This is a genomic window from Neisseria bergeri, from assembly GCA_003044455.1.
Lineage (GTDB): Bacteria > Pseudomonadota > Gammaproteobacteria > Burkholderiales > Neisseriaceae > Neisseria > Neisseria bergeri.
This window is the reverse complement of the sequence record POWY01000003.1, coordinates 54378-167440: the sequence shown is the minus strand read 5'-3', so window position 1 is coordinate 167440 and position 113063 is coordinate 54378. Positions and strand designations below refer to the sequence as shown.

Sequence of the window (113063 nt, the reverse complement as noted above, 5' to 3'; positions counted from 1 at the left end):
GGCTTTGGATGAAAGCCTGCTGAACGCTTAATCTGTTTTGAAATGCCGTCTGAAAGTCAGAATCTGTCTTCAGACGGCATTTTGTTTTCCGACAGTTTATAAACTGTCGTTATTTCTTGACAGAAACAACGACCTTATTTATTTGAAACGATTGGAGGACATGATTATGGGTTTTTGGGATAGCGCGGCAAATTTGGTAAAAGAAGCAGGAGAAGGCGTAAAGCGATTTAACGAAAAAAGCCGTAAATTGCAGAACGAATATCAGCAGGAATCCAGTGAAAAATTACGCCGTGTCGTAAAAAGCGAAGGTTTTTTTGGTAATACGGCACAAGAAAAAGCCATTGCCCGCAAAGTTCTGAAAGAACGTGGCGAAGGCTAAACAAGGGCAGCGGCATTTGCCGCTGTTTTTTATCGGCAGGCATCCGTCCGAATATCGGGGCAAGGTTTCAGACGGCATCGAAGGTTGCTATGATATAGTGGCTTGACTTTAAACCGGTACGGCGTTGCCTCGCCCTGATCCAAAGGTAAACCACCATACCATTCCCGTCATCCTTCCAAACGGAATCCGAAATGTCCGACAAACTCCTCGACACCGCCCGCCGTTATTCCCTTTTTCTCGCCCGCAACCTTGATTCAGGCAAACTCAAGCCCGAAATTTTCCTGCCCATGCTGGACAAGGTGTTGACCGAAGCGGATTTCCAAGCCTTTGCCGACTGGGACAAAATCCGCGCGGAAGAAAACGAGGAAGAATTGGCGCGGCAGTTGCGCGAGTTGCGCCGTTATGTGGTGTCGCAGATTATCGTGCGCGATATAAACCGCATCAGCGATTTGAACGAAGTAACCCGTACGATTACGCTGTTTGCCGATTTTGCCGTCAATACCGCGCTGGATTTTGCCTACGCCTATTATCGGGATATGTACGGCACGCCGATCGGGCGTTATACCAAATCGCCGCAGCATTTGAGCGTGGTGGCGATGGGCAAGGCGGGCGGCTATGAGTTGAACGTGTCTTCCGACATCGATTTGATTTTCGTCTATCCCGAATCGGGCGACACCGACGGCAGGCGCGAACGGGGCAATCAGGAGTTTTTCACCAAAGTCGGGCAAAAACTGATTGCGCTGCTGAACGACATTACCGCCGACGGGCAAGTGTTCCGCGTCGATATGCGGCTGCGGCCGGACGGCGATTCGGGCGCGCTGGTATTGAGCGAAACCGCGCTGGAGCAATATTTGATTACGCAGGGGCGCGAATGGGAACGCTACGCATGGTGCAAAGGCCGCGTGGTTACACCGTATCCGAACGACATCAAATCGCTGGTGCGCCCTTTCGTGTTCCGCAAATATCTGGATTACAGCGCGTATGAGGCAATGCGCAACCTGCACCGCCAAATCCGCAGCGAAGTCAGCAAAAAAGGCATGGCGGACAACATCAAACTCGGCGCGGGCGGCATCCGCGAAGTCGAATTTATTGCCCAGATTTTCCAGATGATACGCGGCGGGCAAATGCGCGCGCTGCAATTGAAAGGTACGCAGGAAACGCTGAAAAAACTTGCCGAGCTGGGCATCATGCCGTCTGAAAACGTCGAAACCCTGCTCGCCGCCTACCGCTTCCTGCGCGACGTCGAACACCGCTTGCAATACTGGGACGACCGGCAAACCCAAGCCCTGCCCACTTCGCCCGAACAACAACAACTGCTCGCCGAAAGCATGGGTTTCGACAGCTATGCCACCTTTTCAGACGGCCTCAATGTGTATCGGAACAAAGTCAATCGGTTGTTCAACGAAATTTTGAGCGAACCTGAAGAGCAAACGCAAAGCAACAGCGAATGGCAATGGGCATGGCAGGAAAAGCCCGACGAAGAAGAACGGCAAGGTCGTCTGAAAGGATATGGGTTTGATGCCGAAACCATCGCCACGCGGCTCGACCAAATCCGCAACGGCCATAAATACCGCCACCTTTCCGCACACGCCCAGCCGCGTTTCGACGCCATTGTGCCGCTGTTCGTACAAGCAGCGGCCGAGCAACCCAACCCGACCGATACGCTGATGCGGCTGTTTGACTTCCTCGAAAACATCAGCCGCCGCTCCGCCTATCTCGCCTTCCTCAACGAACATCCGCAAACCTTGGCGCAACTGGCAGAGATTATGAGCCAAAGCTCATGGGTGGCGGCGTATCTGAACAAATATCCGATTTTGTTGGACGAACTCATCAGCGCGCAGCTTTTGGATACCGCGTTTGATTGGCAGGCACTCGCCGCCACCCTTTCAGACGGCATCGAAGCCTGCGGCGGCGATACCGAAGCGCAAATGGACACCCTGCGCCGCTTTCAGCACGCCCAAGTCTTCCGTCTCGCCGTCCAAGACCTCGCCGGACTGTGGACGGTAGAATCCCTCTCCGACCAACTCTCCGCCCTTGCCGACACCGTCATTGCCGCCGCCCTTTCGTGCGTGTGGGCGGATATGCCCAAAAAACACCGCGACACGCCGCAATTCGCCGTCATCGGCTACGGCAAACTCGGCGGCAAAGAACTCGGCTACGCCTCCGACCTCGACTTAGTCTATCTTTACGACGATCCCCATCCCGAAGCAGGCGACATTTACGGACGGCTCGCCCGCCGCCTGACCAACTGGCTTTCCGCCGCCACCGGCGCAGGCAGCCTCTACGAAACCGACCTGCGCCTGCGCCCCAACGGCGACGCGGGTTTCCTCGCCCACAGCATCGCCGCCTTTGAAAAATACCAGCGTGAAAACGCATGGACGTGGGAACACCAATCCCTTACTCGTGCCCGCTTCATCTGCGGCACACCCGAAATTCAGACGGCATTCGACCGCATCCGCACCGAAATCCTTACCGCCGAACGCGACCAAACCGCCCTGGCAGGCGAAATCATCGAAATGCGCGAAAAAATATTCCCCACCCATCCGCCTGCCGACAGCAACGTCAAATACGCGCGCGGCGGCGTGGTCGATGTCGAATTTATCGTCCAATATCTGATACTTGCCCATACCCGCCAATATCCGCAACTCTTGGACAACTACGGCAACATTGCCCTCTTGAACATCGCCGCCGACTGCGGCCTCATCGACAAAACCCTCGCCGAACAAAGCCGCACCGCCTACCGCTTCTACCGCCGGCAGCAACACAACACCAAACTGCGCGACGCGGCAAAAACCGAAGTAAGCGACGAATTACTGTCCCACTACGGCAATGTCAGGAAATTGTGGCGGGAAGTGTTCGGGGAGGAAGTGAAATTCAAGTAAAGCAGGTATTACGAAGGGGGGGTTAAGTCATTAGCCGCATAGCGTGGGTTCTACCATCTACGCCATCAAAACCAAAGGTCGTCTGAAAACGCTTTTCAGACGACCTTACTAGCAATAATCTCCCAGTGTGCAAAGCCCATGCTAGGGGTTTTAACTATGTGTGGTTTACAGCAAAAACGGTATAAACCTGTTTTTCACACGCGATTTATATTCCCTGTATTGCTCATTGCGGCTAAGCACCTGTTCTTCATAATTCATGCGTAAAAACTGAAGCAGATACAATAGGGTCAACACTTCAATATTCCACAATGAGAAATTGTTGAGTAGAAATGCCATATGCCCGATGAAATAGCCGAAATAAATCGGATGCCGTACCAAGCGATAAGGGCCGGTATCCACCACGGTTCGACAGGCAGGTAAAAGTCCGAAGCTCCTGCCCAGATAAATTTTGGCGTAAATCTGCCAACAGATGCCGAAAACGAGCAAGACAGATGCAACATTATCGGAAATCAATTTGACCCCCCCCCCAACGCAATGGCAAAAAAATAAAAAGTCGCCCCCATCGTTGCCAATACGGGTAAAAGAGAGAAATTTCGAGTCTCCGTAAATTTAGAGAAAACCACGAGAAAAACCGTAATACACTCCCCTACCAACAACAGTAATACGACTGGATTTCCCGTCATCATATAGTTTTCTAAAACGGTTTTGATAAAATAACTCAAAGCCGTAACTGCCATTATTTTCATAGTCAGCTCTAAGGCAAGCTGTCTATAATTCAGCTTCATAATTTTCCCTTTATTGATATTTTTTAAGCAGATAATGCAGGTTTTGTTGGTTTTCAACCCAATCTGCCCAATCCGTAGCGCGGGCTTTGCCCACGAATCAAACCCAAAATTTCAGACGACCTCTTTTACCCGCCATTATTGTGGGCAAAGCCCATGCTACAACAATACGAAACACGTAGCAACACATCCCCGCCACACACAACCTATCGGCATGGTGTAGGTAAAAAATTCTTAGGACATGTAGGTCGGATTCTCGAATCCGACATTTCAATCATTCCCGAATTTTTGCAATGTGTGAACATCGGTTCTTTTGTTGGATACTTGTATCCGACAAAAGCCTGTCATCTCAAATAGCCGTCGGATTCGAGAATCCGGTCTGCCAAACCGATGTTGGAAGTCCCTGAAGCCGAGTTGGATTTGGCGAAAGAAAAACTGCCGCAGATTATAGCGGCAGTGGGCCGAGTATGAATTGGGAAGAGACGCATTGATGTTGCAGAAACTTATCTGAAAAAACCTTGCCGCCGTCATTCCCGCGAAAGTGGGAATTGAGTCTGTTCGGTTTCTTTGAGTAACTTTTAATTCGTCATTCCCACGAAAGTGGGAATCTAGTCCGTTTGGTTTCGGTTTCTTTTAAGTTTTGAGTAACTTTTAATTTGTTATTCCCGCGAAAGCGGGAATCCGGAAACTCAAAGCGGCAAGAATTTATCGGAAACGACCGAAACTCAAAAAATCGGATTCCCACTTTCGCGGGAATGGTGATATGGCTATTTTCTATTTTAATGATAACCCCTTTTGTTTGCTTACCAGCGGTAGCCTAATTTGATGCCCGCGCTGTGTTGCGCTTCCAGTTGCGGGCCTTTGGCGGCGGCAGCGTGGAGGGACAGCGTGAAACCTTTGATTTCGGCGTTTACGCCCCATTCCGCACTGTGGGTTTTGCCGAAATCCTGAGCCAATACGGCGGTATTGACGCGCGTTCGGACTTTGCCCGAAGCGGCATCGGTATAGGACAGGCTCAAATAAGGCGTGATGGAAATGTGTTGCGCCGGTTTGAATGAATAATCTGCCTTAATGCCCGCGCGGTAGCGGTTGAACGCAAGGCCGGGGGTGGCGATATTGACGTTTTCGTAGCGGTAATCCGCTTTTTGGACGAAATAGCGCGTTGCGCCGATGTGCGGTTCGATGCCGAATCCGCCGAAACCGGCGCGGTATCGTGCCTGAATGCCGTAATGCAGCACGCGGCGGCGGATTTTGCTTCCAATGCCGTCTGAAAGGCTGCCGCTGCTAAAACCCGCGCCCGCGCTGATGCCGATGTCGAACCTGCCGATGCCGTATTGCCCGAAAACGGCACCGTGGGCAAGCCGTGCCGAGTTGCCGATGCCGTCGTCGAAGGTGTTTTCGGTCCGGTTGTGCGAAAACAGGATGCCGACGCGCCCGCTGCCGAGGTTTTTCTGCATACCGATTTGGCGCAGGTCGGTTTGTTGGCGGTAGGCGCGGAAATCTTGCGAACGGTAGTGTTTGGTGTCCTGGATGCCGCTTGTCCAAACGGCGTTGCGGCGGTCTTCGGCAAATACGCGATCCAATTCGTCCTGTACGGCGAAAACGCTGTTGAGCGTGGCGGAAAATTCACTCAAACCGCTATTGGCATAACGGCTGATCAGGTCGCGCTGCGGTTGGGGCTGCGGTTGCGGCAAATCCCGGCGTGCGCGGCGGAAGGCGGCGGTAACCGGCCGGGTTTCCGCTTCGCGCTGTTTCGCCAAGGCGGTGTCTTTATCCGTCTGCGCCCGTTTTTTCTCTTCCTCCGCCTGCATAATGCCGGCATTTTCCCCGCCTGCCTGCCGGGCCAGTTCGGCAATGCTTTCTGCCTTTTCGGCGGCATCGCGCCCGGCTGCATTCAGCGCGTCAAGGCTTTGCGCGTTGTCTTTTTCCGCCTGTTTCTTGGCTTCCTCCGCGTCTTCGCGCACCGCTTCCGATTGCCGGGCGGCGGTTAGGGCGGTTTGCGCCTCCTGTTCTTTTTGCGCTTTATCGGACTGCCTGCGTTCCAACAATGCCCGTTTTGCCTCCAGCCCTGCGCGTTCGGCTTTGGCGTTTTGCAGTTCCGCCTCCGTTATAACCAGCTCTTCCTTCACGTTCGCCAGTGAAAGCACCATTGATTGCAAATCTTGTTTTTCTTTCGCCGTTTCCGCGATTTTGTCGGCAAGGGCTTTTGCCTCCCCGGCGGCGGCAACGGCTTTTTCACGTTCGTCCCTGATTCGGTTCAGGCGCGTCAATTTGGCTTCTGCTAAATCGATTTTGGCGGTTTGTTCGGCAATTTGCGCCTTCGCCAGCGCAAGGTTTGCCGCGTCCGCATTTTCCGCACCTTCCAAGGTGTTGCCGCGCCGGTAGCCGGCATCGGCTTCTTCGGCGCGTCTGCCTGCTTCGGCTGCCGCCGTTTTTGCCTGCGCCCACGCGGCTTCTTTTTCCGCCTGTGCGGCTTGGGCGGCGGCGGTTTGTTTTTTTGCCTCTTCAAGTTCGGCATTGAGGCGGTTCAATTCGCTTTCAGACGGCACAGCCTCGGAAATTGCCGCCTTTTTCAAGCGCACCTTTTCTTCTTCCTCCTGTTGTCTGGCGGCAAGTTGCGCCTGTTTCGCCGTCAAGGCGGCTTCTGTTTCTCCCGCCTTGCCGAGTTTGTCGGAAAGCTCTTGTTCTTTGACCGGATTATGCAGGCGGAACTCGCCGTCTTTGCGGATAAGCTGATAACGCCACGCGCCGGCATCGACGTGTTCGTTTTGCAGGGTGAAATTAAGATTTTCGGACAGCGGTTTGTTGTCTTTCCCTTCCACTACCGTCAATTGCTCGAGACTTACGGGTTCGTTGCCGGTATTGTTGACAGCCAAGGTGTAAGTGCCTTCGGAACTTTCCGCCAGCTTCAATTTGTCGCTGCGGTAGCCGAAGAGTTCCGACATAAAGCGGAATGTTCCCTGACCGTTCAATTTGCCGTTTACCGTCAGCGTGTTGAAACGGGATTCTGCCGAAGTTGGCGGTGTAACGGATGATAGGGAACGGCGCGAACGGCGGCGCGGCGCATCTGCCGCACTGCCGGTTTGCGCGCCTGCTGCATCGTGGCGATAGGCGGAATTGAGTGTAATGGTGGCGTTGTTAAGGTTTAAATTGCCTAATTCCGTGCCCGACGGCAGCGTCCATTCGCTGTCTTTTAAGTGTAATGCCGTATCCTTGCCGCCGCTGATTTGTCCGGTAAAGCGGCTGTTTTCAAAATGGAATATTGCCTTATCGGCTAGGGAGACATTGCCGTTGAGTGCGGAATGGCTTACGTTTGCCTTAGCGTTGTCGGAAAGCGTCAGACTGCCGTTTTGTGCGGCGTTGTTGCTTAGATTAAATGAAGCATTGCCCGAAGCCGATGTGTTGCCGTTTAATGTGGCTTGATTAAATGTTGCTTGGGCATTGCCCGCGAGGCTAAGGTCGCCGTTTTGGGTGGCGTTGTGGCTGACTGTATAACGTGTATCGCCATTTGCACTAAGATTGCCGTTGAGTGTGGCAAGCCCTGTGAGATTTAAATGAGCGTAATCGGCAAGGCTGACATTGCCGCTGATGTCGGTATTGGTTAATGAAGCAATCACTTTATCGTCGGTAATGGTTTTTTCGACACAATTTGTCAGACCCGTCCAGTCCGAACGTGTACAGATTGTGTGGCTTTGATGCGGTGCGACACCGAAAACTGCTTGGGCGTGATTGCTCAAATGCCAATCGCCTTCCACTTTGGCAACATTGCGGGAAACCACCGCCTGTCCGCCTTTAATCAGGAAATTTTCCGCTTTAAATGTGCGGTTAATCCAGTCGTTGTCCCACACGATTTCTCCTTGTGGGATACCTTCCATTTTTGACCACCCGCTTCCTAAATGATTGTAGGCGTGCGGTGTCGGTCTGCCGCTGAAAAACAGTTTGCCGTTTGTTTGCGTGATGTTGCCGTTTAAATTTGTTCCGCCGGAAAGCAGTAAAGTGCGATCCGCTTCTGTCGGTTGGTAATTCAGATTGAGCCGACCGTTCGTTTTGGTTGAATCTTTCTCTCCAAACCAACCGTTGTAGGCAATTTCTTTTTTGCTATCCAAGCTGTTGTTATTACCGGTTGTAGCAATATCTTTATTGCCTGTAATGGTAACGGTGGATTCTTTGTCTTGATTGTGGTTGACAATCATCGCCCCTTCATCGGTATTTTGAATACGGTGGAACGAAAGCGAATGCCCGTTTAAATCCAAACGACCGCCGCGAAAGCCGAAATAGAGTTTGTCGGGGTTGAACTGATTATCGGCATTCAGTTGCACCGTCCCCCTGCCACTGACCAAGCCGATTTCACTAAAGGCTTGTTTTTTATTATTTTCATCTGCTTGTTGATCTAAAATAACTTTACCGTCGCCCACGCTGATCGAGCCTTGGTTTTCCCCTTTGGCTTGAACGTGCAGCGTGCCTTTGCCGATTTTGGACAGGCGGTCGTTTGCCACGCCGTTTACTTTCCAAGTAACGGTACTGCCATCACTGATATGAACGCCCGCGCCTTGCCAAGTCTGATTGGATTCGGGTGCAACGGTAAAGTTTCCTTCAAAATACAAACCGCCCGCGCCTTGGTTGATGTTGTTTGATAAGATGAGTTTGCCGTTGCCGTAATCGATAAAAGAAAGGTTTTCACCGTTGTTTAACCTTGGACGGTACTGATTAACACCCCCTGCCGCGTAAACTGGTTCTTTATCAGTTTCATTCAAAGATTCGTCAAACAGTCGGACTGTCTGTACTTTAAGCTTTGGATTGGAAACCTTTTCGTTGGTTTCTGTTACCGTACCCGTACCGTTGTTGTTGGATGTAAAGGAAAAATGTCCGTTACTGCGCGGTTCGAAAAAGACGGTATGTGTATCGCCTCTGTAAATGTCATCGTAGAACCAATCTTTGCGTATCAGCTGGAAACTGTTTTCCCTGCCGGAATAAGGGTAGCCCGTTTGCAAAACTCCGTTGAGCAGCCATTTATTGTTTGTTTTGTCATAAATAAACATTGGAGAACCGCTGTCGCCTGCCGCACCTGCAATCGGCATAGGGCCATAGTCGTTGGCATGGCGCACATCGCCGCTCAAACTAACTACGCCATTATTTCCCCAACCCTGCATATGTGTATTGCCGCCAATTAACCATGCGCCGGAGTAGGATAAATCGCCGTGTTTGTCATCATCATAACGCCAATAGTGGTGTCCTGAGCCGATGCGGACACGCTCGGGATATTTTTCTTTATCGGAATAGGTATTCCCCCTCATGTCACCCGTCATTTCGACAGGTTTTGCATCGGTTACGAACTTATGCAAACGCGGCATATGGTAATCGCCGTTGTAAGGGTGTGAATTGTCAGGCTTATAATTATTTCTTTTCACAATTTGGTAAGAAAAACGGTGCTGATCGGGATTGCTTCCCTCCGCACCAAAATCAACATTGTTATAGCCGCCATTATGTGCCACGCTCACAATATATTGATCGCCCACCAATGCCGCCACGCCGTTACGCGATACCACAGAAAAATCAATCATCGGGGCTTTTGTCATTGATTTGCCGACCAACTCCCCTTTTTTGTTGTAAACCTCAATATCTTTCGCCCCGACTGCAAACTTGCCTTTATTTTCGGCAAAGTCGCGATAGTATTGGTAGTTGATGCCGAAATAAGTGTGTCCCGCCCGGGCTTGGGGCAGAATGCCGAACGACAGGCATATGGCTAAGTAAGCGGGCGAGAAGCGGATGCGGCCGGTTTTTGGGGTTTTGCGGTGTGTTTCGGTTGTCCGTTTGTCGGTTATTTTCATTATTTTTCCTTATCTGACGGGATTCGGGTTTGTTTGGGAGGGCGCGGCTTCCGCTTCCGGGCGGCGCACGGGATGTGCCTATATGTGCGGTTCGGCGTGTCGGGCGGATATGAAGCACGCCCTAGGATTTGCAATTAATTTTTGCCTTGGTCTCGGCTTCTTCCAATCACGAAAGCACCCGCCAAGGCAACCACTGTGCCGCCGGCAAGGGAGGCGGCGGTTGCGGGGTAGCCGCCCCATACGAGGAAGACGGCAAAAAAGCAGTATCAGGATGACGCTGATGAAGCCGTACAGTTGCCCGCGCCTGTTGAAGGTTTGGTCTTGCCATATGGTTTCGTGCCGGACGGCTTGTTCTTTTTCCGCCATTGCCATAATGCGGTCTGCCCCGTTGCTGATAATGTCGTTGTATTGCGCCAAGTCGGACGGCGGCGACAACGATCCCGAATGGAAACGCCGGGCTATCATTATTTGCACGTACTCGTCGGACAGGATTTGCTCGACAAGCTCCGGGGATTTGACGACGGTTTCGACAGCCTGCCGCGCCTTGTCCTGTGCGTTTTCGGTCATTTTCGCGCTTTCTCTATGGCGCGTTGAAAATCGCCGCCGATGTTTTTAAGATCGTCGGCGGGATTGGGGCGGATGGCGGTTTTTGCGGGATGGAACAGGCCCAACAGCGAGCCTATACCGAGCAGGAGGGCGTATGCGTTTCGTTTTTTCATATGGTTATATTAGGTCAGGCGGACGGGTTTATCAAGCATTTTTGCGGTTTTATGCCGTCTGAAAGCCGAACCGTCGGACTTCAGACGGCATTTGCTATAATCGCGGCTGTTTTGAATTTTCGGGGGTTTTATGTCGGATAACGTTCCAACGATTGCGGCAGTCGCTACCGCACCAGGGCGCGGCGGCGTGGGCGTGATACGCATATCGGGGAAAAACCTGCTGCCGATGGCGCAGGCTTTGTGCGGGAAAACGCCCAAGCCGCGCGTGGCAACCTATGCTGATTTTACGGACGCGGACGGACAGGCAATCGACAGCGGGCTTTTGCTGTTTTTTGCCGCACCGGCAAGTTTTACGGGTGAAGATGTCATCGAGCTTCAGGGACACGGCGGGCCGGTGGTGATGGATATGCTGCTGAACCGCTGTTTGGAATTGGGCGCGCGCCTTGCCGAACCGGGCGAGTTTACGAAGCGTGCGTTTTTGAACGACAAACTGGACTTGGCACAGGCGGAAGGCGTGGCGGATTTGATTGACGCATCCAGCCGTTCGGCGGCGCGTCTGGCGTTGCGCTCGCTCAAGGGCGATTTTTCGCGGCGGATACACGGTTTGGTCGAAGATTTGATTACCTTGCGGGTGCTGGTCGAAGCGACATTAGATTTTCCTGAGGAAGACATTGATTTTCTCGAAGCGGCGGACGCACGCGGCAAACTGGACGGCTTGCGCCGCGCCGTGGATGATGTGCTTGCCAACGCGCAGCAGGGCGTGATTTTGCGCGAAGGTCTGAATGTCGTATTGGTCGGCGCGCCGAATGTGGGCAAGTCGAGCCTGCTGAACGCGTTGGCGGGCGACGAAGTGGCGATTGTTACCGATATTGCCGGAACGACGCGCGACGCAGTCAGGGAACGTATCCTGATTGACGGCGTTCCGGTGCATATTGTCGATACGGCAGGTTTGCGCGAGACGGACGACGTGGTCGAACGCATCGGCATCGAACGCAGCCGCAAAGCCGTATCCGAAGCCGATGTCGCGCTGGTGTTGGTCGATCCGCGCGAAGGCGTGAACGACAAGACACGGGCGATTTTGGACGTGCTGCCGTCGGAGTTGAAACGCATCGAAATCCATAGCAAATCCGATTTGCATGCACACGCGGCAGGCGGGTTCGGTACGGGTGCGGAAACCGTCATCGCGCTGTCGGCGAAAACTGGCGACGGCTTGGACGCGCTGAAACGGACGTTGTTGCGCGAGGCCGGTTGGCAGGGCGAAAGCGAAGGGCTGTTTTTGGCGCGGACGCGGCACGTCAACGCACTCAAAGCAGCGCAGGAAGAATTGTCGCTGGCGGCATTGTGCGGCAACCATCAAATCGAGCTGCTTGCGGAACATTTGCGCTTGGCTCAGGTCGCGTGCGGCGAAATCACGGGCGAGTTTACGGCGGACGACCTGCTCGGCGTGATTTTTTCGAGGTTCTGCATCGGAAAATAAGCGGGTCGGAGGCATCGTGGCGGTGTCCGGCTGAACATTCCGTTATCCCATAAAAACGGAAATCCGATCCGTTCGGTTTTGGTTTTTTTGAATTTCGGGCAACGCTTAAATCTTCATTCCGCGCAGGCGGAAATTATCGGCGCGGTACGGCAACTTTTTTCGATATGAAAAGACCGTCATTTCTGTAAAAACAAAAAATCAAAAACAGAAAACTGAAATATCGTTATTCCCGCGCAGGCGGGAATCCAGCCCCGTCGGCATGGAAACTTATCGGGAAAACGGTTTCTTTAGATGTTACGTCCTAGATTCCCGCGTTCGCTGGAATGACAGGATTAAAGTTTCAAAATTTATTCTAAATAACTGAAACTCAGCGAACTGGATTCCCGCTTTTGCGGGAATGACGAATTTTAGGTTTCTGTTTTTGGTTTTCTGTTCTTGTGGGAATGATGAAATTTTAAGTTTTAGGAATTTATCGGAAAAAACAGAAACCGCTCCGCCGTCATTCCCGCGCAGGCGGGAATCCAGCCCCGTCGGCACGGAAACTTATCGGGAAAACGGTTTCTTTAGATTTTACGTCCTAGATTCCCGCTTTTGCGGGAATGACGGGATTAAAGTTTCAAAATTTATTTTAAATAACTGGAACTCAACGAACTAGATTCCCACTTTCGTGGGAATGACGTGGTGCAGGTTTCCGTGCGGATGGCTTCGTCATTCCCGCGCAGGCGGGAATCCAGGTTCGTTGAGTTTCAGTCATTTCCGATAAATTCTTGCAGCTTTGCGTTTCTAGATTCCCACTTTCGTGGGAATGACGGAGAGCCGTGGGATTGGGCTTGGTACAGGCTCGAAAGGGTGCGGCAGGCGAAAAAAGGCGGATGTGAATCCGCCTTTTGCATTATCGGGAGCTTCTGCCGCCTTGTATCAGAACCTGGCTTCAACCGTGAAGTTGTAGCTCCTGCCCGGCGAGGTAAAGCGTTGGATGCCGGCGTGGGTTTTGTTGTCGACGCGGTTGACCGTGCCGAACTCGCGGATGCTGCGTAAAGATTCCCAAGTGTAGTACTGCTTGTTGGTAATGTTGTACGCGGCGGCGCGGAGCGTTACCTGTTTGCCGATATTGAGGTAGGCGGCAAGGTCGAACAGCGTATAGGCTTTGCTGTGTTTGGCATAAGGCCAGGGGTTGTTCAAGTCGTCGTTGCTGTGCACGGTGTCGGACGGCTTTTTGGCGGCGGTGCGCGTGGCGTAGGCGTTGATGCCCCAGCGTTTGGAAGGCGCGTCATAGCCCAAGCTGTAAATTGCCGTCCACGGCGAAAGCGCGTTGATGGGCGTTTCTTTGCCGTTGTTTTGCGTTGCCTTGCCTTTGATGTAGCTGACGTTGAGGCCGGTGTGCAAACCTTTGGGCAGCCCGATGCTGTCGAGGTTCCAAGTGCCGTTAAACTCTATGCCTTTCACCCAGGCGGCGGTGCGGTTTTGGTTTTGCCAGACGGGCGAGCTGACCAATGCCGTGCCCGTGCCGTCTGAAAGCGGGGCGTAGGTGGGTTTGTTCGGATCATCTGACGAAACGCCCATATACGTCAATTCGATAAAGTCGCGGTATTTGGTTTTGAAGCCCGAGAGCTTGAAGTTGCCCGCCTTGCCGCTGCCCGCCAGACCCAATTCCCAGTTTTTGGCTTTTTCGGCTTTAAGGTTGGGATTGGCTTTCAGGTAGAAATCGGGGTGCGGGAATAAGAGCCAGGTTTCGTCCGAAGTCGGCGCGCGGAAGCCGGTGCTGTATTTTGCCAACAAGTGCAGATGCTTGGTAAACCGCCAGTCGAACCCCGTGCCGTAGCTGAAGCCGGCGTGCGCGCGTTCCGAACCCAAATGGGGAATCTGCCCTCGGATGGCGGTGGTGTATTTCGGATTGTCTTTCGCGCTGCTGCTGTTTTTGTCGTAGCGTATGCCCGCATTCAGGCGGAAGCGGTCGTTGCCGCCCAAGTGAAACGCATTGTTCCAATAGGCAAATTTATATTTCGACCGGTTTTCGATCAGCATCGTGATTTTGGCATCGTTGGACGTGAGGATTTTGGGGTCGTACAGTTTTGCGAAATAGCTGTAATCCGAGTTGGCATTGTCCCCCCTGCCGCCGCCCAAGCCGTATTGCGCCGCCCAAACAGCTTTGGAAAAGTCGAGTTGTTTTTCAAAATCGGCAGTCCATTGCGCGGTGTTTTGGCGGATGTGCCGGAACGAATGGTAAACCTCGCCGTTGATGCCGTTTGTATCGTAATTTTTCGGGACGTCCCAAGTCCAAGTGTTCATATCGATGCGTTGTTTGTCGTAACGCAGCTTGAGGCTGTCCCACGGGCCGTGTTCCAATTCGTTTTTGTATTCGACGCCGGTGCGGCGGCGGTAGCTCACGTCTTGGCGGTGGCGGTAGTCGCCCGTCGCGGGAGAGTAAATTGTACCCACCCACAAATTAGACAGCTCGTTGGTAAAACGGTCGGTGCGCGAGTCTTCAAAAATCCAGCCGATGCGGTTGCGGTCGTTGAAATTGTAGCCCAGCTTGAACAGGGTGCTTTTGTTTACCCATTCTTGCGGGTCGGGTCGGGAGCGCGCAACCCCTGTGGCAACATAGGTCTGGTACTTGCTGAATGGTTGGGTTGGGCTGAAAACATACCCCTTGTTTTCAATTTTGACATCGCCCTCGGTCGAGCGGTTTTTGGTTTCTTTGCCGAAGCGGCGGGTATAAACCAATAAGGCATCCAAACCAAAGAGCCGGCCGGCGGCGGTGATGCTGCTGAACTTTTGGCTGTTTTTGCCGACGCTGCCGCCCTTTATCCCCAAATGGTAGGGCTTGTCTTCGGAAACATAGTCGCTTGCGGATTTGGTCTGATAATTGACTGCGCCGCCCAATGCGCCGCTGCCGGATTTGAGCGAGTCCGCGCCTTTGGTGATGGTAACTTCCGAGAAGTTTTCGGGTTCGGAAGTATTGCGGTTGGCATTGAAGTTGCCGTATGCGCCGAACAATTCTTGGAAGGCTTCAGACGACCTGCTTTCTGCTTGTGCCAGTCCGTCCACATTGATGGCGACGCGGTCTTTATCGACACCGCGTATGGTAAAGCCGTTGGAGCCCGCCCTGCCGCCTTCGACGACGGAAATGCCGGGGTCGTAGCGCACCAGGTCGTGTTCGTCGTTGACCAAGAGCTTGTCTAAGGTTTTGCGGCGGATTTTTTCTTCGCCGAGTTTTTGGGTTTTGTGCGTGCCGGTAACGGTGATTTCGTTCAGCGTTCGGGCGGACTGCGGCGCGGGGTCTGCCGCAAAGGCGGGAAACGCTTGGGCGATGGCGGCGGCAGCCAATACGGGCTTGAAGGGGATGTGCATAAGAAAACCTTTTTAAAAGCGGATGGATTATTATTTTTTGAGATGGTTGGTATCTTGAGTGGTGTCATCAAGTTTTTTTTCATAACTCACGCCGCCGAATACGGTATCGAGGGAGCGGTCGCCGTCAAAGGTGATTTTGCCGCCTATGCTGGTTTCGGTGTTGCCGTAGCTGCCGTTGAATTTGCCAAAAAACTTGCCGTCCAATTTGCCGGTTTTGCCGCCGGACGTGGCATCGCCGGAAAAGGATAATCCGTTAATCGCTGCTTCTTTAATTTCTACACTCGGCCCGTAATCGCTGTTGCCGATGATTTCGCCTGCTAGTTTTTGGGTGTTGAAATTGGCGGTGATAAAGGAACGGACGGGGGTGTTGGTGTAACCGGTAAAAGAGCTGCCTTTGGGCGGCGTATAAGAGGAAGTAACAAATTGCCCGTCTTTGACGCGGATGCCCCAAACCTGATAAGTGATTTTGCCTTTTGACAATGCGGTTTCGGTCGTGGAGCTGCCCCAGGAGAACGCAGGAGGCGGCGTTTTGCCGACGGGGAAGCCGCCGGCGAAGAGGTCGATTTCGCCGTTGGGGCCTATCCACGCCCCGAATTTCATATAATCTTGTTTGGTAATTTCCGCTTCTCCGGTTGCCCCTGAGTCGCTGCAACAGATAAAGATACGGCTGCCGTCGGCAAGCCGCTGTCCGGCGTAGCGGTCGGGAATTTTGTAGTCGGGGGAGGAATAGCTGGGGACAATGGGGTCGGAGTAGGATGAAAGGGTGTATTGCGCGCCGCCGGGTGTTTGGAAGATGAATGATGTTTCTTTGGTTTTGTAGCCGGGGAAAGGTTCTTTTTCTACTTCCCGCTGCTGAATGGAAATACCGGATGTGCTTCCTGTGCCGGCGGTGTTGATGTTTTCGATGTTGCTGCTATCGCTTGATAACGTTACCTCGCCGGCGGGCAGCGGCGTGGCGGTGGGAATGGAGAAGGGGACGTGCGGTTCGGCTACCCCCCCCCCGGCACAGGCGGCAAGGGCGGCGGCAAGCGGCAGTAAGGACAGGGCTTTGTATTTCATCGCATACTCAATCTTGATGATGTGTTAATAATAGTTTTGATTATCAGTTTAAATGTTATATGATGTCAACTGTTTTGTGGGCCGATGCAAAAACCGGTTTTCACGGTTTTCTGCCTGTTTTCGGATGGTTTGACGTGTTTCGGCGGCGTGTTTGCCGGAAAGGTAAATGACAGGGTATGTTGTATTTCAGATACGGTTTTTTGGTTGTTTGGTGTGCGGCAGGTGTTTCTGCTGCCTATGGGGCGGATGCGCCCGCGATTTTGGATGACAAGGCATTGTTGCAGGTGCAGCGGTCGGTGTCGGATAAGTGGGCGGAATCGGATTGGAAAGTTGAAAATGATGCCCCGCGTGTGGTTGACGGGGATTTTTTGTTGGCACATCCGAAAATGTTGGAACATAGTTTGCGCGACGCGCTCAACGGCAATCAGGCGGATTTAATCGCTTCGTTGGCGGATTTGTATGCCAAGCTGCCGGATTATGACGCGGTTTTGTACGGCAGGGCGCGGGCTTTGCTGGCGAAATTGGCGGGAAGGCCGGCGGAGGCGGTGGCGCGGTATCGGGAACTGCACGGGGAAAATGCGGCAGACGAGCGGATTTTGCTGGATTTGGCGGCGGCGGAGTTTGACGATTTCCGGCTGAAGTCGGCAGAAAGGCATTTTGCCGAGGCGGAAAAATTGGATTTGCCGGCGCCGGTTTTGGAAAATGTGGGGCGTTTTCGGAAAAAAGCGGAGGGGCTGACGGGCTGGCGTTTTTCGGGCGGTATCAGCCCGGCGGTCAATCAAAACGCCAATAATGCCGCGCCGCAATATTGCCGGCAAGACGGAGGCAGTCAGATATGCAGTGTCAGCCGGGCGGAGCGGGCGGCAGGCTTGAATTATGAAATCGAGGCGGAAAAGCTGACGGCGTTGGCGGACAATCATTATTTGTTGTTCCGTTCCAATATCAGCGGCACAAGCTATTATTTCAGTAAAAAATCGGCTTATGATGACGGGTTCGGCAGGGCGTATTTGGGTTGGCAGTATAAAAATGCGCGGCAGACGGCGGGGATTTTGCCGTTTTATCAGGTGCAGTTGTCGGGCAGCGACGGCTTTGATGCGAAAACAAAACGGGTAAACAACCGCCGCCTGCCGCCGTATATGCTGGCGCACGGAGTCGGCGTGCAGCTGTCCCATACTTACCGCCCAAACCCGGGATGGCAATTTTCGGTCGCGCTGGAACATTACCGCCAACGCTACCGCGAACAGGATAGGGCGGAATACAATAACGGCAGGCAGGACGGGTTTTATGTTTCGTCGGCAAAACGTTTGGGCGAATCGGCAACTGTGTTCGGCGGCTGGCAGTTTGTGCGGTTTGTGCCGAAACGCGAAACGGTGGGCGGCGCGGTCAATAATGCCGCCTACCGGCGCAACGGTGTTTATGCCGGTTGGGCGCAGGAGTGGCGGCAGTTGGGCGGTTTGAACAGTCGGGTTTCCGCGTCTTACGCCCGCCGCAACTATAAGGGCGTTGCGGCTTTCTCGACAGAGGCGCAACGCAACCGCGAATGGAATGTCTCGCTGGCTTTGAGCCACGACAAGTTGTCGTACAAAGGTATCGTGCCGGCGTTAAATTATCGTTTCGGCAGGACGGAAAGTAATGTGCCGTATGCGAAACGCCGCAACAGCGAGGTGTTTGTGTCGGCGGATTGGCGGTTTTGAATGGTGGGATAATGCCGTCTGAACCTTGTGGAAACAGGTTCGGACGGCATTTTTGCATATTCAGGCAAGGGCGGCGGCAAATACGCCGCGCAAGGCGTTGGAGAGGCGGATTTCTTCGGCTTCTTGCAGTGTTTTTTGTGTGATGTGTGTTTCGATCACTTGATTTGTTTGCAAATATTTTTGCGGTTCGTCCAACACGGCTTGGCGCATTATGCCGTTTAAAATGTCTAAATCTAAAGAGGGCGTAAGCCATTGTCCTTGGTATTTGACGAACACGTTGCTTCTGCCGCCTTCGAGCAGGATGCCGTCTGAATTGAAAAACAGGCTGTCGAACGCGCCTTGTGTTTCGGCGGTTTGCCACGCTTGGTCGAAGAGGGGGCGGTGGGTGGTTTTGAAGCGGCGCAGGTAGTTTTGTACGGGCAGGATGGTAGGCGAAATGATGACGCGTTGTTTGTCAGCCAAATGGTTTAAAACGGCGCGGGACAGGCTGATGCCGTCTGAAGCGAGCAGGGCTTTGATGCGGAACGCGCCGTCGGGCAAGTCGGCAATGTATTGTTTGATTTGATTTTCGCAACCGTCGGGCAGGGGCAGGTTGAGTGCTTGGGCGGAGGTTTTCAGACGGCATAGGTGGCGGTCGAGCAGGGTGCAGCGTCCGTTTTCCGCGCGCATGGTTTCGAAGATGCCGAAATCGGGGCGCAATTCGTTGAGGAAACGGGCTTTCCAGCCGCATTCCCGATATTCGGCGGCGGGGTCGCTGTCGATGACGATGCCGGAACCGACACCGTACACCCCTTGATAGAGTGGATGAACTTGAAACCGGTACGGCGTTGCCCCGCCTTGCCCTGCCGTTCGGGCTTGCACGTTTGAATCTGGGCTGCCGATGCCTGAAACAATGCCGTCTGAAGCCGGGTTTGAAGCGGGTTTGAGCGACAAGGTGCGGATAACGACGTTGAATATGCCTTCAAACCCCAAGCCGCCGGAACACGGGTTCAAATAGCCGATGCTGCCCGTATAAAGTCCGCGCGCTTCGGTTTCGAGCGTTTCGATAATCTGCATACTCATTTTTTTGGGCGCGCCGGTGATGCTGCCGCAGGGGAAGGCGGCGCGGAGGATGTCGGCGACGGTGATGTGCGGCAAGGCTTGGGCTTGGATGGTGCTGGTCATCTGCCAAACGCTGCCGAAACGCGACACTTTAAACGGCTCGGGTACGCATACTTTGCCGGTTTGGGCGATTTTGCCGAGGTCGTTGCGCAGCAAATCGACAATCATCACGTTTTCGGCGCGGTTTTTCGGGTCGGCTTGCAACTCGGCGGCGCGGCGTTCGTCTTGTCCGTCGCCCAAAATCGGCGCGGTGCCTTTCATCGGTTCGGTGCTGATGATGCCGTCCGAACCGATTTTGAGGAAGAGTTCGGGCGAGAAACACAGCGTCCACGCGGATTGCCCTTCCGCATCGGGCAGGTGGGACAAAACGGCATAGGGGACGGGCTGGCGCAGGCGGCGGTAGAGGTTGATGGGATTGCCGTAGGCTTGCAGGTGCAGGCGGGTGGTGTAGTTGATTTGATAGGTGTCGCCGCGCCGGATGGCTTCGTGGATTTGGCGGATGCGGTCGAGATAATCGGTTTCGGATACGGAGGATTGCGGCGTGGAAATGCCGGCGGGGAGGCCGTCTGAATGTCGGGCAAGCCAGCTTGCGGCATCGATGTCGGCGCAGTCGGCAAACCAATGCAGGGCAAGATTGCCGCCGCGCTCGGACTCAACCCCCGTCAGCGGCAAACCGAATTCGTAGTCTGCAAACAACACGGCATGCAGCCCTTTTTGCCAGCCCTTTTGCAGCGCGCCGTCCAAAGCATCGAGTTCTTCGGGACGGAAAAAACGGCTTTCTACATGATTTTGATAGCGTTTTGCGCGGCCGCTTACGGCATCGTCAAATAGGGCGAAATAGGGCATGGCGGTTCAGTCAAATGGTTTGATTATACGCCCTTTTTACACATATTTTTAGACGATTCGGCAAATATCGGCAAAATGTAATTTTATGTAGAGAAAGTGGGGGCGAAGGTGTAAAATTGTGAAAACAAATTTCGATTTCCAACCTGAAATACAATAAGGAGACCTTTATGACAGACCACCAGCTGCAACCGTTTGAAAGTGTGGAATTGGGCGAAAAGCAAGACCAGCTCCAAGTATTTGAAAAAGCTGTTTTGGAACATGAAGGCAAAGGTTCTGCCGAAGATTCCGGCACAGCCCCGCTGCCCGAAAACTACCCCTACCGCAAACGTATGCGCCGTGCCGTATACGAAGCCGAAAAAGCCAAACTGCAAATCGAGCTGCTGAAAGTGCAAAGCTGGGTTAAAGATTCCGGCCAACGCATCGTCAGTCTGTTTGAAGGCCGGGACGCGGCAGGTAAGGGCGGTACCATCAAACGTTTTATGGAACATTTAAATCCGCGTGGCGCGCGCGTGGTTGCTTTGGAGAAACCAACCACTACCGAACGCGGACAATGGTATTTCCAACGCTATGTTCAAAATCTGCCGACTGCAGGCGAAATGGTGTTCTTCGACCGCTCATGGTACAACCGTGCCGGCGTAGAACGCGTGATGGGCTTCTGCGAACCCAACGAATATATGCTCTTTATGCGCCAAACTCCCGAATTAGAGCGTATGCTCGTTGCCAGTGGCATCCATCTGTTTAAATTCTGGTTCTCCGTATCCCGTGAAGAACAACTGCGCCGCTTCATCTCCCGCCGCGACGACCCCCTGAAACACTGGAAACTTTCCCCCGTGGATATCCAGTCGCTCGACCGTTGGGACGACTACACCGAAGCTAAAAACGCCATGTTCTTTCATACCCACACCGGCGACGCGCCTTGGGTCATCATCCGTTCCGACGACAAAAAACGCGCCCGTTTGAACTGTATCCGCTACTTCCTGCATCAGCTTGACTATCCGGGCAAAGACGTGAAAGCCATCGGCAAAGTGGACGATAAAATCGTTCTTGTTCCCGATACGCGTTACAAAGAGAAAACCATCGATATCGGTCATGACTGATTACCGGTGAAACTGTAAAAATGCCGTCTGAACTTGAAATCGGGTTCAGACGGCATTTTCTATCGGGGTTTCAAAGCGGTATTAAATATCGGTTTCCAGATAAACGACTTGGGTTTGCAGATATTCTTCCAAACCGTGTTTGCCGTCCGCGCCGCCGATACCGGATTTTTTCCAACCGGCGTGGAAGCCCTGCATCGCTTCAAAGTTTTCGCGGTTGATGTAGGTTTCGCCGAATTGCAGGCGGCGGGTAACGTAGAAGGCTTCGTTTAAATTAGTCGTATAAACAGAACTGGTCAGACCAAACTCGCAATCGTTAGCCAGTGCGATGACTTGGTCGAGCGTGTCGAAAGCGGAAACGGGCAGAACGGGGCCGAAGGTTTCTTCTTTCATAATGTCCATACTGTTGTCGGTGTCGGTCAGCAGGGTCGGCTCGAAGAAATAGCCGCGTCCTTCAGCGCGTTTGCCGCCGCAGACCAGTTTCGCACCTTGTTTGACTGCCCGTTCCACTTTTTCGGCAACGGCTTTGACGGCGCGTTCTTCAATCAGCGGGCCCATTTCCAGCGCGCCTGCTTCGGCTTCGGCAGGGTTGCCGTAGCGCACGCCTTTCATGGCGGCGGTCATTTTTTCGATAAACGCGTCTTTCAGGCTGCTGTGGACATAGACGCGCTCGGCGCAGTTGCAGATTTGACCGGTGTTGCCGACGCGAGAAGCCAAGATGGATTTCACCGCCAAGTCCAAATCCGCGTCTTTCAACACGATGGCGGGGGCTTTGCCGCCGAGTTCCAGCGAAACTTTGGTGATGTTGGTAGAAGCGGCTTCCATCACTTGGCGGCCTGCTTCGACGGAGCCGGTCAGGCTGACCATATCGACTTGCGGATGGGCGGACAAGGCATTGCCGATTTCCGCACCCGGACCGTTCACTACGTTGAACACGCCTGCGGGCAGTCCGACCGCATCGACGATTTCGGCGAAGATGTGGCAGTTGATCGGGGTTACGCTGCTGGGTTTGACGACGATGGTATTGCCCGTTACCAAAGCCGGGCCCATTTTGCGGGCAATCAGGAAGAAGGGGAAGTTCCACGGCAAAATGCCTGCCACGACGCCCAGCGGACGTTTGAACAATAAAATGTTTTCGCGCGGGCGGTCGCTTTGGATGATTTCGCCTTCGTAACGGCGCGCCCATTCGGCTTGGTAATCGAGATAGTCGGCGGTGAACATCACTTCCACGCGCGCCAAGTCTTTGGTTTTGCCGCCTTCGGCAACGATGGTGTCGGTCAGCTCGTCGGCGCGTCCGCGTATGCCTTGGGCGATTTTGCGCAAATACGCGCCGCGTTCGACCGCAGGCAGACGCTCCCATGCCGGTTGCGCCGCACGCGCCGCCGCTACGGCGCGGTCAACGTCCGCTTTGCCGCCTTTGGGTTCGCGGGCGATGGTTTCTTCGGTGGATGGGTTCAATACGTCGCGCCATTCGCCGTTGAAGTCGTTTTCAAAGCGTCCGTTGATGTACATGGCCAATTGTTTCATTTAGGGTTCTCCAGTTTTGTAGTCAGATGTAGTTTTAGTTTATTCCCAAATAAATTACCGTACAAGTTTCTTTACATGCAGATTTCGGGTTTTAAATTAAATGCGGCTTACCGGTTTTCTTTTTTGGTTTCCGCAGGCGTGCTGCCGAAATATTGCCTGAATGCCTGAGTAAAGCTGGAAACGTGGCGGTAGCCGCATAAATATGCGGTTTCGCCTATGCTTTTCCCCCCGTTTTGCAACAGATAGAGCGCGTGCTGCATTTGTTTGTGGTGCAGCCACTCGCTTGCGGTAATGCCGAAATGGTCGCGCATGCGGCGTTGCAGCGTCCTTTCGCTGATGTTCAGCGCATCTGTCAGCCGGTTGACATGGTGTGCGCCGTTGGCAAATGCCCCGTTCAGGATACGGCTGAAGTTTTCAGACGGCATGGTGTTTACTTCCGCCGTTTCTCCTGCTGCCGGCCCGATGCTGTCCGACACCATGTTCCACAAATCCGACAGCAGCCGCAAAACGTCTGCCTCGCGGCGCAATGTTTCGCCCAAATGCCCCCTTGGGGCAGGTTGCAGGCAAGATGCTGCCAAGCCGCGCAGATTTGGTGACAAATCCCATATTCTGACCGGTTCGCGGTAAAGTATGGGTGTAAAACCCGCATACTCCGGACGCAGTAGCCATTGCTCCATACCTTTAATTGTCATTTTGACCGTTTTGCCGCCGCGATAAAGATAGCGGCTGAACAGGACTTCTTCCCCGACTGAAATCAGGATGACCTTGCCGCCGTCCGCATCGATTTGGAATCGGCTCCGGTTGATGCCGAAGTTCAAAGAGCCTTCCAGCAAAAGCACGAACGACACATAAGGTTCGGTGAGGCGGCTGCTGCAAAAATCACACCGTGCTGTTACCGTGCCGCCGTGGATGGAAATGCCGTTGGACAAAGTATCGAAACGGTAGCTGCCTTCGACATAATCTCCGCCCCCGCTGTTAACCAGGTTGACGAATTGGCTGCTGTTCAAATATTCTTCTGCCATGGTTATTTCTTGAGAAAAATTATCATTTGAAAGATAACATTTTTCACTTCGGTAAACAATCCGCTGCCGGGGCACGGCATTTTCACAACACTTACCGTCCGTATGCCGTCTGAAAATTGCCCGTCTTTCCGATAAGCCTTAAAATACACGCCGTCAAACCTATCGTTTTGCCTGCACATGAGTCCCTTCCCTTTTATCGAAATGAAAGATGTCGCCTTTGCGTATGGCGACCGCCCGATTCTGAAGAACATCAATTTCAGTATTCCGCAAGGCAATTTTGCTGCCGTAATGGGCGGTTCGGGCAGCGGCAAAACCACGCTGATGAGGCTGATTACAGGACAGATTCGTCCGCAGTCCGGGCAGGTTTTGATTGAAGGACGGGATTTGGCGGGCTTTTCGGCTGACGAGTTGTATGAACACCGCCGCCGTATGGGTGTGTTGTTCCAACACGGCGCACTGTTTACCGATTTGTCTGTATTTGACAATATTGCTTTTCCGATGCGCGAACTGACGCAACTGCCGGAAGCGGTGATTCGAGATTTGGTTTTGTTGAAACTGAACGCGGTCGGTCTGCGCGGTGTGGAAAACCTGATGCCGTCCGAGTTGTCCGGTGGGATGTCGCGCCGCGTCGCGCTTGCCCGCACGATTGCACTCGACCCTGAAATCATGTTGTACGACGAGCCGTTTACCGGCCTCGATCCGATTTCCTTGGGCGTGATTGCCCACTTGATCAGCCGCGTCAACAAGGCTTTGCGTTCGACCAGTATTATGGTAACGCACGACATTGAAAAATCTTTGGAAATCGTCGATCAGGTGATTTTCTTGGCGCACGGCGAAATTATGTTCTCCGGCTCGCCGCAGGAAATGCGCGAACTGGATTCGCCTTGGGTGCGCCAGTTTGTCGGCGGGCTGGCAGACGGCCCCGTAGCATACCGTTATCCGGCGCAAACGTCGTTACATCAGGACCTGTTGGGATAAATGAGTTGATGCCGTCTGAAACAGTTGAACTTTACATATAGAAATTTATGAATTTTATCCGTTCCGTCGGGGCGAAAACCCTCGGCCTTATTCAATCTCTCGGCAGTATCACGCTGTTTCTGCTGAATATTCTGGCGAAATCCGGTACGGCTTTCGTCCGTCCGCGCCTGAGCGTGCGCCAAGTGTATTTCGCCGGCGTGCTGTCGGTGCTGATTGTTGCCGTTTCGGGGCTGTTTGTCGGCATGGTCTTGGGTTTGCAGGGCTATACGCAGTTGTCGAAATTCAAATCCGCCGATATTTTGGGCTATATGGTCGCGGCTTCGCTGTTGCGCGAACTGGGTCCCGTGTTGGCGGCGATTTTGTTTGCCAGCAGCGCGGGCGGTGCGATGACCAGCGAAATCGGTTTGATGAAAACGACCGAACAGCTCGAAGCGATGAACGTGATGGCGGTAAACCCCGTCGCCCGCGTGGTTGCCCCGCGCTTTTGGGCGGGCGTGTTCTCTATGCCGCTTTTGGCTTCGATTTTTAACGTGGCGGGCATCTTCGGCGCGTATCTGGTCGGCGTGAGCTGGCTGGGCTTGGACAGCGGTATTTTCTGGTCGCAAATGCAGAACAACATTACGATACACTACGACGTAATCAACGGTCTGATTAAGTCCGCCGCGTTCGGCGTGGCGGTAACGCTGATTGCCGTGCATCAGGGCTTCCACTGCGTCCCGACCTCGGAAGGCATTTTGCGCGCCAGCACGCGTACGGTGGTTTCGTCCGCCCTGACGATTTTGGCGGTCGATTTTATATTGACCGCGTGGATGTTTACAGATTGACAGGCCGTCTGAAGACGAAACGCGGAACATCGGATATTCAAGGAACTTTAATGAAAAAGAACGTATTGGAATTTTGGGTCGGACTGTTCGTCCTGATCGGCGCGGCGGCGGTTGCCTTCCTCGCTTTCCGCGTGGCGGGCGGCGCGGCGTTCGGCGGTTCGGACAAAACCTACGCCGTTTATGCCGATTTCGGCGACATCGGCGGTTTGAAGGTCAATGCCCCCGTCAAATCCGCAGGCGTATTGGTCGGACGCGTCGGCGCTATCGGGCTTGATCCGAAATCCTATCAGGCGAAAGTCCGCCTCGATTTGGACGGCAAATATCAGTTCAGCAGCGACGTTTCCGCACAAATCCTGACTTCCGGCCTATTGGGCGAACAATATATCGGTCTGCAACAAGGCGGCGACACCGAGAATCTTGCCGCAGGCGATACCATTTCCGTTACCAGCTCCGCCATTGTTTTGGAAAACCTGATCGGCAAATTCATGACCGGCTTCGCCGAGAAAAACGCGGCGGGCGGCAACGATGCGGCAAAAACCGCCGAATAAACGTACAACACCATATTTATAGGACACTGAATCATGAAAAAAACCTCCCTTATCGGCGCACTGTGCATCGGTATTTTGAGCATCGGTATGGCGGTTGCCGCCCCTGCTGACGCGGTAAACCAAATCCGTCAAAACGCCACCCAGGTATTGAGTATCTTAAAAAGCGGCGATGCCGTTACCGCCCGCCAAAAAGCCGAAGCCTACGCGACCCCTTATTTCGATTTCCAACGCATGACCGCACTGGCGGTCGGCAACCCTTGGCGCACCGCGTCCGACGCGCAAAAACAAGCGTTGGCCAAAGAATTTCAAACCCTGCTGATCCGCACCTATTCCGGCACGATGCTGAAATTCAAAAACGCCAACGTCAATATCAAAGACAACCCCGTCGTCAATAAAGGCGGCAAAGAAATCATCGTCCGCGCCGAAATCAGGCTTTCCGGGCAGCAAGCCGTCAATATGGACTTCACCACCTACCAAAACGGCGGCAAATACCGTGCCTACAACGTCGCCATCGAAGGAGCGAGCCTGGTTACCGTGTACCGCAACCAATTCGGCGAAATCATCAAAGCGAAAGGCATCGACGGGCTGATTGCCGAGTTGAAAGCCAAAAACGGCGGCAAATAACCGACAAACCATACCGTCCGAGGGCGGTATGGGTTTTCCGAGCAAACGCTATGCATACAGAACTCAACAACGGAACACTGCACATCGGCGGCGACATAACCGTCAAAACCCTGACCGGGGACGCATTTGAGCGTTTCCGGCAGCAATGCCGTCTGAAAGAAACCATTGCCGTCGATTTCGGCGGTGTCAAACGTGCCGATTCCGCCTGCGTGTCGCTGCTGCTCGAAGTGCTGCGCGGCTGCAAAGGCAGCGTCAGGCTGACCGGCATTCCCGAATCCGTGCGCGCGCTGTCCGAACTGTACGAAATCAAAGACTGGTTGAAATCATGAAAAAAACCGCCTACGCCGTCCTCCTGCTGATCGGGTTCGCTTCTGCCCCTTCATTTGCAGAAACCCGTCCTGCCGACCCTTATGAAGGCTACAACCGCGCCGTCAGCAAGTTTAACGACCGCGCCGACCGCTACATTTTTGCTCCTGCCGCGCGCGGCTACCGCAAAGTCACGCCGAAACCCGTCCGCGCCGGCGTGTCCAATTTTTTTAACAACCTGCGCGATGTGGTCAGCTTCGGCAGCAATATCTTGCGCTTGGACATCAAACGCGCAAGCGAAGACCTCGTTCGCGTCGGCATCAATACCACCTTCGGTTTGGGCGGACTGATCGACATCGCCGGCGCGGGCGGCGTTCCCGACAATAAAAACACTTTGGGCGACACGTTTGCCTCGTGGGGATGGAAAAACAGCAATTATTTCGTGCTGCCCGTCTTAGGGCCGTCCACCGTCCGCGACGCGCTCGGCACGGGCATTACCTCCGTTTACCCGCCCAAGAATATCGTCTTCCGCACCCCCGCCGGACGTTGGGGTACGGCTGCCGCCTCCGCCGTCAGCACCCGCGAAGGCCTGCTCGATTTGACCGACAGCCTTGATGATGCCGCCATCGACAAATACAGTTATATGCGCGATTTCTATATGAAGGTCCGCGCGCGGCAGACCGGTGCAACACCTGCCGAAGGTACGGAAGATAACATCGACATCGACGAATTGGTCGAAAGTGCCGAAACCGGGGCGGCGGAAACTGCCGTTCAAGAAGATTCCGTATCCGAAACACAGGCAGAAGCAGCAGGGGAAGCCGAAACGCAACCCGGAACACAACCCTAAAGCCATGCCGTCTGAAAATCCGTGTTCGGACGGCATTCCCTTCTGTCGGAACGGACAGTCCGACACTACAGATTGGGCTATAATCCCTTTTTTGCGCATACCGCGCGACAGCAAAGGAAAAACCATGTACGAAGTCAACCGCAGCGTATTCGTCCTCATTCCGCTTGAACCCTTCTGGAACTGGCTGCAAACCCTGCCGGGCAACCACCTCGACGGACTGACCCTCGAAGACATCCAAGCCGATGCCAATTCCTACCTTGTCCGCCCGTGTGAAACCGCCGACGAAGTATGGGACGAAATCGAAGCCCGTTTTGAAGACATTTTCGCCGCCGAACTTGCCGACTGGTGCGAAGACGAACGCGAGTGGCCTGCGCTCGATGCCGACATTTTCAACGAATGGTTCGACATCCAGCTTTCTACCGTCATCACCGACCTCGAACACGAACCGCTTGCCCGCGAAGCCTTCCAACCCATCAACCTGAACTGATGAAGCTGACCGTCCGCAACTACCATCTCGACGGCTACGGTCATGTCAACAATGCGCGCTACCTCGAATTTCTCGAAGAAGCGCGCTGGGCGTTTTTTGAAGAACGCGGACTGCTGCACGAGTTGGCAGGCCTCATACTGATTGTCGCCCGCATCGACATCCGATACAGCCGTCCCGCCGTCGAAGGCGACGTATTGCAGTTTTCATGCCGTCTGAAAACCCCGGGTACGCGCCGCATTGTGCTGACTCAGAAGATTACACTGCCAAACGGCAAAACCGCCGCAGAAGCCGACATCACCCTGATGCCCGTCCACGCCGCCACACAACGCACCGTCAGCCTGCCCGCCACCCTTGCCCGCGCACTGGAAGCCTTGTCCGAATGAAAAAAATACTCACCGCCGCCGCCGTCGCACTGATCGGCATCCTCCTTGCCATCGTCCTCACCCCCGACAGCAAAACCGCGCCCGCCTTCTCCCTGCCCGACCTGCACGGAAAAACCGTTTCCAACGCCGACCTGCAAGGCAAAGTAACCCTGATTAATTTTTGGTTTCCCTCCTGTCCGGGTTGTGTGAGCGAAATGCCCAAAGTCATCAAAACGGCAAACGACTACAAAAATAAAGATTTCCAAGTCCTCGCCGTTGCCCAGCCCATCGATCCGATAGAAAGCGTCCGCCAATATGTCAAAGACTACGGTTTGCCGTTTGCCGTCATGTATGATGCGGATAAAGCCGTCGGACAGGCGTTCGGCACACAGGTTTATCCAACTTCCGTCCTTATCGGCAAAAAAGGAGAAATTCTCAAAACTTATGTCGGCGAACCCGATTTCGGCAAACTCTACCAAGAAATCGATACCGCGCTGGCACAATAGCGATGCCGTCTGAAGCGCAAAAAAAAGCAGGAACGATGTTCCTGTTTTTTTATAGTGGATTAACAAAAACCAGTACAGCGTTGCCTCGCCTTAGCTCAAAGAGAACGATTCTCTAAGGTGCTGAAGCACCAAGTAAATCATTTGTACTGTCTGCGGCTTTATCGCCTTGTCCTGATTTTTGTTAATCCACTATAGATTATCCGCCCCGACACGTTCAGACGGCATTTAATCATCCAGCAGATTCTTTTTCACCACTGCCGGATTGCCTGCCGCCAAAGAGTAGGGCGGAATGTCTTTTGTAACCACCGCGCCTGCGCCCACGACCGAACCGCGTCCGACGGTTACGCCCGCCATCACAATCACCCTGCGCCCCAGCCAGACATCGTCCTCCAACGTAATCGGACGGATTTCCGTGTAGCCCTCAAAGCGTTTGTTTTCACGGTCAAACTTGTGGTTGGTTGAATAGAACAGGCATTCCGGCCCCATCATCACATTTTTGCCAACCACCAGCCCACGGCAGATTTCACAGTTTACCCCGATGCCCGAGCCGTCGCCCAAAACCGTATCCGGAAACACATACGCCCCGCGTTCGATATTGACTCCGCGTCCGATATGCGGAGAAACCCGCCGTGCCAGAAATACGCGTACGCTTTTGCCGATGATGCCGATGCCGCGCATATGAGACGGCGGCAATAGGGAACCGGCGAAGCGCAGCAGCAGGGAAAAAAACTTCACCCTCATAAAACCTCCTTCAGAGTAACCTTTTTGCATTTTATCGAATATACTCTTGACGTAACAACAGAAAATAGAGAGAATGTCGAACTTGTCTGTAGCATAGGTACATCCCCTATGCCCGCTTTTTTGAAAGGAAATCAAATGAAACAAGGTATTCACCCGAACTACCACGAAGTTAACGTTACCTGCTCTTGCGGCAACAAATTTGTAACCAAATCCGCGATGGAAAAAGAAAACTTCAACATCGAGGTTTGCTCCCTGTGCCACCCGTTCTATACCGGCACCCAAAAAATCGTCGATACCACCGGCCGCGTGGACAAATTCAACAACAAATTCGGCAACCTGTTCAAACGCTGATTGCCGCTTTGCAAGAATTAAGCCCTGCCATCATTTCGATGGCAGGGCTTTTTAATATTTGGCACACTGACTTCTTATCTATATAGTGGATTAACAAAAATCAGGACAAGGCGACGAAGCCGCAGACAGTACAAATAGTACGGAACCGATTCACTTGGTGCTTCAGCACCTTAGAGAATCGTTCTCTTTGAGCTAAGACGAGGCAACGCCGTACTGGTTTTTGTTAATCCACTATATTTTGACGGGGTTGAAGTTGACATCTACAAGGTTTAATGTTTGAATACATTCAAAAATATATTTGAATGAGATGTTTTATGATTCAAAATGTCGTTACTTCAATAATCCTGTATTCTGGGACAGCCGTAGACTTACTTATTATCCTAATGTTATTTTTTGCCAAAAGAAAAAGCAGAAAAGACATCATTAACATCTATTTAGGACAATTTCTAGGCTCTGTTAGTCTGATATTGCTAAGTTTGCTTTTTGCATTTGTCTTAGATTATATTCCTAGTAAAGAGATTTTAGGTTTGCTCGGCTTTATTCCAATTTTCCTAGGCATCAAAGTTTTGCTTTTAGGAGATTCTGATGGAGAGGCTATTGCCAAAGAGGGTTTGCGCAAAGATAATAAAAACCTGATTTTTCTAGTCGCTATGATTACTTTTGCAAGTTGTGGTGCTGACAATATTGGTGTCTTTGTCCCATATTTTACTACCTTAAATTTAGCGAATTTGATAGTGGCTTTACTTACCTTTCTAGTCATGATTTATCTCTTGGTTTTTTCTGCCCAAAAATTGGCACAAGTCCCTTCTGTCGGAGAAACTTTGGAAAAATATAGCAGATGGTTTGTTGCCGTTGTTTATTTAGGATTGGGGATATATATCCTGATTGGAAACAACAGTTTTGATATGCTATGGACTGTGTTGGGCCGGGAAAAAATATTATGAAAAAGATAGTATCTGCAAAGACTGCCCTGTGCAGTCTTTTTTGTTGCCGGTCTTTTTGTGTCTGATGCCGTCTGAAGCAGTCTCTGCACGACCTTTGTGCGAATATTTGCTACACTTGGCAATCCGTCCATTTCTTCTCACGCTTATGCTGACCTATACCCCGCCCGATGCCCGCCCGCCCGCCAAAACCCACGAAAAGCCGTGGCTGCTGCTGTTGATGGCGTTTGCCTGGTTGTGGCCCGGCGTGTTTTCCCACGATTTGTGGAATCCTGACGAACCTGCCGTCTATACCGCCGTCGAAGCATTGGCAGGCAGCCCCACCCCCTTGGTTGCCCATCTGTTCGGGAATGCCGATTTCGGCATACCGCCCGTGTATCTTTGGGTTGCCGCCGCGTTCAAACATTTGCTGTCGCCGTGGGCTGCCGACCCGTATGATGCCGCACGCTTTGCCGGCGTGTTTTTCGCCGTTGTCGGGCTGACTTCCTGCGGCTTTGCCGGTTTCAACTTTTTGGGCAGACACCACGGGCGCAGCGTTGTTTTAATCCTTATCGGCTGTATCGGGCTGATTCCGGTTGCCCATTTCCTCAATCCCGCTGCCGCCGCCTTTGCCGCCGCCGGACTGGTGCTGCACGGCTACTCGCTGGTACGCCGGCGCGTGATTGCCGCCTCTTTCTTGCTCGGTACGGGTTGGACGCTGATGTCGCTGGCGGCAGCTTATCCGGCAGTATTTGCCCTGATGCTGCCCTTGCCCGTACTGATGTTTTTCCGTCCGTGGCAAAGCAGGCGTTTGATGTTGACGGCAGTCGCCTCGCTTGCCTTTGCCCTGCCGCTTATGACCGTTTACCCGCTGCTGTTGGCAAAAACGCAGCCCGCGCTGTTCGCGCAATGGCTCGACTATCACGTTTTCGGTACGTTCGGCGGCGTGCGGCACGTTCAGACGGCATTTAGTTTGTTTTACTATCTGAAAAACCTGCTTTGGTTTGCATTGCCTGCGCTGCCGCTGGCGGTTTGGACGGTTTGCCGCACGCGCCTGTTTTCGACCGACTGGGGGATTTTGGGCGTTGTGTGGATGCTTGCCGTTTTGGTGCTGCTCGCCGCCAATCCGCAGCGTTTTCAGGACAACCTCGTTTGGCTGCTGCCGCCGCTCGCCCTGTTCGGCGCGGCGCAACTGGACAGCCTGAGGCGCGGCGCGGCGGCGTTTGTCAACTGGTTCGGCATTATGGCGTTCGGACTGTTTGCCGTGTTCCTGTGGACGGGCTTTTTTGCGATGAATTACGGCTGGCCCGCCAAGCTTGCCGAACGTGCCGCCTATTTCAGCCCGTATTATGTTCCTGATATCGATCCCATTCCGATGGCGGTTGCCGTACTGTTCACACCCTTGTGGCTGTGGGCGATTACCCGGAAAAACATACGCGGCAGGCAGGCGGTTACCAACTGGGCGGCAGGCGTTACCCTGACCTGGGCTTTGCTGATGACGCTGTTCCTGCCGTGGCTGGACGCGGCGAAAAGCCACGCGCCCGTCGTCCGGAGTATGGAGGCATCGCTTTCCCCGGAATTGAAATGGGAGCTTTCAGACGGCATCGAGTGTATCGGCATAGACAGCGGCGACCTGCACACGCGGATTGTTTGGACGCAGTACGGCACATTGCCGCACCGCGTCGGCGATGTACAATGCCGCTACCGCATCGTCCGCCTGCCCCAAAACGCGGATGCGCTGCAAGGCTGGCAGACGGTTTGGCAGGGTGCGCGCCCGCGCAACAAAGACAGTAAGTTCGCACTGATACGGAAAACCGGGGAAAATATATTAAAAACAACAGATTGAGCCGAATTTCTGGATTAAGTGCCGGAAATCGCGTATAATTACGCGATTAAACCTTTATAAATCAGCCGTTTTACAGGCATCACACAGGAGCGACAATTATTATGATGACCCTCTATTCCGGCATTACCTGCCCCTTCAGCCACCGCTGCCGCTTCGTTTTGTACGAAAAAGGTATGGATTTTGAAATCAAAGATGTCGATATTTACAACAAGCCCGAAGACCTCGCCGTCATGAACCCGTACAACCAAGTCCCTGTGCTGGTCGAGCGCGATTTGGTGCTGCACGAGTCCAACATCATCAACGAATACATCGACGAACGCTTCCCTCATCCGCAGCTTATGCCCGGCGATCCCGTTATGCGCGGCCGGGGCCGGCTGGTGCTGTACCGTATGGAAAAAGAATTGTTCAACCACGTCCAAGTGTTGGAAAACCCCGCCGCCACCAACAAGGAACAGGCAAAAGCGCGCGAAGCCATCGGCAACGGTCTGACCATGCTCGCCCCTTCGTTCAGCAAAAGCAAATACATTCTCGGCGAAGATTTTTCTATGATTGATGTCGCCCTGGCCCCGCTGCTGTGGCGGCTCGACCACTACGATGTCAAACTGGGCAAAAGTGCCGCGCCGCTGCTCAAATACGCCGAGCGCATCTTCCAACGCGAAGCCTTTATCGACGCGCTGACACCTGCGGAAAAGGCGATGCGCAAATAAGTTTGAAATGCCTGTAAAACCTGACGGTTTCAGGCATTTCTATATTCAGGCACATTATGGGGAGCATTATGACTACTTCCACCAAACCCTATATCCTCCGCGCACTTTGCGAATGGTGCAGCGACAACAGCCTCACACCGCACATCCTTGTCCGGGTCAACGAACACACGCGCGTTCCTATGCAGTATGTCCGCGACAACGAAATTATGCTCAACATCGGCGCGACCGCCACGCAAAACCTTCAAATCGACAACGATTGGATCAGTTTTTCCGCCCGTTTCGGCGGACAGGCGCACGACATATGGATACCTGTCGGACACGTCCTCAGCCTTTTCGCACGGGAGACCGGCGAAGGTATGGGGTTTGAATTGGAGGAGTACCGCCCCGACGCGCCGTCTGAAAACACCTCTGCCGAAACCGCGCCCAGGCCCGCCAAAAAAGGCTTGAAATTGGTCAAATAAATCTATGCCGTCTGAACGGAATCGTGTTTCAGACGGCATTTTGTCCGATGGGGCGCAAACGGAATCCGTTTATCGGCAAAACCCGTTTCGGCGTATCGGAACCGTGTTGCCCCTGCCGATTCGATATTGGGACATTATTGCATCAGCATCAGAGTGCAATTATGGTGCAGCTAACCAAGCGATAGAGCAGCAACGCCAAGCAGAGCGGCAGATACAGCGGCAGAAGCAGAGTATAGGTTTGGGTATTGGATAGCGAGAATTACATAATAAGATAAAAAATAAATCCCAGTACTGTAATTACTAAAACGGTTAAAAAGTTTTTTAGTTTTCTCTTTATACCATTTTCTTTCCAAGGTTTGAACTCTGTTAAATCAACAATGAAATCAACAATTGAGTCAAAAAGTGCTGAAAAAAAATTCATCAAATACTCCTGTGGAAAACCCTGTTGCTAGTAGCAACAGGGTGTCAGATTGTTACAGACCCATCAAGGTCATTGTAACAGGAGAACGCCAACGAGCAGCGGCAGTTGCTGCGCATGAGCGTGTTGCAAAATTTTTATAAATATCATCAAACCATGAAAATGCCGTCTGAACCTGCGATACGGGCTTCAGACGGCATTTTGTCCGATATTCGGGCAATCAGGCGGTCAGTACGGCTTTCAGGATTTTGTTGACTTCGCCCATATCGGCTTTGCCGGCGAGACGGGTTTTCAATACGCCCATCACTTTGCCCATATCCGCCATACCTGCCGCGCCGGTTTCGGCAACGGCGGCTTCGACCGCAGTACGGATTTCTCCGGCGGAGAGCATTTGCGGCAGGTAGCGGTGCAGTACCTCGATTTCGGCGTTTTCTTTGTCTGCCAAATCCTGGCGGCCGGCTTCAGTGTAGATTTTCGCGCTGTCTTTGCGCTGTTTGACCATTTTGGTCAGGATGGCGGTGATTTTGGCATCGTCGGCTTCGGTGCGTTCGTCCACTTCAAACTGTTTGACTGCGGCGTTGATAAGGCGGATGGTGCCGAGGGAAACTTGGTCTTTGGCGCGCATCGCGGTTTTCATGTCTTCGGTAAGGCGGATTTTCAGGCTCATAATGTCCTCGCTGGGATGTCGGATGGAAACGGCGGGTTTCGATGCCGTCTGAAAAGCAAAACACACCGCAGAGCAGGTCTTGCGGTGTGTCCTCATATCACAGGGCTGACCTGTAATCTGTACTTGAACGTTTAGTACATTTTGGGCGGCAGTTGTTGGCTGCGCAGGCGTTTTTGCAGGCGTTTTACGGCTGCCGCTTTTTTGCGTTTGCGTTCGGTAGTCGGTTTTTCGTAGGCTTCGCGGGCGCGCAGCTCGGTCAGCAGGCCGGTTTTTTCTACGGCGCGTTTGAAACGGCGCATAGCGACTTCAAATGGTTCATTCTCTTTTACGCGGATTGCAGGCATTTTATTTCCTTTAATAAATTCGGTTGTTGCATCTGCCCATCATATCGGTGGAAAGGGTAGGGCAGACGGTGTTGTAGGTTTTCCGTATCGCTGTGCCTTTCGGCGGGCGGGATACGCGCCGTGACGGAAACATCACCTCCTAACGGGTCGGCTTATGCCGTGTCAAGCTGCTTGAGAAAGCAGGAAAAACAATTTTCGGATTGTCTTATATTTATGGTTCGCCGTCAATGCCGTTCGGGATAAAAATGCCGTCTGAAAGGCCGGGCGGGTTTCAGACGGCATCGGTACGTCAGCGTGCAGGAACGGTGCCCATACGCTGTTTGAGCGGTATGTGCGGCGTGCCGAAGAGGGAGGCGTAGTAGGCGGCATTGGTCATCACTTTTTTGACATAGTCGCGCGTTTCGGAAAACGGGATGGTTTCGGCATATACCGCGCCTTCGAGGGGCGTGTCCGCCTGCCATCGGCGCGCCCTGCCGGGGCCGGCGTTATAGCCTGCGGTGGCGAGGACTTCGTTGTTTTGCAGGCGGCGTTTGGTGTCCGCCATATACCACGTCCCCATACGGATATTGCCGTCGGCGGTGTAAAGTTGTGCGGCATCCATACCGATTTTGCCGGCGATTTCGCGCGCGGTGGCAGGCATGACTTGCATCAGCCCCTGCGCGCCCACGCCTGATTGCGCGCCCATGACGAAACGGCTTTCTTGACGAATCAGGCCGTAAACCCACGCCGGATCGACATCGGCATTTTGCGCGTGGCGGATTACCGTGTCTTTAAACGGAGAAATGTAGCGCAATGTGTAGTTGAGTTTATGGTCGGTGCGTTCTGCGCTGTTGATCGCCATGTCGTAAAACTTGTGGTCGAACGCGGTTTGCGCGGCGGTCAGCAGGTTGTCCTCATCGAAGCCGCGTGTGGCAAAACGCCATTCCGCCTGAGCCTGACGGCGCATTTTTGCATCGCCGGCAGATTGGCTGTTTTGGAACAATACCAGTGCGCGTTTGACTGCACCGTCTTCCGACATGCGGCGGACGCTGTTTGTATCGGCATCGGGAACATTGTTGCGCGTATCGATTTTCCGACCCAACTCTTCCCCTGCCAGTACGGCATAAAAATTTCTACCTGTTGCGGCTGCCTGTTCATAGAGTTTTGCTGCCTGCTGCAAGTTGCCCAGCGCAGCATGGCTGCGTGCCAGCCAGTAGAGCCAGGTCGGGCTTTTTTGCAGTTTTTCGGACATATGCGAGATAACGGAAGCTAGTTCGTCCCAACGTCGGGCACGCATGGCGGCACGGGCGTACCATTCGATTTGGTCGTCGGTCAGTTGTCTGCGGTCGGAAACTTTGCCGTAATAGTCTAAGGCGGCGGGTATATTGAGGTTTTGCGACTGATAATGCCCCAATACGCCCCACGCGAAACTGCTCTGTTCGGGGCTTAAACTGCTTTCCATTTCGGACAGCAGGGCGGCGGCATTCGGCGATTTACGCGCCTCTTTACCGATGACGTTCAACAGGGCGTATTCGCGCGAACCTTGTGTGCTGCCGTCAAACGGGCTGCCCAATGCGGCCGACAGATTGCGTGCGTCCGTGGTTTGGCTGTTGGCCAACAGTCCGCGAACGCGCCTCCAGGCATCGTTGCCGTCCAACAAGCCGGATGCGGCTGCCTGTTCCAACAGTTTGGTGCAGCCCGAAGGCAGTTTGCCCGTATTTTTAACCAGTTCGGTGGCACGCGTATAGTCGTTGCGGCTTGAATCGGCGTAGCATTCGACTTCTTGGGCGCGTCCTTCAGGTTTGAGTTTGGCATATTCCTGTGCAAACAGCGTCCACTGTCTGCGCGCGCCCAAAGACTTCAGCCACTCGTTGCGGACATTTTCCGCCATCGCGCTGTCGCCGGCGTTTTCCAAATAGGCGGCGACTGCCGCATCGTTTTTCTGTTTCACTGCATCCAGTGCGGACGGGTAGCCGCCGTAATCTGCCAGCGTTTTTCCTTCGGGTTCGGCAGGGCGGGTGGGAACGCTTGCCGAAAGACCGGCAGTTTCTATATTGTCTGCCGGGGTCTTGCCGCCGGGCGCGTGTGTCGAAGAACACGCGGCAAGCACCAGGGCCGCCAGCAGCGGCAGGGAATGCTTCATAGAGGGTAGGTACATCGGATTTCCTTAAGAATCGGAACCCTGAACGGTCAGGGTTGGAAAAGACAAAATGCCGTCTGAACAGGTGTTTGCCCGAATTATATGCCGAAACTGCACCGCCTTTGGAACGCTTTTCCGTTATAAAATATATTTTTCAATAATTTACCGTTTGGACGCGTGCCGCTGCCGCTTTCCGTTTCAGACGGCATTGTCCGAAATGGTTGCCCGCTTCCTGCTTTATTGACAAAAAAACGCTTTCCCGATAATATCCTACGAAAATTAACCTGCCGATTTGACACAGCTTGCGGGCATAACAGCTAAAGCGTTCCGACAATTTCAGCTTTATCTTCCGCGCCCGTTGTGTCCGACATCGGGCTTTGTTTTATGGGAAAGACAATGATTATTTTGGACAAGGTTTCCAAGCATTACCAAACGCGCGACAAGACCCGTTTTGCCGCCGTCGAGCCGACCAGCCTCGAAATCCGCGACGGCGAAATTTTCGGGCTGATGGGCTATTCCGGCGCGGGCAAATCCACCCTGTTGCGGCTGATTAACCTGTTGGAACGTCCCGACACGGGCAAGGTCAACGTCTGCGGACAAGAGCTGACCGCGCTCGATGCCGCCGCATTGCGTCAGGCGCGGCAGAATATCGGCATGGTGTTTCAGCAGTTTAATCTTTTGAGCAACCGCACCGTTGCCGACAATGTCGCCTTCCCGTTGGAAATCGCCGGTTGGCCGTCTGAAAAAATCAAAGCGCGTGTCAAAGAATGCCTCGAAATCGTCGGCCTGACCGAACGCGCCGGCCACTACCCCGCTCAACTCTCCGGCGGACAAAAACAGCGCGTCGGTATCGCCCGCGCACTCGCGTCCAAACCCCAAGTCATCCTCGCCGACGAACCCACTTCCGCCCTCGATCCCGCCACCACGCGCAGCGTCTTGGAATGTTTGGAAGACATCAACAAACGATTCAACGTAACCATCGTCATCGTAACCCACGAAATGAGCGTCATCAGACGACTGTGCGACCGCGCCGCCCTCTTGGACAAAGGCAAAGTCGTCGAAATCGTCGAAGTACGCGGCAACCAAATCCACGCCCAATCGGAAATCGGGCGCGAACTCATCAGAGAGGACTGAAATGGCAGACCTGACCTTCCAACAAGCCGCCGCCAACATCATCGGTATGAAAGGCGAAATCGTCCGCGCCTTGGGCGAAACCTTCGTGATGGTCGGCTTGTCCACCACATTCGCCGTCGTTTTCGGCACGCTGCTGGGCGTGTTGCTTTTCGTAACTTCCAGCCGCCAACTGCATTACAACAAGCCGGTGAACTTCCTGCTCGACAACCTCGTCAATCTCATGCGCGCCTTCCCCTTCGTCATCCTGATGATTGCGATGATACCTGCGACCCGCGCCATCGTCGGCAGCACCATCGGCCCGGTTGCCGCTTCGCTGGTGTTGAGCGTGTCAGGATTGTTTTATTTTGCCCGACTGGTAGAACAAAACCTGCGCGAAGTCCCCAAAGGCGTGATTGAAGCCGCCGCCGCGATGGGTGCGCCTCCGGTTGCCATCGTCCGCAAAGTCCTCTTAAACGAAGCGCGCGCGGGTATGGTTTCCAGCATCACCGTCCTTGCCATCGGGCTTTTGTCATACAGCGCGGCGGCAGGCATGATAGGCGGCGGCGGCTTGGGCGACCTCGCCATCCGCTACGGCTACTACCGCTACCAAACCGAAGTCATCGTCTTCATCGTTGCCCTCCTCGTGCTGCTGGTCATCCTGATTCAAAGCACCGGCAACGCGTTGGCGCGGAAACTCGACAAGCGTTGAACCCGAATGCCGTCTGAACGCCAAAACCTCCACCGCTATCCCAAAAATGCTATAAAATCCCACTTCTCACGGCAAATGCCGTCTGAACGCCGAATCCGGACGGCAGGGTTTCCTGCCCGTCATTTTTGTTTGAAACCGCCACAACATCAGGAGAAAATATGAAAACCTTCTTCAAAACCCTTTCCGCCGCCGCACTCGCGCTCATCCTCGCCGCCTGCGGCGGCCAACAGGACAGCGCGCCCGCAGCCTCTGCCGCCGCTCCTTCTGCCGACAACGGCGCGGAGAAAAAAGAAATCGTCTTCGGCACGACCGTCGGCGACTTCGGCGATATGGTCAAAGAGCAAATCCAAGCCGAGCTGGAGAAAAAAGGATATACCGTCAAACTGGTTGAATTTACCGACTATGTGCGCCCGAATCTGGCATTGGCGGAGGGCGAGTTGGACATCAACATCTTCCAACACAAACCCTATCTTGACGATTTCAAAAAAGAACACAATCTGGACATTACAGAAGCCTTCCAAGTGCCGACCGCACCTTTGGGATTGTATCCGGGCAAGCTGAAATCGCTGGAAGAAGTCAAAGACGGCAGCACCGTATCCGCGCCCAACGACCCGTCCAACTTCGCACGCGCCTTGGTGATGCTGAACGAACTGGGTTGGATTAAACTCAAAGACGGCATCAATCCGCTGACCGCATCCAAAGCGGATATTGCCGAAAACCTGAAAAACATCAAAATCGTCGAGCTTGAAGCCGCGCAACTGCCGCGCAGCCGCGCCGACGTGGATTTTGCCGTCGTCAACGGCAACTACGCCATAAGCAGCGGCATGAAGCTGACCGAAGCCCTGTTCCAAGAACCGAGCTTTGCCTATGTCAACTGGTCTGCCGTAAAAACCACCGACAAAGACAGCCAATGGCTTAAAGACGTAACCGAGGCCTACAACTCCGACGCGTTCAAAGCCTACGCGCACAAACGCTTCGAGGGCTACAAATACCCTGCCGCATGGAATGAAGGCGCAGCCAAATAAATCGGAAACGGTGCGTGAAAAATGCCGTCCGAACACAGTTCGGACGGCATTTTTTGAATGCGGCGGCAATTTTGCAGAAGAGGGTTTTATAGTAGATTAACAAAAACCGGTACGGCGTTGCCTCGCCTTAGCTCAAAGAGAACGATTCTCTAAGGTGCTGAAGCACCGAGTGAATCGGTTCCGTACTATCTGTACTGTCTGCGGCTTCGTCGCCTTGTCCTGATTTTTGTTAATCCACTATATATCCGGCCGAACCGCAAGCACACTTTCGCCATTCCCGAAAAGGCAGAAATCCGGAAGGTTGGGTTTGCTGCCGTTTCCAATCAAACAAGGACGGGCAAATGCCGTCTGAACCGTATCCGTGTTCAGACGGCATTTTTGTCCTTTAATCCGCCATTCCCTGCCATTCCGCCGAATCCGGCGTATCGATTCCGAAAAGCGACAAAGCGTGTGCGACACTGTGCGCCACCACGTCGTCCGCCGTCTGCGGCTTGCGGTACATCGCAGGAACAGGGGGAAACACCACGCCGCCCATTTCCGTTACCCGCTTCATATTGTCCAAATGGGCAAGGTTCAGCGGCGTTTCGCGTACCATCAGCACCAGCCGCCGCCTTTCCTTCAAAACCACATCCGCCGCACGCGTCAAGAGGTTGTCGCCGAAGCCGTGCGCGACCGAGGCAAGCGTCCGCATCGAACAGGGGGCGACCAGCATCCCGTCCGTTTTAAACGTACCGCTGGCAATGCACGCCCCGATATTGCCGACAGGGTGGACAACGTCCGCCAAGGCATACACTTCGTCTTTCGCATAAGCCGTTTCCGAAGCGCGCGCCATCTCCGCCCCTTTTGACACCACAAGGTGCGTTTCGACTCCCTGCGCGCGCAAAAGTTCCAAAGCCTTTACGCCGTATTGGAAACCGCTCGCCCCGCTGATGCCGACAATCAAACGCCGTACCATCTCCGCCTCCCCCATAAAACCGCCTGCAACGGCAAACCGGCTATTATAGTGAAAAAACAGAAATCCGATAAACACGGATACAAATTGTCGGCAACACCCAATATCCGATAAAATACCCGATTTAACATCCTATCTGAATAGGCACGGGAGGGCGGTATGGCAAAAGTAAAAGGCGGATTGGGGCGCGGATTGGATTCGCTGCTCGCCAACGGCGCGGACAACAGCAGCGGCGACCGGCTGACTGCGGTTGCGGTTAAAGATATCCGGCCCGGCCGCTATCAGGCGCGTGTTCAAATCGATGACGAAGCCTTGCAGGAGCTGGCGGATTCGATTAAGGCGCAAGGCGTGATACAACCCGTCATCGTGCGCGAACACGGACTGTCCCGATACGAACTGATTGCAGGCGAACGCCGTTGGCGCGCCGCACAGATTGCCGGCCTGTCCGAAATCCCCGCCGTTATCAAAACCATCAGCGACGAAACCGCGCTGGCAATGGGTTTGATTGAAAACCTCCAGCGCGAAAACCTCAACCCCATCGAAGAAGCACAAGGCTTGAAACGCCTTGCCGACGAGTTCGGGCTGACCCACGAAACCATAGCCAAAGCCGTCGGCAAAAGCCGAAGCGCGATTTCCAACAGCCTGCGCCTTTTAAGCCTGCCCGAACCCGTGCAGGAAATGCTTTACCAACGCCGCCTGGAAATGGGGCATGCCCGTGCGTTGCTGACCCTCCCCGTCGTAGAACAGCTCGAGTTGGCGCAAAAGGCCGTTAAAAACGGCTGGTCGGTGCGCGAAGTCGAACGCCGCAGCCAAGCCGCCCTTCAAAACAAACGTCCCGAGCCCAAAAAAACTGCCGCCGCCGACCTCGGCCGCCTGAATGATTTGCTGACTGAAAAACTGGGTGTCAACGCCGAAATCAAAACCGCCAACCACAAAAAAGGCAAAATTGTCCTGCATTTCGACACGCCCGAAACCTTCGACCACATTTTGAAGCAGTTGGGCATAGATTACCGGCCTTAATTTTGCGGGATATGCCGTCTGAAACATAAAACGTAAAGAAATTCGGACAAACTTTCCAATAATCTGTAATTATATGTAATGTGTGTTAGAATAACACCTGCTGCCGTTATTCAGGCGGCGGGCGCGGCGGATTGGGATACGTTGTTTCACAAAGATTAACTGTCGCTTGACGTAATAAGGCTTCTAAATTATATTAGCCGCGCCTCAAATCCGAGGCGGAAACATTCCCTTTATGAAGCAGATTATCATCCTACAATCCGCCGTATTGTCCATATGCGCCGCAGTTGCCTTTGCCGTATGGGGTTTTGCCGGATTCCTTTCGGCGGTCGGGGGCGGTTTGTCCTATCTGCTTCCCACGTTTGTTGCAGTTTTACTTTTAAAACTTTTCAGGGGAAACCCCTTTCTGCAAAGCAGGATGTTCGTCTTCGGAGAGATTTTAAAAGTAGTGCTGTCGCTGTTGTCCATGTTCGCCGTATTTGCAATATGGCATCAATCGCTGGTGTTCGCCCCGTTTCTGATGGGGCTACTCGGTGTCAGCCATCTGGTTTTTTTAGTATTGTTGAGAGTGAAAGATTATGGCAGGTGAAACCATTACCGCTGCCGACTACATCAAGCACCACTTGCAGAGCTTGACCAGTTTGTCGGATGTTACTCAGGGTCAGGGACTGAAAAACATTGCTGATTTTTCGTTTATTAACCTTGATGCCGTCTTTTTTGCCGTCCTGTTGGGCGTAATTGGCAGCTTCCTGTTGTGGCGTGGTGCAAAAAAAGCAACAGCAGGCGTCCCCGGGCGTTTCCAGGCTGCGGTGGAAATCCTGTTCGAGTTTGTGGACGATATGTGTAAGAGCATCATTCACAACGAAAAGTCTAGAAAAGCCGTCGCGCCGTTGGGTCTGACGCTGTTTGTTTGGATTTTCCTGATGAACGCGATGGATATGCTGCCGGTCGATTTGCTGCCGATGGTATGGCAGGGCATTACCGGCAATCATCACGCCCTGCTGCGCGTCGTACCGACTGCCGATTTGAACACCACTTTGGCACTCGCTGTTGGCGTGTTGCTGATTTGTATCTATTACAACATCAAAATCAAAGGATTGGGCGGATGGTTTCACGAGTTGTTCAGTGCGCCGTTCGGTGCAAAACTCGCACCTGCGAACTTTCTGTTGAACTTGGTCGAGTTTCTTTCTAAAACCGTATCCCACGGTATGCGGTTGTTCGGCAATATGTATGCGGGCGAATTGGTATTCTTGCTGATAGCCTTGCTTGGCGGTGCTTGGGCGGCTTCCGGCAGTGTTGAAGTCATGGATCCGATTCTGTTTGTATTCCACATCATTGCCGGTTTGGCATGGGCGATTTTCCATATTTTGGTGATTACCCTGCAGGCGTTTATTTTCATGGCGTTGGCGTTCGTCTATATCGGGCAGGCGCACGATGCACACTGATTTTCCCAAGTAGTTTGTTTTTGTAGTTTAACCTTTGTTTCTTTAAGGAGTTTAAAATGGGTTTGATTGCTATCGCATGTGGTTTGATCGTTGCATTGGGTGCATTGGGTGCATCTATCGGTATCGCAATGGTCGGTTCTAAATATTTGGAATCTTCTGCTCGTCAACCTGAGCTGATTGGTCCGCTGCAAACCAAACTGTTCCTGATTGCAGGTCTGATTGATGCCGCATTCTTGATCGGTGTGGCTATTGCCCTGTTGTTCGCCTTCGTTAACCCGTTTGGTACTGGTGCTGCGTAATCAAGGCGGAGAAATCCGTTCAGATACAGGCTTACCGTCTATTTGATTAACCCGGATACGAAGGTTAAGTAACGTGAATATCAATGCAACATTATTCGCTCAAATCATCGTCTTTTTCGGTTTGGTATGGTTTACCATGAAATTTGTGTGGCCGCCGATTGCAAAAGCTTTGGATGAGCGTGCCGCAAAAGTCGCCGAAGGCTTGGCAGCTGCCGAGCGCGGTAAGAGCGACTTTGAGCAGGCAGAGAAAAAAGTTGCAGAACTCTTGGCAGAAGGGCGTCATCAGGTAACCGAAATGGTTGCCAACGCCGAAAAACGTGCCGCCAAAATTGTCGAAGAAGCCAAAGAACAGGCTTCTTCAGAGGCGGCGCGCATTGCAGCTCAGGCAAAGGCCGATGTGGAGCAGGAATTGTTCCGCGCACGCGAATCCCTGCGCGAGCAGGTTGCCGTGTTGGCTGTCAAAGGTGCCGAATCTATTTTGCGCAGCGAAGTCGATGCTTCCAAACACGCAAAACTGCTCGATACCCTGAAACAGGAGCTGTAATCTTATGGCAGAGTTCGCAACGATTGCCAGACCTTATGCAAAGGCATTGTTCGGTTTGGCTCAGGAAAAAAACCAAATTGAGTCTTGGTTGGGCGGACTGGAAAAACTTGCGGCGGTTGTTCAGGAAGGGAAGGTGGCTTCATTGATTGACCGTCCTGAAACGGATGCTTCAGAAAAAGCAGATATCCTCATCGATTTGGTCGGTTTGAAAGACAAGGAGTTGAAAAACTTTGTTATCGTCTTGGCCGGGCAGAAACGTTTGTCGGTATTGCCGGAAGTATATGCTCAATATCAAGACTTGACCTTATCATTCAACCATATCAAATCTGCCGTCATTTACAGTGCCTATCCGTTGACCGACAAACAGGTCGGCGAGTTGGCGCAAATGCTGAATAAGCGTTTCGACAGCGAGCTGAAAATCTCTGTCGAAATCGAACCGGAGCTGATTGGCGGCATAAAAGTTGAAGTGGGAGATCAGGTTTTGGATTTGTCTGTACAAGGCAAACTGAGTGCCTTGTACACGACTATGACGAATTAGGAGAGTTTTCATGCAGCTTAATCCTGCTGAAATTAGCGATCTGATTAAAGCCAAGATCGAAAATCTGTCTGTAAATGCCGAAGTGCGTACCCGTGGTACGGTGATTTCGGTAACTGACGGTATCGTTCGCATCCATGGTTTGTCAGATGCAATGCAAGGTGAGATGCTCGAATTCCCGGGCAACACGTTCGGCTTGGCGATGAACCTGGAGCGCGACTCCGTCGGTGCCGTAGTGTTGGGCGAGTACGAACATATTAAAGAAGGCGATACAGTTACCTGTACCGGCCGTATTTTGGAAGTGCCGGTCGGTCGCAAATTGGTTGGCCGCGTAGTTGATGCATTGGGTCGTCCTATCGACGGTAAAGGTCCAATCAATACAACTTTGACTGCTCCAATCGAAAAAATCGCACCGGGTGTGATTGCACGTAAATCGGTTGACCAACCCATGCAAACCGGCCTGAAAGCTATTGACTCTATGGTTCCGGTTGGTCGTGGCCAACGTGAGCTGATCATTGGTGACCGTCAAACCGGTAAAACAGCCGTAGCACTGGATGCCATCGTTAACCAAAAAGGTACAGGCGTTATCTGTATTTATGTGGCTATCGGTCAAAAAGCATCTTCTATTGCCAACGTAGTGCGCAAATTGGAAGAGCATGGTGCGATGGAACACACTATCGTGGTTGCTGCAACTGCTTCTGAAGCCGCTGCACTGCAATACATCGCTCCTTACTCCGGTTGTACCATGGGTGAATTTTTCCGTGACCGAGGCGAAGATGCCTTGATTGTTTATGACGATTTGTCCAAACAGGCTGTGGCTTACCGTCAAATTTCCCTGCTTTTGCGCCGTCCGCCCGGTCGCGAAGCCTATCCCGGCGATGTGTTCTACCTGCACTCCCGTCTGTTGGAACGTGCGGCCCGCGTCAGCGAAAATGAAGTTGAAAAACTGACCAATGGCGAAGTAAAAGGCAAAACCGGTTCTCTGACTGCTTTGCCGATTATCGAAACCCAAGCAGGCGACGTATCTGCTTTCGTTCCAACTAACGTCATTTCGATTACCGACGGTCAGATCTTCTTGGAAACCGACCTCTTCAACGCCGGTATCCGTCCTGCAATCAATGCCGGTATTTCCGTATCACGCGTAGGTGGTGCAGCACAAACCAAAGTCATCAAAAAACTGGGTGGCGGTATCCGTTTGGCGTTGGCACAGTACCGTGAATTGGCAGCGTTCTCGCAATTTGCTTCCGATTTGGACGAAGCAACACGCAAACAGCTGCAACACGGTGAAGTGGTTACTGAATTGATGAAACAAAAACAATTCAGCACATTGAACACTGCCGAAATGGCATTGACTTTGTGGGCGATCAACAACGGTTCTTACGCAGATGTTCCGGTATCCAAAGCCTTGGCTTTCGAAGCAGAATTTCTGAGTTTCGTACGTACGCAACATCCTGAGGTTCTGGAAGCGATTAATGCATCAGGCGCAATGTCTGACGAAAGCGAAAAAGCATTGACCGAAGCCATGAAATCTTTCAAATCTTCTTACGCTTACCAAGCATAAGTATTGAGATGAAAGGAGTCTGAAATGGCAGTCGGAAAAGAGATTCTCACCAAAATCCGTAGTGTTCAAAATACTCAAAAGATCACTAAAGCGATGCAAATGGTGTCGACCTCTAAAATGCGGAAGACTCAAGACCGGATGCGCTTAGCGCGTCCGTACGCCGAAAAAGTGCGTACAGTGATGAGCCATCTTGCACAGACTAATGCCGATCATGGTATCAAATTGTTGGAGCCGCGCCACGAAGTGCGTCGTGCCGGTTTCATTTTGATTACCTCGGATAAAGGTTTGTGCGGTGGCTTGAACGCAAACGTACTGAAAAAGTTTTTGGCGCAAGTTCAAGAGTATCAGGAACAAGGCATCGAAGTCGAAGTCGTGTGCCTGGGTAGTAAAGGTTTGGCTGCATGCCAAAGTATCGGTTTGAATGTTATTGCCAGCGCAATCAATTTGGGCGATATCCCAAAAATGGAATTGCTGCTCGGCCCTCTGACCGAAATCTTCCAACGTTATGAGAAGCATGAATTAGACCGTATCCATATGGTTTACTCACGTTTTGTCAATACAATGCGCCAAGAGCCGCGTATGGAAGTTTTGCTGCCTATCGGTGAAAACGTTATTGACGACGAAGCAGGTCATTCTTCATTTGCTTGGGAATACCGCTACGAGCCGAGTCCTATCGCCGTATTGGAATATTTGGTTCGCCGCTATTTAGAGTCTGTGGTTTATCAGGCATTGAGCGACAACATGGCATCTGAACAAGCCGCGCGTATGGTAGCGATGAAAGCCGCAACCGACAATGCAGGCAATGCCATTAAAGAATTACGCTTGGTGTACAACAAATCGCGTCAAGCCGCGATTACCACAGAATTGTCAGAAATTGTAGCAGGTGCAGCGGCAGTTTAATGCCGTCTGAAGCCTGAACAGGAAATTAGGATACGATAATGAGCCAAGGCAAAATCGTACAAGTTATTGGTGCGGTGGTTGACGTGGAATTTCCACGCGACGCTATCCCGCATGTTTACGATGCCCTGAAATTGGACGAGAACGGTCTGACTCTGGAAGTTCAACAACTTTTGGGTGACGGCGTTGTCCGTACTATTGCAATGGGTAGTTCAGACGGCCTGAAACGCGGCATGTCTGTAAGCAATACTGGTGCGCCAATCACTGTGCCGGTAGGTAAAGGTACATTGGGTCGTATTGTCGACGTATTGGGTACGCCTGTTGATGAAGCAGGTCCGATCGATACCGACAAGAGCCGTGCCATTCACCAAACTGCTCCAAAATTCGACGAGTTGTCTTCAACTACCGAATTGTTGGAAACCGGTATTAAAGTGATCGACTTGCTGTGTCCGTTTGCTAAGGGCGGTAAAGTAGGTCTGTTCGGTGGTGCCGGTGTGGGCAAAACCGTGAACATGATGGAATTGATCAACAACATCGCCAAAGCGCACAGCGGTCTGTCCGTGTTCGCAGGTGTGGGTGAACGTACCCGTGAAGGTAACGACTTCTACCACGAGATGAAAGATTCCAATGTATTGGATAAAGTGGCAATGGTTTACGGTCAGATGAACGAACCTCCAGGCAACCGTCTGCGCGTCGCATTGACCGGTCTGACCATGGCGGAATACTTCCGTGATGAAAAAGACGAAAACGGCAAAGGTCGCGACGTATTATTCTTCGTGGACAACATCTACCGTTACACCCTGGCCGGTACCGAAGTATCCGCACTGTTGGGCCGTATGCCGTCTGCAGTGGGCTACCAACCGACATTGGCCGAAGAAATGGGTCGTTTGCAAGAGCGTATTACCTCTACCCAAACCGGTTCTATTACTTCCATCCAAGCCGTTTATGTACCTGCGGACGACTTGACCGACCCGTCTCCGGCAACTACGTTTGCACACTTGGATGCTACCGTCGTACTGAGCCGTGATATTGCATCTTTGGGTATTTACCCGGCAGTCGATCCGCTTGATTCCACTTCGCGCCAACTGGATCCGATGGTATTGGGTCAAGAGCACTACGACGTAGCGCGCGGTGTACAGTCCACCCTGCAGAAATACAAAGAATTGCGCGACATCATCGCCATTTTGGGTATGGACGAATTGTCTGACGAAGACAAACTGACCGTAATGCGTGCGCGTAAAATCCAACGTTTCCTGTCCCAACCGTTCCACGTTGCCGAAGTGTTTACAGGTTCTCCGGGCAAATATGTCGCCCTGCGCGATACCATTGCCGGCTTCAAAGCCATCTTGAACGGCGAATACGACCATCTGCCCGAACAGGCATTCTACATGGTCGGCAGCATTGAAGAAGCAGTAGAGAAAGCGAAAACCTTAAACTGAGGAGGTCGGCATGAGCGTCATGCAAGTTGAAGTGGTCAGTAGCGAGCAAAACATCTATTCGGGCGAAGCCAGCTTTGTAGTGGTTCCGACCGTTCAAGGTGAGCTTGGTATTTACCCGCGACACGAGCCGATTATGAGTTTGGTGCGGCCGGGAGCTTTGCGTTTGACCGTCCCCGGCGAGGGTAAAGAGGTTTTGGTTGCTGTTTCCGGTGGTGTTTTGGAAGTACAGCCTGATAAAGTAACTGTCTTGGCGGATGTTGCCGTCCGCAGTGCAGAAATGGATCGGGCGCGTGCCGAAGAAGCGAAAAAAGCTGCCGAAGCCGGCATCTCTCAAGCCAAAGACAACAAGGATTTGGCGGAGGCGCACAAGGCATTGGCTGCCGCAATTGCACAGCTCAAGACTTTGGACTATATCCGTTCGCACAAAAAATAAAACTTGTGTGGTTTGGGAAAGCACGGCCGTTTGGCCGTGCTTTTTATTTTCCGGATTTAAATTAAAAAATTATCCATCCCCTGGTTTCAAATCAGGCTGTCTTCGAGATAAATCTATTCAAGCGGCTATGGAAACAGTAAAATAAACCCTTTATTTTATCGAATCATAAGCCATGCTTACCTTCCAACAAATCATCTTCAAGCTGCAAACCTTCTGGGCAGACAAAGGCTGCACCGTCATCCAACCTTTCGACATGGAAGTCGGCGCAGGTACTTCCCATCCCGCCACCTGTCTGCGCGCACTCGGCCCCGAGCCTTGGTTTGCCGCCTACGTCCAACCCAGCCGCCGCCCCAAAGACGGTCGCTACGGCGACAACCCCAACCGCCTGCAACACTATTACCAATTCCAAGTCGCCCTCAAGCCCGCTCCCGCCAATATCCAAGACCTCTATCTCGACTCCCTGCGCGAATTGGGCATCGACCCCAAAGTGCACGACATCCGCTTTGTCGAAGACGATTGGGAAAACCCCACCCTCGGCGCATGGGGCTTGGGCTGGGAAGTTTGGCTCAACGGCATGGAAGTAACACAGTTTACCTATTTCCAACAAGTCGGCGGCATCGACTGCACCCCCGTACTCGGCGAAATCACCTACGGCATCGAACGCTTGGCGATGTACCTGCAAGGCGTGGAAAACGTCTATGACCTCGTTTGGGCAAAAACGCCGGACGGCAATACCGTAAGCTACGGCGACGTGTACCACCAAAACGAAGTCGAGCAATCCACCTACAACTTCGAATACAGCGATGCCGATTGGCTGCTGCGCCAGTTCAACGACTACGAAGCGCAAGCCAAACGCCTGCTCGCCGAAGAAAACGCCGGCCTTGCCTTGCCTGCCTACGAGCTGGTCCTCAAAGCGGGGCATACGTTCAACCTATTAGACGCGCGCGGCGCGATTTCCGTAACCGAGCGCGCCACCTACATCGGCCGCATCCGCGCGTTGAGCCGCGCCGTGGCGCAAAAATATGTCGAAAGCCGCGAAAAACTGGGCTTTCCCTTAATGAAGGCAAATGCCGCCTAAGGGGGCGACGATTTTTCACGTTCGGGCGGCCCGATATGGTATCCGTCCGTAAACCATTATATATTTTAGGAAAATCATGCCTGTCTATTTCCGCACCCCAAGCAGGAAACGCCTGCACAAAATGAACCGCCGCCAGCATAAAAAGCTGCATTTGGGTGAGTTTCAAACATTGATTTTCGGCGTTCAAGGCAGTTTGCATCAAGCTGCGGACGATGCCGAAGCGTTTGGCCGCTTTATGGACGAGCTGATTGCGTATCTTGTGGTAAACGGCTTGGAAATGGCGGGCGGGGGCGATTGCGGCGATTTTTCGTGCCTGTTTCAAAAATCCGGCTCCCGAGGCTTGGGAGAAACCGAGAAAAAAGCCATTATCTCTTGGCTGGCAGGCCGAGAAGATGTCGCTACTTTGTACGCTACCCCGCTGGTTGATGGTTTTTATGGGGATGACGGCTGGGAAAATTACAGCGAAACCTATAAACAGGCAGATTAACCAAATTCAAAGAAAGCCGAATGATGACCCAAACCCTTTTAATCGAACTCCTTACCGAAGAACTTCCGCCAAAAGCCCTGAATAATTTAGGCAACCACTTTGCCGCCTCTGTTGCCGAAGGCTTGGAAAAAGCGCAACTGGTTGACGGCACGGCCGAATTTACGGCTTATGCCTCGCCGCGCCGTTTGGCGATTCAAGTCAAAAACGTCAAAGCCGTTCAGGCAGATCAAAAAATCGTGAAAAAAGGCCCTGCCGTAGCGAATGCCGTAAAAGACGGTGTGCCGACCAAGGCTTTGGAAGGTTTCGCACGCGGTGCGGGGGCGAAAATCGAAGACTTGACCATCATCAACGACGGCAAGCAGGACGTGTACGCCTACGAATATGTCCAAACCGGCAAGCCGTTGGGCGAACTCTTGGAAGACATCATCAATCAAGCGGTTAAGAAACTGCCGATTCCGAAAGTGATGCGTTGGGGCAGCAGCACATTTACCTTCGTGCGCCCCGTCCACGGGCTGATTGTGCTGCACGGCGGCGACATCGTAAACGTCAGCGTTTTGGGTCTGCAAAGCAGCAATCAAACCTTGGGACACCGCTTCTTGTCCAACGGCGAAATCACCATTGAAAACGCCGACAGTTACGCCGCACAAATGCGCGAGCAAGGCAAAGTGGAAGCTTCGTTTGCCGAGCGCAAAGCCGCGATTCAGACGGCACTGGAAGGGCAGGCACGCCGTCTGAACGCGACCGTCGCCGCCGATGAAGCCTTGTTGGACGAAGTAACCGCGTTGGTTGAATGGCCTGTGGTATTGGAAGCCGGTTTTGAGGAACACTTCCTCGCCGTGCCGCAAGAATGCCTGATTCTGACGATGCAGCAAAACCAAAAATACTTTCCGCTGCTCGACCAAAACGGCAAGCTGATGAACCGCTTCCTGTTGGTCTCCAACCTGCAAACCGAAGATCCGTCGCACATCATCCAAGGCAACGAACGCGTCTTGCGCGCTCGCCTGTCTGATGCCGAGTTCTTCTACAAGCAAGACCAGAAAGCGACTTTGGAAAGCCGCCTGCCCAAGCTGGCGAACGTGGTTTATCACAACAAAATCGGCTCGCAAGCCGAACGCATCGAACGCCTACAAAGCATTGCCGCCCACATCGCCAAGGCTTTGGGCGCGGATGCCGCCGCAGCCGAACGCGCCGCGCGTCTTGCCAAAGCCGACTTGGTAACCGAAATGGTCGGCGAGTTCCCCGAACTGCAAGGTACGATGGGCAAATACTATGCCCGCTTGGACGGCGAAACCGAAGAAATCGCCGAAGCTGTCGAGCAACACTACCAACCGCGTTTTGCCGGCGACAAGCTGCCCGAAAGCAAAATTGCCGCCGCCGTGGCACTGGCGGACAAGCTGGAAACCCTGGTCGGAATTTGGGGCATCGGCCTGATTCCGACCGGCGACAAAGACCCCTACGCCCTGCGCCGCGCCGCCTTGGGTATTTTGCGGATGCTGATGCAGTACGGTTTGGACGTGAACGAACTGATTCAGACGGCATTCGACAGCTTTCCCAAAGGTTTGCTCAACGAAAAAACGCCGTCTGAAACCGCCGACTTTATGCAGGCGCGCCTTGCCGTGTTGCTGCAAAACGATTATCCGCAAGACATCGTTGCCGCCGTACTCGCCAAACAGCCGCGCCGTTTGGACGATTTGACCGCCAAACTGCAGGCTGTCGCCGCGTTCAAACAACTGCCCGAAGCCGCCGCGCTCGCCGCCGCCAACAAACGCGTGCAAAACCTGCTGAAAAAAGCCGATGCCGCGTTGGGCGAAGTCGATGAAAGCCTGCTGCAACAAGATGAAGAAAAAGCCCTGTACGCCGCCGCACAAGGCTTACAGCCAAAAATTGCCGCCGCCGTCGCCGAAGGCAATTTCCAAACCGCCTTGTCCGAACTGGCTTCCGTCAAGCCGCAAGTCGATGCCTTCTTTGACGGCGTGATGGTAATGGCGGAAGATGCCGCCGTAAAACAAAACCGCCTGAACCTGCTGAACCGCTTGGCAGAGCAAATGAACGCGGTAGCCGACATCGCGCTTTTGGGCGAGTAACCGTTGTACAGTCCAAATGCCGTCTGAAGCCTTCAGACGGCATCGTGCCTATCGGGAGAATAAATTGCAGCCTTTAGTCAGCGTATTGATTTGCGCTTATAACGTAGAAAAATATTTCGCCCAATCATTAGCCGCCGTCGTGAATCAAACTTGGCGCAACTTGGATATTTTGATTGTCGATGACGGCTCGACGGACGGTACGCTTGCCATTGCCCAGCGTTTCCAAGAACAGGACGGTCGCATCCGCATCCTCGCGCAGCCGCGCAATTCCGGTCTGATTCCCTCTTTAAACATCGGGCTGGACGAATTGGCAAAGTCGGGGGGGGGGGAATATATTGCGCGCACCGATGCAGACGATATTGCCGCCCCCGACTGGATTGAGAAAATCGTGGGTGAGATGGAAAAAGACCGCAGCATCATCGCAATGGGCGCGTGGCTGGAAGTTTTGTCGGAAGAAAAGGACGGCAACCGGCTGGCGCGGCACCACGAACACGGCAAAATTTGGAAAAAGCCGACCCGGCACGAAGACATCGCCGCCTTTTTCCCTTTTAGCAACCCCATACACAACAACACGATGATTATGAGGCGCAGCGTCATTGACGGCGGTTTGCGTTACAACACCGAGCGGGATTGGGCGGAAGATTACCAATTTTGGTACGATGTCAGCAAATTGGGCAGGCTGGCTTATTATCCCGAAGCCTTGGTCAAATACCGCCTTCACGCCAATCAGGTTTCATCCAAATACAGCGTCCGCCAACACGAAATCGCGCAAGGCATCCAAAAAACCGCCAGAAACGATTTTTTGCAGTCTATGGGTTTTAAAACCCGGTTCGACAGCCTTGAATACCGCCAAATAAAAGCAGTAGCGTATGAATTGCTGGAGAAACATTTGCCGGAAGAAGATTTTGAACGCGCCCGCCGGTTTTTGTATCAATGTTTCAAACGGACGGACACGCCGCCCGCCGGCGCGTGGCTGGATTTTGCGGCAGACGGCAGGATGCGGCGGCTGTTTACCTTGAGGCAATACTTCGGCATTTTGCGCCGATTGCTGAAAAACCGTTGAAAAACGCCGCTTTATCCAACAGACAAAAAACAGGATAAATTATGCAAAACCACGTTATCAGCCTGGCTTCCGCCGCAGAACGCAGGGCGCACATTGCCGATACCTTCGGCAGGCACGGCATCCCGTTTCAGTTTTTCGACGCACTGATGCCGTCTGAAAGGCTGGAGCAGGCAATGGCGGAACTCGTCCCCGGTTTGTCGGCGCACCCCTATTTGAGCGGAGTGGAAAAAGCCTGCTTTATGAGCCACACCGTATTGTGGAAGCAGGCGCTGGACGAAAGCTTACCGTATATTGCCGTATTTGAGGACGACGTTTTACTCGGCGAAGGCGCGGAGAAATTCCTTGCCGAAGACGGCTGGCTAAAAGAGCGGTTTGACCCGGATTCCGCCTTTGTCGTCCGTTTGGAAACGATGTTTATGCACGTCCTGACCTCGCCCTCCGGCGTGGCGGACTACTGCGGGCGTGCCTTCCCGCTTTTGGAAAGCGAACACTGGGGGACGGCGGGCTATATCATTTCCCGAAAAGCGATGCGGTTTTTCCTGGACAGGTTTGCCGCCCTGCCGTCTGAAGGGCTGCACCCCGTCGATTGGATGATGTTCGGCAACCCTGACGACAGGGAAGGAATGCCGGTTTGCCAGCTCAATCCCGCCTTGTGCGCCCAAGAGCTGCATTATGCCAAGTTTCACGACCAAAACAGCGCATTGGGCAGCCTGATCGAACACGACCGCCTCCTGAACCGCAAACAGCAAAGGCGCGATTCCCCCGCCAACACATTCAAACACCGCCTGATCCGCGCCTTGACCAAAATCAGCAGGGAAAGGGAAAAACGCCGGCAAAGGCGCGAACAGTTAATCGGCAAAATCATTGTGCCTTTCCAATAAAAGGAGAAAAGATGGACATCGTATTTGCGGCAGACGACAACTATGCCGCCTACCTTTGCGTTGCGGCAAAAAGCGTGGAAGCGGCCCATCCCGATACGGAAATCAGGTTTTACGTCCTCGATGCCGGCATCAGTGAGGCAAACCGGGCGGCGGTTGCCGCCAATTTGCGGGGGGGGGGGTAATATCCGCTTTATAGACGTAAACCCCGAAGATTTCGCCGGCTTCCCCTTAAACATCAGGCACATTTCCATCACGACTTATGCCCGCTTGAAATTGGGCGAATACATTGCCGATTGCGATAAAGTCCTGTATTTGGATATAGACGTATTGGTCAGGGACAGCCTGAAGCCCTTATGGGATACCGATTTGGGCAATAACTGGGTCGGCGCGTGCATCGATTTGTTTGTCGAAAGGCAGGAAGGCTACAAACAAAAAATCGGTATGGCGGACGGCGAATATTATTTCAATGCCGGCGTATTGCTGATCAACCTGAAAAAGTGGCGGCAGCACGATATTTTCAAAATGTCCTGAGAATGGGTGGAACAATACAAGGACGTGATGCAATATCAGGATCAGGATATTTTGAACGGGCTGTTTAAAGGCGGGGTGTGTTATGCGAACAGCCGTTTCAACTTTATGCCGACCAATTATGCCTTTATGGCGAACAGGTTTGCGTCCCGCCATACCGACCCGCTTTACCGCGACCGGAACAATACGGCGATGCCCGTCGCCGTCAGCCATTATTGCGGCCCGGCAAAGCCGTGGCACAGGGACTGTACCGCTTGGGGTGCGGAACGTTTCACAGAGTTGGCGGGCAGCCTGACAACCGTTCCCGAAGAATGGCGCGGCAAACTTGCCGTCCCGCCCGCGAAGCGTATGTTTCAAAGATGGCGCAGAAAGCTGTCTGCCAGATTCTTACGCAAGATTTATTGACGGGGCACGCCGTCTGAAGCCTTCAGACGGCATCGGACGTATCGGAAAGGGGAACGGATTGCAACCTTTAGTCAGCGTATTGATTTGCGCCTACAACACAGAAAAATATTTCGCCCAATCGCTGTCCGCCGTAGTGGGGCAGACTTGGCGCAACTTGGATATTTTAATCGTCGATGACGGCTCGACGGACGGCACACTTGCCATTGCCCGGCGTTTCCAAGAACAGGACGGCAGGATCAGGATAATTTCCAATCCCCGCAATTTGGGCTTTATCGCCTCTTTAAACATCGGGCTGGACGAATTGGCAAAGTCGGGGGGGGGAATATATTGCGCGCACCGATGCCGACGATATTGCCGCCTCCGATTGGATTGAGAAAATCGTGGGCGAGATGGAAAAAGACCGCAGCATCATCGCAATGGGCGCGTGGCTGGAAGTTTTGTCGGAAGAAAACAATAAAAGCGTGCTTGCCGCCATTGCCCGAAACGGCGAAATTTGGAAAAACCCCCTGAGCCATCAGGAAATCGTGTCTGCCTTTCCCTTCCGCAACCCCATACACAACAACACGATGATTATGCGGCGCAGCGTCATTGACGGCGGTTTGCGGTTCGACCCCGCCTATATCCACGCCGAAGACTATAAGTTTTGGTACGAAGCCGGCAAACTGGGCAGGCTGGCGAATTATCCCGAAGCCTTGGTCAAATACCGCTTCCATCAAGACCAGACCTCTTCCAAACACAACCTGCAACAGCGCAGGACGGCGTGGAAAATCAAAGAAGAAATCAGGGCGGGGTATTGGAAGGCGGCAGGCATAGCCGTCGGGGCGGACTGCCTGAATTACGGGCTTTTGAAATCAACGGCATATGCGTTGCACGAAAAAGCCTTGTCCGGACAGGATATCGGATACCTCCGCCTGTTCCTGTACGAATATTTCTTGTCGTTGGAAAAGTATTCTTTGACCGATTTACTGGATTTTTTGACAGACCGCGTGATGAGGAAGCTGTTTGCCGCACCGCAATATAGGAAAATCCTGAAAAAAATGTTACGCCCTTGGAAATACCGAGGCTATTGAAACCGAACAGGGAAAATCATGCAAAACCACGTTATCAGCCTAAGCTCCGCCGCAGAACGCAGGGCGCACATTGCCGATACCTTCGGCAGGCACGACATTCCGTTTCAGTTTTTTGATGCACTGATGCCGTCTGAAAGGCTGGAGCAGGCAATGGCGGAACTCGTCCCCGGTTTGTCGGCGCACCCCTATTTGAGCGGAGTGGAAAAAGCCTGCTTTATGAGCCACGCCGTATTGTGGAAGCAGGCATTGGACGAAGGTCTGCCGTATATCGCCGTATTTGAGGACGACGTTTTACTCGGCGAAGGCGCGGAGAAATTCCTTGCCGAAGATACTTGGTTGGAAGAGCGTTTTGACAAGGATTCCGCCTTTATCGTCCGCTTGGAAACGATGTTTATGCACGTCCTGACCTCGCCCTCCGGCGTGGCGGACTACTGCGGGCGCGCCTTTCCGCTGTTGGAAAGCGAACATTTTGGTATGGCGGGCTATATCATTTCCCGAAAGGCGATGCGTTTCTTTTTGGACAGGTTTGCCGTTTTGCCGTCCGAACGCCTGAAGGCGGTGGATTGGATGCTGTTCAGCAGTTTTCTCGACAAAGGGGGGATGACGGTTTGCCAACTGACCCCCGCCTTGTGCATCCAAAGCGAAACCCTGCCCAGCCAACTGAAAAACGGCAGGCAGGAATCGTACCGCAACCGCCGCTCCCCGAAGGTTTTGTTGAAACGCGCTTTGGGAAAAATCGGCAGGGAAATCGAAAGGGCGAGGGAACGGAAACGTCAGAAAAAATTGGAAAAACAACTTGGGCGGCACGTCGTCCCGTTTGAATAGGTTTTGACCTTTCCTTATTTGGCGGGTGTGCGCTGTCCCTAAATTTATGTCGGGGAATCCGGTTTGTTCGGTTTCGCTTGTTTTAAGTTTCGGGTAACTTCCACTTCGTCATTCCCGCGCAGGCGGGAATCTAGGTCTTTAAACTTCGGTTTTTTCCGATAAATTCTTGCCGCATTAAAATTCTAGATTCCCGCTTTTGCGGGAATGACGGCGGAAGAATTGTTGTTTTTCCAGATAAATTTCTGCGTTTTTCCGTTTCTAGATTCCCGCTTTCGCGGGAATGACGGCGGAGGGATTTCTGTTTTTCTGACAAATTCCTAAAACTTAAAATTCCGTTATTCCCGCGAAAACAGAAAACCAGAAACAGAAACCTGAAAACAGAAATCTAAAATTTCGTCATTCCCGCGCAGGCGGGAATCCAGTCCGTTCGGTTTCGTTTGTTTTAAGTTTCGGGCAACTTCCACTTCGTCATTCCCACGAAAGTGGGAATCCGGTTCGTTGAGTTTCAGTCATTTCCGATAAATCACCGCAACGTTAAATTTCCAGATTCCCGCCTGCGCGGGAATGACGACACGGGAAATCTTATTTGAACCTACTATATCTTAATCGGCTGCAAAATGCCGTCTGAACGGGTTTCAGACGGCATTTCTGTTTATGCGAAATCGCCCCAAAGCGTCTGCATCGCGGCGATGGCGGCGAGTGGGGCGGTTTCTGTGCGTAAAATCCGTTTGCCGAGTGTAACCGCCTGAAAGCCGGCTTCAAATGCCTGTTGTTCTTCCTGTTCTGTCCAGCCGCCTTCGGGTCCGACCATAAAGACGATTGCGCCGGACGGGTGGCGGATGTCGGCAAGTTTGCGGGCGCGGTTGATGCTCATAATCAGCTTGGTGCTTTCAGACGGCATTTTGTCGAGTGCTTTACGGTAGCCGATGATAGGCAGTACGGGGGGAACGGTGTTCCTGCTGCTTTGTTCGCACGCGGAGATGACGATTTCCTGCCAGCGTGCGAGGCGTTTGGCGGCGCGTTCTCCGTCGAGGCGGACGATGCAGCGTTCGCTGATGACGGGCTGTATGGCGGTTACGCCGAGTTCGACGCTTTTTTGCAGGGTAAAGTCCATACGTTCGCCGGAAGATATGGATTGGATGAGCGTGATGTTCAGCGGGGATTCCGTATCGGCGGTTTCTTCGTGCAGGATTTCGGCTTCGGCGCGGCGTTTTTCCAAAACGGTCAGCCGTGCGGCGTGTGCCTTGCCTTTGCCGTCGAAGAGGGTGATGTTTTCGTTGGGGCGGACGCGCAGGACGTTGAGGTGGCGGACGATGTTGTCGGGCAGGGCGACGGTTTGTCCGACGGAAAGGTTTTCGGGCAGGTAGAATCGGGGCATAGTTTTTGGCGGTTCGGACGGTTATAATCTGTCGCAGCGGCGTGATGGAAACGGACATTATAGTGGATTAAATTTAAACCAGTACAGCGTTGCCTCGCCTTGCCGTACTATTTGTACTGTCTGTGGCTTCGTCGCCTTGTCCTGATTTAAATTTAATCCACTATATACGTTCGCGCGCCGCAAGTTCAAAATATGAGGACAGTAGGAAGTGTTACACCGTTTGCAGAAAGTCGTGCGCCATATCGCGCAAACCGAAATTATGCCGCGTTTTTTGAATACGCCGTCTTGCCGCAAGGAAGACGGTTCGATGTTGAGCGAGGCGGACATTGCCGCGCAGACGGCTTTTGCCGCCGCGTTGCCGCTTCTGATCGATTGCCCGATGTTGGGCGAGGAAATGTCGCGGCAGGAACAGTCGGCTTTGTGGGAACAATATTCGGGGGAAAAGGGGCTGTGGATTGTCGATCCGATAGACGGGACGAACAATTTTGTCAACGGGCTGCCGCATTTTGCCGTGTCGGTGGCGTTTGTCCGCAACGGGCGCGCCGAGTTGGGCGTAATCTACAACCCGGTCAGCGGCGAATGTTTTTATGCCGAACGCGGGCAGGGGGCGTTTTTAAACGGGACGCGCCTGCCCCTGCGCCTCGTGGATAAAAAACTCAATGAGGCAATCGCGGGCGTGGAAATCAAATATCTGCGTTCCGGCAAACTTTCCAGCCGTATGAGTACGCTCGCGCCTTTCGGGACGGTGCGGAGTATGGGCAGCAGTACGCTGGACTGGTGTTATCTGGCCTGCGGACGCTATGATGTTTATGTCCACGGCGGGCAGAAGCTGTGGGACTATGCTGCGGGTGCGTTGATTTTCGAGGAGGCGGGCGGCAGGCTGACGACTTTGGAAGGCGACAGGTTTTGGAGTGGTGAACACGTGTTCAAACGCTCGGTTGTTGCCGCGCTCGAACCGAAGCTGTTTGAACGCTGGGTCGGGTGGATACGGGAAAACCAATAGGTTCAACAGGTTTGTTAATATATTTTCACGATTAACGTTCCTTAACATTAATTCGGGTACAATCCTTTCCGCTGATTACCGCTGCCGTTTCTCCCTTTTCGGCAGTGCAGCAAGTAAGACGTTTTCCCGCAATGTATTGACCATTCATACTTACCCTTGGTATGAATGGTTTTTTTTGCACGTTGAAAATGCCGTCTGAACGTTCAGACGGCATTTTTATGCGACAGGTTGCAGATATTTGCCGCAGCAGGCTTTGAATTTTTTGCCCGATCCGCAAATGCAGGGTTGTTTCATCGCAGGATGCGGAACGGTGGGATCGATAAAATACCATTGTCCGCCGATGTTGACGAAGCCGGACAGTTCGTGATGCGCGGATCGGTGTTGTCCGTCTCGGAAGTAGGCTTCAAATTCGACTTGGGCGTGCTGTTTGCCGAAGTTGCGGTGTGCGATGACATTCAAGCCCAGCCATTCGGTTTCTCTGCTCCACTGCATCAGTTCGGCGGCATCGAGGAATGTTTGTTGCGCCGGAACGGTGGTGGCGACAATGTAATCTATCAGATGCAGGACGTATGCGCTGTATCGGGCGCGCATCAGCATTTCGGCTGTCGCCGGCAGGATATGGCGCAGATGAAGCAGTCGGCAGCAGCCGGCATAGCTTGTGCCTGAACCGCAGGGGCAGGGCGGGGTGTGGTGTGTGTTCATCAAAATTTCCTCACCGGTTGAAACCCCTCCCTTTAGGGAGGATAATCAAATTGGAAGAGATGTAACCTCTTCCAATTCAGGGCAACACGTAGGGCGACGCTTTATGTGTCGCCCTGTGTGTTGAAACATTTTGTTTGGGAATGCAAATGCCGTCTGAAGGCTTCAGACGGCATTGCCGGCACGGCAGCCCGTCAGGGCATCAGCATACCGCCGTTGACGTGCAGCGTCTGACCGGTAATGTATTTCGCCTGATCGGAAGCGAGGAACAAAACCGCATCGGCAATGTCTTGCGCGTCGCCGAATCTGCCCAAGGCGGTTTGGGCGGTAAAGGTTTGGCGGGTTTCTTCCGGCAGGGCGCGGGTCATGTCGGTATCGATAAAGCCGGGGGCGACGCAGTTGACGGTAATGCCCCGGCTGCCGACTTCGCGCGCCATAGATTTGGCAAAACCGATCAAGCCCGCTTTTGCGGCGGCATAGTTGGTTTGACCGGCATTGCCCATCACGCCGACGACGGAGGTGATGTTGATGATGCGGCCGGAACGTTGTTTCATCATACCCCGCAAGACGGCTTTAGAAGCGCGGAACACGGATTTTAGGTTGACCTGCATGATGTCGTCCCACTCTTCTTCTTTCATACGCATCAGGAGGTTGTCGCGGGTAATGCCGGCGTTGTTGACCAGAATGTCGAGTTTGCCGAACGTTTTTTCGATGTCGGCAATCAGGCTTTCGATGGTTTCAGGTTCGGCGGAATCCAATGCACGACCTTCGCCGCCCCATTGCGCCAACCGCCCGCTAATCGCCGCCGCACCGCTCTCACTGGTCGCCGTACCGATGACTTTGGCACCGGCTGCCGCCAGCGTGTCGGCAATCGCCGCGCCGATACCGCGCGATGCGCCTGTTACCAAAGCGATTTTGCCGCTTAAATCTTGTGTGCTCATATTTTTTCCTTTTTTCCGATAATCGAAGGACTGCGCCGGACGGTGCAGCCCTGTTTGCTGTTTATTCCCACTCGATGGTGGCAGGCGGTTTGCCGCTCACATCGTAAACCACGCGGTTGATGCCTTTGACTTCGTTGATGATGCGGTTGGACACGCGGCCGAGCAGTGAGTATGGCAGTTCTGCCCAGTGTGCGGTCATAAAGTCGCTGGTGATGACGGCACGCAGCGCGACGACGTAGTCGTAAGTGCGTCCGTCGCCCATTACGCCGACGGATTTGACGGGCAGGAAGACGGCGAAGGCTTGGCTGGTCAGGTCATACCAAGGCGTGCCGTTTTCGTCGGTGGTGTTGCGTAATTCTTGAATGAAAATGTCGTCTGCTTGACGGAGCAAGTCGGCGTATTCTTTTTTCACTTCGCCCAAGATGCGCACGCCCAAACCTGGGCCCGGGAACGGATGGCGGTACACCATTTCGCGCGGCAAGCCCAAAGCAACGCCCAGTTCGCGCACTTCGTCTTTGAACAAATCGCGCAACGGCTCAAGCAGCTTGAGCTTCATGTTTTCAGGCAGGCCGCCGACGTTGTGGTGCGATTTGATGGCGTGGGCTTTTTTGGTTTTCGCGCCTGCGGATTCGATTACGTCAGGGTAAATCGTACCTTGCGCCAGCCATTTGGCGTTGGTGAGTTTTTTCTCTTCGGCATCAAATACTTCGATAAATTCCGCGCCGATGATTTTGCGTTTTTTCTCGGGGTCGGTCACGCCGGCGAGTTTCGCCATAAACTGCCCTTCGGCATCGACGTGAATCACTTTCACGCCCAAGTTGCGGGCGAACATATCCATCACCATTTTGCCTTCGTTCAGGCGCAACAGGCCGTGATCGACGAACACGCAGGTCAGTTGGTCGCCGATGGCACGGTGAATCAGTGCGGCGGCTACGGAAGAGTCCACGCCGCCGGACAGACCTAAAATCACTTCGTCGCTGCCGACCTGTTCGCGGATTTTGGCAACGGCTTCTTCGATGTAGTTGGGCATCGTCCAGCCCGGTTGTGCGCCGCAGATGTCCAAGACAAAGCGGTTCAACAGGGCGCGGCCTTGTTTGGTGTGGGTTACTTCGGGGTGGAATTGGATGCCGTAGAATCGTTTTTCGGCGTTTTCCATCATCGCAATCGGGCAGGACGGGGTGTCGCCGATGACGGCGAAACCGTCGGGCAGTTTGGACACTTTGTCGCCGTGGCTCATCCATACGTCGAGCGTGTTGGGCGTGTCGTCTTGAATGCCGCGTGTCAGCTCACTGTCGATGGTTTTGACTTGCGCGTAACCGAATTCGCGCTGGTTGCCGGGCTGCACTTCGCCGCCCAAGTGGTGCGCCATAAACTGCATTCCGTAGCAGATGCCCAAAATCGGAATGCCCAAATCAAAAATGCCGGTATCGGCTTGATAGTCGGATTCGTAAACGGAATTGGGGCCGCCGGAAAGGATGATGCCTTTGGGGTTGAAGGCTTTGATTTCGTCCAAAGGCATATCGAAGGAATGCAGCTCGCAGTAAACGTGGGCTTCGCGCACGCGGCGGGCGATGAGCTGGGTAACTTGCGAACCGAAGTCGAGGATGAGGATTTTGTCTTGGGTCATCATTGTGTTTTCAACGGGTGGTGTTTGAAAAAAGCCGTCTGAACAAAATCAGTGGGCTAAGAGGAGGCTGACGACGGCATCGGTCTGTTGGCCGATGGTGTCGTCGGAATTTTTGGCGGTGTATTTGACACGTTTGACTTCGTATTGGGGCGTGCGTATCAGTACGGAGATTTTCTTTATCTGCTTGGTGTTGCCGGTTGAGTGGTAGCGCAGATTGTATTTGCATTCGGGCGAGTATAGGCGGCGATCGCCCAAGGTAACGGTTTCGCTGCTGATGCCTCTTGCACTAAGGGACGCTGCCAATTCTTGATGATAGGCGGGTGGGGTGCTTTTGCTGTTTGGAATGATGCAGATATGTTTGATTTGGGCAATGTCTTCAGGCTTGCCGGTTTTGATGTAGGTGCGGCTTGAGCAGGCGCCAAGCAGGAAAATCGCACCTGTAACAGCCAATAGGGTATGTTTCATTATTGTTCCTTTTTCGGTGGTTTCAATTTTAGCCAACCTCGCGGAGATTGGGGGCGTTTATGCCGTCTGAACGGCGGCTGCGTCTTTTTTGGAAATGTTGCGCAGCATCGTGTAGTAGCCGTTTTGGGACATCAGTTGTTCGTGTGTGCCTTGTTCGATGATTTTGCCGTCGTCCATTACGATGATGCGGTCGGCGTTTTCGATGGTGGTCAGGCGGTGGGCGACGATGATGCCGGTGCGGTTTTCCATCAGGCGTTCGAGCGCTTGTTGGACGAGGCGTTCGGATTCGTTGTCCAATGCGCTGGTGGCTTCATCCAATAATAATATCGGCGCGTCTTTCAAAATGGCGCGGGCGATGGCGACGCGTTGCCGCTGTCCGCCGGATAAGTTGCTGCCGTTCGATCCGATGGGCTGGTGCAGCCCGAGCGGTGATGCGTCGATCAGGCTTTGCAGGTTGGCGGCTTGGAGGGCGGATAGGACTTCGGCTTCGCCCGCGTCGGGACGGCTGTATCGGACGTTTTCAAACAGGGTGTCGTCAAACAGGAATACGTCTTGGGAGACGAGGGCGAATTGGGCGCGCAGGCAGTCGAGTTTGATGTCGGCGATGTCGATACCGTCTATGCAGATGTTGCCGGCAGACGGTTCGACAAAGCGGGGCAGCAGGTTGACGACGGTGGATTTGCCGCTGCCGGAACGTCCGACCAGGGCGACGCGTTCGCCTTGTCTGATGTCGAGGTTGAAGCCGTCGAGGGCTTTGATGCCGTCTGAACGGTATTCGACATCGACGTTGCGGAAGCTGATGCGCCCTTCGACACGCTGCGGCGCGAGCGTGCCTTTGTCCTGTTCGGGCGGGGTGTCGAGAAATGCACATACGCCGTCGGCGGCGAGGAACATCGTCTGCATCGGGATGCTGATGTTGGCAAGGCTTTTGATGGGTGCGTACATTTGCAGCATCGCGACGATGAATGCCATAAATTCGCCGATGGTGGTGTAGCCGTTTTGGCTTTGCCACAGGGCGATGAAGATGACGACGGCGAGGGCGATCGAGGCAATCAGTTCGCTGAACGGGGAATGTGCCGCCGTTGCCTGCGTGATTTTTTTGCTGAGGCGGACGATGGTGCGGTTGACCGCGTCGAACCGGTTTGCCGCCTGCGCCTGCCCGTTGAACAGCTTGACGACGCGGTGTCCCTGATGGGTTTCGGCAATCACGTTGTTCATCGTGCCTATGCTTTTTTGCGAGTCGGAAATGACGTGTTTCAGACGGTCGCGGTAATAGCGCGAGAGCAGGGAGAGCAGGGGGAACATCAGGACGACGATGAGGCTGAGCTGCCAGTTGAGGTAAAGCAGGACGATGGTCAGGCCGGTAACAATCATCGTGTCGCGCGTGAGGACGGTAAAGATGTCGCTGGCGTTACTGACCGACTGTTCGGTCAGGTTGAGCATATTCATCAGTACGGTGCCGGACGGCGTTTCCTGATGGTAGCGGGAGGAAAGGGTCAGCATTTTGGCAAACATATCTTTGCGGATTTTGCTGATGGTCATCACGGAGACCCAAGTCATCAGATAGGTGCTGGTAAAGCGGCAGATGCCACGGATGACGACGAGGATGATGAGAAAGAGCGGGACGGTCCAGATTTTGTTTTCCGTCCCCCAAACCATATAGGTAAACTGTTCGCGCCAGTTTTGCAGGATGGAAATGATGCCGGCGGCGGCAGACAGCTCGGGCGGCGCGGCGGGTGCGGAAAAGCCGTGGTTAATCAGAGGGGCGATGAAGGCGGCAAGGTAGCTTTCGGTGGCGGCAACGCCGAAAATGGCAATCAGTGCGGCAACGATGCGGATTTTGTAGGGGCGGACGTACGCCATCAGGCGCATAAAGCTGCGCGCGTCTTCTTGTTTGAACAGTCCGAAAGTCAGTTTTTCTATCATGTCGGTGGGGCGGGAACTGCAATGGCAGCCGCTGTCGGTGGTTTGGTAGGGATGGATTATAGCGCAAATATGCGGCTGTTTGCCGTTCGGACGTGAAAAGCAGCCTGAGGCATGCAGGCTGCTTTTTGCGGAACGAAGTCAGTGTGCTTCTATAAAGGCGGCAATCTGTCCGGCATCAGTCAGCGCGCTGCACGCGGCGGCCTTGTTGATGCGTTTTGCCAGACCTGCCAAAACTTTGCCCGGGCCGCATTCGGCGGATTCGGTGATGCCGTCTGAAACAAGGGCGTTGACGGTTTCCGTCCAGCGTACGGGGCTGTAAAGCTGGCGGACGAGCGCGTCTTTGATTTTGTCGACATCATCGTAGGCGGCAACGTCGGCATTGTGGATGACGCGGATTTGCGGCTGCTTGATTACAACCGATTTCAGGGCCTCAGCGAGTTTGTCGGCGGCGGGTTTCATCAGGCTGCAATGGGAAGGTACGGATACAGGCAGCGGCAGGGCGCGTTTGGCACCGGCTTCTTTGGCGGCGGTCATGGCGTGCTCGACGGCGGCGGCATTGCCTGCAATCACGACTTGTCCGGGCGAGTTGAAGTTGACGGCTTCGACCACTTCATCCTGTGCGGATTCGGCGCAAATCTGCCTTACCTGTTCATCTTCCAAACCCAAAATTGCCGCCATTGCGCCTACGCCTTGCGGTACGGCGGATTGCATCAGTTCGGCGCGTAGGCGCACGAGTTTGATGGCGTCTGCAAAATCCAATGCGCCGGCGGCGACAAGCGCGGTATATTCGCCGAGGCTGTGTCCGGCAACGGCAGCAGGCGTTTTGCCGCCCGCTTCCAAATAGGCGCGGTAAACGGCAACGCCGGCGGCGAGCATGATGGGTTGGGTATTGACGGTTTGTCCGATGATTTCGGCATCGCTGCCGTTTATCATCGCCCACAAGTCTTGACCCAATATGGCGGATGCTTCGTCAAATGTGTTTTTGACGACGGCATGCCCTGTAAAGCCGTTCATCATGCCGAGGCTTTGAGAACCTTGTCCGGGGAAGAAGAATGCGAAAGACATGGTATTCCTTTGTTTGGTTGGATAATCAGGTATTCTGCCCGAGTTTTACGAAAAATTCAGGCGGGACAAAATAATATAGTGGATTAACAAAAATCAGGACAAGGCGACGAAGCCGCAGACAGTACAAATAGTACGGCAAGGCGAGGCAACGCCGTACTGGTTTAAATTTAATCCACTATAAATCAGGATGAGGGTCGCCAGGACATTACCCGAAACAGTCAGACGGAACAGCACAACAAAACGCTTTTTCGCTGTCTTATGTCTGAATGTCATGCTGCCGAAATACGCGCCCGTCCAACCGCCGAGCAATGCAGGCAGGAGCAGGCAGTATTCGGGAATGCGGTACTTTCCCTGTACGGCACGCCGTTTGTCTATGCCGTAAAGTGCAAATGTGTAAAAAGACAGTATGGCGTAACACGATCCCAATAGGGGACATAATATGAAAACAGCGGATAAAAAGGCTGTGCATATTGTCAGCTTGAGGAAAGACAGTTGCTTCATAGGATGGGAAATGCCGTCTGAAAACTTGTTTCAGACGGCATCAGGTTAATATTCCATCAATACCGCGCCCCACGCGAAACCGCCGCCGATGCCTTCGAGCAGCAGGTTTTGACCGCGTTTGATTTGTCCGTTGCTGATGCCCGCGTCCAAAGCCAGCGGAATCGAGGCGGCGGAAGTATTGCCGTGGTCTTGGACGGTCAGGATGACTTTGTCCATACTTAGCCCCAAATGTTTCGCGGTCGATTCAATAATGCGGCGGTTTGCCTGATGCGGCACGATCCAGTCGATTTGAGCGGCGGTGTAACCGGCTTCTTCGATAACGTCATCGGCGATTTTGGACAGCATTTTGACGGCAAACTTGAACACGCCGGGGCCGTCCATCGAAATGTACGGCGAACCGGAAACTTTGCCGCAGGCGATTTGCCCGGGGACGTTTAAGAGTTTCAGATAATTGCCGTCGGCTTTGAGTTTGGCGTGGATGATGCCCGGTTCGTCCGACGCGCTTAAAACCACCGCGCCCGCACCGTCGCCGAACAATACGCAGGTTGTGCGGTCGTTCCAGTCTACAATGCGGCTGAAGGTTTCCGCGCCGATGACCAGTGCGTTTTTCGCCATACCGCTTTTAATGTAGGCGTTTGCCGTAGTCAGCGCGTACATAAAGCCCGCACACACTGCCTGAACGTCGAAGGCGGGGCAGCCGTTGGTTATGCCCAATTTTTGCTGCACGATGGTGGCGGTAGAAGGAAACTGCATATCCGGCGTTGCCGTCGCCACAATAATTAAATCGATTTCGCCGCTGTCTAATCCGGCTGCATCCAGCGCGCGCCGCGCCGCTTCGGCTGCAAGGTCGCTGGTTTTCTCGTTTTCGGCTGCAATATGGCGGAACTTGATGCCCGTGCGCGCGGTAATCCACTCGTCAGAGGTATCTACCTTTTGGGCAAGGTCGTCATTGCTGACGCGGTTGGCGGGAAGATAGCTGCCCGTGCCGGAAATTTTGGCATACTGCATGGGAACGGCCTTTTTGGAGAGTTGGTTCAGATTCGGCTATTGTAAGCGAAAACCGATGATTGCCCAATACGGGCAGGGTGCAAATGACGGAAATCGGGATGGGGGTGTGGTTTGGCATACAGATGGTTTTCAGATGCAGATTGCCGCAGACGGGCGGGTCGGGGTTGCCGATATGCTGTTTTAAGCGAAGGAAATGCCGTCTGAAAGCCCAAGTTGTTTCAGACGGCATTTTGATTGTTGGGTTTCCATTAAATTATTGGTGCCGATGTTTGTTTTTGTATAATAAATTCAGAAATGATATTTTGAATTGTAGAAATATTTTTAGAGATATGCTCAATAGGGTAGGAATCTCCCAAGATTTCCCTTGCCTTCCCGCTGTAATTTTCTGTTTTAAGGTTTTTTACTTCAATATCCCCGTCTTCTAAAATTGTTTGAATCATTGGCAAATAATATCCTTTTTCAAAATAGACAGTTAATTCGGTATTGCCAAATTTGGGCTCAGGAATAATTCTGAAAACAAGGACTCCGGCTTTTTTCTCAAAATTTGATACGGAAAAAAAGCGATTGATTTCTTTAATGTCAGGATGTTCCAAAACGGGGATTTGGATTCGTTCTCCATTATCTGCCATAAAAAATCCGCCAAAAACAACCGTTGATGTTTTCATATTTATCATCCCGTTGATTTTATTCGCTAATCGGACGTGCTTTCTATCTCAAATTCCTTGTTGATAAAAGAAATTTCCCGGGATTCTTGTTCCGTCAGCCGGACATCGAAATCTTCGATATAAGTACACAGGATTTCAAAAGCCAAAAAACGTTCCGAATGCGGCTTCGTCACTGATTTGGATATTTTGGGTGTTGATGCCGCTGCGGGTGATGCTGTTTTGGCTGTCGTTGTCCTTGCCGTAACCTATGCTGGCAGATAGACCGTCTTTGGCGTTACCCATCCAGCCACCTTTGACATTGCCATCGGTGCCAATACCGAAACTTTCGCCTTCGTAATGGCTGTGGTTTTGGATGTCTCTGAAGCTGAGTGTGCCGGTGGCGAATTGGTTTCTGCCGTTATCTTCCGCGCTTTGGGTGGAGGTGATGAGTCCGCCTTTGAGGTCGGTGTGTCCTTTGATGTTGATTTGATAACCGTCTTCACCCGCAAATATGCCGCTTTGCTCATTCACAGACGCATAATCCGCATTCACTTTGGACTTGCTATAACTCGCACTGCCTGAAACGCCGTAACCCATTATTACCATTTTGTTGAATATCCTTTATTATTAAGCATACATCTTGCATTATCCCCAATACAATTTATCGATTTGACTGCATTATCATTGTATTTATTATCATAATATTTTTTTATAATATATTGATAATTACCCTTTTCATCAGGTAATTGATATAATTTATATATTTCAGGACAAGCAACGGAAAGGCAACTTCTGAAATCATCAATTCGTTGTTCGTTAGTCGTATTATTTTTAACAAAATATTCAATATCGTTGTTTGCTCTTGTCGTCATATCATCAAAAGGATAATGACAAGACGAAGTTGCAAAAAAGCAAGGATTACAAGAAGTTGTCATTACCATTATAAAAACAATAATGACAACTTTAATATAGCATTTCATAACAACCACCAATATATAGATAATCAATGACCAGTAATTTTCATAATCGCTTGGATAAAATCCTGATCGACTATATCAGCAATAGCAAACGGTGCGGCGACAGGAATGGCGACGGCGGCTGTTACTGATGAACCTATTGCGTCTTTTTTGTTAGTAGTTCTTCGGTCAAGAGTGGTATTACCCTGTTCATAGCCTGCGTCTTTTCCACGATAAAAGCCCCACATTTGACCGCCCATAAAATCGTGTGTTCCAGCAAAACCCTCTACAAATGAATATAATCCAATGCGGATTCAATCAGACTGGCATCAAGCCTGCCTTCAAGGGATTTTCCTAACTTCATCATCCGTTTGTCTAGAGCTTTCATCCGTTTTTCTAATGTCTTCATTTTTCAAATACTCCTTATTTTACAGGGAAGTATCTGGGAAGTGCCGGACAGGCGCATCGCCGTCTACACCCGCAGGTTTGGTGCGGGCGGATGCCGTCTGAAAGGGGCGGGGGCGTTCAGACGGCATCGTGCGTGTTACAGACCGCCGGCGGTTTCGTTTTGGACGGCTTTGGCAGCTTCGAGTGCGGCGAGCTGTTCGGCTACGCCTTGTTCGATTTTGGAAAGGCTGGCAGACTTGGCTTCATGGTAGGCTTCTTCGAGGGCATAGCGGAAACCGGTTTCGTCTGTGCCTCCGTGGCTTTTAATCACGATGCCGCGTAGCCCGAGCAGGATGGCACCGTTGAATTTGCGCGGGTCGAGTTTGTTTTTCAACCCTTTGAGGGCGGGTAGGGCGGCAACGGCGGCAAGTTTGTTGAACAGGTTGCTTTGGAATTCGCGGCGGATGGCACCGCTCATGAATTTGACTGCGCCTTCGATGGTTTTGAGCATGACGTTGCCGACAAAGCCGTCGGCGACGACGACATCTGCTTCGCCGTAGAGGATGCTGTTGCTTTCGATGTTGCCGATAAAGTTGAGTTTGCTGTTTTGCAGCAGTTTGTAGGTTTGTTTGACGGTATCCGTACCTTTAATGTCTTCTGTGCCGACGTTGACCAGTCCGATGCGCGGCTGTCCTTTTTGAGGATGGAGTGCGTGGACGAGTTCGCTGCCGATAACGGCAAATTGGGCGAGCTGTTCGGGAGTGCAGTCGACGTTCGCGCCAAGGTCGAGTGCAAGGGTAACATGGTCGGTGTCGGACGGGAGGAATTTGGCGATGGCGGGGCGTTCGATGCCGGGTATGGTTTTGAGGACGAAACGTGCGGTTGCCATGAGCGCGCCCGTGTTGCCTGCGGATACGGCGGCTTGGGCTTTGCCTTCTTTAACCTGGTTGATGGCAACGCGCATGGAGGAGTCTTTTTTATTCTTTAGGGCGGATTGGGGGGCTTCGTCCATGCCGACGACTTGGGTGGTATGGCAGATGTCAATAAGTTCCATCGGCGCGCCTGCCGCGGTCAGGGCTTGGCGGAGCTGCGCTTCATCGCCGGTCATAATCAGGCGGACATCGGGGTGTGCTTGGAGGAATGCGGTTGCGCCGGGTACGGTAACGGCAAGTCCTTGGTCGCCGCCCATGGCATCTACGGCCAATGTAATCATAGGGTTTCTCCGGTAGGTTTTCGGTCTGCGGCCGGGGTCGTGCGGGCTTCAGACGGCATCGGTTCGGAAAGTATGCCGTCTGAAAGGGTCAGCCTCGGCCGGCCTCGGCAAGGCGGTTGTGTTCGTCGATGTCGAGTGCGTCCCACGGATAGTTGATCCACCAGTCTTCTACGGTGATGCCGCTGAAATAGGGAATGCCTTCGGGGATTTTGCCTGCTTTGGCTTTGATTTTTTCGTGCAGGACGGCGACGCCGACAGTGCCGAAGTCTTCTTTGAGCAGTTCGTTCAGGCAGAACTCCATGGTTACGCGGCTGTCGTCCACTTCATCGACGACGAGCACGTTTTTGCCCCGCAGGGCTTCGGGAACGGGGTCTAGCCATTGGACTTTTTTGACCTCTTCTGTAACCTGTCCTTCGTTGTCGCTGTCGTAATAAGCGGTGGTTACGGCATAAATCGGAATTTCCAGAAAACAGCGCAGCATACGTGCCGGAATAAAGCCGCCCCCGCCGATAGCGATCATGGCATCGTATTTGACGCCGGAGTTCCGGATTTTTTCTGCCAATGCTTTGATGACGCGGTGGATGTCATCGTAGGTGTACCAGATTTTCTGTTTCATCGGAATTTCCTTGGTGGTTGGGGCTTTTGGAATATTTTCACGGGGTATTATACGGAACGCTTTGCCCCTGTGTGTTGACGTATGGCGAAAGTTTGGACGGATGGTGCGTCCAATGCAAAAAAAGCCAGTACTTGCATGGCAATGTTCTGGCTTTTTCAGTCAGTCGAATAGGGATTATTCGCCTTTGGCTTTGACCACTTTGCGGCCGCGGTACATACCGTTGGGGGAGATGTGGTGCGGGCGGTGCACTTCGCCGGTTGTGCTGTCGACAGACAGTGCGGGCGCAGTCAGCGCGTCGTGCGAACGGTGCATACCGCGTTTGGAAGGGGATTTTTTGTTTTGTTGAACGGCCATTTCAAGCTCCTAGATAAATAAACTGTGTCCTAATTAACTGCTTTTCAAACCTGCCAAAACAGCAAAGGGGTTGGGTTTGTCTTGGTTGGCGGATTCCGGAAGGGTATTGCCGCAGTGTCCGTGTCGCGGCGAAAAGGGCAGGGACATCAGGATTTGGTCTTCTACCAATGCGCGCACGTCGAGTTCTTTTTCAATCAGTATGCCTTCGAGTTCTTCGTCGGCAAGCATGGATTCGTCCAAGGACTCTTCGTCGGAAAACAGGACGATACGGCTGCTTTCATCGAGCATGAACGGCATGGGTTTGATACATCTCTGGCAAATCAGGGGCATATCGGCTTTGACGTTCAGGTCGAGGAACAGGCGTTGCAGCCGGTCGCGGCCGCCGGTCAGTGTAAACGATATTTTGGTCTGCCTGTCGGCGGGATAATCGTGCAAACTGACTCGCTCGTCCAATTCTTCCAGCAGAAAACTGCTTTGCAGGTTCTGCCCTTCGGCGGCAAAAATTTCCGGGTCAATCAAATTAGGGTCTGACATAAACGGGGTATGATATAATTTAGATGTTCTAACGTCAATATTTTTAAGAAAAATGTTGCGGTACGCCGAAGGCGGGTATCCGTGTTTCGGCGCATGGCTGGATTTTAACGCCCGTTTGAGTGTGTTTTCAACGGTAAGGAGGATGGGATGGGTTTGGAACTGCCTTTGATTTTGGGTACGAGTTCGGTTTTCCGCCGCGAACAGATGGAAAGGCTCGGCATTGCCTTTCAGGCGGCATCCCCCGATTTTGACGAAACGCCGATGTTGGGGGAGTCTGCCCCTCAGACGGCATTGCGCCTTGCCGAGGGTAAGGCGCGGTCGTTGGCAGGGCGTTTCCCCGAGGCGTTGATTGTCGGTGCGGACCAGGTGGCGTGGTGCGACGGCAGGCAGTGGGGCAAGCCAATGAACCTTGCCAACGCGCAAAAGATGCTGATGCATTTGAGCGGCAGGGAGATTGAGTTTTACAGCGCGGTCGTGCTGTTGAATACGGTTACGGGCAGGATGCAGCGGCATATCGATAAGACTGTGGTCGTGATGAGGCAGTTGGACGAGCTGCATATACTCCGCTATTTGGAGCGCGAGCCTGATGCGGTTTATTGTTCGTGTGCGGCGAAAAGCGAGGGTTTGGGCGCGCTGCTGATCGAACGGATTGAAAGCACCGATCCGAATGCTTTAATCGGTTTGCCGGTTTTCCGTCTGATTGATTTTTTGAAAAATGAGGGCGTGGAGGTTCTGTAACTGCCCGTTTATGCCGTCTGAAAGGTTCGGACGGCATTTTTAACCGATGAGTGAGGGAATGATGGCTGCTGTTTTGTATTTGATTCCTACGCCTTTGGGTACGCCTGACACGCCGTGCCTGCTGCCGCATGAACAACGGGCGGTTGTCGGGCTGACGGATTTTGTCGTGGAAGCGGAAAAAACGGCGCGCGCGCATTTGAAACATTTGGGCGTAACTGCGCCTATCCGCGAACTGAATCTGCAAACGCTGAATGAACATACGGATTTGAAGACTTTGCCGGAATTGCTGAAACCTTTGCAAGAAGGGCGCAGTATGGGCATTGTCAGCGAGGCGGGTTGCCCTGCCGTTGCCGATCCGGGTGCGAATCTGGTGGCGTTGGCGCATAAACACGGTTTTGAAGTGCGTCCGCTGGTCGGGCCTTCCAGCCTGCTGCTGGCCTTGATGGCTTCGGGCGCGAACGGGCAGAACTTTGCATTTAAGGGTTATCTGCCGTCTGAAAAAAACGAGCGGATTCAGGCTTTGCGGGCTTTGGAACAGCGTTCGCGGCAGTGCGGCGAGACGCAGATTTTTATTGAAACGCCCTACCGTAATGATGTGCTGCTTGCTGATGCGGTGGAAAATCTGCATCCTGAAACGCGCTTGTGCGTGGCTACGGATTTGACCTTGCCGACACAGGAAATCATCAGCCGGACAATCGCGCAGTGGCGAAAAAGAAAAGAAATGCCCAATCTGAAAAAACGCCCGACGATTTTTGTGATGTATGCGGGTTGAAGATTTCCACCCCGATAGGGGGTGAACAATAAAAATGCCGTCTGAACAGGTTTCAGACGGCATTTTTCATGCTGCGGCATTTAGGAAACGACTTCGCCTTGGGCGCGTTGTTTTTCGATGCTGCGGTTGATGTGCCACTGCTGGGCGATGGTCAGGAGGTTGTTGACCACCCAGTAGAGCACCAAACCGGCAGGGAAGAAGAAGAACATCACGGAGAAAATCAAAGGCATGATTTTCATCATTTTCGCCTGCATCGGGTCGGTCGGCGGCGGGTTCAGATAGGTTTGGGCGAACATTGTTGCCGCCATAATGATGGGCAGGATGTAGTAGGGGTCGGCGCGGCTGAGGTCGGTAATCCAACCCAGCCAAGGTGCCTGACGCAATTCTACGGAGGCGAACAATGCCCAGTACAAGCCGATGAAGACGGGGATTTGCAACAGCATAGGCAGACAGCCGCCCAGCGGATTGATTTTTTCGTCTTTGTAAAGCTGCATCATCGCCTGTTGCTGCGCCATGCGGTCGTCGCCGTATTTTTCTTTGATTGCCTGCAACTTGGGCGCGGCGGCGCGCATTTTTGCCATCGAGCGGTAGGACGCGTTGGTCAGCGGATAGAGGACGGCTTTGACGATGATGGTTAAAACGATAATCGCCCAGCCCCAGTTGCCGATGATGTTGTGCAGTTGGTTCAAAAGCCAGAAGAGGGGGGAGGCGAACCAGTGTACTTTGCCGTAGTCTTTTGCCAGTTGCAGGTTGTCGGCGATGTTTGCGATGACGGATGTGGTCTGCGGGCCGGCGTAGAGGTTGAGGGAGGCTTCGGATTTCGCGCCGTTTTGGATAGCGGCTAAAGGCACGCTGACGCTGGTGCTGTACAGGTTGTCGTTGCGGCGTTTGATGTCGATACGGCAGTCGCCAGCGGCACAAACGCTTTGTCCGCCTTTGGGTTGGAGGATCCAGGTGGACATGAAGTGGTGTTCAATCATGCCGAGCCAGCCGGTTTGAGTTTTGCGGGCGTATTCGGCTTCGTTTTTGCCTGATTTGGCATCGTCGTCCAAGTCGGAGAAGCTGACTTTTTGGAATTTGTCTTCAGGAGTGTACACGACGGGGCCGAGGTAGGAACGTGTGAAGTAGCCTTGGCCTTCCGGTTGGCTGTGGTCGCGGACGATGCGGTAGTCCGCGCTCAGGTTGGCGGTTTGACCGCTGCCGTTGGCGATGTCGAAACGGACGTTGACCAAGTAGCTGCCTTTGGTGAAGGTATAGACTTTGTCGATTTTCAGACCGTTGGTTTCAGGCGCGCTCAGGCGGACTTCGACTGTGTCGCCGTTGAGGCTGTATTGTTTTTGGGCGGCGGTAAAGTTGACACCTTTCAGGATGTTGTTGCCTTGTGCGTCCAAAAGCTCGGATTGGGCGACGTAGGTGTATTCTTTGCCGTCGCCAAACAGGACGAACGGTTTGTTTTCGTCGCCGGTTGCTTTGTATTTGAGCAGGGTCAGCCGGCGCAGGTCGCCGCTTTTTTCATCAATGACGGCTTGCACCGTGTCGGTCGTTACGGTAATCGGCGTTGCGGGGGCGAGCGCGGCTTCGGCGGAAGCGGTTGCGGCGGTTTGCCGCTGTTGCTGCGCGGCTTGTCCGGGCGCGGGCGCGGTTTGGGGGGCGGGGAACATTTTTTCCCAGCCGATCATAATCGCCAGTGCGATGGCGAAAAACGCCGTGAGTCTTTTAAAATCCATATAGAGTTTCCTGAATGGTCGGAAATGCCGCAGGTTGCGTGTTCCGATAGACGGGGAATAAGGGCGGGCTTCATACCCGACGGTCGTGCCGCCAGCCCGAAGGTTCAGACGGCATTATATAGAAACCGATGGGAAATAAAAGGAAAGCGTGCAATTTGAAATTGCGTCGGGTCAGGGAACGGGGTCGTGTCCGTGTCCGCCGAAAGGGTGGCAGCGTGCAATGCGCTTGATGGCGAGCCGGCCGCCTTTGAATGCGCCGTATTTTTTGACCGCTTCGACCGCGTATTGCGAACAGGTCGGCGTATAGCGGCAGCGGGGCGGAATCAGCGGGCTGATGCAGTATTGGTAAAACCGTATCAGTCCCAGCAGGAGTTTGGACAATAGGAAATTCATCGGGATGCTCCTTGTATGGGAAACCCGTTGCCGTCTGAACCTTGCCTGTAGAGTGCCGTTTTAATCATACCCGTTTCCCGCATTCGGTTGCGGGGTTGACGAACATGAGTTGTGCCAGTTCCGCCCTTGCCTGTTTTGCGGTAGCCCTGTCGAATTTACGGTGGACGCGCACGACGAAATCCTGCGGCGGAAGATTGTTTTTGTTCAACCTGAACCAGTCGCGGATGACGCGTTTCATATAGTTCCGCTCGTTGGCGCGTTTGGCGGTTTTTTTGCCGACCACCAGACCGATGCGGGGATGGCCCAGCCCGTTGCCGTTTGAATGCGAAACTTGCAGCAGGTCGCGGCTGCGGCGGTTTCTGAATGCAAAAACGGATGAAAAATCATCCGTTTTCAACAAGCGGTACTGCCTTCCGAAGCGGTAGTCCAAAATTACACCGCCAGGCGTTTGCGGCCTTTGGCACGGCGTGCTGCCAGTACTGCGCGTCCGCCGCGTGTTTTGGAGCGCACGAGGAAGCCGTGGGTGCGTTTGCGTTTGGTAACGGAAGGTTGATAAGTGCGTTTCATGATGTTTCCTAAAATAGAATGGGTAGATAATTAAACCGTGAATTACACTCCAATTTGCCGCTTTTGTCAATCAATATAGAAACTTTGCAGGAGGATTGCCCGATTGCCTGCGGATTTCTGCCGCCTTTCTGTGGATAAATTTTTGCACGGGTTGTGGATAGAATGTCGGCGAGTCGGTATAATCGGTTCGCTGCATTTTGAACCGATGCGCGTTCAGAAGATTTATTTTCTTTTTGAAAATATTATATTTTCTTTATTTTCGATTTCATCGTATTTCCTTTTCGGTTGAAACCCCGCCTTTTAGGGCGGTAGAATCAGAATTTATTTGAGAGGGGCGTAACCCCTTCCAAATCAGGGCAACACACAGGGCGACGCTTTATGTGTCGCCCTGTGTGTTGAAACATTTTTACCGATTCGAGCCTATCCATGACATTAGCAGAGTTTTGGCCGCTGTGCCTCCGCCGTCTTCACGATATGTTGCCTCACGGGCAGTTTGCGCAATGGATTGCGCCCCTTACCGTCGGTGAGGAGGGGGGGCTATGGGTGGTGTACGGCAAGAACCAGTTTGCCTGCAATATGCTCAAGAGCCAGTTTGCCGGAAAAATAGAAGCAGTGAGGGAAGAGTTGGCTGCCGGCCGTTCCGCCTTCGTATTCAAACCGGGAGAAGGCGTGCGTTATGAGATGGCGGATGTCGGGGTTGTAGAAAAACCGCCCGTGCACGAGGTGCGGGATGAATTGCCGGTGCAGGCGGAGTTGTCGGATGAAGTGCCGTCTGAAGAGCCTGTCAAACCCGCTGCGTCGAAAACGGCGGCGGATATTTTGGCGGAACGTATGAAAAACCTCCCGCATGAGCCGCGCCATACTGCCGAACCTGCTTCCCGTCCGGAATCGGCGGCAGTTGCCAAAGCACGGACGGACGCGCAGGCCGGTGCGGAAGAGGCGCGTTACGAGCAGACCAACCTGTCGCGCGATTACACGTTCGGCACATTGGTCGAAGGCAAGGGCAACCGCCTTGCAGCGGCGGCGGCGCAGGCGATTGCGGAAAGTCCGGGACAGAGTTACAACCCGTTTTTCCTGTACGGCAGCACGGGTTTGGGCAAAACCCACCTGGTGCAAGCCATCGGCAACGAGCTTTTGAAAAACCGTCCCGACGCGAAAGTACGCTATATGCATTCGGACGATTATATCCGCAGCTTCATGAAAGCCGTGCGCAACAACACTTACGACGTGTTCAAACAGCAATACAAGCAATACGACCTGCTGATTATCGACGACATCCAGTTCATCAAAGGCAAAGACCGTACGATGGAAGAGTTTTTCTATCTGTACAACCATTTCCACAACGAGAAAAAACAGCTCATCCTCACTTGCGATGTTTTACCCGCCAAAATCGAAGGTATGGACGACCGCCTCAAATCCCGTTTTTCATGGGGGCTGACTTTGGAACTCGAGCCGCCCGAATTGGAAATGCGTATCGCCATTTTGCAGAAAAAGGCAGAGGCGGCGGGTATCAGCATCGAAGACGAGGCGGCATTGTTTATTGCCAACCTGATCCGTTCCAACGTGCGCGAATTGGAAGGTGCGTTCAACCGTGTCGGAGCGAGCAGCCGCTTTATGAACCGTCCCGTCATCGACATCGATTTGGCGCGTACCGCTTTGCAGGACATTATTGCCGAGAAGCACAAAGTCATCACCGCCGACATCATCATCGATGCGGTGGCGAAATATTACCACATCAAAATCAGCGACGTACTCGGCAAAAAACGCACGCGCAACATTGCCCGTCCGCGTCAGGTTGCCATGAGCCTGACCAAAGAACTGACCACTTTGAGCCTGCCGTCTATCGGCGATTCGTTCGGCGGACGCGACCATACGACCGTCATGCACGGTATCAGGGCGGTGGCGAAACTGCGCGAGGAAGATCCCGAGTTGGCGCAGGATTACGAGAAACTGCTGATTCTGATTCAAAACTGATGGAAAACGTTTTCAGACGGCATGATATTGCCCATGCCGTCTGAAGGGTAAGAAATCCAACCGATTTAAGGAGCGAAAATGTTGATTTTACAAGTCGAGCGCGACAGCCTGCTCAAGCCGTTGCAAGCCGTTACCGGCATTGTCGAACGCCGCCACACCCTGCCTATCCTGTCCAATGTGCTGATTGAGTGCAGGGACGGTCAGACCAAACTCTTGGCAACCGATTTGGAAATCCAAATCGATACCGCGGGTCCCGAGGGCGGTGCGGGCAACTTCCGCATCACCACCAATGCCAAGAAATTTCAGGATATTTTACGGGCACTGCCGGCAGGTGCATTGGTTTTGTTGGATTGGGACGACAACCGTCTGACGTTGAAGGCGGGCAAGTCCCGTTTTGCCCTGCAAACCCTGCCTGCCGAAGATTTTCCGCAAATGAATATCGGCGAGGATGTCAGTGCCGTTTTCGAGTTGGAACAGGAAGCCTTCAAGTCCATGCTTTCGCAGGTCCAATACAGCATGGCGGTGCAGGACATCCGCTATTATCTCAACGGTCTGCTGATGCAGGTTGAGGGCAGCCAGTTGCGCCTTGTGGCGACCGACGGACACCGCCTTGCCTATGCCGCCTGCGCGATTGATGCGGATTTGCCGCGCGCCGAAGTGATTTTGCCGCGCAAAACGGTGCTGGAACTGTTCAAACTGTTGAACAACCCCGACGATCCGATTCAAATCGAGCTGCTGGACAAGCAGGTGCGTTTCCAATGCAACGGCACGACCATCGTCAGCAAGGTCATCGACGGCAAATTCCCCGATTTCAACCGCGTGATTCCTTTGGACAACGACAAGATTTTCGTTTTGTCCCGTGCCGAACTTTTGGGCGCGCTGGAACGTGTGTCCATTCTTGCCAACGAAAAATTCCGTGGCGCGCGCCTGTTCCTGCAATCCGGCCTGTTGAGCGTCGTGTGCAGCAACAACGAGCAGGAAGAAGCGCGTGAAGAAATCGAAATCGCCTATCAGGGCGGCGAACTCGAAGTCGGTTTCAATATCGGCTATCTGATGGACGTGTTGCGCAACATCCATTCCGACGATGTGCAACTTGCTTTCGGCGACGCCAACCGTTCGACCTTGTTTACCGTACCGAACAATTCGAATTTCAAATATATCGTGATGCCGATGCGGATTTGACGGTTTTTCGGAGCACGATGCCCGTATTGGAGATATGCCCCGAACCGTGCAGACGGATTCGGGGTTTTGTTTGGCTGTCGGAAAGGCAATGCCGTCTGGAATGCGGCGGATCGGGGTTGGGAGCGTATAGGGGAAGTGCTTGTGCGGAATGGCGAAGGTGTGTTTTTGACTCCAGTCCGCCCTGTTTGGATTGCTGCAAAACCATGCCGTCTGAAACGGAAAGGTTTCAGACGGCATGGTTTTTGATTGGTGCGGTACGGGTCAGCCTCCGAGCAAATCCCACAAATTGTTTTGCAGGTCGGCTTCGCTTTCGCCTTCGACAGGTGTGGCTCTGATATAGCTGCCGTCCGGCTGCATCAGCCATGCATGGGTGTTGTCGTCTAGTGCCATGGTCAGTCCTTCATGTATAACGCGCTTTTTGAGGGTTGGCGTGGTAACGGGCGTTGCTACTTCAATGCGGCGGAAGAAGTTGCGCCCCATCCAATCCGCGCTGGAAATAAAGGTATCGTCCGCGCCGTTGTTGTGGAAGCAGTAAATCCGTGAGTGTTCGAGCTGTCTGCCGACGATGGAGCGGACGCGGATGTTTTCGGACAAGCCTTTTACACCCGGGCGCAAGGTGCACATACCGCGCACAATCAAATCGATTTGCACACCTGCCGCGCTTGCCCGATACAGGGCTTCGATGACGGTCGGTTCGATGAGCGAATTCATCTTGGCGGTAATCCGCGCCGGTTTGCCGGCTTTGGCGTGTTCGGTTTCCTGCTTGATGCGGTCGATGACCATTTTGTGCAGGGTAAACGGACTTTGGTAGAGTTTGTTCAGCCGTCCGGGTTTGCCCAAGCCTGTGATTTCCATGAACAATGTGTTCACATCGGCGGTGATTTGTTCGTCGGCGGTGATGAGGCCGAAGTCGGTGTAGATGCGCGATGTGCCTTGGTGGTAGTTGCCCGTGCCGAGGTGGGCGTAACGCTTGAGCACGCCGTCTTCGCGGCGGATGATGAGTGCCATTTTGGCGTGGACTTTGTAGCCGAACACGCCGTACACGACGTGCGCGCCCGCCTCTTCGAGCTGCTTCGCCCAGTTGACGTTGTTGGCCTCATCAAAACGCGCCATCAGTTCGACCACGACGGTAACCTGTTTGCCTGCCAGTGCCGCCTTCATCAGGGCGCGGACGAGTTCGGAGCGCGTGCCGGTGCGGTAGATGGTCATTTTGACGGCAAGGACAGCGGGGTCTGCGGCGGCTTCGCGTATCATATCGACCACGGGGTCGAAGGACTGGTACGGATGGTGCAGAAGGATGGGTGCGCGGCGTATCAGTTTGAATATCGAGCCGTTTTTACCCAAGGCTTTCAACCTGCCTTGTGTATGGGGCGGAAATTTTAAATCAGGACGGTCAACCAAATCGGGAACGGAGTTGAGGCGTACGAGGTTGACCGGACCTTTGACTTGGTAAAGTTCGGCAGCGGTCAGTCTGAATTGCGACAGCAGGAAGTCGTGGATGTAGGCGGGGCAGGTGTCGGCGACTTCAAGGCGTACGCCGTCTCCGTATTCCCGATCGTGCAGTTCGTTTTGGATGGCGGCCCGGAGGTTTTTGAGGTCTTCTTCATCGACAGTCAGGTCGCTGTCGCGGGTGAGGCGGAATTGGTGGCAGCCTTTGACCGTCATGCCGGGAAAGAGTTTGCCGACGTGGGCGTGCAGGATGGAGGAGAGGAAGACAAAGCCGCTGCCGCCTTCGCATAATTCGGCAGGCAGGGGGACGACGCGCGGCAGGATGCGCGGTGCCTGGACAATCGCCATACCCGAGGGTCTGCCGAATGCGTCTGTGCCGTCGAGTTCTACGGCAAAGTTCAGCGATTTGTTCAGCGGGCGTGGGAACGGGTGGGAGGGGTCAAGGCCGATGGGGGTCAGAATCGGCAACAACTCACGGTCAAAATAGTCTTCAATCCATTTTTTCTGCGCGCCCGTCCAATTGCGGCGGCGGTAAAAATGGATGCCTTCTTGTGCCAGCTCGGGCTGAAGGACGTTGTTGAACAGGCCGTACTGGTGCTGTATCAGGGAGCGCGCCGCTTCGGTAACGTCGGTGATGGTTTCAGACGGCATTTTGCCGTTGTCCAGCCTGCGCCAGGGGTGCAGCTTGTTTTCACGCTTGAGCCACGCCATGCGGACTTCGAAAAACTCGTCAAGATTGGACGACACGATGCACAGGAAGCGCAGGCGTTCCAAAAGGGGGACGTTTCTGTCTTCCGCCTGCGCCAACACGCGGCGGTTGAATGCCAGCAGGCTCAGTTCGCGGCAGAGGATGCGGTTTTGTTCGGGCATAAGGTTCTCCCAAAGATGGTTGTTGTTCGGTCGGAGCAGGCGGACAATGCCGTCTGAAGGCTTGGTGGCACCTGCGCCGGTTTCAGACGGCATGACGTGGCGGACAGTCTGTTTCAGGCATCGGGGCAATGTGAAAACGGATACCGGCGCGTGCGGTATCCGTCTGTTTCAAATCACTTCCAACACAAAATAATGACGCAGTTTTTCATACACCGCATCGCTGACGTTGATGCAGCCGTTGGTCATAATCCTGTCGGACACAACCGAAGATGCGATACGTTCGTTCCTCCTTTCCGACGGTATCTGATTCCAAACGCGGTGCAGGGCAAACAGGAAGTCGCCTTCCTGTTTGAAGCCGATAACTTCGCCACCGTATCCGGGTTTGTCGGTGCTGTTCAGTGTCAAATCAAACTTTCCTTTGGGTGTGGAAACGCCGATAAGGACAGGATGGCACTGATGGTCATCGGCAAAACAGAGTTCCGCTTTGGATGTATCGACGATGACTTTTTTCTTTTGAATATAGGCACTGACCGCATCCGGTTGCCCCTGTGCATATACGGGAGCAACTATTGGCAGGCAGCATAATATCCCTAAAAACAGGCGGAACGGCATATTGGATTATTGGCGGATACGTTTCGGTTTTGCCGGCACGATTTCGCGGATGATGACTTGCGGCTCGGCTTTGGGTGCGGGCGGCGGACAGACGGCATCTTTCGGGAATACGGGATTCCAGTAGAAGCTGCGGGCAAATTTGTCTTTATCGAAAATAATTTTGTATTGACAGGTAGTAATACCTTCTACGCCGGAAGTGTTTTCAGGGTCGATACCTACGCCCGGGGTATGGAAGTGGAACAGGTAATCCCATTCGCGTACGCCGTACATGCCTTCATCGTAATGCGGGCGACCCAGGATTTTGTAGATGTCGTCTTTGGTCAGGCCGGGGCGCATCTGATCCAGTTCGTCATAAGTCGGGAATGTGCCGCGCTTGTTGTCGAGCGTTACGGAATAGGGTTTCGGGAAAACCGGATTGTCGGTCGTGCCGTCGGCTTTGACGTTGCTTTTGGTTGCGCAGGCAGACAGAACGCCGGCTGCCAATACTGCTAAGCCAAGTTTAACGATTTGTTTTGTTTTCATGTGCAAAGTCCTTTTTGTCTGATACCTGTTTGCCGTCTGATTTGGCAGACTTGTTACAGGGAGTTTAAACGTTTGATTTTGGTTTGTAATATTAGCATAAAAAACGTGCGTATCAGTAAACGCAGTGTATTTGTACAGCATACGGAATGATACGCGTGCGAATTTACGCATCCTGCCGGCAATTTGCCGATTCGCCGACATCGGCAACCTGTTATAATTCCTCTTTTAAATTCCTAACGTTTTCAAGCGAAAAACAGAATGACCATGCAAGAACATTACCAGCCCGCCGCCATCGAGCCTGCGGCGCAGAAAAAATGGGACGATGCCCGTATTTTCAACGTCTCCGAAGACGCTTCCAAACCCAAATACTACTGCCTCTCCATGTTCCCCTACCCCAGCGGCAAGCTGCACATGGGGCATGTGCGCAACTACACCATCGGCGACGTATTGAGCCGCTTCAAACTTTTAAACGGCTTCAACGTCATGCAGCCTATGGGTTGGGACGCGTTCGGTATGCCTGCGGAAAATGCGGCGATGAAAAACAACGTCGCCCCCGCCGCTTGGACGTACGATAATATCGAATACATGAAAACCCAGCTCAAAAGCCTGGGTTTTGCAATTGACTGGGCGCGCGAAGTCGCCACCTGCAAACCCGAATACTACCGCTGGGAACAATGGCTGTTTACCAAGCTGTTTGAAAAAGGCATCGTCTATCGCAAAAACGGCACGGTAAACTGGGACCCGGTCGATCAAACCGTCCTTGCCAACGAGCAAGTCATCGACGGGCGCGGCTGGCGTTCGGGCGCGTTGATCGAAAAACGCGAAATCCCGATGTATTACTTCAAAATCACGGATTACGCCGAAGAGCTGCTCAACGATTTGGACAAGCTGGAACACTGGCCGGAACAAGTCAAAACCATGCAGCGCAACTGGATCGGCAAATCTCGCGGTATGACCGTGCGCTTTGCTGTTTCAGACGACAGCAAACAAGGCTTGGAAGGCGATTACGCGAAATTCCTGCAAGTTTATACCACCCGCCCCGACACGCTGATGGGCGCAACTTATGTTGCCGTTGCCGCCGAGCATCCGCTGGCAACCGCAGCCGCAGCCGACAAACCCGAATTGCAGGCATTTATCGCCGAATGCAAAGCCGGCTCGGTTGCCGAAGCCGACATGGCGACGATGGAGAAAAAAGGCGTGCCGACCGGCCGCTACGTCGTCAACCCGCTCAACGGCGACAAGCTGGAAGTGTGGATTGCCAACTATGTATTGTGGGGCTACGGCGACGGCGCAGTGATGGCGGTTCCGGCGCACGACGAACGCGATTTCGAGTTCGCCACCAAATACAATCTGCCGAAAAAACAAGTCATTGCCGTCGGCGACAACACATTCGACGCAAACCAATGGCAAGAATGGTACGGCGACAAAGAAAACGGCGTATTGGTCAACAGCGGCGACTTGGACGGCATGAATTTTCAGACGGCATTTGATGCCGTTGCCGCCAAGCTGCAAAGCCAAGGCGCGGGCGAACCGAAAACCCAATACCGCCTGCGCGACTGGGGCATTTCGCGCCAACGCTACTGGGGCTGCCCGATTCCCATCGTCCATTGCGAAAAATGCGGCGACGTACCCGTCCCCGCCGACCAACTGCCGGTCGTTTTGCCTGAAAACGTCGTACCCGACGGCATGGGTTCGCCTTTGGCAAAAATGCCCGAGTTTTACGAAACTGCCTGCCCATGCTGCGGCGGCGCGGCGAAACGCGAAACCGACACCATGGACACCTTCATGGAATCGAGCTGGTACTTCTTCCGCTATATGTCGCCCAAATTTTCAGACGGAATGGTATCGGCAGAAGCCGCGAAATACTGGGGTGCGGTCGACCAATACATCGGCGGTATCGAACACGCGATTTTGCACCTCCTGTACGCGCGCTTCTTCACCAAACTGATGCGCGACGAAGGTTTGGTCAATGTTGACGAACCGTTTGAACGCCTGCTCACGCAAGGCATGGTCGTCTGCGAAACCTACTACCGCGAAAACGACAAAGGCGGCAAAGACTGGATCAACCCCGCCGATGTCGAGCTGACTTTCGACGATAAAGGCCGCCCCGTTTCCGCCGTCCTCAAAGCCGACGGCCTGCCCGTCGTCATCAGCGGCACGGAAAAAATGTCCAAGTCCAAAAACAACGGCGTCGATCCGCAAGAACTGATTAACGCCTACGGCGCGGATACCGCCCGCCTGTTTATGATGTTCGCCGCACCGCCCGAACAGTCCCTCGAATGGAGCGACAGCGGTGTCGAAGGCGCGCACCGCTTCCTGCGTCGTCTGTGGCGTACCGTTTACGAATACCTGAAACAAGGCGGCTCGGTCAAAGCGTTTGCAGGCAGCCAAGACGGTTTGTCTAAAGAACTCAAAGACCTGCGCCACAAACTGCACGCCACCACCGCCAAAGTCAGCGACGACTACGGCCGCCGCCAGCAGTTCAACACCGCCATCGCCGCTGTGATGGAATTGCTCAATCAATACGATAAAACCGACACCGGTAGCGAACAAGGCCGCGCCGTCGCTCAAGAAGTATTGGAAACCGCCGTACGCCTGTTGTGGCCCATCGTGCCGCACATCTGCGAAACCCTGTGGAGCGAATTGAACAGCGCGAAACTGTGGGAGGCAGGCTGGCCGACAGTCGATGAAGCCGCTTTGGTCAAATCCGAAATCGAAGTCATGGTTCAAGTCAACGGCAAACTGCGCGGCAAAATCACCGTTGCCGCCGATGCCTCTAAAGCCGACCTCGAAGCCGCCGCACTCGCCACCGAAGGCGCGGTGAAATTCATGGAAGGCAAGCCTGCGAAAAAAATCATCGTCGTACCGGGCAGACTGGTGAACATCGTAGTGTAAACCTGATTCGGCATTGATTGCTGTAATTAAAAAAGGTCGCCTGAAAACTTGGAAACAGGGTTTTCAGACGACCTTTTTAAGATAGATTGAGTTGTCTACATTACAGACCTCAAATAACTTAAATCTCAAAATCCAAAACATGAATTTATTTTTCGATACCGAATTGGGAAAGCAACAAAATAAAGCAACCCACAAAATCCGTGTAATGAGTGAAGCTTGGCTGGAAAAAAAACGGCTACTGTCCCTGTTGCGGAAGCAAGCCGATGCAGAGATTTACCAATTACTTTTATACAAGGATATTAAATAATGAAAAAAATTGTCTTATTATCTTGTGTATCACAAAAAATAAATGAAAGGTCAAAAGCAAAAGATTTATACATCAGTCCTCTATTCAAAAAGAGCCTAGCATATGCTTATAAACTTAAACCTGATGCAATATATATTCTATCTGCAAAATATCATTTAATTGAGTTAGATAGAATTATAGAACCTTATAATGTAACCCTGAATAAGATGAAAAAAAATGATAGACTAAATTGGGGTAAAAAAGTTATAGATCAATTGAAAGATAAATCCAATTTGGAAAAAGATACATTTATTATGTTAGCTGGTAATAAGTATATTATGCCTATTAAAGATAAATTGATTAATATAGAACAACCATTTTATAAAATGAGGTTAGGTGAAAGATTAAAATATCTTAACAAAGAACTAGGTTATGGAGTACAAAAATGAAATCGTTAGTATCTGAATTACATTCCTTATTTAATCAAAAAGAAAAATTTACTTTTCCCTTTGATAAGTCTAAATTGCCCAAAAATGGAATTTATATCATTTTTGAGAAAGGCGAATATTTCGAAAACATGAACAGAATAGTTAGAGTGGGGACTCATACCGGTGAAAATCAATTACGTTCTCGTCTAATACAGCATTTTGTAAGAGAAAATAAGAATAGAAGTATTTTTAGAAAAAATATAGGTCGTTGTATTTTGAATATTGAAAATAAAAGTTATTTAGATTCATGGGAACTTGATATAACACCCAAAAAAGGAAGAGAAGATAAACTAAAAAAAATTAATAATGAGCTTGAAAAAATACTAGAGAATCGTATTAGTCAATATATACAAAATAATCTTTCATTCTGTGTCTTTGAAGTTGATACAAAAGAAGAGCGCCTATTTTGGGAAAGTAAAATAATTTCAACTCTTTCCAATGCAGCTCAATCAGGTGAAATTAAACCTTCAGAAAATTGGTTAGGTAATAAATCACCAAAAGATAAAATTAGAGCTAGTGGTCTGTGGCAAGTTAATGAACTATATAAAGAAAGTTTAACTAACACTGAATTTGATAAATTATCCACTTTTGTAAAATAAATTATAGGATTAAAGATTTTATAAATAAACATACTGTAAGGGAAACTACACAAAATAGTTTCCTTTCTTTTATCCTACATACTAGGTTTGAATGAACAGATTAACTGATAATAGAAAACACCCTGTGGATAACTCATATAACAAACCTGTTGCAGACCTCTTTTGTCCAAACTGCCACGAGCAATATGAATTAAAGAGTAAAAATCAAAAAACTATAGGTAACAGTGTGCCTGACGGTGCATATCACACCATGTTGGAGCGCATCCGGTCAGATACCAACCCCAATTTTTTCTTTCTTGCATATAAAAAAGCGGATTACTCCATACGGCAATTGGTGCTTGTACCCAAACATTTCATCACGCCGGATATGATTATTCCCAGAAATAAAGGCATTAAAAACCGGCCGCACCACATTATGTGTTCCATCAATCTCGCCCCTTTGCCTGAAAGCGGAAAAATATTCTTAATAGACGATTCCCGCATTATCGAACCCGAAACCGTTCTGAAAAAATGGCAATCCAACCTGTTTTTACGCAACCAAAATGCGGAGCACAAAGGCTGGCTTTTGGCTGTTATGAAATGTATCGATCAACTCCCCGAAGAATTCACATTGTCGCAAATGTATGAATTTGAAAACAAACTATCCATCCAATTTCCCCAAAACAACCATATCAAAGACAAAATCCGCCAACAGTTGCAAATCTTGCGCGACCAAAATACGATCGAATTTATTGGTCGCGGACTTTACAAAAAATCAATAAATTGCGCCTAACTCCCAAGGCGTTTTGATTTCAAATCATGATACTGAATTTGAAAGGGATATTTATTCTTCTGCCATTCTGAAAACAAATGAAGTACAACGCAATATCGCTGCAAAGGGGCGCAGCCGTAAAAAAGTCGGGGAATTATTGGCAATTTATGATTGATTTCGACAAACCGTCCGCCTCCGAAGGTGAAGTGAAATTCATAGAAGGCAAGCATGCCAAGAAAATCATCGCAGTACCGGAAAGGAGGACGGGCATTGCGGTGTAAATCTTTTTTAAAACATTAAATAATGTTAAGATGCCGTCCGAAATCCGTTTTGGATTCAGACGGCATTTTTTAAATTTAATTTTTTAAGGGATAAGCCTAATATGAAATTTCCTTCCTTCCTTCCTTTAAACGGATAGTCTGCCTGTCGGCAGTCATTTCGATATTGGGAGGTTGTGCGGTCGTTGCTGATGTTTACGGTCATGATTCCGCCACAATGAACGCTGCGGCTGCCAAAGATTATATGAAAACGGTTGAGTTAAACAAGTCTGCCGGCAATGTCGATACCACATCCAGAACAGCCCGCAGGGTGCAGGCAGTATTTCGACGTATGCTGCCTTATGCCGATGCGGCAAATAATACCGGCCATAAGTTTGACTGGAAAATGACGGTTTTCAAAAACGATGAGCTGAACGCGTGGGCGATGCCCGGCGGGAAAATGGCGTTTTATACGGGGATAGTCGACAAACTCAAGCTGACCGATGACGAAATTGCCGCCATTATGGGGCATGAAATGACGCACGCCCTGCATGAACACGGTAAAAATAAGGTCGGGCAGCAAATCTTGACCAATACGGCGGCGCAGATAGGCACGCAGATTATATTAGACAAAAAACCGGACACTAATCCGGAATTGGTCGGATTGGGTATGGATATTTTGGGGACGTACGGTCTTACCTTGCCTTATAGCCGCAGCTTGGAAGAAGAAGCCGATGAGGGGGGAATGATGTTGATGGCGCAGGCAGGCTATCATCCGGCGGCTGCTGTCAGGGTTTGGGAAAAAATGAATCAGGAAAACGACCAAAACGGCTTTATTTATGCTATTACCTCTACTCATCCGACAAACAATGCCCGTATAGAAAATCTAAAACGGTTGTTGCCGACCGTTATGCCGGTTTATGAGCAAAGTGTCAGAAATAGGGGGCGCGTTAATAAAAAACGTCGGCGGTAAGGGAAGGAAATCGAGAATTTGAGCCGTTGTTTCAAAATGCCGTCTGAAATCCGTTTGAGATTCAGACGGCATTTAAACAGTTCTGCGCCCCACCCGTTTTGCCTTCAAGCCCGCGCCCCCGATTCCCCCGATGCGGGCGCAAAAAAATCCCCGTGCCTTGCTGTCGGGCTATGCCGTCTGCACCGCCGCCGTTTCGGCTTGGTTTGATGCGGTCGGGCATTTGTGCGGCTATGCCCTGATATTCAGTTCGGCGGTCTTGCCTGTCTTGGCAGGCATATTCAGCAGCGCGTCTATTGTGAACTTGCTGATTTTGCCGTTTGCCAAGCCGGTTACGCAATGGCTTCGATGCCCTTGTTTTTGACGATGGTCAGCAGCTTCAACGCCGCGCCGCTTGGCTTTTTAACGCCCCTCTCCCAAGCCGAAACGTGGTTTTTCCCCACGTTGAGATAGATGGCGAAAGCGGCTTGCGATAGTGCCTCCTTCTCCCTGATTGCCTTGATGTCTTCGCCACTCAAGGGTCTGATTTCAGTCAGGCAGGACTTGTTAAAGCCGCGCATAGTTTTTTTGTCGATTGCGCCGATGTCGTGCAATGCGGTTGCCATTTCGTGGATTACGCCGCTTAGCTCGCTTTTATATTTCCGTTCCATTTTCAAATCTCCTGTAAATCCATTTTGATAATCAGGGCTTCAAGCTCCTGCTTGTTGCACTTGGTGGCATACCGTGCCAAGTCTTTCAGTGCTGCCAGTTCTTTATCTGAAATGTTTTCACGATCGTTCTTGGCAAAGGCATAAACGAAAAATGCCCTATCTGCCTGTTTGAACAGTATCAGGCTGCGATAACCGCCGCTTCTGCCTTGCCCTTGCCGTGCTATGCGCTGCTTAATCACGCCGCCGCCAAGGTCTGCATCTGTCAGTCCGTTATCCGCCCGCTCTACCGCTTCCAGCAGCTCGGAATCACTGATTTTATGTTTCTTGGCAAATTTCACTATCCATTGGTTTTTGAATATCCGCATTGTGCAACCGTTTACTTAGTGATACTGGGGATTATACCAAAGACAGGTAAGGCGGCAAGCCGCCTTTTTTATGCCTTGCAATTTCTCCATTTATGCCGTCTGAAGCACCGGCGGCTAATCTGCCTGTTTTTTAACCAACCGCCGCCAATGGCTCAAATTTCAGTTTTTAGCGCGTTTCGCCGCGTAATATTCCCAAACGGTTTAACCACCTTTCCTACCAAAAATTGGCGTATTTCCGTTCGTTTCGGCTTTCTGTCCCACTGCGCTCCCACCGCCAAGACGGCAAAAAACCGCAAACACGCAAAATCCATTACCAATCCGTTACTACTTGTTACCGTAATCGTTACCGATTTTTTTATTATTTTATTTCATATACTTATTTTTATAATATCTTTCAGTAACGGCGGTAACGGGTAAGGGTAGTGCATTTCTATATAGGGGTTTCCCGAGAACCAAAAAAACCGCTCTGCATCTTGGACGGTTTCCCCCTTATTACTTACGGTTCGTCAGTATTCCCCGCAAGCTCTTTTCCGCTTGGCATTTCTGATTTGGCGGTCGTTCAGCTTTATTTTTGCGGTATTTTTCGGATACCGTAAAAAATCAGGTTAGTTCAATTAGGGCGGATTGGACGGGATTGCACCGTCAGGAAGGGGGACGGCAGGATAACAATCAGCCTGAAATCCTTGTATTGATTGGCTTTGGTTTACGGCGTTAAACGGCATTGAACGAAAAAAACGCCTGAAAATTTCAGGCGTTTTTGTGTGTTGGTGCCGACAGCGAGATTTGAACTCGCACAGCCTACGGCCACTACCCCCTCAAGATAGCGTGTCTACCAATTTCACCATGTCGGCATTTGAAAAACTGTTATTTCTGCTGCTGAGGAACAGGGGCAGAAGGTTCGGTATTGTTTACGGGTTTGGGTGCTTGCTGTGTTTGACGCACGTTGCTGAAGTCCAAACCGTGTTTTGTCGTGTGGGTGTGAATATACACCATAGCCATGCAGGTTGCAAAGAAAAATGTTGCTGCAACGGCGGTCGAACGGCTGAGGAAGTTGGCGTTGCCCGCCGAGCCGAATACGCCTTGCGCGCTGCCGCTTCCCGATCCGAAGGTCGCGCCAGCATCCGCACCTTTGCCGTGTTGGAGCAATACTAACACGATGACGGCCAAGGCGGAAATGATATTAATAATCCAAATAAGGGTTTTGAAGGCTTCCATATTTTTCTACGCATTTTGTGCGGCACTGATGATGGCGGTAAAGGAGTCGTACGACAATGACGCGCCGCCGACGAGTGCGCCGTCCACATAAGGTACTGCGAAGATGTCGGCTGCGTTGTCCGCCTTCACACTTCCGCCGTAAAGGACGCGGATTTTAACATCGCTTCCGCACAAAGACAAGATTTCTTTGTAGATGAATGCGTGCATATCGGCAATCTGTTCGACGGTGGCGACTTTGCCGGTGCCGATTGCCCAAACGGGTTCGTAGGCGACGGCGATGTTTTTGGTATCGAGTCCTTGCAAAACGGAGAGTTGGTGGGCGATGACTTCGTGTTCTTTGCCGGCTTCGCGCTCTTCGAGGCTTTCGCCGACGCACAATAATGGGATGAGTCCGACGTTGAGGACGTTTTCCATTTTGCGGCGTTGGATTTCGTTTTTCTCGCCGAAATAAAGGCTGCGCTCGGAGTGGCCGATGAGGACGATGTCTGTGCCGATGTCGGCGAGCATTTCGGCGGACACTTCGCCGGTGTATGCGCCGTTGTTGGGGAAGCGGCTCACGTCTTGGGCGCAGGTGAGGATGCGGTTGTTTAAGACGATTTGCATGGCGTTGTGCAGTTGCAGCAGGTAAACGGTCGGGGCGGCGAGTCCGATGAGGACGCGTTCGGCGGTGGGGAGGATGCGGAAGCGGTGCATCAGTGCGTTGTTGTTTTGGAGCCGGCCGTTCATTTTCCAGTTGCCGATGACCCATTTTTGATCCCACATTCCGATTTGGTGATACATCTTTTTTGCTCCGTGTCGTGTTTTTTCTGTCTGCCGCGTGTGGCGCGTTGCAATGTGAAGTTTAGTGGATATGCGGCGGGTTCGCAACTTGAGAGCGGGCGGCTGCGGGAGCGGTTTGGAATGTTGTTTCGGGCAGGTTGTTTTATAATGGCCGCCTGATATGTATACAAATATAGGAGATGTGATGCACGCGCTTCATTTTTCGGCTTCGGACAAGGCCGCGCTTTATCGTGAGGTGTTGCCGCAGATTGAGTCTGTGGTGGCGGACGAGGCGGATTGGGTGGCGAATTTGGCGAACACGGCGGCGGTTTTGAAGGAGGCGTTCGGCTGGTTTTGGGTGGGTTTTTATTTGGTCGATACGCGTACGGACGAATTGGTTTTGGCACCGTTTCAGGGGCCTTTGGCGTGTACGCGGATTCCGTTCGGTCGCGGGGTGTGCGGTCAGGCTTGGGCGAAGGGTGAAACGGCGGTTGTTAAGGATGTGAACGCGCATCCCGACCATATTGCCTGTTCGTCTTTGTCGCGTTCGGAAATTGTGGTTCCGCTGTTTTCAGACGGCCGCTGTATCGGCGTGTTGGACGCGGACAGCGAACATTTGGCGCAGTTTGATGAGGAGGATGCGTTGTATTTGGGAAAACTGGCGAAGATTTTGGAGAAGCGGTTTGAGGCTTCGCGTCAGGCGGCTTGAGACTGGCAAAACGGGTGGGCTTCGCGTACCGAAGTTGGCGCGGCGGGAGTGTGGTTTTATAATGCCTGCCATTGTTGAAACAATTATTTGACGGAGCACTAAATGGATTTTGAAAAAGCGCGGTTCAATATGGTCGAACAGCAAATTCGTCCTTGGGATGTATTGGATTTTGATGTTTTGGATGCTTTGGCGGAGATTCCGCGCGAGCTTTTTGTCGATGAGGACTTGCAGGGTTTGGCGTATGCGGATACGGAGCTGCCGCTTGCCAACGGGCATAAGATGCTCGAGCCGAAAGTCGTGGCGCGGTTGGCGCAGGGTTTGAAGCTGACGAAAAACGATACGGTTTTGGAAATCGGCACGGGATCGGGCTATGCTGCCGCGCTGTTGGCGAAGCTGGCGGGCAGGGTGGTGTCGGACGACCTCGATGCGGAACAGCAAAACCGCGCCAAAGCAGTGTTGGACGGTTTGGGTTTGGACAATATCGATTATGTGCAAAACAACGGGTTGACCGAACCTTCTGCGGGCGCGCCTTTTGATGCGGTTTATGTCGGCGGCGCGGTAAACCTTGTGCCTGAAGTGTTGAAACAACAGTTGAAAGACGGGGGGCGTATGGCGGTTATCGTCGGACACAAGCCGGTGCAGCGCGCGCTTTTGATTACGCGCAGGGGCGATACGTTTGAAGAGAAGGCGCTGTTCGATACTTTGGTGGCGCATTTGGACGATAAGGATGCCCATCCTTTCGATAGTTTTAATTTTTGATGTTCGGATTGCGATGCCGTCTGAAAGCAGATTGCGTTTCAGACGGCATTTTGCTTGATTGGGGAAAGGAAGCCCGATGGATATTGTACAACTCTCGCCGTTGGCGCTGAAAATTTGGATGGATGAGGGACGGGCGTTCCGACTGTTGGACGTGCGTACAGATGAGGAAACGGCGGTTTGTTCGCTGCCAAATGCGCTGCATATCCCGATGAATCTGATTCCGCTGCGGCAAAACGAGCTGCCGGATGATGTGCCGCTTGTGGTGTATTGCCATCATGGCATCCGCAGCCTGCATACGGCGATGTATCTGGCGGACGCGGGTTTTGAAAACCTGTACAACCTTCAGGGCGGCATCGACGCGTGGGCAATGCAGGTGGACAGCAAAATGATGCGGTATTGAATCCGTTTTATAAATAAAAGGCTGAGACCTTTGCAAAATTCCCCAAAATCCCCTCAATGTCTTGGTGGGAATTTAGGGGATTTTGGGGAATTTTGCAAAGGTCTCCATCTGCCATTCAATTAACAATTCGTCAGAAAATTTAATCTGCTCTGTTCTCAAACTACCTGAAGCATATAGAAGACACAGGCTGTACAGCAAAATAAATTTGTGCGGTGACTGCTTTTGCGCATAAGTAAAATTGGTATGCAGCCCTCGAAATTGTTCTGCATATTTCAACAAGACCGGTAAATCCGTCATACCGAGCCCTCCTGCAAACCCCGAACTACCTCAGACGTATCCCAATCCAAAGCTCGACAGTATTCGATAAATTCAAATATATCCAGCCGCCTGTCCCCAGTTTCCACCTTTCCCACGAACGAATGCACCACATTCATCCGTTCCGCCAATGCGCGCTGCGACAACCCCAAATCCAATCTTCTGCGGATAAGGAGTTGTCGCAAATAGGTGTGTTCGACAGAGTGTACCGACAAACGAATATTTCCCATGCGCTCCGATTCTAGGTACAATCACGCCTGAACCTGTTTTAGGTGCAAATAAGAAATATTCATAAAATGACCGTAATACCCATATATTCTGCCAACCCGTTCGACGCTATACGCCAAAACATCGCTGAAGAATATTTGAGCGAAACACAACACTATCCTTGGATTGTTACCTTTTCAGGTGGCAAGGACAGCACCCTTGTCGCCCATTTGGTATTTGATATGCTGCTTTCGCTGCCGCCGATGCTGCGGACGCGGCAGGTGTTCTTCGTTTCTAACGATACGCTGGTGGAAAGCCCGCTGGTGGTGAAACACATGCGCAGTGCATTGGCAGAAATTCTGCGCGCCGCCGAAATTTTCAGGCTGCCCGTCAGCGGTGAAATCACCGTGCCGAAATTGCAGGACACGTTTTGGACGCTACTCATCGGCAAAGGCTACCCCACGCCCAACCGCTCGATGCGCTGGTGTACCGACCGCCTGAAAATCCAACCCACCAGCGGCTACATCCTGCAAAAAGTAAACGAAAACGGCAAAGCCATCATTGTACTGGGCGTACGCAAAGACGAATCTGCCACCCGCAAGGCCAGTATTGAAAGCCACCAAAACTTGGAAAACAGCAATCTGACCCCGCACGGCGATTTGAAAAACGCGTTGGTGTACCGACCAATTGCCGATTTGAGTACCGACGACGTGTGGGAATTCCTTGCTGCCAACGACCCTCCCTGGGGCGGCACACACAACGACTTAATCAAGCTCTACCGCGAAGCTGCCGGCGGCGAATGCCCGATTGTACTGTCGCAGGAAGAAGCCCCCGGTTGCGGCACCAATTCCAGCCGTTTCGGCTGTTGGACGTGTACGGTGGTCAATAAAGATAGAAGCCTGCAAGGATTTGTGGATGCGGGGAAAACCGAATTTGCACCGTTAATTGAATACCGCGACTGGCTGGTAGACATCCGCAACAAACCCGAATACCGCCAGGCCGAACGGCGCAACGGAAAACTCACGTTCAAAGGTGGAAAACACATCCCCGGCCCATTCACCATCGCGGCGCGGCAGGAAATGCTGGCGAAGCTGCTGGAAGTGCAGGCTGCTTTCGGCGAAGAACTGATTTCGCAGGACGAAATCGACCTAATCAAGCAGATTTGGACGGAAGACCTGATTAACACTTACTCAAGGAATAAAAATGAAGACGGAAACACAGGAACAGGTGGCTGATTTGCTGCTGTGGAGTGATAAAAATGCCCGAAACCTGATGGAGGAAATTGCTGCCGGGCACGGTGTATCGCCCGATGTGCTGGCCGATTTGGCGGCATGGGAGCGCGAACAACAGGAACGGATCCGCAAACGCGGTATGACCGATGTATTCGATGAAGTTTTTGAAAACAGGAAATATTGGGGCTGAATATGTGGATACATTCAATCAGGCTGCTTAATTTCAAATCCTACCAAGAAGCGGCATTTTCCTTTCCCGAACCGAAAAACGGGCAGAACATTGTTTTAATCGGCGCGATGAACGGGCATGGCAAAACCACTTTGTTGGAAGCGGTTTACCTGTGCCTGTATGACGCGGACGCGGTCAGCCATTTGCAGCGGGCAGGCTTGAACAGCAAAGATGTCAATTACCCGAATTTCTTGCAGGCTGCCCTGCATCACAAAGCCGTGCCGCAATACGGCCGATACCGTATCGAGCTGGAAATTGAAATCCGCCAACGGCGGCAAGGTAAGATTTGCGGCCTGAAAATCCGTCGGAAATGGCATTTCAATGAGAAAAGGCAGTTTGAACGCGAAAGCACCGAAACACGGGCAGACGTGCTGGTTGACGACCGCTACCTGCCCGTCGATTTTGCCGAATTGGACAAATATCTCAACACTTACGCCCTGCCGTTCGATTATGCGCCGTTTTTCTTTTTTGACGGCGAAAAAATCGTGCAGGCTGCCGAACGCAGCGGCACGGGCATGTGGCTCAACAACGCCCTGAAAGGCCTGTTGGGCGTAACCCTGCTGACACGGCTTGCAGACAGCCTTGGCGATTACCGCAAACGCTGCATTTCCGAAAACGCGGGCAAAAAGATGCAGGAAGACTTGGACAAAGCCGAAAGCGCATTGACTTCTGCCCAAGCGCAATATGATGTATTCCGTGAAGAATGGGAAAAAGTACAACAGGAATGGGCGCATTGGGATGCGGAAAGGAGCAGGCTGCAACAGCAGATCGGCGGCGGCAGCGACATCCGCACTTCGCAGGATTTGCTGATGCAGCGGGAACGGCTGGAGAAGGAAATGGACGATTTCAATGCGAAGGTCAAAGCGGCGGTTAAAGCCATGCCGCTGGCCTTCCTGCCTTCAGACGGCCTGAACGCGCTAAAAATCAAACTCGAACGCGAAGCCAACCGCCTGCACCACGAAGCCGGCAGGGAGCAGATTGCGGGACGGGTAAACGATTTTTGGAGCGCGTTTGTCGGCAGCGGCAAAGTTAAAGAAGTATTGGGGCGTTCGGCTTGCGCCATTTTGGAAGATCCGCTGATGAAGGAAGCGGTGGCCGAATGCTGGAACGAATTATTTTACCCGTTGCCTGAAGATTGCGCCGAAACTATCGAGCACAACTATCTCTCGAAAAACGCCCATGCCGAAATCCAAAACGAAATCAGCCGCCTACAGGGTATGCTGCAAGGCAGGATAGGCAGCCTGCTGGCCGATATCGAACAGCGGCGGCGCGAACAAAAACACGTTTTGGAAGAGTTGGAACTGCTCAAAGGCAGTAACAAGGACGAACTGGTGGAACAGCTCAAACAGGCGAACAAGCAGGCCGATATATTTAAAGAACGTTCGGGCAGCCTGAAAAGCAACGTGTTGGAAAAAGAAAAAGAATGCCGGCGCAAGAAGGACGAAGTCAGCAAACTGCAAGACAAAATCAGCGACAGCAACCCGCAGATGGTAAAGTCGCGCCGTGCGGGACAGGTAGAAAAAGTCATTGCCGCATTGACCGAGGCGCTAATGCGGCAGAAGGCGGGTGAAATCGGTGAAACCGCTACCCGCATCAACCTCGCCATTGCACACGATGACCGCATCCACAAAATCAGCATCGAAGCCGACGGCAGGATGGGGCTTTATGGTCGTGACGGCAGGGAAGCGCAGGTCGATTTGTCGGCCGGCCAAATGCAGATTCTGATTATGTCGCTGGTGTCGGCATTGGCGGAAGTTACCCGTTATCCCGCCCCATTCATGATCGATACCCCGCTGGCGCGCTTGGACGAAGGCCACCGCGAAGGTTTGTTCAAGCATTGGAGCGGGCTGGAACAGCAGGTGATTTTGCTGTCGCAGGACACCGAAATTACTCCCGAAGTGTACCGCCGCCTCGACCCGCACATCGGCCGCACCTATCTGGTGGAGGCCGAATCGTTGGACAGCGCGGGCGCATCTTCACGCGTAACCGCCGATGTTTATTTTGAATAATTAAAGGAACAATATGTATCTGCTGCCAGACAACCGCCGGTGGGATTCCGACTATTTCCATACCCTGATTAGCGACAAACACATTATTTCCAGCAGTGAAGCCAAAACCATACGCGAAAAACTCACCCACGCAGGTGCGCTGCCGCATTTGGACAACAACTACGACTGGGCGGCACTCTGTATCGGCTATTGCTTTGCCAAAGGATGGGCTCGCCGGCCGGAAAATTTGACTGCCGCCCCCGATACCAAAGGCATCGACATCCCTTCTTTCCAAACCTGCTTTCAAGACCATTCGCGGCTGTGGCTCGCTCTGCTGAGCGAGACCCTGTTCCACATCAGGCAAGGAAAACCGGCGGGAAAAGATGATCTGTACAAACTGATTGCCGACCTGTGGCATACCGGCGCGCTTGGTTTGCATGCGTTTTGGGAATGTTGCAGACAATTCAAACCCGATGACGATTTGGCACAACGGCAGACCTTTTTGAACGAATTGGCCGAATTGGCCGTTAAAAACAGCATCGGACGGCACAGCACGGGGGGGAATTCTTTTTCAGACGGCCTTCACGCAGAAAATGTCGGGACACTCGATGCAGCCTGCACCAAACTCAAAACAGCACTGGACAAAACAGTCGGCAAAGGCGGTACGATACAGCCGGAATACGGCGGCGTGCGCTACGACTGCCTGCGCGTGCAGTTCGACCGCTATGTGGATTTGGAAAAATATCACAGCCAAATCTGCTCCGAATTAGGCATCGGCGATGACGAAATGCGCTGCGGACGCATACGCGGCGAAGCCAACACCTGGCACATCAACATCCTGCGTCCGCAAGATACCTGGCGGCAATATGGGCAAGATGAGTTTCAGACGGCCTTGCAGCAATACCGCGCATCGGCACGGCAGTTCAAACTGCCCGTGTGTATCGGCTTGGACGAACGCGGCGAACCCGTATTTCAAGATTTCGCCACCGCGCCGCATGTGATGGTGGGTGGGGAAACGGGGGCGGGAAAATCGGTACTGGCGCGCTCGATGCTGGCTTCCCTGTTCGAACTCGCCCCGCAGGATGAAACGGAGATTGCCGTGTGTTATTGCAAAGTTTCTGCGGATTTCGCCGCCTTCAAAGACCGTCCGAATTTATGGCAGGGGCGCATAGTCAGCGATGTGGGAGAAGCTGCTGAAATATTGTCGTTTTTTACTGACGAGATGGATAAACGATACCGTCTGATGGACGAATACGGTGCGAAGGATATTGCGGAAGTCCCGCAGCCCGTCCGCCCGAAATATATTGTTATCGTGATTGACGAACTGGCCGACCTTATCGATGTCAGCAGTGAAGCGGAAGGGCATTTGGTACGGCTGGCAAAAAAAGCGCGCTCCGCAGGAATGTATCTGCTGTTGGCAACGCAACGCCCCGATGCGAAAACACTCAGCGGCCGCTTTCGCGACAATCTGCCGACCAAAATCGCACTGAAAACAGGCAAACGCCAGTCTTCCGAGATTATCTTGGGCGAGCGCGGTGCTGAAAACCTGACGACCAAAGGCGACCACCTGGTCAAATGGAACAATGGAGTGGCACGGTTTCTGCACGGGTATAACGTATAATTTGTTCAACCATCCTTTGCATAGTCTAACAGACCATCTGAGAACTTTGAACTGCACCCCAAAAGTTGGATTCCCCCCCAAAAAACTCACAAGGTGCAGTTTTTTATGACCAAATGAGACCTTTGCAAAATTCCCCAAAATCCCCTAAATTCCCACCAAGACATTTAGGGGGTTTCCCATGAGCACCTTCTTCCGGCAAACCGCGCAAGCCATGATCGCCAAACCGGCGAAACCGTCGCCGGACGCCTGCGCCGCCTGCGGCTGGAACACGCGCTCGCCCTCATCGAATCGGGCAGCACCGTCCAAGCCGCCATGCACTTTTGCGGCTACCGCCACGCGGGACGGTTCAATGAAGCGTTCAGACGGCATTACGGATTTTTGCCTTCGGATGTGAAGAAGTGCTGATGGGGCCGGCGGCATAGATATTTTGATTTGAAACAACCATTAAAAAAGGTCGTCTGAAAAAGCAGTTTCAGACGACCTTTTTTCATTCGCGGCAGCAGTGTCGCTACCCGCCCTTACCCCAAAAACTCTTTCAAAAACAGCAGTACGCAGGCGAGTTCGTCGGCGGATTTGCGCTGCGTGCCGTTGCCGGTATGGCCGCCGCCGTCAGGCGAGTAGAGCCAAGATTGCGCCGAGGTTTCGCGCAGTTTGGCGTAGAACTTGAGCGCGTGGGCGGGATGGACGCGGTCGTCGCTGAGGCTGGTGGTAATGAGTGCGGGCGGATAATCGATGCCGTCTGAAAGATTGTGATACGGCGACAATTCGCCCAGCCAGCGTTTGCAGACTTCGTATTTCTGCGGATTGCCGTATTCGTCCGTCCAGCTTGCGCCGGCGGACAGCAGCGGATAACGGATCATGTCGGTCAGCGGCACTTCGCACACCAGCGCGCCGATGCTTTGCGGTTCGCGCACGAAGGCGGCGGCGGTAATCAGGCCGCCGTTGCTGCCGCCCTGCAAACCGATGTGTTTGGGCGAACTCATGCCGCGTTCGGACAAATCGCGCACGACGGCAAGCAAATCATCGACGCTTTTGTGTTTGCTGATTCCCTGCGCCGCCTGATGCCAGCGCGGGCCGAACTCACCGCCGCCGCGTATGTTCGCCAACACGAAGGCGTTGCCCTCTTCCAACCAGTATTTGCCGATGTTGCCCAGATAATGCGGCAACTCGGGTACGCCGAAACCGCCGTAGGCATAAACCAGCGTCGGCGTGTCGGGCGCGGCGTTTTTGCCGACGTGGAAATAAGGGATGCGCTCGCCGTCGGCCGAAGTCGCCCAAAACTGCCGCACTTCGATGCCGTCTGAAACAAACTGCTGCGGCTGGCGGCGCATGACGGTCAGTTCCATCACGTTCAAATCCAGCGCAAACAGCGTCAGCGGCGTGGTAAAATCGCTGGCGGCAAGGTAAACCACATCGCCGCCCCACGGTTGGTCGGTCATTTCCAACGCGCCCGAAGGCAGGCGCGGCAGTTCGACTTCCTGCCATTTGCCGCCGGCAAAGCGCCACGCTTTCAGACAGCCTTGTACGTTTTCCAGCAGGCTCGCCACCACAAAACGCTTGGTCGTTTCCACGCTTTCCAATGCCTGCGTTTCATCGGGCGCAAACAAAAGCTGCGCCGCCCCGAGTTCGCCCCGATTCAGCTTCACCGCCACCAACGCGCCGCTCGGATAGCTTTGGTTCGCGCGGTGCCAGTCTTTACGCAAGGTCAGCAACAGGTGCCCCGCCAGATAGCCGACCACGTCGCAATCGTTGGGCAGGTTTAACGGTTTCGCTTCGCCTTCGGCTGAGACCTGCAAATAGGTTTTGGTGTAAAAACCGTCAGACGCTTCAATCAAATCAATCGGCGAACCCTGCGGATCGAGGTAACGCCACGCGTTCACCATCATGCCGTCTTCAGCAATTTGATACACCGGCAGGCTTTCCTCGAAACTTTTGCCGCGCTCCACCAGCCATACTTCGCGCGGATAGCCCGATTCGGTCAACTGGCGTTCGTCCCAAGCCGGACACACCCACACGCTGTTTTCATCGCGCCACGACACATGGTTTTTGCCTGCCGGAAAGTGAAACCCGCCTTCTACCAACTTTCCTGCTTCCAAGTCCACTTCCAGCGTGTACGCCGTATCGCCGCCCGATTTGCTCAGTGTTAATAACGCGCGGTTGGGCTTTTCCACCAAGTGCGACACGCCGCCCAAATACACATCATCGCAGAGCAGCTCGTCGAAATCCGCCACTGAAAACAGGATTTTCCACTCAGGATAGCCGGAACGGTAAGTCGCCGCGGTACATACGCGGTACACGCCCTTCGGATATTCCGCATCCTGATGAAAATGGTACATCCGCGCGCGGTGTTCCTGACAAAACGGAATCTGCCGTGTGTCCTGCATCTGCGCCAAAATGCCGTCAGACAATTCGCGTGCTTTGTCGTTTTCCAAAAAACGCGCACGCGTTTCGGCATTCGCTTCAGCAGCGAAGTTTTGCGTTTCGGCGGAATCGAGGTTTTCAAAATGGCGGTAGGGGTCGGGGTAGGATTTCATCGGAGTCCTTGAGGGTCGGGCAGGTCTTTGTCATCGGGGAAATGCCGTCTGAAACGGGGTTCGGACGGCATTTCTGCGGCGGCTTTCCGTTGCGGTCAGCGGTGCAGGCGACGCACCAGAATATGCGAGTTCCGTCCGTTGCTGCGGTAGTCTTTGCGCCGCGTTTCGGGCAACTCGTCTTCCGATGCCGTCTGAAAGCCGCGTTCGGCAAACCATTCGCCGGTATTTGTGGACAGTGCGAACAGCCTGCTTATGTCCATACTGCGCGCCTTATCGATGATGTGGGCAAGCAGGCGTTCGCCGTAGCCGCCGTCCTGTGCCTGCGGCGAGACGGCAAGGCAGGCGATTTCGCCGCAATCGGCTTCGGCAAAGGTTTTCAGGGCGGCGCAACCGTACAGGTTGCCGTCGTGTTCGAGGATGGAAAATTCGGAAATGTGGTTTTCGAGGTATTCGCGGCTGCGGTGCAGCAGGATGCCCTGTTCTTCCAGCGGGCGGATGAGGGCGGCGATGTGCGGGATGTCGCCGCTGTGCGCCTGACGGATGGAGACGAAGGCTTCTTTGGCAATGGATGTGCCGATGCCGTTGCGGGTAAAGAGTTCTTGCAGCAGGCTGCCGTCGGCGGCCCCGTTGAGGATTTGGACGCGGTGCACGCCGCCTTCGAGCGCGGCAACGGCGGACGAAATCAGCCGTCGCGTTTCGCCGCCGGCGTGTTCCGCCAGCGATTGCGCTTCCTGTGCCGAGAGGGTTTCGGCGAGCGTGCCGTCGGGGCGGGCAATGCCGTCTGAAAGGGTCAGGTAAACGAGTTTTTCGGCCTGAAGCGAGACGGCGACGGAAGCGGCGGTTTGAAGCATATCGAGATGGAAGGTTTTGCCGCCGTAGGAATGCCCGAGCGGCGGCAGCCAAACGATATTGCCCGCGTCGAGTTGGAAACGGAGGGCGGCGGTGTCGGTTTTGCGGATAACGCCCGCGTATTCCATATCGGTTCCGTCAATCACGCCTATCGGACGGGCGGTCAGGAAGTTGCCCGATACGAGCGGGACGGAAGGCGCGCGCGCGAATCCGGAAACGCTGCCGCACAATGCGGCTTCAAAACGGCTGCGGACGGTGCCGGCAAACTGCTGCGCCTGTCCGAGCGAGGTTTCGCCAGTAACGCGCAAACCCCGGCAATAATGCGGCGTGCGGCCTTGCGCGGCGGCGAGGCTGTCGAGGAAGTGGTCCGCGCCGTGGATGAGGACGAGGCGGATGCCCAGTTGCGACAACAGCCCGATGTCGGCGGCGAGGTTGTGCAAAGTGCCGCCTTCGAGCAGGCGGCCGTCTATGCCGGCGACCAGTGTCGTGCCACGCATTTGGCGGATGTAGGGGGCGGCTTCGCGGAAGTGGGCGACAAAGCTGTCGGGCGCGTTCATAGGATGAAGAGGTAGGAAAGCTGCATAATGAGGACGATAAGGGCAAACAGGGTTGCAACCGTCCAGTTGAACCCTTCCTGACGGGCGGGCACGGCGGGCGGTACGGTAACCTGCGGTGCGGCAGCAGGCGCGGCAGCGGCGGTTGCGGGCGGAATATCGTGCAGGGTTGTGCCGCCGTTGAGGATGCCGGCGATTTCGTCGCGGGAAATCTGTTTTTTGCCGATGGCGTGCGTGCCGATGCGGTGGACGAGTTTGACATCCGAAACAGCTTCGGGCAAATCGTTGAATATGGGTTCTTTCGTGCTTGCCAGATGGTCTTTGGCTTTAAACAGCCCTTCGCATTTTTGGCAGACGACGAAGCCTTGGGCGACATTGAGCTGGGTTTCTTTGACCCAAAGGCGGGTTTTGCAGTGCGGACAGAAACAGGCGGGCATGGTATTTCCTCGTGTGTGTCAGGTTTGATGCCGTCTGAGGCGTAAGGCGGTTCAGACGGCATATGCTTTGTTTTTATTCTACGCCGTACTGCCGACGGTAGGTTCGGACGGGTTCGAGGAACTGTCCGAATTCGGGGTTGTTTTGCAACAGGATAAACAAATCGTTCAGGCTGGCGATGGGGGCGACGGGCAGGCCGTATTGTTTTTCCACTTCCTGAACGGCGGACAATTCACCCGTGCCTTTTTCCATACGGTCGAGCGCGATGGCGACGCCGGCGGGGGTTGCACCCTCCGCTTCAATCAGTTTGATCGATTCGCGTACGGATGTGCCGGCGGAAATCACGTCGTCGATAATCAGCACGCGCCCTTTAAGCGGCGCACCGACCAACACGCCGCCTTCGCCGTGGTCTTTGGCTTCTTTGCGGTTGTAGGCAAACGGGACGTTCACGCCTTTTTCCGCCAGCATCATCGCGGTTGCCGCCGCCAAAATAATGCCTTTGTAGGCGGGGCCGAACAGCATATCGAACCCGATGCCGCTTGCGATGATGGACTGCGCGTAAAATTTTGCCAGTTGCAGCGTGGATGCGCCGTCGTTGAAGAGTCCGGCGTTGAAGAAATAGGGCGACCGCCGTCCGGCTTTGGTGGTAAATTCGCCGAATTTCAAAACATTTTGGGCGAGGGAGAATTTGAGGAAATCTTGGCGGAAATCGGTCATTTTGTGCTTTCTGTCAGATATTGGGACGCAGTTGCGATTCTACCGCCCCGTGCGGCGCGCTTCAACTGCCGCCGCCTTGCGCCAAGACACGTTTGAGCTGCTTGAGCGTCTGCCAGGAGCGGGCTTTGAGTTCGGGTTGGCGCAACAGCCGGGCGGGATGGTCGATGATGAAGAAGGGGCGGCCGGCGCACAGGGTTTCAATCATCGCCTGCCGTTCCGGTTTGACAAATGCCTGTCCGAGGAAAAGGACGGTGGGGGCGCGGCAGCCGTCGAGTTCGCGGGCGATTTGACCCAGCGCATTTGCGATTGCCGCTTCAGACGGCATCGGATTGCCGACGGCGGCGGTTTTCACCCAGCTGGTCTTGTGTACATAAGCGGCATCCAGTCCTACGGCTTTGAGTATATTGTCGAGCAGGACACCCGCTTTGCCGTGGAACAGCTGCCCGTAAACCATATCCTCGGTCGGCGGACACAAGCTGACGACGGCAAGCTTGGTGATGCCCGAAGCGGCAGGAACGGGGGCAATGCCGTCTGAAAGATCGGGCAGCAGGTCGGCTTCGGGTGCGGGAACGGGTTTGCGGACGTGTTCGGGTGCGGCGGTTTTCAGTGCCGCCATCGTTTCGAGCCGCGCCTGACCGTTATGGGGCTGGGAAGGGCGAATCGGCGCGGTGCGGACGGTTTGGGGACGTGCCTGTGTCGGGGTTGCGGGTGTGTTTTTGGGCGGCAGGACGACGGCGGTCTGTTTCAGCCACATCGGGCCTAAGCCCAAAGCTTCGTGCAGGTGGAGGTAGCGCGCGCTTAACATATTTTCTCCATTAAGACGGCATCTTCGGTTTTACCGTCGGCTGTACGGTAATAGTTTTTCCGCCTGCCCGCATCGGTAAAGCCGTGTGCCGCGTACAGCGCGTGTGCGGCTGCGTTGCCCGCGCGGACTTCGAGCAGCAGGCGTTGCGTACCTTCGGGCAGATGTGCGAACCAATATTCGAGCAGGGCGGACGCAACGCCCCGGCGGCGGCATTCGGGCGCGGTGGCAATCAGGTGCAGTTCGGATTCGTCGGGCAGGTTCTGCCAAACGATAAAGGCGGCAATCCCGCCGTCTTTTTCCGCAAGGAAAACCTGTTCGGACGGCGAAACCAGTGCGGACTCAAATTGGCGTTGCGTCCACGCGGACGGGTTGCAGACGGCATCGAGCGCGGCGAGTGCCGCGCAATCGGCATAAACGGCACGGCGGATGTTCACGGGCGCGCTCTCCGTTCCGCCTGTTCTTTGGCAGTCAGGGCAATTTTGTCGCGGACGTAGAGCAGTTCGGCGTGTGCCACAGTGACGGCGGGAAAACCGCCTTCCGCCGCCAGATTGAGGAAGTCGGCGGCGGTCGGCATATCGGGTTTGCCTGCGAAGGGCGGACGGTTTTCCAGTGCGAACGCGCTGCCTATGCCGTCTGAAAAGACGTGTCCCTCGGGGAGGGCGATGTCTGCCGCCTTACCGACCTGATAACCGCTCAAACGGCGGCAGTTCAGCGTATCGAACCATGCATAAAACACTTCGCCCATACGAGCGTCCGCAGCGGCAAGGATGCAGCTTTGCGGCGGCGGCAGCGAGGCGGCGGCATCGAGCGTGGGGATGCCGATTAAAGGCGTATCGAACGGCGTTGCCAAACCTTGCGCCACGCCGATGCCGATACGCAGTCCCGTAAACGCGCCGGGGCCTTTCGCATAAACAATCGCCCCCAAATCGGCGGCGGTAATGCCCGCATTTCGGAACAGGGTGCGGATTTCCGACAGGATCAGTTCGGATTGGCGGCTGCCGGCTTCCTGATGGAACAGGCGGATTTCGCCGTCGGCGCGCAGCGCGAGCGACAAATAGGAAGTTCCGGTATCGACGGCGAGGACGGGGCGGTTGAAATCGGCTTGCATGGTGTGGTTCTCGTTGGTTCAGACGGCATTATATAGTGAAACCGGCTTGCCTGCCGTGCCGTCGCGTCCTAGGGCGGTATGGCGCAAAAATGCCGTCCGAACGGTAAATTATCGTGTTCGGACGGCATTTTTCAAATGCTACTGTTTGCCGGCGATGCCGATTTCGTGAACCTTTTCCCCTATCTTCACGGTTGCCGAGCCGGCGATTTCTTGGGCGCGGTCGCCGAAAAGGGCGAGGTGGTAAGTGCCTTTTTCTTCGCTGCCGTAGCGCGTGTCGCCCAAAATGACGGCGTGTGATTTTTCATCTGCTTTGAGTTCGGCGGAGGCAAGCTCGACATTCTGCTCGGGTGTTTTCAGGTGTTCGATTCTGCCGTAACCCTGTTTGTTGGTAAAATCGATGGTGTAGTGCAGCCTGCCGTTCGGGTCGTCGGAGCTGAATGCTTTGCCGTGATACTCGGCTTTGCCGCCGGGCAGTTGGTTGAAGGCGGTATGTTCTCCGCCCAAACCGCTGACAAGGAAGGAGCGTTGGTTTATCAGGCTGTCGGTTTTGTCGGGGTTGTTGATTTTTTCAATCTGTAGGGCAACGACGGCGGAGTGGTCCTGTTTGTATATTTGAAATTCGCCGCTTGCCAGCGTGATGGTTTGTCCGTCCACTTCGATTTTTTGCACGAAGTCGAAGCGGCTGATTTTGTCGTTCTTCAGTTTGCCCGTGTTGAGGCTGTTGTCTTTACCGCCGGCTTTGAAAGTTTTTCCGCACCTTGTGCCGACAAGGTCAGTGTTCCGTTTTGGGGAATGGAGTCTTCCAATGTCAGGGATTTCAAACCTTTGTCTTTATGGTCGAGCGGTGCGGTTAGTGCATCGGCAAGCCCCGCGCCGATGTCGGCGGCGACACCGCCGCCTCCGCTTCCGCCGCCTCCGCTGCTGCAGGCGGTCAGAATCAGGGCAGTGGTCAGAGAAAGGCAGCAGAAGGTAGTTCGGTTCACAGGTTTACTCCTAGTCATACACAGAATAGATAATATATAAACGTTTTGGTTGCGGTATCTTTTTTGCATACTGCATCAATGAGGCAGGTCAAAGAAGTAAAAATCAAATACCGTCCGAACAACGGTTCAGACGGTATTTTGTTTACAGGCAACCTGTTATTTGACGATTTGGTTCAATTCGCCCTTGGTATAACGGTTTGCCATTTTTTCCAAGGAAACCGGTTTGATTTTGCCTGCCTGACCTTCGCAGCCGAACGCGAGGTAGCGGTCGAGGCAGATTTGTTTCATGGCCTCAATGGTTTTGCTCAGGTATTTGCGCGGGTCAAAGTCGGACGGGTTTTCGGCAAGGTAGCGGCGTACCGCGCCGGTGGAAGCAAGACGCAAGTCGGTATCGATGTTGACTTTGCGCACGCCGTGTTTGATGCCTTCGACGATTTCTTCAACCGGCACGCCGTAGGTTTCGCCGATATTGCCGCCGTATTCGTTGATGACTTTCAGCCATTCTTGCGGAACGGAGCTGGAGCCGTGCATCACGATGTGGGTATTGGGCAGGGCTTGGTGGATTTCCTTGATGCGGTCGATACGCAATACGTCGCCTGTGGGCGGACGGGTGAATTTGTATGCGCCGTGGCTGGTGCCGACGGCGATGGCGAGCGCATCCACGCCGGTGTCTTTAACGAAGCGTACGGCATCTTCGACGCTGGTCAGCATTTGATCGTGCGAAAGTTTGCCCACTGCGCCTACACCGTCTTCTTCGCCTGCTTCGCCGGTTTCGAGGTTGCCCAATACGCCGATTTCGCCTTCGACGGACACGCCGCAAGCGTGGGAGAAGTTAACCACGGTACGTGTGGCGTTGACGTTGTATTCATAAGAAGAAGGGGTTTTGCCGTCTTCGAGCAAAGAGCCGTCCATCATCACGGAGGAGAAGCCCAGTTGGATGGAGCGTTGGCACACGTCGGGCGATGCGCCGTGGTCTTGGTGCATGACGACGGGGATGTGCGGAAATTCTTCGACAGCCGCCAAAATCAGGTGGCGCAAAAACGGCGCGCCCGCGTATTTGCGCGCACCTGCGCTCGCCTGTACGATGACGGGCGCGCCGACTTGGTCGGCGGCTTCCATAATGGCGCGCATTTGTTCGAGGTTGTTGACGTTGAACGCGGGCAGGCCGTAGCTGTTTTCGGCGGCGTGGTCGAGCAGTTGGCGCATGGATACGAGTGCCATTTTTGTCTCCTTGGGCAGTGGGGGTAAATAAGTTGGATTATAATGTTTTTTGTGGCAAAAAACTACAAACCGCTACATTGATTTTATGTTAACGATAACGGCGGGCTGACGGGTCGGATTTTGGGCGGTTCGGGGTTTTGGTGTGTCGTTTATGATAATGTTTTCACTGGTTTTCTGATATTTGTGTGGGACGGTTATGGTTTTGGACGGGTTTGCGGCGCATTTTGACGCTTATTTGGAAAACATCGTGCGCGAGGGCAAGTCGGAGCACACGGTTGCGGCATACCGGCGCGATTTGGAAGAACTGTTTGCGCTGTTGGCACAAATGCCGTCTGAAGCTGAAGGCGGCGTGCCGCAGGACTTGTCGCGGCGCGATTTTACGGCGGCGTTGCGGCGTTTGTCGCAGCGCGGTTTGAATGCGCGGACGCTGGCGCGCAAGCTGTCGTCTTGGCGGCAGTATTGCGCCTGGCTGGTCAAACGCGGTCTGCTGCATACCGACCCGACCGCCGACATCAAACCGCCGAAGCAGCCCGAGCGCGTACCCAAAGCCCTGCCGCAGGAATGGCTGAACCGGATGCTGGATTTGCCCGTGGACGGCGGCGACCCGCTGGCGGTGCGCGATCACGCCCTGTTCGAGCTGATGTACGGCAGCGGTTTGCGCGTGAGCGAGATACACGGCTTGAATGCAGATGATGTATATTTGGACGAGGCGTGGGTACACGTTACCGGCAAAGGGCGCAAGCAGCGTCAGGTTCCGCTGACCGGCAAAAGCGTGGAAGCCCTGAAAAACTATCTGCCGCTGCGTCAGACGGCATCGGACGGCAAAGCCCTGTTTACCGGTAGGAACGGCACGCGCCTGAGCCAACGCCAAATCCAAAAACGTTTGGCGCAATGGGCGGCGCAAAACGGCGACGGCAGGCACGTTTCGCCGCATATGATGCGCCACAGCTACGCCGGACACCTATTGCAGGCTTCGCGCGACATCAGGGCGGTGCAGGAGCTGCTCGGGCACAGCAGCCTTTCGACCACGCAGATTTACACCAAACTCGATTTCGACCACATCGCCCGCCTGTATGACGAAGCCCACCCGCGCGCCAAGCGGCAGGACGAATGACATACGGCAAAATCAGCCGTCAGCCGCACGCTCTTGATATATAATTGACCGTTGCACCCGGACGACACATAAAAAAGACACACCATGAACCCAAGCCCCCTACTCGACCTGATTGACAGCCCGCAAGATTTGCGCCGTCTGGACAAAAAACAGCTGCCGCGCCTTGCCGGCGAGTTGCGCGCCTTTCTGCTGGAATCCGTCGGTCAAACCGGCGGTCATTTCGCCAGCAACTTAGGTGCGGTCGAGCTGACCATCGCCCTGCACTATGTGTACGACACGCCCGAAGACAAGCTGGTGTGGGATGTCGGACACCAAAGCTATCCGCACAAAATCCTTACCGGACGCAAAAACCAGATGCATACCATGCGCCAATACGGCGGTTTGGCGGGTTTTCCGAAACGTTGCGAGTCCGAGTACGACGCGTTCGGCGTGGGGCATTCCTCCACCTCCATCGGCGCGGCGTTGGGTATGGCGGCGGCGGACAAACTCTTGGGCAGCGACCGCCGCAGCGTCGCCATCATCGGCGACGGCGCGATGACGGCGGGTCAGGCGTTTGAAGCCCTGAATTGCGCGGGCGATATGGATGTGGATTTGCTGGTCGTCCTCAACGACAACGAAATGTCGATTTCCCCCAACGTCGGCGCGTTGCCCAAATACCTCGCCAGCAACGTCGTGCGCGATATGCACGGACTGTTGAGTACCGTCAAAGCGCAAACGGGCAAGGTATTAGACAAAATACCCGGCGCGATGGAGCTTGCCCAAAAAGTCGAACACAAAATCAAAACCCTTGCCGAAGAAGCCGAACACGCCAAACAGTCGCTGTCGCTGTTTGAAAACTTCGGCTTCCGCTACACCGGCCCCGTGGACGGACACAACGTCGAAAATCTGGTGGACGTATTGAAAGACTTGCGCAGCCGCAAAGGCCCTCAGTTGCTGCACGTCATCACCAAAAAGGGCAACGGCTACAAACTCGCCGAAAACGATCCTGTCAAATACCACGCCGTCGCCAACCTGCCTAAAGAAGGCGCGGCGCAAATGCCGTCTGAAAACAAACCTGCCGCCAAACCGACCTATACCCAAGTGTTCGGCAAATGGCTGTGCGACCGGGCGGCGGCAGACGAGCGTTTGATCGCCATCACGCCCGCGATGCGCGAGGGCAGCGGACTGGTGGAGTTTGAACAACGATTCCCCGACCGTTATTTCGATGTCGGTATTGCCGAGCAGCACGCCGTTACCTTTGCCGGTGGTTTGGCTTGCGAAGGGATGAAGCCCGTCGTGGCGATTTATTCCACCTTTTTACAACGCGCCTACGATCAACTGGTACACGACATCGCCCTGCAAAACCTGCCCGTTTTGTTTGCCGTCGACCGCGCGGGCATCGTCGGCGCGGACGGCCCGACCCATGCCGGTCTGTACGATTTGAGCTTTTTGCGCTGCATTCCGAATATGATTGTCGCCGCGCCGAGCGATGAAAACGAATGCCGCCTGCTGCTTTCGACCTGCTATCAGGCGGATGCGCCCGCCGCCGTCCGCTATCCGCGCGGCACGGGTACGGGCGCGCCGGTTTCAGACGGCATGGAAACCGTGGAAATCGGCAAGGGCATTATCCGCCGCGAAGGTGAGAAAACCGCTTTCATTGCCTTTGGCAGTATGGTCGCCCCCGCATTGGCGGTTGCCGAAAAACTGAACGCCACCGTCGCCGATATGCGCTTTGTCAA

113 protein-coding genes, 1 tRNA gene and 12 pseudogenes (2 of these 126 cut by a window edge) are annotated in these 113063 nt (G+C 53.2%); 67 read left to right on the top strand and 59 right to left on the bottom strand.

Annotation, left to right across the window (positions count from 1 at the left end; all coding sequences use genetic code 11):
* The 3 genes from luxS to glnE all read left to right on the top strand — a co-directional run.
* On the top strand, positions 1-31 hold the final stretch of the coding sequence (gene luxS / locus DBY86_RS05240; protein ID WP_107819167.1) for an S-ribosylhomocysteine lyase. The gene continues 476 nt to the left of window position 1, outside the view; 31 of the gene's 507 nt are visible here — the last part of the coding sequence; its start codon lies beyond the left edge, outside the window; the stop codon is at positions 29-31.
* Between the two features lie 135 nt (positions 32-166).
* Positions 167-379, top strand: coding sequence for a hypothetical protein (locus DBY86_RS05235; RefSeq protein WP_107819213.1), 213 nt, complete (start codon positions 167-169; stop codon positions 377-379).
* 191 nt (positions 380-570) lie between these two features.
* Positions 571-3261, top strand: coding sequence for a bifunctional [glutamate--ammonia ligase]-adenylyl-L-tyrosine phosphorylase/[glutamate--ammonia-ligase] adenylyltransferase (glnE, locus tag DBY86_RS05230; RefSeq protein ID WP_107819166.1), 2691 nt, complete (start codon positions 571-573; stop codon positions 3259-3261).
* A gap of 165 nt (positions 3262-3426) precedes the next feature.
* On the opposite strand, the gene DBY86_RS13650 is transcribed toward glnE, so the two are convergent.
* From DBY86_RS13650 to DBY86_RS13315, 5 genes and pseudogenes are all read right to left on the bottom strand, one after another.
* Positions 3427-3747 carry a methyltransferase family protein gene (locus tag DBY86_RS13650; RefSeq protein ID WP_234403393.1) on the bottom strand — a complete coding sequence of 107 codons (321 nt, stop codon included), beginning with the start codon at positions 3745-3747 and terminating at the stop codon, positions 3427-3429.
* A gap of 23 nt (positions 3748-3770) precedes the next feature.
* On the bottom strand, positions 3771-4103 hold the full coding sequence (locus DBY86_RS13645) for a hypothetical protein (protein WP_234403392.1): 333 nt from the start codon (positions 4101-4103) through the stop codon (positions 3771-3773).
* A 743-nt stretch (positions 4104-4846) separates the two neighbouring features.
* Positions 4847-9871, bottom strand: a complete 5025-nt coding sequence (gene app, locus DBY86_RS05215; protein WP_107819165.1) for an adhesion and penetration autotransporter App — start codon at positions 9869-9871, stop codon at positions 4847-4849.
* A 134-nt stretch (positions 9872-10005) separates the two neighbouring features.
* Positions 10006-10438 (bottom strand): annotated as a pseudogene (locus DBY86_RS05210) (DUF2335 domain-containing protein).
* A complete protein-coding gene (locus DBY86_RS13315; protein ID WP_199901052.1) occupies positions 10435-10590 on the bottom strand; it encodes a hypothetical protein in 156 nt (51 codons plus the stop codon). The pseudogene DBY86_RS05210 and the gene DBY86_RS13315 overlap by 4 nt, the downstream one beginning before the upstream one ends.
* A gap of 130 nt (positions 10591-10720) precedes the next feature.
* On the opposite strand from DBY86_RS13315, the gene mnmE reads away from it, so the two are divergent.
* Positions 10721-12067, top strand: coding sequence for a tRNA uridine-5-carboxymethylaminomethyl(34) synthesis GTPase MnmE (gene mnmE, locus DBY86_RS05205; protein ID WP_107819164.1), 1347 nt, complete (start codon positions 10721-10723; stop codon positions 12065-12067).
* Positions 12068-12985: 918 nt separating this feature from the next.
* On the opposite strand, the gene hupB is transcribed toward mnmE, so the two are convergent.
* Together hupB and hupA are read right to left on the bottom strand one after the other, a co-directional pair.
* On the bottom strand, positions 12986-15418 hold the full coding sequence (gene hupB / locus DBY86_RS05190; RefSeq protein WP_107819163.1) for a haemoglobin-haptoglobin-utilization protein HupB: 2433 nt from the start codon (positions 15416-15418) through the stop codon (positions 12986-12988).
* A gap of 30 nt (positions 15419-15448) precedes the next feature.
* Positions 15449-16477, bottom strand: a complete 1029-nt coding sequence (gene hupA / locus DBY86_RS05185) for a haemoglobin-haptoglobin-utilization protein HupA (RefSeq protein WP_107819162.1) — start codon at positions 16475-16477, stop codon at positions 15449-15451.
* A 176-nt stretch (positions 16478-16653) separates the two neighbouring features.
* On the opposite strand from hupA, the gene DBY86_RS05180 reads away from it, so the two are divergent.
* A complete protein-coding gene (locus tag DBY86_RS05180) occupies positions 16654-18171 on the top strand; it encodes a surface lipoprotein assembly modifier (RefSeq protein ID WP_107819161.1) in 1518 nt (505 codons plus the stop codon).
* A gap of 60 nt (positions 18172-18231) precedes the next feature.
* Here DBY86_RS05180 and DBY86_RS05175 read toward each other — a convergent pair whose 3' ends face one another.
* Positions 18232-20118, bottom strand: a complete 1887-nt coding sequence (locus tag DBY86_RS05175; RefSeq protein ID WP_107819160.1) for a bifunctional anthranilate synthase component I family protein/class IV aminotransferase — start codon at positions 20116-20118, stop codon at positions 18232-18234.
* A gap of 167 nt (positions 20119-20285) precedes the next feature.
* On the opposite strand from DBY86_RS05175, the gene ppk2 reads away from it, so the two are divergent.
* Complete coding sequence (gene ppk2 / locus DBY86_RS05170; RefSeq protein WP_003676037.1) at positions 20286-21215, top strand: polyphosphate kinase 2; 930 nt, start codon at positions 20286-20288, stop codon at positions 21213-21215.
* A gap of 81 nt (positions 21216-21296) precedes the next feature.
* On the opposite strand, the gene aldA is transcribed toward ppk2, so the two are convergent.
* Together aldA and DBY86_RS05155 are read right to left on the bottom strand one after the other, a co-directional pair.
* Positions 21297-22739, bottom strand: a complete 1443-nt coding sequence (aldA, locus tag DBY86_RS05165; RefSeq protein ID WP_107819159.1) for an aldehyde dehydrogenase — start codon at positions 22737-22739, stop codon at positions 21297-21299.
* Positions 22740-22846: 107 nt separating this feature from the next.
* A complete protein-coding gene (locus DBY86_RS05155; RefSeq protein ID WP_107819157.1) occupies positions 22847-23761 on the bottom strand; it encodes a helix-turn-helix transcriptional regulator in 915 nt (304 codons plus the stop codon).
* A 177-nt stretch (positions 23762-23938) separates the two neighbouring features.
* Here DBY86_RS05155 and DBY86_RS05150 point away from each other — a divergent pair, with 177 nt between their 5' ends.
* From DBY86_RS05150 to DBY86_RS05110, 9 genes are all read left to right on the top strand, one after another.
* A complete protein-coding gene (locus DBY86_RS05150) occupies positions 23939-24739 on the top strand; it encodes an ABC transporter ATP-binding protein (protein ID WP_003676043.1) in 801 nt (266 codons plus the stop codon).
* A gap of 47 nt (positions 24740-24786) precedes the next feature.
* Positions 24787-25563, top strand: a complete 777-nt coding sequence (gene mlaE, locus DBY86_RS05145; RefSeq protein ID WP_002218077.1) for a lipid asymmetry maintenance ABC transporter permease subunit MlaE — start codon at positions 24787-24789, stop codon at positions 25561-25563.
* A gap of 50 nt (positions 25564-25613) precedes the next feature.
* On the top strand, positions 25614-26111 hold the full coding sequence (mlaD, locus tag DBY86_RS05140; RefSeq protein WP_107819156.1) for an outer membrane lipid asymmetry maintenance protein MlaD: 498 nt from the start codon (positions 25614-25616) through the stop codon (positions 26109-26111).
* A gap of 33 nt (positions 26112-26144) precedes the next feature.
* Positions 26145-26735, top strand: a complete 591-nt coding sequence (locus tag DBY86_RS05135; RefSeq protein ID WP_107819155.1) for an MlaC/ttg2D family ABC transporter substrate-binding protein — start codon at positions 26145-26147, stop codon at positions 26733-26735.
* A gap of 50 nt (positions 26736-26785) precedes the next feature.
* On the top strand, positions 26786-27064 hold the full coding sequence (locus DBY86_RS05130; RefSeq protein WP_096108914.1) for an STAS domain-containing protein: 279 nt from the start codon (positions 26786-26788) through the stop codon (positions 27062-27064).
* Complete coding sequence (locus DBY86_RS05125; protein ID WP_096108915.1) at positions 27061-27888, top strand: MlaA family lipoprotein; 828 nt, start codon at positions 27061-27063, stop codon at positions 27886-27888. The genes DBY86_RS05130 and DBY86_RS05125 overlap by 4 nt, the downstream gene beginning before the upstream one ends.
* Positions 27889-28012: 124 nt before the next feature.
* Positions 28013-28375, top strand: a complete 363-nt coding sequence (locus DBY86_RS05120; RefSeq protein ID WP_002229974.1) for a hypothetical protein — start codon at positions 28013-28015, stop codon at positions 28373-28375.
* The gene (locus tag DBY86_RS05115; protein ID WP_234403391.1) at positions 28375-28758 is read left to right on the top strand and encodes an acyl-CoA thioesterase; all 384 of its coding nucleotides are present in this window, start codon (positions 28375-28377) and stop codon (positions 28756-28758) included. The genes DBY86_RS05120 and DBY86_RS05115 overlap by 1 nt, the downstream gene beginning before the upstream one ends.
* Complete coding sequence (locus DBY86_RS05110; protein ID WP_107819154.1) at positions 28755-29243, top strand: peroxiredoxin family protein; 489 nt, start codon at positions 28755-28757, stop codon at positions 29241-29243. The genes DBY86_RS05115 and DBY86_RS05110 overlap by 4 nt, the downstream gene beginning before the upstream one ends.
* A gap of 225 nt (positions 29244-29468) precedes the next feature.
* Here DBY86_RS05110 and DBY86_RS05105 read toward each other — a convergent pair whose 3' ends face one another.
* Positions 29469-29984 carry an acyltransferase gene (locus tag DBY86_RS05105; protein ID WP_107819153.1) on the bottom strand — a complete coding sequence of 172 codons (516 nt, stop codon included), beginning with the start codon at positions 29982-29984 and terminating at the stop codon, positions 29469-29471.
* A gap of 135 nt (positions 29985-30119) precedes the next feature.
* Between DBY86_RS05105 and rpmE the strand changes: the two genes are divergently transcribed.
* From rpmE to DBY86_RS05075, 6 genes are all read left to right on the top strand, one after another.
* Complete coding sequence (gene rpmE / locus DBY86_RS05100; protein ID WP_003713538.1) at positions 30120-30335, top strand: 50S ribosomal protein L31; 216 nt, start codon at positions 30120-30122, stop codon at positions 30333-30335.
* A 314-nt stretch (positions 30336-30649) separates the two neighbouring features.
* The gene (locus tag DBY86_RS05095) at positions 30650-31279 is read left to right on the top strand and encodes a CadD family cadmium resistance transporter (protein ID WP_199901051.1); all 630 of its coding nucleotides are present in this window, start codon (positions 30650-30652) and stop codon (positions 31277-31279) included.
* A 64-nt stretch (positions 31280-31343) separates the two neighbouring features.
* Positions 31344-33101: an ArnT family glycosyltransferase gene (locus DBY86_RS05090; protein ID WP_159068550.1), complete on the top strand. Its 1758-nt coding sequence runs from the start codon at positions 31344-31346 to the stop codon at positions 33099-33101.
* A gap of 101 nt (positions 33102-33202) precedes the next feature.
* Positions 33203-33808 carry a glutathione S-transferase N-terminal domain-containing protein gene (locus DBY86_RS05085; RefSeq protein WP_003711050.1) on the top strand — a complete coding sequence of 202 codons (606 nt, stop codon included), beginning with the start codon at positions 33203-33205 and terminating at the stop codon, positions 33806-33808.
* A 68-nt stretch (positions 33809-33876) separates the two neighbouring features.
* Positions 33877-34269 (top strand): ClpXP protease specificity-enhancing factor, encoded by a 393-nt coding sequence (locus DBY86_RS05080; protein WP_107819211.1) that lies wholly within the window; start codon positions 33877-33879, stop codon positions 34267-34269.
* 4 nt (positions 34270-34273) lie between these two features.
* On the top strand, positions 34274-34522 hold the full coding sequence (locus tag DBY86_RS05075; protein WP_107819150.1) for a hypothetical protein: 249 nt from the start codon (positions 34274-34276) through the stop codon (positions 34520-34522).
* Positions 34523-34907: 385 nt separating this feature from the next.
* Here DBY86_RS05075 and DBY86_RS05070 read toward each other — a convergent pair whose 3' ends face one another.
* The 3 genes from DBY86_RS05070 to ltgA form a co-directional block, all read right to left on the bottom strand.
* Entirely contained in the window at positions 34908-35354 is a 447-nt protein-coding gene (locus tag DBY86_RS05070; protein WP_002240080.1) for a GatB/YqeY domain-containing protein, read from the bottom strand.
* A 131-nt stretch (positions 35355-35485) separates the two neighbouring features.
* Positions 35486-35698, bottom strand: a complete 213-nt coding sequence (gene rpsU, locus DBY86_RS05065; RefSeq protein WP_002214819.1) for a 30S ribosomal protein S21 — start codon at positions 35696-35698, stop codon at positions 35486-35488.
* A gap of 289 nt (positions 35699-35987) precedes the next feature.
* On the bottom strand, positions 35988-37835 hold the full coding sequence (ltgA, locus tag DBY86_RS05060; protein WP_107819149.1) for a lytic transglycosylase LtgA: 1848 nt from the start codon (positions 37833-37835) through the stop codon (positions 35988-35990).
* A gap of 52 nt (positions 37836-37887) precedes the next feature.
* Between ltgA and DBY86_RS05055 the strand changes: the two genes are divergently transcribed.
* The 4 genes from DBY86_RS05055 (at position 37888) to DBY86_RS05040 (ending at position 40664) form a co-directional block, all read left to right on the top strand.
* The gene (locus tag DBY86_RS05055; protein WP_234403390.1) at positions 37888-38061 is read left to right on the top strand and encodes a hypothetical protein; all 174 of its coding nucleotides are present in this window, start codon (positions 37888-37890) and stop codon (positions 38059-38061) included.
* A 152-nt stretch (positions 38062-38213) separates the two neighbouring features.
* A complete protein-coding gene (locus DBY86_RS05050; RefSeq protein ID WP_107819148.1) occupies positions 38214-38951 on the top strand; it encodes a methionine ABC transporter ATP-binding protein in 738 nt (245 codons plus the stop codon).
* Between the two features lies 1 nt (position 38952).
* On the top strand, positions 38953-39639 hold the full coding sequence (locus tag DBY86_RS05045) for a methionine ABC transporter permease (protein WP_107819147.1): 687 nt from the start codon (positions 38953-38955) through the stop codon (positions 39637-39639).
* Between the two features lie 158 nt (positions 39640-39797).
* Positions 39798-40664: a MetQ/NlpA family ABC transporter substrate-binding protein gene (locus DBY86_RS05040; protein ID WP_107819146.1), complete on the top strand. Its 867-nt coding sequence runs from the start codon at positions 39798-39800 to the stop codon at positions 40662-40664.
* A gap of 385 nt (positions 40665-41049) precedes the next feature.
* On the opposite strand, the gene DBY86_RS05035 is transcribed toward DBY86_RS05040, so the two are convergent.
* Positions 41050-41619: a UbiX family flavin prenyltransferase gene (locus DBY86_RS05035; RefSeq protein WP_107819210.1), complete on the bottom strand. Its 570-nt coding sequence runs from the start codon at positions 41617-41619 to the stop codon at positions 41050-41052.
* Between the two features lie 156 nt (positions 41620-41775).
* Here DBY86_RS05035 and DBY86_RS05025 point away from each other — a divergent pair, with 156 nt between their 5' ends.
* The 18 genes and pseudogenes from DBY86_RS05025 to DBY86_RS04935 all read left to right on the top strand — a co-directional run bounded on the left by DBY86_RS05025 (position 41776) and on the right by DBY86_RS04935 (position 58207).
* Entirely contained in the window at positions 41776-42636 is an 861-nt protein-coding gene (locus DBY86_RS05025) for a ParB/RepB/Spo0J family partition protein (RefSeq protein WP_107819145.1), read from the top strand.
* A 232-nt stretch (positions 42637-42868) separates the two neighbouring features.
* Entirely contained in the window at positions 42869-43222 is a 354-nt protein-coding gene (locus DBY86_RS05020; protein ID WP_107819144.1) for an ATP synthase subunit I, read from the top strand.
* On the top strand, positions 43212-44078 hold the full coding sequence (gene atpB, locus DBY86_RS05015; RefSeq protein ID WP_002214802.1) for a F0F1 ATP synthase subunit A: 867 nt from the start codon (positions 43212-43214) through the stop codon (positions 44076-44078). Before DBY86_RS05020 ends, atpB begins: the two co-directional genes overlap by 11 nt.
* A 56-nt stretch (positions 44079-44134) precedes the next feature.
* Positions 44135-44377 carry a F0F1 ATP synthase subunit C gene (atpE, locus tag DBY86_RS05010; RefSeq protein ID WP_003708448.1) on the top strand — a complete coding sequence of 81 codons (243 nt, stop codon included), beginning with the start codon at positions 44135-44137 and terminating at the stop codon, positions 44375-44377.
* 73 nt (positions 44378-44450) lie between these two features.
* Positions 44451-44921: a F0F1 ATP synthase subunit B gene (locus DBY86_RS05005; protein WP_107819143.1), complete on the top strand. Its 471-nt coding sequence runs from the start codon at positions 44451-44453 to the stop codon at positions 44919-44921.
* A gap of 4 nt (positions 44922-44925) precedes the next feature.
* A complete protein-coding gene (locus DBY86_RS05000; protein ID WP_107819142.1) occupies positions 44926-45459 on the top strand; it encodes a F0F1 ATP synthase subunit delta in 534 nt (177 codons plus the stop codon).
* Positions 45460-45469: 10 nt separating this feature from the next.
* Complete coding sequence (atpA, locus tag DBY86_RS04995) at positions 45470-47017, top strand: F0F1 ATP synthase subunit alpha (RefSeq protein WP_107819141.1); 1548 nt, start codon at positions 45470-45472, stop codon at positions 47015-47017.
* 24 nt (positions 47018-47041) lie between these two features.
* The gene (gene atpG, locus DBY86_RS04990; RefSeq protein ID WP_107819140.1) at positions 47042-47917 is read left to right on the top strand and encodes a F0F1 ATP synthase subunit gamma; all 876 of its coding nucleotides are present in this window, start codon (positions 47042-47044) and stop codon (positions 47915-47917) included.
* 38 nt (positions 47918-47955) lie between these two features.
* Positions 47956-49353, top strand: a complete 1398-nt coding sequence (atpD, locus tag DBY86_RS04985) for a F0F1 ATP synthase subunit beta (protein ID WP_003708440.1) — start codon at positions 47956-47958, stop codon at positions 49351-49353.
* A gap of 10 nt (positions 49354-49363) precedes the next feature.
* Positions 49364-49786 carry a F0F1 ATP synthase subunit epsilon gene (locus DBY86_RS04980; RefSeq protein WP_107819139.1) on the top strand — a complete coding sequence of 141 codons (423 nt, stop codon included), beginning with the start codon at positions 49364-49366 and terminating at the stop codon, positions 49784-49786.
* A gap of 172 nt (positions 49787-49958) precedes the next feature.
* Positions 49959-50864 (top strand): glycine--tRNA ligase subunit alpha, encoded by a 906-nt coding sequence (gene glyQ / locus DBY86_RS04975; RefSeq protein ID WP_107819138.1) that lies wholly within the window; start codon positions 49959-49961, stop codon positions 50862-50864.
* Positions 50865-50940: 76 nt separating this feature from the next.
* Positions 50941-51351: a YggL 50S ribosome-binding family protein gene (locus DBY86_RS04970; RefSeq protein ID WP_107819137.1), complete on the top strand. Its 411-nt coding sequence runs from the start codon at positions 50941-50943 to the stop codon at positions 51349-51351.
* A 20-nt stretch (positions 51352-51371) separates the two neighbouring features.
* Positions 51372-53435: a glycine--tRNA ligase subunit beta gene (gene glyS, locus DBY86_RS04965; protein WP_107819136.1), complete on the top strand. Its 2064-nt coding sequence runs from the start codon at positions 51372-51374 to the stop codon at positions 53433-53435.
* 16 nt (positions 53436-53451) lie between these two features.
* A complete protein-coding gene (locus DBY86_RS04960) occupies positions 53452-54498 on the top strand; it encodes a glycosyltransferase family 2 protein (protein ID WP_107819135.1) in 1047 nt (348 codons plus the stop codon).
* A gap of 41 nt (positions 54499-54539) precedes the next feature.
* Positions 54540-55379: a glycosyltransferase family 25 protein gene (locus tag DBY86_RS04955; RefSeq protein WP_107819134.1), complete on the top strand. Its 840-nt coding sequence runs from the start codon at positions 54540-54542 to the stop codon at positions 55377-55379.
* An 11-nt stretch (positions 55380-55390) separates the two neighbouring features.
* A pseudogene (locus DBY86_RS04950) lies at positions 55391-56312 on the top strand (glycosyltransferase family 8 protein).
* Positions 56313-56321: 9 nt separating this feature from the next.
* Positions 56322-57382, top strand: a pseudogene (locus DBY86_RS04940) (glycosyltransferase family 2 protein); the annotation flags it as partial.
* Between the two features lie 18 nt (positions 57383-57400).
* Positions 57401-58207, top strand: a complete 807-nt coding sequence (locus DBY86_RS04935) for a glycosyltransferase family 25 protein (protein WP_107819131.1) — start codon at positions 57401-57403, stop codon at positions 58205-58207.
* 652 nt (positions 58208-58859) lie between these two features.
* On the opposite strand, the gene DBY86_RS04925 is transcribed toward DBY86_RS04935, so the two are convergent.
* The gene (locus DBY86_RS04925; RefSeq protein ID WP_107819130.1) at positions 58860-59585 is read right to left on the bottom strand and encodes a 16S rRNA (uracil(1498)-N(3))-methyltransferase; all 726 of its coding nucleotides are present in this window, start codon (positions 59583-59585) and stop codon (positions 58860-58862) included.
* A 208-nt stretch (positions 59586-59793) separates the two neighbouring features.
* Here DBY86_RS04925 and DBY86_RS04920 point away from each other — a divergent pair, with 208 nt between their 5' ends.
* Positions 59794-60588, top strand: coding sequence for an inositol monophosphatase family protein (locus DBY86_RS04920; RefSeq protein WP_036469484.1), 795 nt, complete (start codon positions 59794-59796; stop codon positions 60586-60588).
* 216 nt (positions 60589-60804) lie between these two features.
* Here the strand turns inward: DBY86_RS04920 and DBY86_RS04910 are convergent, their stop codons facing one another.
* From DBY86_RS04910 to DBY86_RS04825, 19 genes and pseudogenes are all read right to left on the bottom strand, one after another.
* Complete coding sequence (locus DBY86_RS04910; RefSeq protein WP_003708414.1) at positions 60805-61290, bottom strand: YchJ family protein; 486 nt, start codon at positions 61288-61290, stop codon at positions 60805-60807.
* A 191-nt stretch (positions 61291-61481) separates the two neighbouring features.
* Complete coding sequence (gene fabG, locus DBY86_RS04900) at positions 61482-62228, bottom strand: 3-oxoacyl-ACP reductase FabG (RefSeq protein ID WP_096109195.1); 747 nt, start codon at positions 62226-62228, stop codon at positions 61482-61484.
* 61 nt (positions 62229-62289) lie between these two features.
* A complete protein-coding gene (gene guaA, locus DBY86_RS04895; protein WP_107819209.1) occupies positions 62290-63855 on the bottom strand; it encodes a glutamine-hydrolyzing GMP synthase in 1566 nt (521 codons plus the stop codon).
* Between the two features lie 48 nt (positions 63856-63903).
* Positions 63904-64320, bottom strand: a complete 417-nt coding sequence (locus tag DBY86_RS04890; RefSeq protein ID WP_013449539.1) for a hypothetical protein — start codon at positions 64318-64320, stop codon at positions 63904-63906.
* Positions 64321-64377: 57 nt separating this feature from the next.
* The gene (msbA, locus tag DBY86_RS04885) at positions 64378-66246 is read right to left on the bottom strand and encodes a lipid A export permease/ATP-binding protein MsbA (protein WP_107819129.1); all 1869 of its coding nucleotides are present in this window, start codon (positions 66244-66246) and stop codon (positions 64378-64380) included.
* A gap of 138 nt (positions 66247-66384) precedes the next feature.
* A complete protein-coding gene (gene fabD / locus DBY86_RS04880) occupies positions 66385-67311 on the bottom strand; it encodes an ACP S-malonyltransferase (protein ID WP_107819128.1) in 927 nt (308 codons plus the stop codon).
* 93 nt (positions 67312-67404) lie between these two features.
* On the bottom strand, positions 67405-67812 hold the full coding sequence (locus tag DBY86_RS04875) for a DUF1294 domain-containing protein (RefSeq protein ID WP_107819127.1): 408 nt from the start codon (positions 67810-67812) through the stop codon (positions 67405-67407).
* A gap of 45 nt (positions 67813-67857) precedes the next feature.
* Positions 67858-68820 (bottom strand): beta-ketoacyl-ACP synthase III, encoded by a 963-nt coding sequence (locus DBY86_RS04870; protein ID WP_107819126.1) that lies wholly within the window; start codon positions 68818-68820, stop codon positions 67858-67860.
* Positions 68821-68846: 26 nt separating this feature from the next.
* A pseudogene (locus tag DBY86_RS04865) lies at positions 68847-69049 on the bottom strand (hypothetical protein).
* A gap of 19 nt (positions 69050-69068) precedes the next feature.
* The gene (locus DBY86_RS04860; RefSeq protein WP_107819208.1) at positions 69069-69485 is read right to left on the bottom strand and encodes a DUF6911 family protein; all 417 of its coding nucleotides are present in this window, start codon (positions 69483-69485) and stop codon (positions 69069-69071) included.
* Positions 69486-69511: 26 nt separating this feature from the next.
* Positions 69512-69646 (bottom strand): annotated as a pseudogene (locus tag DBY86_RS12925) (MafI family immunity protein); the annotation flags it as partial.
* Position 69647: 1 nt separating this feature from the next.
* Positions 69648-70067, bottom strand: a pseudogene (locus DBY86_RS04855) (hemagglutinin repeat-containing protein); the annotation flags it as partial.
* A complete protein-coding gene (locus DBY86_RS04850; RefSeq protein ID WP_234403388.1) occupies positions 70064-70444 on the bottom strand; it encodes a hypothetical protein in 381 nt (126 codons plus the stop codon). The pseudogene DBY86_RS04855 and the gene DBY86_RS04850, both read right to left, overlap by 4 nt.
* A gap of 23 nt (positions 70445-70467) precedes the next feature.
* The gene (locus DBY86_RS04845; RefSeq protein ID WP_019272236.1) at positions 70468-70680 is read right to left on the bottom strand and encodes a hypothetical protein; all 213 of its coding nucleotides are present in this window, start codon (positions 70678-70680) and stop codon (positions 70468-70470) included.
* 32 nt (positions 70681-70712) lie between these two features.
* Positions 70713-70829, bottom strand: a pseudogene (locus DBY86_RS13925) (MafI family immunity protein); the annotation flags it as partial.
* Positions 70830-70964: 135 nt separating this feature from the next.
* Positions 70965-72020, bottom strand: a complete 1056-nt coding sequence (plsX, locus tag DBY86_RS04840) for a phosphate acyltransferase PlsX (protein WP_107819124.1) — start codon at positions 72018-72020, stop codon at positions 70965-70967.
* 88 nt (positions 72021-72108) lie between these two features.
* Positions 72109-72636 carry a phosphoribosyltransferase gene (locus DBY86_RS04835; protein ID WP_107819123.1) on the bottom strand — a complete coding sequence of 176 codons (528 nt, stop codon included), beginning with the start codon at positions 72634-72636 and terminating at the stop codon, positions 72109-72111.
* Between the two features lie 174 nt (positions 72637-72810).
* Complete coding sequence (gene rpmF / locus DBY86_RS04830) at positions 72811-72990, bottom strand: 50S ribosomal protein L32 (RefSeq protein WP_002214744.1); 180 nt, start codon at positions 72988-72990, stop codon at positions 72811-72813.
* A 33-nt stretch (positions 72991-73023) separates the two neighbouring features.
* Positions 73024-73524 carry a YceD family protein gene (locus DBY86_RS04825; protein ID WP_107819122.1) on the bottom strand — a complete coding sequence of 167 codons (501 nt, stop codon included), beginning with the start codon at positions 73522-73524 and terminating at the stop codon, positions 73024-73026.
* 147 nt (positions 73525-73671) lie between these two features.
* On the opposite strand from DBY86_RS04825, the gene DBY86_RS04820 reads away from it, so the two are divergent.
* Both DBY86_RS04820 and DBY86_RS04815 read left to right on the top strand, forming a co-directional pair.
* Complete coding sequence (locus DBY86_RS04820; protein WP_107819121.1) at positions 73672-74262, top strand: Maf family protein; 591 nt, start codon at positions 73672-73674, stop codon at positions 74260-74262.
* 61 nt (positions 74263-74323) lie between these two features.
* Positions 74324-75034: an SAM-dependent methyltransferase gene (locus tag DBY86_RS04815; protein ID WP_199901055.1), complete on the top strand. Its 711-nt coding sequence runs from the start codon at positions 74324-74326 to the stop codon at positions 75032-75034.
* A gap of 80 nt (positions 75035-75114) precedes the next feature.
* Here DBY86_RS04815 and yidC read toward each other — a convergent pair whose 3' ends face one another.
* The 4 genes from yidC to rpmH all read right to left on the bottom strand — a co-directional run bounded on the left by yidC (position 75115) and on the right by rpmH (position 77721).
* On the bottom strand, positions 75115-76761 hold the full coding sequence (gene yidC, locus DBY86_RS04810; RefSeq protein ID WP_107819119.1) for a membrane protein insertase YidC: 1647 nt from the start codon (positions 76759-76761) through the stop codon (positions 75115-75117).
* 171 nt (positions 76762-76932) lie between these two features.
* Positions 76933-77154: a membrane protein insertion efficiency factor YidD gene (gene yidD / locus DBY86_RS04800; protein WP_002214730.1), complete on the bottom strand. Its 222-nt coding sequence runs from the start codon at positions 77152-77154 to the stop codon at positions 76933-76935.
* A gap of 64 nt (positions 77155-77218) precedes the next feature.
* A complete protein-coding gene (gene rnpA, locus DBY86_RS04795; protein ID WP_107819118.1) occupies positions 77219-77584 on the bottom strand; it encodes a ribonuclease P protein component in 366 nt (121 codons plus the stop codon).
* A 2-nt stretch (positions 77585-77586) separates the two neighbouring features.
* The gene (gene rpmH, locus DBY86_RS04790; protein WP_002214728.1) at positions 77587-77721 is read right to left on the bottom strand and encodes a 50S ribosomal protein L34; all 135 of its coding nucleotides are present in this window, start codon (positions 77719-77721) and stop codon (positions 77587-77589) included.
* Between the two features lie 426 nt (positions 77722-78147).
* Here rpmH and dnaA point away from each other — a divergent pair, with 426 nt between their 5' ends.
* Together dnaA and dnaN are read left to right on the top strand one after the other, a co-directional pair.
* On the top strand, positions 78148-79695 hold the full coding sequence (dnaA, locus tag DBY86_RS04780) for a chromosomal replication initiator protein DnaA (RefSeq protein WP_107819116.1): 1548 nt from the start codon (positions 78148-78150) through the stop codon (positions 79693-79695).
* 78 nt (positions 79696-79773) lie between these two features.
* The gene (gene dnaN / locus DBY86_RS04775) at positions 79774-80877 is read left to right on the top strand and encodes a DNA polymerase III subunit beta (protein ID WP_107819115.1); all 1104 of its coding nucleotides are present in this window, start codon (positions 79774-79776) and stop codon (positions 80875-80877) included.
* Here the strand turns inward: dnaN and DBY86_RS04770 are convergent.
* The 4 genes from DBY86_RS04770 to DBY86_RS04755 form a co-directional block, all read right to left on the bottom strand.
* A complete protein-coding gene (locus tag DBY86_RS04770) occupies positions 80846-81076 on the bottom strand; it encodes a hypothetical protein (RefSeq protein WP_234403387.1) in 231 nt (76 codons plus the stop codon). The two genes, dnaN and DBY86_RS04770, sit on opposite strands and share 32 nt — an antisense overlap.
* Before the next feature lie 62 nt (positions 81077-81138).
* A complete protein-coding gene (gene ppk1, locus DBY86_RS04765) occupies positions 81139-83196 on the bottom strand; it encodes a polyphosphate kinase 1 (RefSeq protein ID WP_107819114.1) in 2058 nt (685 codons plus the stop codon).
* 168 nt (positions 83197-83364) lie between these two features.
* Positions 83365-83808 carry a L,D-transpeptidase gene (locus tag DBY86_RS04760; protein ID WP_107819113.1) on the bottom strand — a complete coding sequence of 148 codons (444 nt, stop codon included), beginning with the start codon at positions 83806-83808 and terminating at the stop codon, positions 83365-83367.
* Positions 83809-83814: 6 nt separating this feature from the next.
* Positions 83815-84330 (bottom strand): outer membrane protein assembly factor BamE, encoded by a 516-nt coding sequence (locus DBY86_RS04755; protein WP_107819112.1) that lies wholly within the window; start codon positions 84328-84330, stop codon positions 83815-83817.
* Positions 84331-84594: 264 nt separating this feature from the next.
* On the opposite strand from DBY86_RS04755, the gene leuS reads away from it, so the two are divergent.
* The 9 genes and pseudogenes from leuS (at position 84595) to DBY86_RS13310 (ending at position 90786) form a co-directional block, all read left to right on the top strand.
* Complete coding sequence (gene leuS / locus DBY86_RS04750) at positions 84595-87225, top strand: leucine--tRNA ligase (protein WP_107819111.1); 2631 nt, start codon at positions 84595-84597, stop codon at positions 87223-87225.
* A gap of 139 nt (positions 87226-87364) precedes the next feature.
* Positions 87365-87506: pseudogene (locus DBY86_RS04745) on the top strand (DpnI domain-containing protein); the annotation flags it as partial.
* 25 nt (positions 87507-87531) lie between these two features.
* Positions 87532-87960 carry a DUF6884 domain-containing protein gene (locus DBY86_RS04740; protein ID WP_107819110.1) on the top strand — a complete coding sequence of 143 codons (429 nt, stop codon included), beginning with the start codon at positions 87532-87534 and terminating at the stop codon, positions 87958-87960.
* Complete coding sequence (locus tag DBY86_RS04735; protein WP_107819109.1) at positions 87957-88598, top strand: GIY-YIG domain-containing protein; 642 nt, start codon at positions 87957-87959, stop codon at positions 88596-88598. The genes DBY86_RS04740 and DBY86_RS04735 overlap by 4 nt, the downstream gene beginning before the upstream one ends.
* A 91-nt stretch (positions 88599-88689) precedes the next feature.
* Positions 88690-89387, top strand: a pseudogene (locus DBY86_RS04730) (DpnI domain-containing protein).
* Positions 89360-89524 (top strand): annotated as a pseudogene (locus DBY86_RS14105) (DNA adenine methylase); the annotation flags it as partial. The pseudogenes DBY86_RS04730 and DBY86_RS14105, both read left to right, overlap by 28 nt.
* On the top strand, positions 89448-89630 hold the full coding sequence (locus DBY86_RS13635; protein WP_234403386.1) for a leucyl-tRNA synthetase: 183 nt from the start codon (positions 89448-89450) through the stop codon (positions 89628-89630). The pseudogene DBY86_RS14105 and the gene DBY86_RS13635, both read left to right, overlap by 77 nt.
* Before the next feature lie 214 nt (positions 89631-89844).
* A complete protein-coding gene (locus tag DBY86_RS04720; protein ID WP_234403385.1) occupies positions 89845-90579 on the top strand; it encodes a M48 family metallopeptidase in 735 nt (244 codons plus the stop codon).
* A gap of 36 nt (positions 90580-90615) precedes the next feature.
* A complete protein-coding gene (locus DBY86_RS13310) occupies positions 90616-90786 on the top strand; it encodes a hypothetical protein (RefSeq protein ID WP_199901049.1) in 171 nt (56 codons plus the stop codon).
* A gap of 122 nt (positions 90787-90908) precedes the next feature.
* On the opposite strand, the gene DBY86_RS04710 is transcribed toward DBY86_RS13310, so the two are convergent.
* The 5 genes from DBY86_RS04710 to tpiA all read right to left on the bottom strand — a co-directional run bounded on the left by DBY86_RS04710 (position 90909) and on the right by tpiA (position 93586).
* Positions 90909-91226, bottom strand: coding sequence for a helix-turn-helix domain-containing protein (locus DBY86_RS04710; RefSeq protein ID WP_107819105.1), 318 nt, complete (start codon positions 91224-91226; stop codon positions 90909-90911).
* Positions 91227-91228: 2 nt separating this feature from the next.
* Complete coding sequence (locus tag DBY86_RS04705; RefSeq protein ID WP_107819104.1) at positions 91229-91591, bottom strand: type II toxin-antitoxin system RelE/ParE family toxin; 363 nt, start codon at positions 91589-91591, stop codon at positions 91229-91231.
* 765 nt (positions 91592-92356) lie between these two features.
* Positions 92357-92442 (bottom strand) — tRNA-Leu (locus tag DBY86_RS04700).
* A 13-nt stretch (positions 92443-92455) separates the two neighbouring features.
* The gene (gene secG, locus DBY86_RS04695; RefSeq protein WP_107819103.1) at positions 92456-92806 is read right to left on the bottom strand and encodes a preprotein translocase subunit SecG; all 351 of its coding nucleotides are present in this window, start codon (positions 92804-92806) and stop codon (positions 92456-92458) included.
* A gap of 6 nt (positions 92807-92812) precedes the next feature.
* A complete protein-coding gene (gene tpiA, locus DBY86_RS04690) occupies positions 92813-93586 on the bottom strand; it encodes a triose-phosphate isomerase (protein WP_107819102.1) in 774 nt (257 codons plus the stop codon).
* A 160-nt stretch (positions 93587-93746) separates the two neighbouring features.
* Between tpiA and DBY86_RS04685 the strand changes: the two genes are divergently transcribed.
* The 3 genes from DBY86_RS04685 to DBY86_RS04675 all read left to right on the top strand — a co-directional run bounded on the left by DBY86_RS04685 (position 93747) and on the right by DBY86_RS04675 (position 95433).
* On the top strand, positions 93747-94274 hold the full coding sequence (locus DBY86_RS04685; RefSeq protein WP_107819101.1) for a GAF domain-containing protein: 528 nt from the start codon (positions 93747-93749) through the stop codon (positions 94272-94274).
* A 102-nt stretch (positions 94275-94376) separates the two neighbouring features.
* Positions 94377-95033 carry a protein-L-isoaspartate O-methyltransferase family protein gene (locus DBY86_RS04680; protein ID WP_107819100.1) on the top strand — a complete coding sequence of 219 codons (657 nt, stop codon included), beginning with the start codon at positions 94377-94379 and terminating at the stop codon, positions 95031-95033.
* 76 nt (positions 95034-95109) lie between these two features.
* Positions 95110-95433, top strand: coding sequence for a rhodanese-like domain-containing protein (locus DBY86_RS04675; protein ID WP_107819099.1), 324 nt, complete (start codon positions 95110-95112; stop codon positions 95431-95433).
* Between the two features lie 72 nt (positions 95434-95505).
* On the opposite strand, the gene DBY86_RS04670 is transcribed toward DBY86_RS04675, so the two are convergent.
* On the bottom strand, positions 95506-95730 hold the full coding sequence (locus DBY86_RS04670; protein WP_107819098.1) for a hypothetical protein: 225 nt from the start codon (positions 95728-95730) through the stop codon (positions 95506-95508).
* Complete coding sequence (locus DBY86_RS04665; protein ID WP_107819097.1) at positions 95727-95978, bottom strand: helix-turn-helix domain-containing protein; 252 nt, start codon at positions 95976-95978, stop codon at positions 95727-95729. The genes DBY86_RS04670 and DBY86_RS04665 overlap by 4 nt, the downstream gene beginning before the upstream one ends.
* Positions 95979-96044: 66 nt before the next feature.
* Between DBY86_RS04665 and dndC the strand changes: the two genes are divergently transcribed.
* The 5 genes and pseudogenes from dndC to DBY86_RS04640 form a co-directional block, all read left to right on the top strand.
* Complete coding sequence (gene dndC, locus DBY86_RS04660; protein WP_107819096.1) at positions 96045-97190, top strand: DNA phosphorothioation system sulfurtransferase DndC; 1146 nt, start codon at positions 96045-96047, stop codon at positions 97188-97190.
* Positions 97159-97377 carry a DNA modification system-associated small protein gene (locus DBY86_RS04655; protein ID WP_107819095.1) on the top strand — a complete coding sequence of 73 codons (219 nt, stop codon included), beginning with the start codon at positions 97159-97161 and terminating at the stop codon, positions 97375-97377. The genes dndC and DBY86_RS04655 overlap by 32 nt, the downstream gene beginning before the upstream one ends.
* A 2-nt stretch (positions 97378-97379) precedes the next feature.
* Complete coding sequence (locus tag DBY86_RS04650; RefSeq protein WP_107819094.1) at positions 97380-99425, top strand: AAA family ATPase; 2046 nt, start codon at positions 97380-97382, stop codon at positions 99423-99425.
* Positions 99426-99438: 13 nt separating this feature from the next.
* Entirely contained in the window at positions 99439-101025 is a 1587-nt protein-coding gene (locus DBY86_RS04645) for an FtsK/SpoIIIE domain-containing protein (RefSeq protein WP_107819093.1), read from the top strand.
* Positions 101026-101244: 219 nt separating this feature from the next.
* Positions 101245-101430, top strand: a pseudogene (locus DBY86_RS04640) (helix-turn-helix domain-containing protein); the annotation flags it as partial.
* A 113-nt stretch (positions 101431-101543) separates the two neighbouring features.
* Here DBY86_RS04640 and DBY86_RS04635 read toward each other — a convergent pair.
* The 9 genes and pseudogenes from DBY86_RS04635 to fba form a co-directional block, all read right to left on the bottom strand.
* Entirely contained in the window at positions 101544-103559 is a 2016-nt protein-coding gene (locus tag DBY86_RS04635) for a prolyl oligopeptidase family serine peptidase (RefSeq protein ID WP_107819092.1), read from the bottom strand.
* 95 nt (positions 103560-103654) lie between these two features.
* On the bottom strand, positions 103655-104965 hold the full coding sequence (gene argA / locus DBY86_RS04630; protein ID WP_107819091.1) for an amino-acid N-acetyltransferase: 1311 nt from the start codon (positions 104963-104965) through the stop codon (positions 103655-103657).
* Entirely contained in the window at positions 104962-105399 is a 438-nt protein-coding gene (locus tag DBY86_RS04625) for an MJ0042-type zinc finger domain-containing protein (RefSeq protein WP_107819090.1), read from the bottom strand. Before DBY86_RS04625 ends, argA begins: the two co-directional genes overlap by 4 nt.
* Positions 105400-105472: 73 nt before the next feature.
* On the bottom strand, positions 105473-106114 hold the full coding sequence (pyrE, locus tag DBY86_RS04620; RefSeq protein WP_107819089.1) for an orotate phosphoribosyltransferase: 642 nt from the start codon (positions 106112-106114) through the stop codon (positions 105473-105475).
* Between the two features lie 61 nt (positions 106115-106175).
* A complete protein-coding gene (locus tag DBY86_RS04615; RefSeq protein ID WP_107819088.1) occupies positions 106176-106919 on the bottom strand; it encodes a uracil-DNA glycosylase family protein in 744 nt (247 codons plus the stop codon).
* A complete protein-coding gene (gene rimI, locus DBY86_RS04610) occupies positions 106913-107353 on the bottom strand; it encodes a ribosomal protein S18-alanine N-acetyltransferase (RefSeq protein WP_107819087.1) in 441 nt (146 codons plus the stop codon). The genes DBY86_RS04615 and rimI overlap by 7 nt, the downstream gene beginning before the upstream one ends.
* A complete protein-coding gene (gene tsaB / locus DBY86_RS04605) occupies positions 107350-108027 on the bottom strand; it encodes a tRNA (adenosine(37)-N6)-threonylcarbamoyltransferase complex dimerization subunit type 1 TsaB (RefSeq protein WP_107819086.1) in 678 nt (225 codons plus the stop codon). The genes rimI and tsaB overlap by 4 nt, the downstream gene beginning before the upstream one ends.
* A gap of 138 nt (positions 108028-108165) precedes the next feature.
* A pseudogene (locus DBY86_RS04600) lies at positions 108166-109010 on the bottom strand (factor H-binding protein).
* Positions 109011-109166: 156 nt separating this feature from the next.
* Positions 109167-110231 carry a class II fructose-bisphosphate aldolase gene (gene fba, locus DBY86_RS04595; RefSeq protein ID WP_107819085.1) on the bottom strand — a complete coding sequence of 355 codons (1065 nt, stop codon included), beginning with the start codon at positions 110229-110231 and terminating at the stop codon, positions 109167-109169.
* Between the two features lie 196 nt (positions 110232-110427).
* On the opposite strand from fba, the gene xerC reads away from it, so the two are divergent.
* Positions 110428-111345 (top strand): tyrosine recombinase XerC, encoded by a 918-nt coding sequence (gene xerC, locus DBY86_RS04590; protein WP_061825587.1) that lies wholly within the window; start codon positions 110428-110430, stop codon positions 111343-111345.
* Positions 111346-111429: 84 nt separating this feature from the next.
* On the top strand, positions 111430-113063 hold the 5' portion of the coding sequence (gene dxs, locus DBY86_RS04585) for a 1-deoxy-D-xylulose-5-phosphate synthase (protein WP_107819084.1). 265 nt of this gene lie beyond the right edge of the window; only the first 1634 of its 1899 coding nucleotides appear in the window; the start codon lies at positions 111430-111432; its stop codon lies beyond the right edge, outside the window.

Coding starts and splice junctions, on each gene's coding strand:
- fabG (WP_096109195.1), bottom strand. CDS start 62,228: ATGAGCACACAAGATTTAAGCGGCAAAATCGCTTTGGTAACAGGCGCA.
- DBY86_RS04925 (WP_107819130.1), bottom strand. CDS start 59,585: ATGCCCCGATTCTACCTGCCCGAAAACCTTTCCGTCGGACAAACCGTC.
- DBY86_RS05090 (WP_159068550.1), top strand. CDS start 31,344: ATGCCGTCTGAAGCAGTCTCTGCACGACCTTTGTGCGAATATTTGCTA.
- mlaE (WP_002218077.1), top strand. CDS start 24,787: ATGAATTTTATCCGTTCCGTCGGGGCGAAAACCCTCGGCCTTATTCAA.
- DBY86_RS05125 (WP_096108915.1), top strand. CDS start 27,061: ATGAAAAAAACCGCCTACGCCGTCCTCCTGCTGATCGGGTTCGCTTCT.
- DBY86_RS04615 (WP_107819088.1), bottom strand. CDS start 106,919: ATGTTAAGCGCGCGCTACCTCCACCTGCACGAAGCTTTGGGCTTAGGC.
- DBY86_RS05180 (WP_107819161.1), top strand. CDS start 16,654: ATGTTGTATTTCAGATACGGTTTTTTGGTTGTTTGGTGTGCGGCAGGT.
- DBY86_RS04705 (WP_107819104.1), bottom strand. CDS start 91,591: ATGCGGATATTCAAAAACCAATGGATAGTGAAATTTGCCAAGAAACAT.
- DBY86_RS04835 (WP_107819123.1), bottom strand. CDS start 72,636: ATGAAACAGAAAATCTGGTACACCTACGATGACATCCACCGCGTCATC.
- yidD (WP_002214730.1), bottom strand. CDS start 77,154: ATGAATTTCCTATTGTCCAAACTCCTGCTGGGACTGATACGGTTTTAC.
- ppk2 (WP_003676037.1), top strand. CDS start 20,286: ATGACAGACCACCAGCTGCAACCGTTTGAAAGTGTGGAATTGGGCGAA.
- DBY86_RS04935 (WP_107819131.1), top strand. CDS start 57,401: ATGCAAAACCACGTTATCAGCCTAAGCTCCGCCGCAGAACGCAGGGCG.
- DBY86_RS04680 (WP_107819100.1), top strand. CDS start 94,377: ATGGATTTTGAAAAAGCGCGGTTCAATATGGTCGAACAGCAAATTCGT.
- DBY86_RS04875 (WP_107819127.1), bottom strand. CDS start 67,812: ATGAAGCAACTGTCTTTCCTCAAGCTGACAATATGCACAGCCTTTTTA.
- DBY86_RS04675 (WP_107819099.1), top strand. CDS start 95,110: ATGGATATTGTACAACTCTCGCCGTTGGCGCTGAAAATTTGGATGGAT.
- DBY86_RS04860 (WP_107819208.1), bottom strand. CDS start 69,485: ATGAAAACATCAACGGTTGTTTTTGGCGGATTTTTTATGGCAGATAAT.
- DBY86_RS05135 (WP_107819155.1), top strand. CDS start 26,145: ATGAAAAAAACCTCCCTTATCGGCGCACTGTGCATCGGTATTTTGAGC.
- DBY86_RS04735 (WP_107819109.1), top strand. CDS start 87,957: ATGAAATCGTTAGTATCTGAATTACATTCCTTATTTAATCAAAAAGAA.
- DBY86_RS05000 (WP_107819142.1), top strand. CDS start 44,926: ATGGCAGAGTTCGCAACGATTGCCAGACCTTATGCAAAGGCATTGTTC.
- DBY86_RS05120 (WP_002229974.1), top strand. CDS start 28,013: ATGTACGAAGTCAACCGCAGCGTATTCGTCCTCATTCCGCTTGAACCC.
- DBY86_RS04870 (WP_107819126.1), bottom strand. CDS start 68,820: ATGCAGTATGCCAAAATTTCCGGCACGGGCAGCTATCTTCCCGCCAAC.
- rpmF (WP_002214744.1), bottom strand. CDS start 72,990: ATGGCCGTTCAACAAAACAAAAAATCCCCTTCCAAACGCGGTATGCAC.
- DBY86_RS05085 (WP_003711050.1), top strand. CDS start 33,203: ATGATGACCCTCTATTCCGGCATTACCTGCCCCTTCAGCCACCGCTGC.
- secG (WP_107819103.1), bottom strand. CDS start 92,806: ATGGAAGCCTTCAAAACCCTTATTTGGATTATTAATATCATTTCCGCC.
- DBY86_RS05110 (WP_107819154.1), top strand. CDS start 28,755: ATGAAAAAAATACTCACCGCCGCCGCCGTCGCACTGATCGGCATCCTC.
- aldA (WP_107819159.1), bottom strand. CDS start 22,739: ATGAAACAATTGGCCATGTACATCAACGGACGCTTTGAAAACGACTTC.
- DBY86_RS04740 (WP_107819110.1), top strand. CDS start 87,532: ATGAAAAAAATTGTCTTATTATCTTGTGTATCACAAAAAATAAATGAA.
- plsX (WP_107819124.1), bottom strand. CDS start 72,020: ATGATTACATTGGCCGTAGATGCCATGGGCGGCGACCAAGGACTTGCC.
- glyS (WP_107819136.1), top strand. CDS start 51,372: ATGATGACCCAAACCCTTTTAATCGAACTCCTTACCGAAGAACTTCCG.
- app (WP_107819165.1), bottom strand. CDS start 9,871: ATGAAAATAACCGACAAACGGACAACCGAAACACACCGCAAAACCCCA.
- DBY86_RS05155 (WP_107819157.1), bottom strand. CDS start 23,761: ATGGCAGAAGAATATTTGAACAGCAGCCAATTCGTCAACCTGGTTAAC.
- rpsU (WP_002214819.1), bottom strand. CDS start 35,698: ATGCCTGCAATCCGCGTAAAAGAGAATGAACCATTTGAAGTCGCTATG.
- xerC (WP_061825587.1), top strand. CDS start 110,428: ATGGTTTTGGACGGGTTTGCGGCGCATTTTGACGCTTATTTGGAAAAC.
- dnaA (WP_107819116.1), top strand. CDS start 78,148: ATGACATTAGCAGAGTTTTGGCCGCTGTGCCTCCGCCGTCTTCACGAT.
- DBY86_RS05040 (WP_107819146.1), top strand. CDS start 39,798: ATGAAAACCTTCTTCAAAACCCTTTCCGCCGCCGCACTCGCGCTCATC.
- DBY86_RS13635 (WP_234403386.1), top strand. CDS start 89,448: ATGAAGTACAACGCAATATCGCTGCAAAGGGGCGCAGCCGTAAAAAAG.
- DBY86_RS05045 (WP_107819147.1), top strand. CDS start 38,953: ATGGCAGACCTGACCTTCCAACAAGCCGCCGCCAACATCATCGGTATG.
- DBY86_RS04960 (WP_107819135.1), top strand. CDS start 53,452: ATGCCGTCTGAAGCCTTCAGACGGCATCGTGCCTATCGGGAGAATAAA.
- argA (WP_107819091.1), bottom strand. CDS start 104,965: ATGAACGCGCCCGACAGCTTTGTCGCCCACTTCCGCGAAGCCGCCCCC.
- atpG (WP_107819140.1), top strand. CDS start 47,042: ATGGCAGTCGGAAAAGAGATTCTCACCAAAATCCGTAGTGTTCAAAAT.
- leuS (WP_107819111.1), top strand. CDS start 84,595: ATGCAAGAACATTACCAGCCCGCCGCCATCGAGCCTGCGGCGCAGAAA.
- atpB (WP_002214802.1), top strand. CDS start 43,212: ATGGCAGGTGAAACCATTACCGCTGCCGACTACATCAAGCACCACTTG.
- DBY86_RS04850 (WP_234403388.1), bottom strand. CDS start 70,444: ATGAAATGCTATATTAAAGTTGTCATTATTGTTTTTATAATGGTAATG.
- DBY86_RS04625 (WP_107819090.1), bottom strand. CDS start 105,399: ATGCCCGCCTGTTTCTGTCCGCACTGCAAAACCCGCCTTTGGGTCAAA.
- DBY86_RS04970 (WP_107819137.1), top strand. CDS start 50,941: ATGCCTGTCTATTTCCGCACCCCAAGCAGGAAACGCCTGCACAAAATG.
- msbA (WP_107819129.1), bottom strand. CDS start 66,246: ATGATAGAAAAACTGACTTTCGGACTGTTCAAACAAGAAGACGCGCGC.
- DBY86_RS05050 (WP_107819148.1), top strand. CDS start 38,214: ATGATTATTTTGGACAAGGTTTCCAAGCATTACCAAACGCGCGACAAG.
- DBY86_RS05235 (WP_107819213.1), top strand. CDS start 167: ATGGGTTTTTGGGATAGCGCGGCAAATTTGGTAAAAGAAGCAGGAGAA.
- DBY86_RS04685 (WP_107819101.1), top strand. CDS start 93,747: ATGTATACAAATATAGGAGATGTGATGCACGCGCTTCATTTTTCGGCT.
- glyQ (WP_107819138.1), top strand. CDS start 49,959: ATGCTTACCTTCCAACAAATCATCTTCAAGCTGCAAACCTTCTGGGCA.
- glnE (WP_107819166.1), top strand. CDS start 571: ATGTCCGACAAACTCCTCGACACCGCCCGCCGTTATTCCCTTTTTCTC.
- DBY86_RS04980 (WP_107819139.1), top strand. CDS start 49,364: ATGAGCGTCATGCAAGTTGAAGTGGTCAGTAGCGAGCAAAACATCTAT.
- hupA (WP_107819162.1), bottom strand. CDS start 16,477: ATGAAATACAAAGCCCTGTCCTTACTGCCGCTTGCCGCCGCCCTTGCC.
- atpA (WP_107819141.1), top strand. CDS start 45,470: ATGCAGCTTAATCCTGCTGAAATTAGCGATCTGATTAAAGCCAAGATC.
- dnaN (WP_107819115.1), top strand. CDS start 79,774: ATGTTGATTTTACAAGTCGAGCGCGACAGCCTGCTCAAGCCGTTGCAA.
- fba (WP_107819085.1), bottom strand. CDS start 110,231: ATGGCACTCGTATCCATGCGCCAACTGCTCGACCACGCCGCCGAAAAC.
- DBY86_RS05035 (WP_107819210.1), bottom strand. CDS start 41,619: ATGGTACGGCGTTTGATTGTCGGCATCAGCGGGGCGAGCGGTTTCCAA.
- DBY86_RS05105 (WP_107819153.1), bottom strand. CDS start 29,984: ATGAGGGTGAAGTTTTTTTCCCTGCTGCTGCGCTTCGCCGGTTCCCTA.
- DBY86_RS05175 (WP_107819160.1), bottom strand. CDS start 20,118: ATGCCCTATTTCGCCCTATTTGACGATGCCGTAAGCGGCCGCGCAAAA.
- DBY86_RS05080 (WP_107819211.1), top strand. CDS start 33,877: ATGACTACTTCCACCAAACCCTATATCCTCCGCGCACTTTGCGAATGG.
- DBY86_RS04645 (WP_107819093.1), top strand. CDS start 99,439: ATGTATCTGCTGCCAGACAACCGCCGGTGGGATTCCGACTATTTCCAT.
- mlaD (WP_107819156.1), top strand. CDS start 25,614: ATGAAAAAGAACGTATTGGAATTTTGGGTCGGACTGTTCGTCCTGATC.
- fabD (WP_107819128.1), bottom strand. CDS start 67,311: ATGTCTTTCGCATTCTTCTTCCCCGGACAAGGTTCTCAAAGCCTCGGC.
- DBY86_RS05095 (WP_199901051.1), top strand. CDS start 30,650: ATGATTCAAAATGTCGTTACTTCAATAATCCTGTATTCTGGGACAGCC.
- DBY86_RS13315 (WP_199901052.1), bottom strand. CDS start 10,590: ATGAAAAAACGAAACGCATACGCCCTCCTGCTCGGTATAGGCTCGCTG.
- rpmH (WP_002214728.1), bottom strand. CDS start 77,721: ATGAAACGCACTTATCAACCTTCCGTTACCAAACGCAAACGCACCCAC.
- dndC (WP_107819096.1), top strand. CDS start 96,045: ATGACCGTAATACCCATATATTCTGCCAACCCGTTCGACGCTATACGC.
- DBY86_RS05150 (WP_003676043.1), top strand. CDS start 23,939: ATGAGTCCCTTCCCTTTTATCGAAATGAAAGATGTCGCCTTTGCGTAT.
- tpiA (WP_107819102.1), bottom strand. CDS start 93,586: ATGTATCACCAAATCGGAATGTGGGATCAAAAATGGGTCATCGGCAAC.
- atpE (WP_003708448.1), top strand. CDS start 44,135: ATGGGTTTGATTGCTATCGCATGTGGTTTGATCGTTGCATTGGGTGCA.
- hupB (WP_107819163.1), bottom strand. CDS start 15,418: ATGCACATCCCCTTCAAGCCCGTATTGGCTGCCGCCGCCATCGCCCAA.
- guaA (WP_107819209.1), bottom strand. CDS start 63,855: ATGACCCAAGACAAAATCCTCATCCTCGACTTCGGTTCGCAAGTTACC.
- DBY86_RS04825 (WP_107819122.1), bottom strand. CDS start 73,524: ATGTCAGACCCTAATTTGATTGACCCGGAAATTTTTGCCGCCGAAGGG.
- DBY86_RS04955 (WP_107819134.1), top strand. CDS start 54,540: ATGCAAAACCACGTTATCAGCCTGGCTTCCGCCGCAGAACGCAGGGCG.
- DBY86_RS13310 (WP_199901049.1), top strand. CDS start 90,616: ATGCCGTCTGAAATCCGTTTGAGATTCAGACGGCATTTAAACAGTTCT.
- mnmE (WP_107819164.1), top strand. CDS start 10,721: ATGTCGGATAACGTTCCAACGATTGCGGCAGTCGCTACCGCACCAGGG.
- DBY86_RS05075 (WP_107819150.1), top strand. CDS start 34,274: ATGCCGTCTGAACGGAATCGTGTTTCAGACGGCATTTTGTCCGATGGG.
- DBY86_RS04635 (WP_107819092.1), bottom strand. CDS start 103,559: ATGAAATCCTACCCCGACCCCTACCGCCATTTTGAAAACCTCGATTCC.
- DBY86_RS04910 (WP_003708414.1), bottom strand. CDS start 61,290: ATGAACACACACCACACCCCGCCCTGCCCCTGCGGTTCAGGCACAAGC.
- DBY86_RS04890 (WP_013449539.1), bottom strand. CDS start 64,320: ATGAAACATACCCTATTGGCTGTTACAGGTGCGATTTTCCTGCTTGGC.
- DBY86_RS04760 (WP_107819113.1), bottom strand. CDS start 83,808: ATGCCGTTCCGCCTGTTTTTAGGGATATTATGCTGCCTGCCAATAGTT.
- DBY86_RS04650 (WP_107819094.1), top strand. CDS start 97,380: ATGTGGATACATTCAATCAGGCTGCTTAATTTCAAATCCTACCAAGAA.
- rpmE (WP_003713538.1), top strand. CDS start 30,120: ATGAAACAAGGTATTCACCCGAACTACCACGAAGTTAACGTTACCTGC.
- DBY86_RS04820 (WP_107819121.1), top strand. CDS start 73,672: ATGGGTTTGGAACTGCCTTTGATTTTGGGTACGAGTTCGGTTTTCCGC.
- DBY86_RS04665 (WP_107819097.1), bottom strand. CDS start 95,978: ATGGGAAATATTCGTTTGTCGGTACACTCTGTCGAACACACCTATTTG.
- DBY86_RS04670 (WP_107819098.1), bottom strand. CDS start 95,730: ATGACGGATTTACCGGTCTTGTTGAAATATGCAGAACAATTTCGAGGG.
- DBY86_RS04845 (WP_019272236.1), bottom strand. CDS start 70,680: ATGGGCGGTCAAATGTGGGGCTTTTATCGTGGAAAAGACGCAGGCTAT.
- pyrE (WP_107819089.1), bottom strand. CDS start 106,114: ATGACCGATTTCCGCCAAGATTTCCTCAAATTCTCCCTCGCCCAAAAT.
- yidC (WP_107819119.1), bottom strand. CDS start 76,761: ATGGATTTTAAAAGACTCACGGCGTTTTTCGCCATCGCACTGGCGATT.
- ltgA (WP_107819149.1), bottom strand. CDS start 37,835: ATGTACCTACCCTCTATGAAGCATTCCCTGCCGCTGCTGGCGGCCCTG.
- DBY86_RS04710 (WP_107819105.1), bottom strand. CDS start 91,226: ATGGAACGGAAATATAAAAGCGAGCTAAGCGGCGTAATCCACGAAATG.
- tsaB (WP_107819086.1), bottom strand. CDS start 108,027: ATGCAAGCCGATTTCAACCGCCCCGTCCTCGCCGTCGATACCGGAACT.
- DBY86_RS04720 (WP_234403385.1), top strand. CDS start 89,845: ATGAACGCTGCGGCTGCCAAAGATTATATGAAAACGGTTGAGTTAAAC.
- ppk1 (WP_107819114.1), bottom strand. CDS start 83,196: ATGCCCGAACAAAACCGCATCCTCTGCCGCGAACTGAGCCTGCTGGCA.
- DBY86_RS05025 (WP_107819145.1), top strand. CDS start 41,776: ATGGCAAAAGTAAAAGGCGGATTGGGGCGCGGATTGGATTCGCTGCTC.
- DBY86_RS04755 (WP_107819112.1), bottom strand. CDS start 84,330: ATGAAAACAAAACAAATCGTTAAACTTGGCTTAGCAGTATTGGCAGCC.
- DBY86_RS05130 (WP_096108914.1), top strand. CDS start 26,786: ATGCATACAGAACTCAACAACGGAACACTGCACATCGGCGGCGACATA.
- DBY86_RS05055 (WP_234403390.1), top strand. CDS start 37,888: ATGCCGTCTGAACAGGTGTTTGCCCGAATTATATGCCGAAACTGCACC.
- DBY86_RS05020 (WP_107819144.1), top strand. CDS start 42,869: ATGAAGCAGATTATCATCCTACAATCCGCCGTATTGTCCATATGCGCC.
- DBY86_RS05115 (WP_234403391.1), top strand. CDS start 28,375: ATGAAGCTGACCGTCCGCAACTACCATCTCGACGGCTACGGTCATGTC.
- atpD (WP_003708440.1), top strand. CDS start 47,956: ATGAGCCAAGGCAAAATCGTACAAGTTATTGGTGCGGTGGTTGACGTG.
- DBY86_RS04655 (WP_107819095.1), top strand. CDS start 97,159: ATGAAGACGGAAACACAGGAACAGGTGGCTGATTTGCTGCTGTGGAGT.
- DBY86_RS04815 (WP_199901055.1), top strand. CDS start 74,324: ATGGCTGCTGTTTTGTATTTGATTCCTACGCCTTTGGGTACGCCTGAC.
- DBY86_RS05070 (WP_002240080.1), bottom strand. CDS start 35,354: ATGAGCCTGAAAATCCGCCTTACCGAAGACATGAAAACCGCGATGCGC.